The 82,309-nt window shown below is 70.6% G+C and carries 59 protein-coding genes and 3 pseudogenes (1 of these 62 only partly in view); 33 read left to right on the top strand and 29 right to left on the bottom strand.

Annotated features, from left to right (window positions below; all coding sequences use genetic code 11):
* The 7 genes from IEY95_RS44425 to IEY95_RS44455 all read right to left on the bottom strand — a co-directional run.
* Window positions 1-463, bottom strand: partial view of a nitrilase-related carbon-nitrogen hydrolase gene (locus IEY95_RS44425; protein WP_189191990.1) — the 5' portion only. 380 nt of this gene lie to the left of the window's left edge; the window shows 463 of its 843 coding nt (coding positions 1-463); it begins with the start codon at window positions 461-463; the stop codon falls past the left edge of the window.
* A gap of 69 nt (window positions 464-532) precedes the next feature.
* Window positions 533-676 carry a hypothetical protein gene (locus tag IEY95_RS44430; protein ID WP_189191991.1) on the bottom strand — a complete coding sequence of 48 codons (144 nt, stop codon included), beginning with the start codon at window positions 674-676 and terminating at the stop codon, window positions 533-535.
* 28 nt (window positions 677-704) lie between these two features.
* Window positions 705-2,261: a PucR family transcriptional regulator gene (locus tag IEY95_RS44435; RefSeq protein ID WP_189191992.1), complete on the bottom strand. Its 1,557-nt coding sequence runs from the start codon at window positions 2,259-2,261 to the stop codon at window positions 705-707.
* Window positions 2,262-2,289: 28 nt separating this feature from the next.
* The gene (locus IEY95_RS44440; protein ID WP_189192053.1) at window positions 2,290-3,540 is read right to left on the bottom strand and encodes an aspartate aminotransferase family protein; all 1,251 of its coding nucleotides are present in this window, start codon (window positions 3,538-3,540) and stop codon (window positions 2,290-2,292) included.
* Between the two features lie 29 nt (window positions 3,541-3,569).
* The gene (locus tag IEY95_RS44445; protein ID WP_189191993.1) at window positions 3,570-4,412 is read right to left on the bottom strand and encodes a nitrilase-related carbon-nitrogen hydrolase; all 843 of its coding nucleotides are present in this window, start codon (window positions 4,410-4,412) and stop codon (window positions 3,570-3,572) included.
* A 160-nt stretch (window positions 4,413-4,572) separates the two neighbouring features.
* The gene (locus IEY95_RS44450; protein ID WP_189191994.1) at window positions 4,573-6,180 is read right to left on the bottom strand and encodes a hypothetical protein; all 1,608 of its coding nucleotides are present in this window, start codon (window positions 6,178-6,180) and stop codon (window positions 4,573-4,575) included.
* A gap of 199 nt (window positions 6,181-6,379) precedes the next feature.
* Entirely contained in the window at window positions 6,380-6,634 is a 255-nt protein-coding gene (locus tag IEY95_RS44455) for a helix-turn-helix domain-containing protein (protein ID WP_189191995.1), read from the bottom strand.
* Between the two features lie 32 nt (window positions 6,635-6,666).
* On the opposite strand from IEY95_RS44455, the gene map reads away from it, so the two are divergent.
* A complete protein-coding gene (gene map, locus IEY95_RS44460) occupies window positions 6,667-7,434 on the top strand; it encodes a type I methionyl aminopeptidase (protein WP_189191996.1) in 768 nt (255 codons plus the stop codon).
* A 96-nt stretch (window positions 7,435-7,530) separates the two neighbouring features.
* Here the strand turns inward: map and ggt are convergent, their stop codons facing one another.
* The gene (ggt, locus tag IEY95_RS44465) at window positions 7,531-9,330 is read right to left on the bottom strand and encodes a gamma-glutamyltransferase (protein WP_189191997.1); all 1,800 of its coding nucleotides are present in this window, start codon (window positions 9,328-9,330) and stop codon (window positions 7,531-7,533) included.
* Window positions 9,331-9,434: 104 nt separating this feature from the next.
* Here ggt and IEY95_RS44470 point away from each other — a divergent pair, with 104 nt between their 5' ends.
* Together IEY95_RS44470 and IEY95_RS44475 are read left to right on the top strand one after the other, a co-directional pair.
* Window positions 9,435-10,196, top strand: a complete 762-nt coding sequence (locus IEY95_RS44470; protein ID WP_189191998.1) for a hypothetical protein — start codon at window positions 9,435-9,437, stop codon at window positions 10,194-10,196.
* 275 nt (window positions 10,197-10,471) lie between these two features.
* The gene (locus IEY95_RS44475) at window positions 10,472-12,046 is read left to right on the top strand and encodes a CocE/NonD family hydrolase (RefSeq protein WP_189191999.1); all 1,575 of its coding nucleotides are present in this window, start codon (window positions 10,472-10,474) and stop codon (window positions 12,044-12,046) included.
* A 50-nt stretch (window positions 12,047-12,096) separates the two neighbouring features.
* On the opposite strand, the gene IEY95_RS44480 is transcribed toward IEY95_RS44475, so the two are convergent.
* The 5 genes from IEY95_RS44480 to IEY95_RS44500 form a co-directional block, all read right to left on the bottom strand.
* Window positions 12,097-12,987: an amino acid ABC transporter permease gene (locus IEY95_RS44480; protein WP_189192000.1), complete on the bottom strand. Its 891-nt coding sequence runs from the start codon at window positions 12,985-12,987 to the stop codon at window positions 12,097-12,099.
* On the bottom strand, window positions 12,984-13,628 hold the full coding sequence (locus IEY95_RS44485) for an amino acid ABC transporter permease (protein WP_189192001.1): 645 nt from the start codon (window positions 13,626-13,628) through the stop codon (window positions 12,984-12,986). Before IEY95_RS44485 ends, IEY95_RS44480 begins: the two co-directional genes overlap by 4 nt.
* A 16-nt stretch (window positions 13,629-13,644) precedes the next feature.
* The gene (locus IEY95_RS44490) at window positions 13,645-14,568 is read right to left on the bottom strand and encodes a glutamate ABC transporter substrate-binding protein (RefSeq protein WP_189192002.1); all 924 of its coding nucleotides are present in this window, start codon (window positions 14,566-14,568) and stop codon (window positions 13,645-13,647) included.
* 17 nt (window positions 14,569-14,585) lie between these two features.
* The gene (locus tag IEY95_RS44495) at window positions 14,586-15,329 is read right to left on the bottom strand and encodes an amino acid ABC transporter ATP-binding protein (protein ID WP_189192003.1); all 744 of its coding nucleotides are present in this window, start codon (window positions 15,327-15,329) and stop codon (window positions 14,586-14,588) included.
* A 133-nt stretch (window positions 15,330-15,462) separates the two neighbouring features.
* A complete protein-coding gene (locus IEY95_RS44500) occupies window positions 15,463-15,903 on the bottom strand; it encodes a DUF6278 family protein (protein ID WP_189192004.1) in 441 nt (146 codons plus the stop codon).
* A gap of 266 nt (window positions 15,904-16,169) precedes the next feature.
* Here IEY95_RS44500 and IEY95_RS44505 point away from each other — a divergent pair, with 266 nt between their 5' ends.
* The 9 genes from IEY95_RS44505 to IEY95_RS44545 all read left to right on the top strand — a co-directional run bounded on the left by IEY95_RS44505 (window position 16,170) and on the right by IEY95_RS44545 (window position 25,650).
* A complete protein-coding gene (locus tag IEY95_RS44505) occupies window positions 16,170-17,525 on the top strand; it encodes a radical SAM/SPASM domain-containing protein (RefSeq protein ID WP_189192005.1) in 1,356 nt (451 codons plus the stop codon).
* Between the two features lie 59 nt (window positions 17,526-17,584).
* Window positions 17,585-17,743: a hypothetical protein gene (locus tag IEY95_RS44510; RefSeq protein ID WP_189192006.1), complete on the top strand. Its 159-nt coding sequence runs from the start codon at window positions 17,585-17,587 to the stop codon at window positions 17,741-17,743.
* A 133-nt stretch (window positions 17,744-17,876) separates the two neighbouring features.
* Complete coding sequence (locus tag IEY95_RS44515) at window positions 17,877-19,373, top strand: coproporphyrinogen-III oxidase family protein (protein WP_189192007.1); 1,497 nt, start codon at window positions 17,877-17,879, stop codon at window positions 19,371-19,373.
* A gap of 4 nt (window positions 19,374-19,377) precedes the next feature.
* Window positions 19,378-20,094, top strand: coding sequence for an alpha/beta fold hydrolase (locus IEY95_RS44520; RefSeq protein WP_189192008.1), 717 nt, complete (start codon window positions 19,378-19,380; stop codon window positions 20,092-20,094).
* 44 nt (window positions 20,095-20,138) lie between these two features.
* Complete coding sequence (locus IEY95_RS44525; protein WP_189192009.1) at window positions 20,139-20,921, top strand: class I SAM-dependent methyltransferase; 783 nt, start codon at window positions 20,139-20,141, stop codon at window positions 20,919-20,921.
* A gap of 1 nt (window position 20,922) precedes the next feature.
* A complete protein-coding gene (locus IEY95_RS50505; protein WP_308429416.1) occupies window positions 20,923-21,807 on the top strand; it encodes an SAM-dependent methyltransferase in 885 nt (294 codons plus the stop codon).
* 22 nt (window positions 21,808-21,829) lie between these two features.
* Window positions 21,830-23,113: an MFS transporter gene (locus IEY95_RS44535; RefSeq protein WP_189192010.1), complete on the top strand. Its 1,284-nt coding sequence runs from the start codon at window positions 21,830-21,832 to the stop codon at window positions 23,111-23,113.
* The gene (locus IEY95_RS44540; RefSeq protein WP_189192011.1) at window positions 23,097-24,725 is read left to right on the top strand and encodes an FAD-dependent oxidoreductase; all 1,629 of its coding nucleotides are present in this window, start codon (window positions 23,097-23,099) and stop codon (window positions 24,723-24,725) included. The genes IEY95_RS44535 and IEY95_RS44540 overlap by 17 nt, the downstream gene beginning before the upstream one ends.
* A 358-nt stretch (window positions 24,726-25,083) precedes the next feature.
* Window positions 25,084-25,650, top strand: coding sequence for a TetR/AcrR family transcriptional regulator (locus tag IEY95_RS44545; RefSeq protein ID WP_229703795.1), 567 nt, complete (start codon window positions 25,084-25,086; stop codon window positions 25,648-25,650).
* A 68-nt stretch (window positions 25,651-25,718) separates the two neighbouring features.
* Here IEY95_RS44545 and IEY95_RS44550 read toward each other — a convergent pair whose 3' ends face one another.
* From IEY95_RS44550 to IEY95_RS44560, 3 genes are read right to left on the bottom strand one after another with little or no spacing between them, the layout of a single operon-like run.
* Window positions 25,719-25,928, bottom strand: a complete 210-nt coding sequence (locus IEY95_RS44550) for an acyl-CoA carboxylase epsilon subunit (RefSeq protein ID WP_189192013.1) — start codon at window positions 25,926-25,928, stop codon at window positions 25,719-25,721.
* Window positions 25,929-25,943: 15 nt separating this feature from the next.
* Complete coding sequence (locus IEY95_RS44555) at window positions 25,944-27,518, bottom strand: acyl-CoA carboxylase subunit beta (protein WP_189192014.1); 1,575 nt, start codon at window positions 27,516-27,518, stop codon at window positions 25,944-25,946.
* Window positions 27,515-28,600: a 3-oxoacyl-ACP synthase III family protein gene (locus IEY95_RS44560; protein WP_189192015.1), complete on the bottom strand. Its 1,086-nt coding sequence runs from the start codon at window positions 28,598-28,600 to the stop codon at window positions 27,515-27,517. Before IEY95_RS44560 ends, IEY95_RS44555 begins: the two co-directional genes overlap by 4 nt.
* A gap of 183 nt (window positions 28,601-28,783) precedes the next feature.
* Here IEY95_RS44560 and IEY95_RS44565 point away from each other — a divergent pair, with 183 nt between their 5' ends.
* Window positions 28,784-29,389 (top strand): TetR/AcrR family transcriptional regulator, encoded by a 606-nt coding sequence (locus IEY95_RS44565; protein ID WP_189192016.1) that lies wholly within the window; start codon window positions 28,784-28,786, stop codon window positions 29,387-29,389.
* A 274-nt stretch (window positions 29,390-29,663) separates the two neighbouring features.
* Window positions 29,664-30,293, top strand: coding sequence for a TetR/AcrR family transcriptional regulator (locus tag IEY95_RS44570; RefSeq protein WP_189192017.1), 630 nt, complete (start codon window positions 29,664-29,666; stop codon window positions 30,291-30,293).
* A gap of 182 nt (window positions 30,294-30,475) precedes the next feature.
* Here the strand turns inward: IEY95_RS44570 and IEY95_RS44575 are convergent, their stop codons facing one another.
* Complete coding sequence (locus IEY95_RS44575; RefSeq protein WP_189192018.1) at window positions 30,476-31,537, bottom strand: beta-ketoacyl-[acyl-carrier-protein] synthase family protein; 1,062 nt, start codon at window positions 31,535-31,537, stop codon at window positions 30,476-30,478.
* A gap of 582 nt (window positions 31,538-32,119) precedes the next feature.
* Between IEY95_RS44575 and IEY95_RS49820 the strand changes: the two are divergent.
* From IEY95_RS49820 to proB, 3 genes and pseudogenes are all read left to right on the top strand, one after another.
* Window positions 32,120-32,374, top strand: a pseudogene (locus IEY95_RS49820) (WhiB family transcriptional regulator); the annotation flags it as partial.
* 302 nt (window positions 32,375-32,676) lie between these two features.
* Window positions 32,677-33,678 carry an alpha/beta fold hydrolase gene (locus tag IEY95_RS44585; protein WP_189192019.1) on the top strand — a complete coding sequence of 334 codons (1,002 nt, stop codon included), beginning with the start codon at window positions 32,677-32,679 and terminating at the stop codon, window positions 33,676-33,678.
* A gap of 68 nt (window positions 33,679-33,746) precedes the next feature.
* Complete coding sequence (gene proB / locus IEY95_RS44590; protein ID WP_189192056.1) at window positions 33,747-34,943, top strand: glutamate 5-kinase; 1,197 nt, start codon at window positions 33,747-33,749, stop codon at window positions 34,941-34,943.
* 432 nt (window positions 34,944-35,375) lie between these two features.
* Here the strand turns inward: proB and IEY95_RS44595 are convergent, their stop codons facing one another.
* The 5 genes and pseudogenes from IEY95_RS44595 to ccrA form a co-directional block, all read right to left on the bottom strand.
* Window positions 35,376-35,540, bottom strand: coding sequence for a hypothetical protein (locus tag IEY95_RS44595; protein ID WP_189192020.1), 165 nt, complete (start codon window positions 35,538-35,540; stop codon window positions 35,376-35,378).
* 15 nt (window positions 35,541-35,555) lie between these two features.
* A pseudogene (locus IEY95_RS44600) lies at window positions 35,556-36,854 on the bottom strand (glutamate-5-semialdehyde dehydrogenase); the annotation flags it as partial.
* 200 nt (window positions 36,855-37,054) lie between these two features.
* Window positions 37,055-37,222, bottom strand: coding sequence for a hypothetical protein (locus IEY95_RS44605; RefSeq protein ID WP_189192022.1), 168 nt, complete (start codon window positions 37,220-37,222; stop codon window positions 37,055-37,057).
* Window positions 37,223-37,246: 24 nt separating this feature from the next.
* Entirely contained in the window at window positions 37,247-38,950 is a 1,704-nt protein-coding gene (locus tag IEY95_RS44610) for a 3-hydroxyacyl-CoA dehydrogenase family protein (RefSeq protein WP_189192023.1), read from the bottom strand.
* Complete coding sequence (gene ccrA, locus IEY95_RS44615) at window positions 38,947-40,326, bottom strand: crotonyl-CoA carboxylase/reductase (RefSeq protein WP_373294675.1); 1,380 nt, start codon at window positions 40,324-40,326, stop codon at window positions 38,947-38,949. The genes IEY95_RS44610 and ccrA overlap by 4 nt, the downstream gene beginning before the upstream one ends.
* Before the next feature lie 262 nt (window positions 40,327-40,588).
* On the opposite strand from ccrA, the gene IEY95_RS44620 reads away from it, so the two are divergent.
* The 5 genes from IEY95_RS44620 to IEY95_RS44640 all read left to right on the top strand — a co-directional run bounded on the left by IEY95_RS44620 (window position 40,589) and on the right by IEY95_RS44640 (window position 46,829).
* Entirely contained in the window at window positions 40,589-41,932 is a 1,344-nt protein-coding gene (locus IEY95_RS44620; RefSeq protein WP_189192024.1) for a cation:proton antiporter, read from the top strand.
* A 179-nt stretch (window positions 41,933-42,111) separates the two neighbouring features.
* Window positions 42,112-43,527, top strand: coding sequence for a citrate/2-methylcitrate synthase (locus tag IEY95_RS44625; protein WP_189192025.1), 1,416 nt, complete (start codon window positions 42,112-42,114; stop codon window positions 43,525-43,527).
* A 54-nt stretch (window positions 43,528-43,581) separates the two neighbouring features.
* Entirely contained in the window at window positions 43,582-44,721 is a 1,140-nt protein-coding gene (locus IEY95_RS44630; protein ID WP_189192026.1) for an acyl-CoA dehydrogenase family protein, read from the top strand.
* A complete protein-coding gene (locus tag IEY95_RS44635; RefSeq protein WP_189192027.1) occupies window positions 44,718-46,193 on the top strand; it encodes an amino acid adenylation domain-containing protein in 1,476 nt (491 codons plus the stop codon). The genes IEY95_RS44630 and IEY95_RS44635 overlap by 4 nt, the downstream gene beginning before the upstream one ends.
* A 105-nt stretch (window positions 46,194-46,298) precedes the next feature.
* Window positions 46,299-46,829, top strand: a complete 531-nt coding sequence (locus tag IEY95_RS44640) for a flavin reductase family protein (protein ID WP_189192028.1) — start codon at window positions 46,299-46,301, stop codon at window positions 46,827-46,829.
* 822 nt (window positions 46,830-47,651) lie between these two features.
* On the opposite strand, the gene IEY95_RS44645 is transcribed toward IEY95_RS44640, so the two are convergent.
* Together IEY95_RS44645 and IEY95_RS44650 are read right to left on the bottom strand one after the other, a co-directional pair.
* Window positions 47,652-48,428 carry a thioesterase II family protein gene (locus IEY95_RS44645; RefSeq protein WP_189192029.1) on the bottom strand — a complete coding sequence of 259 codons (777 nt, stop codon included), beginning with the start codon at window positions 48,426-48,428 and terminating at the stop codon, window positions 47,652-47,654.
* Window positions 48,416-49,210: a 4'-phosphopantetheinyl transferase family protein gene (locus IEY95_RS44650; RefSeq protein ID WP_189192030.1), complete on the bottom strand. Its 795-nt coding sequence runs from the start codon at window positions 49,208-49,210 to the stop codon at window positions 48,416-48,418. Before IEY95_RS44650 ends, IEY95_RS44645 begins: the two co-directional genes overlap by 13 nt.
* 244 nt (window positions 49,211-49,454) lie before the next feature.
* Here IEY95_RS44650 and IEY95_RS44655 point away from each other — a divergent pair, with 244 nt between their 5' ends.
* The 7 genes from IEY95_RS44655 (at window position 49,455) to IEY95_RS44685 (ending at window position 70,418) form a co-directional block, all read left to right on the top strand.
* A complete protein-coding gene (locus IEY95_RS44655; RefSeq protein ID WP_189192031.1) occupies window positions 49,455-49,724 on the top strand; it encodes an acyl carrier protein in 270 nt (89 codons plus the stop codon).
* A gap of 83 nt (window positions 49,725-49,807) precedes the next feature.
* On the top strand, window positions 49,808-51,166 hold the full coding sequence (locus IEY95_RS44660) for an NAD(P)/FAD-dependent oxidoreductase (RefSeq protein ID WP_189192032.1): 1,359 nt from the start codon (window positions 49,808-49,810) through the stop codon (window positions 51,164-51,166).
* A gap of 237 nt (window positions 51,167-51,403) precedes the next feature.
* Entirely contained in the window at window positions 51,404-60,058 is an 8,655-nt protein-coding gene (locus tag IEY95_RS44665) for a type I polyketide synthase (RefSeq protein ID WP_189192033.1), read from the top strand.
* A complete protein-coding gene (locus tag IEY95_RS44670) occupies window positions 60,058-65,466 on the top strand; it encodes a type I polyketide synthase (protein WP_189192034.1) in 5,409 nt (1,802 codons plus the stop codon). Before IEY95_RS44665 ends, IEY95_RS44670 begins: the two co-directional genes overlap by 1 nt.
* A 77-nt stretch (window positions 65,467-65,543) precedes the next feature.
* Entirely contained in the window at window positions 65,544-67,211 is a 1,668-nt protein-coding gene (locus IEY95_RS44675; RefSeq protein WP_189192035.1) for an NAD(P)/FAD-dependent oxidoreductase, read from the top strand.
* Between the two features lie 14 nt (window positions 67,212-67,225).
* Window positions 67,226-69,442, top strand: coding sequence for an NAD(P)/FAD-dependent oxidoreductase (locus IEY95_RS44680; protein WP_189192036.1), 2,217 nt, complete (start codon window positions 67,226-67,228; stop codon window positions 69,440-69,442).
* 286 nt (window positions 69,443-69,728) lie between these two features.
* Window positions 69,729-70,418: a TetR/AcrR family transcriptional regulator gene (locus IEY95_RS44685; RefSeq protein WP_189192037.1), complete on the top strand. Its 690-nt coding sequence runs from the start codon at window positions 69,729-69,731 to the stop codon at window positions 70,416-70,418.
* A gap of 186 nt (window positions 70,419-70,604) precedes the next feature.
* Here IEY95_RS44685 and IEY95_RS49825 read toward each other — a convergent pair.
* The 3 genes and pseudogenes from IEY95_RS49825 to IEY95_RS44695 all read right to left on the bottom strand — a co-directional run.
* A pseudogene (locus IEY95_RS49825) lies at window positions 70,605-71,393 on the bottom strand (DMT family transporter); the annotation flags it as partial.
* A 388-nt stretch (window positions 71,394-71,781) separates the two neighbouring features.
* Window positions 71,782-73,530, bottom strand: a complete 1,749-nt coding sequence (locus IEY95_RS44690; RefSeq protein WP_189192038.1) for an MFS transporter — start codon at window positions 73,528-73,530, stop codon at window positions 71,782-71,784.
* A gap of 581 nt (window positions 73,531-74,111) precedes the next feature.
* Window positions 74,112-75,875: an MOSC and FAD-binding oxidoreductase domain-containing protein gene (locus IEY95_RS44695; RefSeq protein WP_189192039.1), complete on the bottom strand. Its 1,764-nt coding sequence runs from the start codon at window positions 75,873-75,875 to the stop codon at window positions 74,112-74,114.
* 374 nt (window positions 75,876-76,249) lie between these two features.
* Here IEY95_RS44695 and IEY95_RS44700 point away from each other — a divergent pair, with 374 nt between their 5' ends.
* The gene (locus IEY95_RS44700; protein WP_189192040.1) at window positions 76,250-76,681 is read left to right on the top strand and encodes a VOC family protein; all 432 of its coding nucleotides are present in this window, start codon (window positions 76,250-76,252) and stop codon (window positions 76,679-76,681) included.
* Window positions 76,682-76,954: 273 nt separating this feature from the next.
* Here IEY95_RS44700 and IEY95_RS44705 read toward each other — a convergent pair whose 3' ends face one another.
* The gene (locus IEY95_RS44705) at window positions 76,955-77,485 is read right to left on the bottom strand and encodes a CGNR zinc finger domain-containing protein (RefSeq protein ID WP_189192041.1); all 531 of its coding nucleotides are present in this window, start codon (window positions 77,483-77,485) and stop codon (window positions 76,955-76,957) included.
* A gap of 488 nt (window positions 77,486-77,973) precedes the next feature.
* Between IEY95_RS44705 and IEY95_RS44710 the strand changes: the two genes are divergently transcribed.
* Window positions 77,974-78,843, top strand: a complete 870-nt coding sequence (locus IEY95_RS44710; protein WP_189192042.1) for an alpha/beta fold hydrolase — start codon at window positions 77,974-77,976, stop codon at window positions 78,841-78,843.
* A 288-nt stretch (window positions 78,844-79,131) separates the two neighbouring features.
* Window positions 79,132-79,992 carry a DUF427 domain-containing protein gene (locus IEY95_RS44715; protein ID WP_189192043.1) on the top strand — a complete coding sequence of 287 codons (861 nt, stop codon included), beginning with the start codon at window positions 79,132-79,134 and terminating at the stop codon, window positions 79,990-79,992.
* Window positions 79,993-80,064: 72 nt separating this feature from the next.
* On the opposite strand, the gene IEY95_RS44720 is transcribed toward IEY95_RS44715, so the two are convergent.
* The gene (locus IEY95_RS44720; RefSeq protein WP_189192044.1) at window positions 80,065-80,673 is read right to left on the bottom strand and encodes a TetR/AcrR family transcriptional regulator; all 609 of its coding nucleotides are present in this window, start codon (window positions 80,671-80,673) and stop codon (window positions 80,065-80,067) included.
* Between the two features lie 413 nt (window positions 80,674-81,086).
* On the opposite strand from IEY95_RS44720, the gene IEY95_RS44725 reads away from it, so the two are divergent.
* Window positions 81,087-82,309, top strand: a 1,223-nt coding sequence (locus tag IEY95_RS44725; protein ID WP_308429418.1) for a 2-oxoacid:acceptor oxidoreductase family protein, incomplete at its 3' end; no start/stop codon positions are given.

Consider the following 82,309-nt stretch of genomic DNA (forward strand, 5'->3'; position numbering starts at 1 on the left):
AGATGTAGACACCGATCCTTCCGACCGCGGTGTCGAAGACCGGCCAGCCGGAGTTGCCCGGCCGGAAGTAGAACTTCTCCCAGAATCCCGGCACTTGAGGGATGTGGGTCTTGCGGTACTTGCCCAGGTACGAGCCGTCGGCGTCGATCACCGCCGCGGTGTTGTAGAGGACGCCGGGCTGCTCCTCCTCGTACATCGGCAGCACGAGGACGATGCCGAGTTCCTTGGCCAGCGCCTGGAAGCGCCGGACGATCGGGCCTTCGGGGATCTGCTCGGCGTACTCGTAGAACGCCTTGTCCTGGACCTGGCAGAAGTAGGGTCCGTAGAACAGCTCCTGGAAGCACAGGACCTGCGCGCCCTGCGCGGCCGCGTCGCGGGCCGCCTGTTCGTGGACCTGGATCATCGATTCCTTGTCGCCGGTCCATGCGGTCTGGAAGACGGCGGCGCGGATCACTCTGCTCATCGGGACCTCCGGTCGCTCGGTGTGCGAGGAGCCTAGGAAGCCCGGACGGTGGCTTTGAGTTGCACCATGTCACGTCTGAAGCGCTGTGCCGTTCCACGGTGTCACCCCCGCGTCGTCCCATGTTTCACCTGTGTCGTGCTGTGTTTCACCGTTGTTGCGCCTCATGCCGTCACCGTCGTCGCGCGTCGAGCCTTCACCGTTGTTGCCACTCATGCCGTCACCGTCGTCGCGCGTCGAGCCTTCACCGTTGTTGGGCGTCGTGCGCGAGCAGCGCGATGTGGACGGACGCCGCCTGCTCGAAGTCATCGAGGTCGACGCCGAGACGGGCCTCTATGGCCTCCAGACGCCGGTACAGGGCGGGCCTGCTGACGTGGTGGAGTTGCGCGGTGCGCGACTTGTTGCGGCCGGTTGCGAGATACGTCCGCAGCACGGGCAGCAGCTCCGACTCGGCGTCGGCGCCGCACAACAGACCGTCCAACTCCCGCTCGGCGAAGGACTGGACGTGCGGATCGTCCCGCAACAGCCGTACCAGACCGCGCAGATGGACGTCCCGCAGGCGTACGAGCAGCGGCTCGTCCTGGTCGGCGGGTGCGTCGGCGGCGGCCTCGGCGACGTGCAGGGCCTCGCGCAGGCCGCCGGGGACGTCGTCCCAGGCAGTATGGGGAGAGGCGGCGGCCACCGTCGTACGGGCGCCGGTCTCGTGGCGCAGCCGCAGCGCGAAGTGCGCCGCCAGCGCCTCCCCGTCCTGGTCGCGGGCGAGGCTGAGCAGTACGGCGGTGGCCCCGTCGGCCAGCTCGGCGACGAGTCCGGGTAGCCCCAACAGACGCAGGACACGGTCCAGTTGGACCGGATCGCCGTCCCGCACCACGAGCGGCACGAACGCCCGCCGGTTGACGGGCAGCCCGGCCGCGCGCGCCCTCGGCAGCAGCTGCCGGGCGGGTACGACACCGCTCACCAGGTCGGTCAGCAGGCTCTGCGCGGACTCCTCCTCCCAGGTGTGCACGGAGCCGCCGAGCATCCGGTGCAGGACCAGGGACTCGGCGGCCCGGTCGGCGAGCAGCCGCCCCGTCGCGCCCTCGCCGCGGTATCCGCACAGCACGATGCGGCCCCAGCGCTCGCCGCGCCCGCCCAGCTCGGCGCGGATCCAGCCGTCGCCCTCGCTGCCGCCCGCCTGCCGGGCGATGCGCTCCCAGTCGCGCAGCACGTCGTCGACGGCGGACCGCTCCCCCGCCGTGGCCAGGACCCGGTGGGCGAGGTTGGTGACGACGACGGGGCAGGCGGCGTGCCCGGCGATCTCGTCGAGCATCCGCTGCAGCGGGGCGCCCGCTGTGATGAGTCCGGTGAGCGCGGTCCGTACGGCCTCGGACAGACTCACGGCCGCGAACTTGCTTCTGACCAGCCGGGACTGGACCTCCTCCGTCAACTCGGCGAAGGGGAAGGGCCGGTGGAGCACCACCATGGGCAGCCCGCAGCGCTCGGCCGCCCGGCGCATCACGTCCGGTGGCGCCGGGAAGGCGCGGCCGAGTCCGAGGACGACGGCCGCCGCCTCCGCGCGGTGCAGCGAGCGGATGTACTCGGCCTGCGCGTCGGGGTCGCCGGCGAGCAACACCCCGGTGGTGAGCACCATTTCGCCGCCGCTGAGCATCACGCCCACGTCGGCGGCCTCGGCCACGTGCACCCAGCGCACGGGCCGGTCGAGATGGCCCGCGCCGGCCACCACCTCGGGCTCTCCGGCGAGCACCCGGTCCAGGGTGAGGACCTGGCGTACCGACAGGGCGGGTTCCAAGGCGGTGGTCATGGCGACGAAGTCCCTTGCTCAGGTTCTCTTACCGGGTACACCTCAGCGCGCGCTCGAGAATCGCCGCGCCCTCCTCCGCCTCCGCGACGGTGAGGGACAGCGGCGGTGCGATGCGCAGCACGCTGGTGTTGTGACCGCCGCCCTTGCCGATCAACAGGCCTTCTTCGCGGGCCGCCTCGAGCACGGCCGCGGCACCCTCCGGGTTCGCCTCGTCGGTGCCGGGCCTGACCAGCTCGACGCCGATCATCAAGCCGCGCCCGCGCACCTCGCGTACGCCGTCCAGTTGCGCGGCGATCGCCCGCAGCCGCTCGATGAGCAGACCGCCGACGCGCCGGGCGTTGCCCTGCAGGTCGTGTTCGAGGAGGTACGTGAGGTTCGCGAGCCCCGCCGCCATCGTGACCGGCGAGCCGCCGAAGGTGGAGATGGAGTTGGAGTCGAGACAGTTCATGATCTCGGCGCGGGCGACGACGCCGCCGATGGACATGCCGTTGCCGATGCCCTTGGCGAAGGTCAGCATGTCCGGCGGCCCCGACGCGGCATGCGCCTGCCAGCCCCAGAAGTGCTCGCCGGTTCGGCCCCAGCCGGTCTGCACCTCGTCGGCGATCCAGAGGATGCCGCGCTCGTCCAGGACCTCGCGGAAGGCCGCGTACAGGCCGTCGGGCGGCGCGGTGAAGCCGCCGACACCCTGGATCGGTTCGGCGATCAGGGCCGCCGGCGGGCGGATGTGGCCGAGCAGGTCCACCAGGTCGTCGACGCAGGCCGCGATGAACTCGGCGTCAGCGAGATCGGCGTACGGACCGCGCGTGCGGACGCCACCGTGGACGTACAGCGTCTGGAGCGGCGAGAGGGAGGTCGGCGACCAGGCTTTGTTGCCGGTGATGCCGACCGCGCTGAACGAGCGGCCGTGGTAGCTGTTGCGCATCGCCAGGATCTGGTTGCTCTGCCGGTAGGCGGTGGCGAGCAGCAGGGCCGTGTCGTTGGCCTCGGTGCCGGAGGTGGTGAAGAAGACGCGCGCGTCCGGGATGCCGGAGAGTTGGGCGATCCGCTCGGCGAGGTCGACCATCGGCCGGTCGAGGTAGAGCGTCGAGGTGTGGATGATCCGCCCGGCCTGCTCGCTGACGGCCTTCGTCACCTCGGGCAGCGCGTGCGCGGTCATCGTGGTAAGGATGCCGCCGAAGAAGTCGAGGTACCTGTTGCCCTCGGCGTCCCAGACGTGCCGGCCCTCGCCGTGGGTGATCTCGATCGGGTCCTCGTAGTAGAGGGCGAGCCAGTCGGGCATGACGGCCTTGTGACGTGCGTACAGGTCGCTCACGGCTGCACCAGCCCTTCGTACGCGTCGGGTCGTCGGTCGCGGTAGAACGCCCACTGCTGCCGGACTTCCTCGATCAGGTCGAAGTCGAGGTCGCGGACGACGAGTTCCTCGGCCTTGTCGCTCGCCGTCTCCCCCACGAACTGGCCGCGCGGGTCGACGAAGTACGACGTCCCGTAGAAGTCGTTGTCCCCGTACTCCTCCTCGCCCACACGGTTGATCGCCGCGATGAAGTACTCGTTGGCGACGGCCGCGGCGGGCTGTTCCAGCTGCCAGAGGTAGGCGGACAGGCCGCGGGAGGTGGCGGACGGGTTGTAGACGAGCTGGGCGCCGTTCAGACCGAGTTGCCGCCAGCCCTCCGGGAAGTGGCGGTCGTAGCAGATGTACACGCCGATCTTGCCTACGGCGGTGTCGAAGACGGGCCAGCCCAGGTTCCCCGGTTTGAAGTAGTACTTCTCCCAGAAGCCCTTCACCTGGGGGATGTGATGCTTGCGGTACTTGCCGAGGTACGTGCCGTCGGCGTCGATCACGGCCGCGGTGTTGAAGTAGAAGCCGGACTGCTCGACCTCGAAGACGGGCACCACGACGACCATGCCGGTCTCGCGGGCGAGTTCCCGCATCCGAGTGACGGTGGGCCCGTCGGGCACGTGCTCCGCCCAGCGGTAGTGCTCGGGCTCCTGGACCTGGCAGAAATAGGGAGCGTTGAAGACTTCCTGGAATCCGATGACCTTGGCGCCCTGCCGGGCCGCCTCGCGGGCGTGTTCCTCGTGTTTGGCGACCATGGATGCGGTATCGCCTGTCCAGGTGGCCTGGACCAGAGCGGCACGTACGACGTTGGCCATGAGCTGCTCCTTCGACGGGACGTCAGAGAGCCTCTACGCCCGTAGACAAAGGCTGTAGAGGCTCGAAAGTAAGCCCCTCGGAGAGCCTTGCCAAGACCATCGTCGTTAACCCGCTGAGTCGATCACGTTTCACACTCCTGTGGGTGAGCGACGGATCCGGTCACGCGGTGAAGCCGGCTACCCGCAGAGCGTGGACGAGGTCCCAGTGACGTTCGTCCGAGACGCCCTGGGCGGCCTCCAGGAGGAGCGGCACCAGCCGCTGCGGGTCCGCTTCCACGCTGCGGGCCGCCTCCTCCGGGGTGCGCATGCGGACGTACGCGTCGAGCAGTGCGTCGATCTCGCGCCGGCGGCCCTCCTCGGCGAGGCCCAGCACCGCGGTCCCGATCTCCGGCGCGGGCCGGACGACGCCCTGGCGCAGCATCTGCTGCCCGTCGGCCGTCCGGCCCGCCGCGACGAGCGCGTCCGCGGCGGCGACCAGCCGGTCGGCGGGGAGCGAGGCCGCCTCCCACAGCAGGGTGGCCCAGTCGGCGTCCAGGCCCGCGCGGTGCAGCTCCGCGGCGAGCAGGGGGAAACGGGCGGCGGGCCAGTACGCGGCCTCGACGAGGACGGCGTGCGCCTCGCCGCTCCGGCCCTCGCTCCGCAGCCGTATCAGCGTCTCGACGGTCTCGGCGGTGGCCCGCCGCGCCCCGTCGTCCAGCGGCTCCGTGCGCGGCTGCGCGGGCTCCTCGGCCGCTCCCGCGAAGCGGGCGCCTCGGGGAGTACGGCCGCTCCGCGCGGTCGGGGCCGGGGCGGGCGGCGCCACCTCGGGTACGGCCATGGGGGCCGCCTCCGGCTCCATCATTCCGGCGAAGCGTGCGCTGCCTCGGGGGCGACGCTTGGAGCGCTGCTTGGGGGTGGCGGGTGTCGGCTCCGGGGCCCGGGCCGGGGGCCGGTCGTGGTCGCCCTGTGCGTGGGGGGCGTACGCGTCGGGACGTGAGGCCGCCGGACGGTCCGGCGACGCCGTGTCCGCGAAGGCGGAGCCCGCGGCGCGCTGCTCCGGCACGGACGGGTCCGCGAGAGGGGAGCGCGGGCCGGTCTGCTCGGGAATGGTCGAGGGGTGGCGGGGCGATGACGGCCCGGGGGTGGGCCCTTCTCCAGGGCCCGGCCGGGCCGTCGGACGGCCTGCTGTATGCACCCCGTCCTCGGGCTGCCGTACCCGGAACACGTCCCCGGCGGGCCCGGCCGTGAAGTCAAGTGCGCCCTGCCCGTGGGTGTACTGCTGGCGGCGGTCGAGGTTCTCCATGCGGTGGCGGAGCTCGCTGCAGCGGGCCGTGGCGCGTTCGTGGTCGTCATGGGCCCAGGCGAGGTCGAGCCGGATCGACTCGGCCTCCTCCTGGGAGCGGGCCGAGTGGAGCAGCCGGCCCAGCTCGGCCTGGCGCTCGGCCGCGTAGCGCTGTTCCCGGTGCATCACGTCGAGGCGGTCGCTGAGGGCGTCGAAGCCTCCGGGCCGGCCGTCGTACGCGGCCAGCGAGGCGCCGTGCAGGGCGCGGGCCCGGTCGGCCTCCTGGTCGGCGGCCCGGTCGCCGTACTCCGCGGCGAGGTCCTGGAGCAGCGCCTCCACGACGTCCCAGGGCGGGACCTCCCAGCCGTCCAGACAGGCCCGCATGCCGTCGGGATCGCGCTGCCAGAACACCCCGCACCAGCCGCCGCCCCGATCGAGCCGTTCCATCAGCCCGGTCAGGTACCTTGCGAACTCCCGCACTTGACCCGGGAGTTGTTCTACAGCCATCACACGACTCCCCGCCCGAATGGAGTGTTCCGGTCTGGTAGAAAACACCAGCCGTGTTACGAGACGGCTACAAGGAGTTTTCGGGCCGGACGCAGAGATCTCCGGGTTGGATGAAACCGGTGTGCGGCCCTCCGGGGTCGCAGCTGTCAGGAGACCCTACTCGCCTCCCCCGCCCGGCGGTCGGCGATCGGACCGCGTCTCACGCCACGCGCGCCAACGCGCACCGCACCACGAGGTCGTCCATCGACAGGCCGAGCGCCCGCGCCAGCGCCGCCACCGTGAAGAAGGCGGGGGTGGGCGCCCGCCCGGTCTCGATCTTGCGCAGCGTCTCGGCCGAGATCCCGGCGACCGCCGCGATCTCCGCCATGCTGCGGTCACCGCGGGCGTCGCGCAGCAGTCGGCCGAGCCGCTCGCCGCGTTCCCGCTCTTCCGGGGTCAGGGGGGTGCGTACCATGCCACCATTCTAATACCGGTATAGTAATTGGCATGGTGGAACTGAAGACGGACACATCGATCGACGAGATGTACGCGGCGGGCCAGGTCGTGGGCAGGGCGCTCACGGCGGTACGGGAAGCAGCCGACGTCGGCGTCTCGCTGCTGGAGCTGGACGAAGTGGCGCACCAGGTCCTGCGGGACGCGGGCGCGCGCTCCCCCTTCCTCGGCTACCGCCCCTCCTTCGCGCCCACCCCCTTCCCGGCGGTCCTCTGCGCCTCCGTGAACAACGCGATCGTGCACGGCATCCCGAACGGCTACCGGCTGCGCGACGGGGACCTGGTCTCCATGGACTTCGGTGCCGAACTGGGCGGCTGGGTGGGCGACTCGGCGATCAGCTTCATCGTCGGGAGGCCGCGCGCCGCCGACGTACGCCTGATCGAGACCGCGGAGCGGGCCCTCGCGGCCGGCATCGAGGCCGCCGTCGTCGGCAACCGCATCGGCGACATCGCGCACGCCATCGGCACGGTGTGCCGCGCGGCCGGGTACGGCATCCCGGACGGCTTCGGCGGCCACGGCGTGGGCCGCCATATGCACGAGGACCCGTCCGTCCCGAACGAGGGCCGACCCGGCCGTGGCCTCCCCCTGCGTCACGGCATGGTCCTCGCCATCGAGCCCATGCTCATCGGCGGCGGCACCAACGGCTACCACGCGGCCCCCGACGGCTGGACCCTCCGTACGAACGACGGCTCGCGCGCGGCCCATGCGGAACACACCGTGGCCATCACCGAGGCGGGGCCCCGCATCCTGACGGCGCGCTGACCCCCTAGCCGTCCCCGGCATGCCCGACCAGCCCACCGACCATCGCGCGGGCAGTGTTCCGACCTCCCAGAACGCTGCCCGCACGGGCATGGGCCGCTACGACGCGGGCCGGACCACCATGGCCGAGCCACCGCCGCGCCGCACCTTCTCCGCGGCTGCCAGCCACGTGCCGTTCGGGAGGCGTTGGACGCCGGTCGCCGCGCCGATTTCCGGGTTCTGGCGGAAGGCGTGGCCGATGGACTCCAGCTGGGCCTTCAGAGGGCTGTTCCACAGGGCTGGTTCGAGTTCGGTGGTGGTCTGGTTGCGCTGGCTGGCGCGGGGGGCGGCTATCGCGTCCACCAGGGGCAGCCCTCGGTCCAGGAACTCCGTCAGCGTCTGCAGCACGGTCGTGACGATGGTCGCGCCGCCCGGCGAACCGAGCGCCACCACGGGCTGGTTGGCGCGGTCGAGCACGATCGTCGGCGAGATGGACGAGCGCGGCCGCTTGCCGGGTCCGGGCAGGTTCGGGTCGTGGACGTCCGGGCTCGCGGGCGTGAAGGAGAAGTCCGTCAGCTCGTTGTTGAGGATGAAGCCGCGGCCCGGCACGGTGATACCGCTGCCGCCGGTCTGCTCGATGGTCAGCGTGTACGCGACGACGTTGCCCCACTTGTCGGCCACCGTCAGATGCGTGGTGTTCTCGCCCTCGTACGTCGTCGGGGCGGCCGTTCCGGCGGTGGAGCAGGCCGCCGGGTTGCCCGGGTCACCCGGCGCCAGGGGGCTCGTCAGCACCGCGTCGTCCTTGATCAGGCATTCCCGCGAGTCCGCGTACTTCTGCGACAGAAGTCCCTTCGTCGGCACGTCCTCGAAGGCCGGGTCACCCACCCAGCGGCCCCGGTCCGCGAAAGCGATCCGGCTCGCCTCGATGGAGCGGTGCAGGTACTGCGCCTCGCTCGCCTTCGAGAGATCGCTCTTCTCAAGGATGTTGAGGGCCTCGCCGACCGTGGTGCCGCCCGAGGAGGAGGGCGCGATCGAGTAGACCTTGAGACCGCGGTACGTGGTCCGGGTCGGCGCCTGCCGCTTCGCCTCGTACTCCGCCAGGTCCTCCAGGGACAGCCTGCCCGGCCGTGCGTTGTAGCCCGAACCCGGATCCACCGGCGGCTTGTTCACGGTGTCGACGATCTCCTGGCCGAGGTCGCCGTCGTAGATCGCGTCGACGCCCTCCTTGCCCAGCTCCTCGTATGTACGCGCCAGATCGGGGTTCTTGAACGTGGAGCCGACGACCGGAAGCGTGCCGCCCGGCAGGAACAGCTCGGCGGTGTCCGGGAAGTTCCTGAAGCGGGCCTGATTGGACTCGGTCTGGGAGCGGAAGGTCGCGTCGACCGTGAATCCGTCGCGGGCGATGCGCTCGGCGGGCTTCAGCACGCTGCCCAGCCGTCTGCTGCCCCACTCGTCGAGAGCCGTCTGCCAGGTGGCGGGCGTGCCCGGTGTGCCCACGCCGAGTCCGCTGGTGACGGCGTCCGCGAAGGCGAGTGGCTTCCCGTTCTCCAGGAACAGCCCCGAGTCGGCCGTGAGCGGCGCCGTCTCGCGACCGTCGATCGTGTGCACCGTACGCGCCTTGGCGTCGTAGTAGACGAAGTAGCCGCCTCCGCCGATGCCGGACGAGTAGGGCTCGGTGACACCGAGGGCAGCCGCAGTGGCGACCGCCGCGTCCACGGCGTTGCCGCCCTTCTTCAGGACCTCGATCCCGGCCGCGGAAGCATCCGCGTCGACGCTCGCCACGGCGCCGCCGTAACCGACGGCTACCGGAACCTTGTCAACCGAAGCGTGGGGGGAAGAAGGCGGCGCAGCCGCGCCGACCGACACCACCGCGGCCGAAACCGCCAAGACCGCCAGATTCCGCGCAAGAGGGCGACGCATCCGTACCTCCAGTCAACAGCCGTCCGCGCAGCGTAACCGCACTGCCATGCCCGCGTCAGGACCCCCTCGAACACGGGTCCGCAAGCCCGCTAATATGCGCGCCCATGAACGACGACGTGCGCAATCTCGTCCTCGGCTTGGTCGCCGCCGGCATCAGTGCCGCGCTCGGCTGGCTCGCCCGTACGTATGTATGGAGGCGCAAGCTCCGCCGCAAGCAGGCGTTCTTCGGGCTGCCGGACAACTCCGAGTCGCTGCTGGTGGTGAACCGCGACGCGGGCAGCGCCGACCTGGCGGTGCACCGCTATGACGTGTTCGCGCTGCTGGAGCTGTCCGCACTGATCAAGGACTGCAACGCGCACGCCGAGATGGTCACCCAGGACGCGGCGCGGCAGGGCTTCGGGGAGCGCACGGAGTTCTGCGTCGGCGGTCCCGGATCGAATCGCCGGATGGCCGCCCACATGCAGGCCATGATGCCGGGCGTGCGCGTGAACACCGACCCGGAGCCCGGCCCGGATCGTCTCGCCTTCCAGATAGGCACCGAGCGCTACCGCATGGACGCCGGTGTGAGTGAGTACGTGCTGCTCGCCCGCCTGACCGCCGGCCAACCGGGCCTGACCAGACCGGTCTTCCTCTTCTGCGGCCAGCGCGCGATCACCAACCAGGCGGCGACCCGCTATCTCGCCCGCAATCACGAACGCCTCGCGCGCAAGCACGGCGACAAGTCCTTCATCCTGCTCCTGAAGGTCGTGAACTCCCAGGCGTACGGCCCCGACGTCGTCGAAGTCGTCGCGGACGTCACCCGGACCGCCCAGACTCCGCTGCCCACGCCCGCGTCCCCGCGCAATTCACACCGGGCGACCTCTTAAGGGTCCACGCGCATGCGATCCGAGGTGAAGCCGAAGACACCGGACGCCGACGTGCAGGGAACGAGCAATTCAACTTGCGCGGGGAATGAGCGGTTCAACTTGCGCGGGGAATGAGCACTTCAGCGGGTCGCGCCACACTGAAAGCCACCTCATTACTCACGAAATAAACACCTCAACAATCGTTACCCGCACGTAACTTACTGACGGGTTACTTCCGGTAAGCGACCAAGGTTACCGTCGGGTCACTTTGCGCTGACACGAGTGAGGAGTGACCCGTGGGACACGGTCGCAACGCCCTGCGTACGTCCGCCGTCGGAGCCGTCTCCGCGACGCTGATCGCCACCGCCGGCCTCGGTATGGCCCCCGCCGCCCAGGCCTCCACCGGCACGACGGGCCTTCGCTTCGTCGACATCTCCGGAGACGGCGGCACCGTCCTCAAGGCCAACGTCGTCACCCCCGCGGGCGCCGACGGCGCCCGCGACTACCCGCTCATCGTGCTGCCGACGAGCTGGGGCCTGCCGCAGGCCGAGTACCTCGTACAGGCCCAGAAGCTCGCGAACACCGGCTACGTGGTGGTCAGTTACAACGTCCGGGGCTTCTGGCAATCCGGCGGGGAGATAGAAGTGGCAGGCCCCCCGGACGTGGCAGACGCGTCCCGGGTGATCGACTGGGCGCTGGCGAACACCCCCTCCGACGCACAGAAGGTCGGCATGGCTGGGATGTCGTACGGCGCCGGCATCAGCCTGCTCGCCGCCGCGCACGACAAGCGGATCAAGGCGGTTGCCGCCCTCAGCGGCTGGGCCGACCTCATCGACTCGATCTACTCGGGCCGCACCCAGCACGCCCAGGCGGCCGCCCTGCTGGACGGCGCCGGAACGATCACCGGTCACCCCAGCGCCGAACTCCAGCAGATCTTCAAGGACTTCTTCGCCTCGGACCTCTCCAAGGAACAAGAGATCATCGCCTGGGGGAAGAAACGTTCCCCCGAGACCTACATCGATCAGCTCAACGCCAATGGGGCGGCGATCATGCTGGCCAACGGCTGGGGCGACACGATCTTCCCTCCGAACCAATACGTGAAGTTCTACGAGGAGTTGACCGGACCGAAGAGGCTGGAGTACCGGCCCGGCGACCACGCCACAGCTGAGCTGACCGGACTGTTCGGACTCCCCAACGACGTGTGGACGGACACCGGCCGCTGGTTCGACCACTACCTCAAGGGCGAGGACAACGGCATCGATCGCGAGCAGCCGGTCCAGCTCAAGTCCCGTTCCGCGGGCGGCTACGAGGGCTACCCGGACTGGAAGTCCGTCGGCCCGACCACGAAGAAGATTTCCCTGGCCGGCACCAAGACCATCCACACGAACGTCGACTCGGGCGCGGACGGCGGGGTCATCTTCCTGTCCAGCATCCTCGACCAGCTCGCCCAGCTGCCCCCGATGGCGTCGATCCCGCTGCTGCCGCGCTACTGGGCGGCCGTGTGGCAGTCGGAGAAGTACACGAGCGCCCAACAGGTGCGCGGCACCGTCACACTGCACACCACGGTCACCGGGACCAAGGAGAGCGGCACCCTCGTCGCCTACCTCTACGACGTGGGCCCGCTCGGCCTCGGCAAGCTGGTCAGCAACGCGCCGTACACCTTCCACGGGCAGACGCCCGGAAAGCCGTTCGGCCTCGACCTGGAGCTCTACTCCACGGCCTACGACGTCCCGGCAGGGCATCGGCTCGCCCTGGTCGTCGACACGGTCGACCCGCTCTACATCGAGCACAACCCGTCCGGCGCGCAGCTGACCTTCTCCTCGCCGGAACACGACCCCTCATATGTGTCGGTGCCCCTGCGCGAGCAGTGATCTCCGGCTGCCGCCGTCCGGGTCTGGCCCTGTGAGCTGCTGCTTTCCCCCTACGGTCGCGGGGCTGTGGGGGGAACCCCACCGCGCAGCAGCGTCCCTGGTTCGGCCGGTGCCACCTCCACGGCCTCGGTCTTGGGACTGCGCCGCTCCCACCGGGACACCCACTGGGCGAACCAGGAGAGCAGCATGCACATCCCGATGTAGATCGGTGAGATCACCATCACCACGGGGATGAACGGCAAATCGTAGTCGAGGTTCGAGGCGATGAGCTTCCCGGCATGGAGGAACTCCTCATAGGTGATCAGATAGCCGAGTGAGGTGTCCTTCAGTGCCACCACGAGCTGGCTGATGATGGTGGGCAGCATGGACCGTACGGCCTGCGGCGCGAGGACGTACGTCATCACCTGGGTCTTGCGCAGCCCGAGCGCGAACGCGGCCTCCCGCTGGCCGCGTTCGACGGAGTTGACGCCCGAGCGGAAGACCTCGGCGAGCACCGAGCCGTTGTAGAGGGTCAGCCCCGCGACCAGCGCGGGCAGCGGCTGCACTTTCAGCGCCACGAAGATGAAGAAGATCATCACCAGCACGGGCATGGCGCGGAAGAACTCGACGACCATCGCGGAGATCCAGCGCACCGGACGGTGGTCGGAGAGCCGTCCCGTGGCGAGCACGGTGCCCAGCGTCAGCGAGAGCACCGCGGCCATCGCGAAGGCTTTGAGCGTGTTGCCCAGCCCCCGCAGCAGCAGCTCCTGGATGCCCTTGTACTCGAAGGGCATCCACTTCGTGTACGTGAACTGCTCGGTGTCGAACAGGAGATACAGGACCCAGCCGATCAGGGCGAGGATCAGAACGGTGGACACGACCCCGTACATCCGGTGCCGCCGACGTGTGTGGGGACCGGGGATGTCGTAAAGGGCGGTGGACTCGACGGGGTTGGCGGTCATCGGGGTACTCCCCAGCGCTTTTCGAGGACGTTGAAGATCGCGCTGATGGTGAGGGTGATGATCAGGTATCCGACGGCGATCCAGAAGAAGGTCCAGACGATGTTGTAGCCGAGCTCGCTGAGTGTCTTGTAGGTGCCGAGCAGCTCGGTGACGCTGAACGCCCCCGCGATCGCGGAGTTCTTGGCGAGCGCGATGAGTGTGGAACCGACCGGCGGGATCACCGAACGGAACGCCTGCGGCAGGACGACCATGGACAGTGTCTGGTGGAACGTCATGCCGAGGCTGCGGGCGGCCTCGCCCTGTCCCTTGGGCACGGTGTTGATGCCGGAGCGCAGCGCCTCGCAGATGAAGGCCGAGGTGTAGCAGCCGAGCGCCAGGATCGCGAACACCTTGAAGGGCAGCACGAGTCCGAAGCGCGGCAGGCCGAGCAGCACCGCGAAGAAGAGCAGGGTGAGCGGGGTGTTGCGCAGCACGGTCACCCACACCGTGCCGAAGACCCGCAGGGAGCTGACCGGGGCGACCCGGAACGAGGCCATGACGAAGCCGAGTGCGAGGGCCAGCGCGGAGGCGTAGACGGTGAGTTCGACCGTGCCGAGGAATCCTTCGGCGAAGATGGAGAAGTTGTCTGTCAGTACGTTCATGCGGCCGCTCGTCCCTTCAGCTCGCCGGGTAGCGGTCGATCGGGGGCGGGGTGGGCGCGGGCACGCCGGAGAGGCCGAGCGTCGCCTCGTACGCCTTCTTCCAGTCGCCGTTCTTCTCGCGGGCCTCCAATGCGTCGTCGAGCGCGAACCGCAGCGCGTTGTCGCCGCGCGGTACACCAATGCCGTACGGCTCCTCGGAGAAGGGCTTGCCGACGACCTTGAGTTCGTCGGGCACCTTCGCCGCGTAGCCGATCAGGATCGCGTCGTCGGTGGTGACGGCGTCGACCTGGTAGGTCAGCAGGTTGTCGACGCACACCGAGTACGTGTCGTACGCGACGAGCGTCGCTCTCGGATAGTCGGTCTTGATGCGCTGGTACGGGGTCGAACCGGCCGCCGAGCAGACGCGTTTGCCGGCGAGGTCCTGGGGGCCGTGGATGTCGTTCTCGTCCTTGCGCACCAGCAGGGACTGACCCGCCATGTAGTAGGGGCCCGCGAAGCCGACCAGCTTCTTGCGCAGGTCGTTGATGGTGTAGGTGCCGACGTAGTAGTCGATCTGGCCGTTCTGCAGGGCGGTTTCACGGTTGGCGGAGGCGATCGTCCTGAAGCGGATCGTCTTCGGGGCGAAGCCGAGGGAGGCCGACATCATCTTGGCGATCTCGATGTCGAAGCCGGAGTAGGTGCCGGTCGCCGGGTCCTTCTCGCCCAGGTAGGGCTGGTCCTCCTTGGCGCCGACGGTGAAGTACCCGCGCTTCTTGGCCCGCTTCCAGGTGGGCGACTGCGGGAGCTGAAATCCGTGGTCCACTTGATAGGTGGGCAGTTTGTCGGCGGCGGGGCCCTTGACGGGCGGGCTGCCCTCCTTGCCACAGGCGGTGACGGCGGCCGTGGCGATCAGCGCCGTGAACGCCGCGAGGGCACGGCAGACACGTGTCGTACGGATCATGCGGTGCGCTCCCCCGGTCAGTGCTTGAGGATCTTGGAGAGGAAGTCCTTGGCGCGGTCACTGCGCGGGTTGGTGAAGAACTCCTCGGGGGTGCGGTCCTCGACGATGCGGCCGTCCGACATGAAGACCACGCGATTGGCGGCGGAGCGCGCGAAGCCCATCTCGTGGGTGACGACGACCATGGTCATGCCGTCGCGCGCGAGTTGCTGCATGACCTCCAGGACCTCATTGATCATCTCGGGGTCGAGGGCCGAGGTCGGCTCGTCGAAGAGCAGCGCCTTGGGGTTCATGGCGAGGGCGCGGGCGATGGCCACGCGCTGCTGCTGGCCGCCGGAGAGCTGCGCCGGGTATTTCGGGGCCTGTGAGGCTAGGCCCACGCGGTCGAGCAGTTCGCGGGAGCGCTTGTCGGCCTCCTCCTTCTTGCGGCCGCGGACCTTGATCTGGGCCAGTGAGACGTTCTGCAGGACCGTCTTGTGCGCGAAGAGGTTGAAGGACTGGAAGACCATGCCGACCTCGGCGCGGAGCTTGGCGAGGGCCTTGCCCTCGGCCGGGAGCGGCTGACCGTCGAGCTTGATCGTCCCCGACTCGATGGTCTCCAGACGGTTGATCGTTCTGCACAGTGTCGACTTGCCCGACCCCGACGGGCCGATGATCACGACCACCTCCCCCTTGCCGACGGTGAGGTTGATGTCCTGCAGGACATGCAGCGCCCCGAAGTACTTGTTCACGTCATGCAGCTCGATCAGAGGATCGACGGCCATGCCCAGCTCTACCCACTCTCAGCTGTGTCGCAGTCGCCGCAAACTATCCAGACAAGAACGGACCTATTACGCGACACGCACTTTCGGGCATTAGCCGTATTTAACACGATGGGGTCACCGCCGAACCCATCGACTACCCCTCGGCGACCTCGGCGTAGAGCTGCGAGAGTTCGGGGACACCGCTGGACGCCCACGCGTGACCGACCGTGACCACATCGATCTCACGGCCGGAGGTCAGCCGCACCACGGGCTGACCGTTGGGCCAGATCTCCCAGGCCGCGCCGGGGACCGTACGCACGATCACGGTGCCGAGGTAGAGGCCGGCGTCATTGCCGAGCCAGGGCAGGCTCTCCTCGTCGTCGCGCCAGCGCGGGACCAGTTGATCCAGGGCCTCCAACGAGGCCGTGGAGTCGTCGAGTTCGACTCCCGCCTGGTGCGCCTGGGAGCGCAGCAGCTCGCACTCGGAGAGCAGCTCGGCGATGCCCTCGGGATCGCTCTCGCCGTCGGAGAACACCGCGACGCCGAAGGCGAGGCCGCGTTTCTTGCGCCAGTTGCCCAGGAAAGGGATGTTCATACACCCAGCGTGTCACCCACTCCGCCGGTCGCACCACAGGCGCGCGGAGTCGCCTGGTCACCGCGGGCCCGGTCACCGCGGGCCGCACCGCTGGAGCGGTTCCCTTCTCGCACCGCCCGGCAGCGCCACTCGCACGGCCCGCCGTCACGGCCCGCACGGCACACCTTGCCAACGGTATTCATCCTCCGTAGAGTTCATCACAGCATGAGTTCAACATCCGTTGACTTACATGTTCCGCCATCCCATGACCAGGAGAGGCAGGGCCCGTGCAGAAGATTCCCTTCCAGGTGAACGAGGGCGGGATCGTCGCTCTGCTGCCGAACGGGCATGTCGAGTTCCTCGCCGCGTCCGCACGGGACTTGATCGAGCGTCACAACTCCGGACAGAGGGTGAGCGCCGCCGAGCTGATGCACCACGCGCTCGTCGACCCGCTGGTGACGTTGGACCGGTTCCATCTGCCCGCCCCGGCCATCGCCTTCGTGGAGACCACGAACCTCTGCAATCTGCGCTGTCGGCACTGCTACGCGGATTCCGCGCTCAAGAGGCCCGACGAGATCTCCACGCCCCGTATCAAGCAACTCCTGGACGACTTCGGGGAGATGGGCGTACTCCAGGTGTTTCTGACGGGTGGTGAGATCTTCTCGCACCGGGACGCGGTCGAGATCATCCAGCACGCCCGCAGCAAGCCCTTCAGCACGCAGATCTTCACCAACGGGCTGCTGGTCACCGAGGAGAAGCTCGCCCGGATCCCGGCAGGGCAGTCGTTCTTCATCAGCTTCGACACCGCCGATCCCGAGCGCACCGTCCGCGGCAGGATGGACTTCCCCAAGCTCCAGCACGCGTTCGAGATGATGCGCAGGCACGGGCATGTGTTCCGCACCGCCATCTCCGTCCACCGCAACAACATCCAGGACGCCGAGGAGATCTTCGAGTGGTGCGCCGAGCGCGGGTATCCGCGCCCTCAGTGGCTGGAGACGCACCCGGTGGGCCGGGCCCTGCTCCACCCGGACATGCTGCTGCGCCCCGAGGACGTGGACGAGGTCTTCGAGGTCTACCAGCGGTGCATGGACCGGTATTCCACCGAGCCGGACCAGGAGCCGGTCGAGGCGCCCGCCGGTCCCGTGCGGCGCGCCGCCGACGAGATCCGCGGGGTCGACACCATCCAGTTCTGCCAGCGCCTGGAGCGCGCGGTGGGCCAGGAGAAGTGCGGCCGCTCGGTCGTCTACGTCAACAGCCGCGGCGATGTGTACCCGTGCAGCAACTGCATGTCGGGGCAGCTCTACAAGGCCGGGAACACCACCGAGAGGTCGTTCGCCGAGATCTGGGAGCACGGCTTCGACGAGTTCCGTGACATCCGCTTCGGCGACCACTCGGTGTGCGGCTCGTGCCCGGTGGCCGCGGAGGACATCTGGTGCCAGTTCCGCTGCCCGCCGCTGGCCAAGAACATCACCGGCGACCCCAAGGGCTGCGGCGCCACCGAGTACCTGCAGGAGTTCACGCTGCGCTCCGGCCGCTACTGGCGCGCCCGCAAACAGCGCAACGTCCGCCTCACCCTGACTCCCCGTCGGTCGAGCCCGGGCGACCCGACAGCCCCCAACCGACTCCCGCTCCCGACGAAGTGAGCGGGTCCCTGTCCCACGGCGGCGCGACCGCTGCCGCCTCCACCGAAGGGAAGGCAACCATGCCCGAAGAGAAGAAGGTCATCCGCATTCACCTGGAGCCGGGGCAGGAGGGCGTGACCCTGAGCGCCGTCGGAGCCGCCTCGGCCACCGCGCCCGCCGAGACGCTGGTGGAGGCCACCAACATCACGGAGGCCACGGTCATCGAGGTCGAGATCTGACGCCACGCCTTTGCCGGCAGGTGACGAAGCGGTGTACCACTTCCCGGCCCGTTGAGGGGCGGGCCGGGAAGGCCCGCCGACGGCAAAGGCTCGCTCGACATCCGTTCTTCCCGATTCAGGAGACGAGGTCGCGATGAGCAAGACGGCTGCTTCGGCCGGCATCACAGCACTGCGCCCCGGTACGGGCACCGCGCCGCGCCCCGGTACGGGACTCGCGCGGCTGCTCAGGGAGAACCCCGCGCTGCGGATCGGCCAGGACGAGTACAACATCAACGTGACGGCCAACTACGGTGACCAGCTGTCGATTTCGGACACCGCCGAGGCGCTGCGGACCCATCCGGGAGCCGGCCGGCCCGCCCATCTCTACTTCCATGTGCCGCTGTGCGCGTACATCTGTCACTTCTGCAACTACGTCAAGCGCAAGGTCGCCGACGGCCCCGAGGGCGAGGCGGCGCCGCGGATCTGGACGGATCTCCTGCTGGACGAGTCCGGCCGGCGCCTCGCCCACGCCCCCTGGCTCGCGCACGCCCCGGTCGAGTCCGTCTACCTGGGCGGCGGCACCGCCTCGCTGCTCGGCACGGAGCAACTGCGGCGTCTGCTCGACCACATACGCGCCCACTACACCCTCGCCGACGACTGCGAGATATCCCTTGAGGGAAACCCCGACAACTTCCAGCGGGACGAACTCGCCGAGGCCTGCGCCATCGGTTTCAACCGCTTCAGTGTCGGTGTGCAGTCCTTGCAGAGCGAGGTCAACGCGTTCGCGGGGCGCGGCCACGACGCGGCCATGTCGCTGCGGGCCATCGACAAACTGCGGGCCACCGGGAAACCGTTCAACGTCGACATGATGTTCGGGCTGCCGCACCAGACGCCCGGCAGGGTCGCCGACGACATCCGGCGCCTGATCGACCTCGATGTCCCCACCATCACCATCTACCGGCTGCGCAACGCCGACCGGGCCAAGATGGGCATCGGCAACCGAGCGCTGTGGAACGTCGAGAGCGTCAAGACCCGGCTGCGTGAGGAGCACCTGTTCCCCTCGCTCGGCGAGACCTACGCGATGCGCGAGGCCATCGTGGAGCTGCTGCTCGACGGCGGCTACCATCCGAGCCCGTGCGGCTGGTGGAACCGGCCCGGCGTCTACCCCGACGGCAACATCCCCCGGGTCTCCCGGAACAAGTGGCAGCGGCACGACTCGATGATCGCGTACGGCCCCGGCGCGTACGGCTGGCTGACCGGCGACGGGGACACCGTGGTGCAGACCCACAACATCGCCGACATCTCCGGGTACGCGCGCCGCCTCAAGGACGGCCCGGGGCTGCCGCTCGCCTCAGGACGGCGCCTCGCGGGCTACCAGGCGATCGGGATGGTGCTCGGCTTCGCATTCAAGGCGAACCAGCCCATCGACGCGGGGCGCTTCCGGCGGCGGTTCGGCGTCGAGCTCTTCCGTGACGAGCCGTTCGCGGGGGTCTTCGCCGACCTCATGGACCGAGGTCTCGTCGAGCCGGTGCCGGGCACGCCGGAGAGCGTCGCCCCCACCCTGGACGGCGAGGCGCTCCACGAGGAGATCATCAGCGTCTACTTCCACCAGCGCATCGGCGGCTTCGCCGAGGCCGTCTGCCACAGGTGATCCGATGAACGTGCACCAGCGCACGCAGTGGCGCAAGGACCCGGACGGCGCGCGGTACCGCATGCGCCGGTCCTTCCCGGCGGAACCGGCACACGCCACCGTGCTGCTCGCCGCGCCCGGCACCGTCTCCATCCTGGACGGGCAGGGCCGCGACGACCGCCTTCTCGACGAACTGACCGAGCGGCTCGTGGCCGGGGGCGCACAAGTGCTCACCTGCGACATGCCCGGCCACGATCCGAACTCGCCGTCCACGGCGGACGATCAAGGCGTACGGGCCGCACGACTCTCCCAACTCCTGGACGCACACGCCCACTTGCTGGTCCAACCACTCCTCCTGCTGGGGTTCTCGCTGGGCGGGCAGGCCCTGCTGCGGCTGCTGCGCCGCGGTGAGCCCCGACAGGCGGACCGGGTGGTGCTGGTCGGCACGGTGGTCGAGGAGGACGTCTTCATCAACTCCCTCGTCTCCTCGATCGATCTGGTCTACGGCAGCCTCGACCTCGTCGGATACATGGCCGACTCGGACGACCAGAATCTGCCGCCCGCCGTGTTCGCCCCGGACATGTACGGCCACTGGTCGGCGAGTCGGCTGGTCGGCCGGCGCTCTTTCGAGGTCCGCGTACATCTGCTCGAAGGGCTCGGGCACACCCTCCACCCGTGCGGCCCGGGCCCCTCCAGTGACCCGCTCCCCGCGCTCACATCCCTGATGAGCACGGCTCAATGACGGTTCGTCAGTAGACGTAGAAGAGGAAGAAGGCGGCGCAGGACATGCTCTCCAGCCAGCGATTCGACAAGATCGCCGAAAACTTCGCGACCAGCGAGGTGCACCGGTCCAGCCCCACCATGGAGGCACTGCACGAGACGCTCGGCCCGCAGACGGGCAGCGAGATCTGCGATGTCGCCTGCGGTGCGGGCCACTTGGCGCTGTCGTTCGCCGACGAACTGCCGGCCCGTCTCGTCGCCGTGGATCCCGCACCCAACATGCTGGCGTCCGTCCACAAGCTCGCCGCCGAACGCGGTGTCACCGTCGAGACGGCGGAGGCGTACGCCGAGGAACTCCCCTTCCCCGACGCCTCCTTCGACCTGGTGGTGTCCCGTCTGGCCCCGCACCACTTCCGTGACATGCCGACGGCGGTGGGAGAGATGGCCCGGCTGCTGCGCCCCGGCGGACGGCTCGCCGTCATCGACCTGGAGGGGCACGAGGACCCCGACATCGACGCGCTGAACCACGAGTTGGAGATGCTGCACGATCCGACGCACCAGCGCAGCTACACCCTCACGGAGTGGATCGGCTTTCTGCAGGACGCCGGGCTCAACGTCCCGGTGGCCAGGGGCTCGCAGTCCGAGAGCCGTACCGGGGTGCCCATCAGGCGCTGGTGCGAGATCGCCTCGTCCGGCGCCGAGGCGGAGCGGGCGATTCGGGCACGGCTCGCCGAGGCGCCCGCGGCGTACCGTGAGGCGCTCGGGATCCGCCAGGACGGCGACGAGTTCCGCATTCCCGTGCGCACCTGCATGGTGATCGGCGTCAAGCCGCTCGGCGGGGTGCGCTGACATGCCGGTGATCAGGCTCTTCTCGCCCGCCCCCAGCCCCGGAGCGGCCGTACTCGGAGAGCTGGCCGATTCCGTGACCGCGCTGCTCGGGATTCCGCGCGGCCACTGCTGGCTGTGGTGGCAGCGGCTGGCACCCGACACCTTCCACCGGCCCGAGTGGCACGAGGGCGAGGCCGCCCCGGCTCCGGTCGGCTTCGTCGTGTGCAAGGAGACCTACAGCAAGTCCCAGGTGCGTCAGCTGCTGCGGCTGCTCCAGGACCGCCTCGGTGATCTTCTCGGCGTACCCCGCGAGGAGGTCTATCTGACGGTGCAGCGCGCCGTCGCGGGTGAGTTGCTCGTCCGGGATCAGGTGTGGTCTCTGGACGGGGATGCCGCAGGGACGGCCCTGGCCGGCACAGACGGAGGGACTGACATGACCGGTGACGCGATCACGGACCTGGTGCCGATCGCCCATGTGCACAACGAGCGGCGTGAACTCATCGACGACAACTGGGGCGAGGTGGCCTCCGTCATCCGGCTGGACGCCGAGCGGTTCACCACGGACGCACTGCTCTCCCTGGACGCCTTCTCCCACCTCGAAGTCGTCTTCCACTTCCACCGGGTGCCACTGGACAAGGTGCAGGAAGGCGCCCGCCATCCGCGCAACAACCCGGACTGGCCGCTCGCCGGCATCTTCGCCCAGCGCGGCAAGAACCGCCCCAACCGCATCGGGGTCTCCCGCTGCCGGCTGGTCAAGACGGACGGGCTCGATCTCCATGTCATGGGGCTGGACGCCGTCGACGGCACCCCCGTGCTCGACATCAAGCCGTATCTGCGGCAGTTCGGACCGCGCGAGGAGGTCGTCCAGCCGGAGTGGGTGGACGAGCTGATGCGCACCTACTACTGAACTCCTACCGGGTGAGGGCGACATGACACAGGCAGCGGAACGGGCGCGGCGCGGGCCGCTGTCCGGTGCGGCGGCCGCTCTGCTCGTCGCGGTGTTCATCGACGCCCTCGGCAGCGGGCTGTACATGTCCGTGTCGGTCGTCTTCTTCACCCGATACCTGCATCTGAGCGGCGGTGAAGTGGGCACCGGCCTCTCCGTCGCGGGTGCGGTGTCCTTCGTGTCCCTGGTGCCGATCGGGGTCCTCGCGGACCGGGTCGGCCCGCGGCGCATGCTGATCGGCGCCCATCTGGTCCGGGCCGCGCTGCTCACCTGCTACCCGTTCGTGTCGGGCTTCGCGCCGTTCCTGCTCGTGGTCTCGCTGCTCGCGGTGGCCGACCGCGCGGCCTCCCCACTGGTGCAGGGGCTGTTCGGTACGGCGGTCGGCAAGGAGCAGCGGGTCCGGGCCATGGGGCGCGCGCGGTCGCTGCAGAACCTCGGGCTCGCACTGGGCGGCCTCGTGGCCGGTGCGGCGCTGGTCCCGGACAGCGACGGCGTGTACGTGGGCATCGTGTACGCCAACTCGCTCTCGTTCGTCTTGGCCGCGGCTCTGGTGGCGCGGCTGCGGACGACGGCGGACACCGCGCCGGATGGCGGGCGACCGCTGCCGTGGAAGCAGCGGATCAGTGTCTTCCGGGACCGGCGCTTCGCCCTGCTCACGGGGCTGAACTCGGTGGTGAGCCTGCATGTCACCGTCCTGACGGCCGGTGTCCCGCTGTGGGTGCTGGCCCATGACCGGATGCCACGCGCGGCCATCGCCTGGACCCTGGTGCTGAATACGGTCGTCGTGGTGCTCTGCCAGGTGCGGGCCACCCGCGGCATCGAGACCGCCGAGGACGGTGGGCGTGCGCTGCGGCGCAGCGGTCTGCTGCTCGCCGTCTGCTGCTGCGGGCTCGCGGTCACCGGAGCGGTGCCCACGGGCGCCGCCGTGGCGTTGCTGCTGGGCGCCGTCGCGTTCCAGGCGTTCGCCGAGATGTATCAGCAGGCGGGGGCCTGGGCGATCTCCTACGACCTGGCGCCTGAGGACCGGCGGCAGGTGTATCTGGCCTTCTTCAGTCTCGGGAACGCGGCGCGCAATACGTATGGGCCGCTGGTCATCGCCTTCCTCGTGGTGCAACGGGGCGCGGTGGGCTGGCTGCTGCTCGGGGCGCTGGTGCTGGGCGCCGGCGCGTGGGCGGCCCGGTTCGGTCAGTCGCTCGCCGCGCCCGCTCCCCTGTCGTCGTCACCCGTGCCCCACGTCCCAGGAGGAATCCGTGGCCATCGCTCCTGAACAGTCCGTCATCGTCGTCGGGGCCGGGCCCACCGGTCTCGCCCTGGCCTGTGAGCTGGCCGCCGCGGGCGTGTCCTGCACGGTCCTCGAACGCCGTCTCGCGCCGTCCACGCAGTCCCGGGCCATGGGCCTGTACAGCAGGACCATGGAGGTGCTCGATCTGCGCGGTCACGCCGACGGACTGGTGGCCCTCGGCCGGCCGGTCAGCCGGATGGTGCCCGCGCGCGGGGCCCGCGTCGACTTCGCCGAACTCGACACCCGGTTCCCCTATCTCAACGTCATCCCGCAGAGCCGTACCGAGGAGGTGCTGCAGCAACGGGCCCTCGACCTCGGGGTCACCATCGAGCGGGACGCCGAGGTGTTCGGGCTCGCGCAGGACGGCTCGGGCGTCACGCTCCAGGTGCGATCGGGCAGCGGGGAGTGGGAGGAGAGCGCCGACTTCGTCGTCGGCTGCGACGGCGCCCACAGCGTCGTACGGGAACTCGCCGGGATCGCGTTCCGCGGTCGTACGTACGGGATCGCGCCGATCCTCGCCGATGTACGGCTGCGCAAGCCGCCGCCGGACGATGTGCTGATCCTCTCCGGCGGGGGCGGCGTCATGGTGTCGGTGCCGTACGGCGACGGGCTGTACCGGATCGCGGTGGCGCGCCGGGACCGGCCGTGGACGCGGGAGCCCGTGACGCTGGAGGAGCTGAGCGAGGTGCTCACCCGGGCGCTGGGATTCGATCCCGGACCGCACGATCCCGAGTGGCTCGCCCGGTTCAAGATCCATCAGCGGATCGCGGACCAGTACCGGCTCGGACGGGTGCTGCTGGCCGGGGACGCGGCGCATCTGCATTCGCCGCTCGGCGGACAGGGGCTCAATCTCGGCATCCAGGACGCCGTGAATCTCGGGTGGAAGCTCGCCGCCCAGGTGCAGGGGTGGGCGCCGGTCGGGCTGCTCGACTCGTACGAGGCGGAGCGGCGGCCCCAGGCGGAGCGGATTCTTCGGGCCACCGACCGGGCCACGCGGGTGGCCACCACCGCATCCGCGGGCGTGACCGCGTTGCGTCGTATCGCGATGGCGAAGGCGCTCTCGTATCGACGGATCCGCAAGGTGGCCGGGGAGTCGGTCTCGGGGCTGCGGAACGGGTACGCGGCGGGGCGTGCGGCGCGGGTGCCCGGGGGTGGCCTGCGCGGTCTTGCGATGCGGGGCGGGCAGCGGGTGCCGGATCTTACGGTGCCTCGGGTCGGTGCGGCGCCGGTGCGGCTGTACTCGCTCATGCGGGACGGGCGGTTCGTGCTGCTCGATCTCGGGCAGGACGGGGCCTGCGCGGAGGTCACCGAGGCCTGGGGGTCGCGGGTGAGTCCGGTGCGGGTGGGTGTCACGGTGCCCGAACTGCCGGGTGTGGGTGCGTTGTTGGTGCGGCCCGACGGTTACGCGGCCTGGGTCGATGGTGACCAGGACCCGGGCGGGCGGGAGGAGCGGGTGCGGCTCGCGCTGCGTCAGTGGTGCGGGGTGGAGGGGCCGGCTCCGCAGCGGGTCGCCGAGGAGGCGGACGGTGCGGTGGGCGTGGTGCCGGGGACGGCCGTGGCTGTCGAGCAGGAGCCCGCGTCCATCGAGCAGGCGTGAGCCGCCGGCCCGTCGGTGGTGGGTCGGTGCCGTGCCGGTACATCCGCCCGTCGCCGGCGGATCAGACGGTGCCCTATCTGGAGCCGATTCCAGATCCGGACGTAAGCGACGGGCATTCGATGTACCGGCACGGCCCCTCCCGTGCGTTCGCTGCTGCGGGTGGTGGGGGCGCGCGTCCTGGCTGCGGATGCGTAGGCAACTGCGGGTGGCTGAAGGCGACCTTCGGCTTTTGAGGACGAGGCCGTTCAGGTCGATGGGGGTCTGGGGCGGAGCCCCAGGTACGGGACGGGCAGGGGCGGAGGGGGCGAAAAACTCTTGGAGGCTCACTTGCGTCCTCATGAGGGGAAGGAGGGGCGTTGTGGAGCAGCGTGTGACGTCCCGGTCGTTGCGCACGCGTGAGGCGATTCTGTATGCCGCCCGGGTGCATTTCGCGGCGGACGGGTATCAGCGGGCGACCATACGGGCCATCGCCTCGACCGCGGCCATAGATCCCTCGATGGTCATGCGGTACTTCGGGAACAAGGAGCAGCTGTTCGAGGCCGCGCTCGATGTCGATCTGGGGCTGCCCGATCTGACGGGGACGTCCGTGGAGCGGCTGCCGCATGCGCTCATTTCCCATTTCCTGGCTCCGTGGGAGCAGGATGCGGCCGAGGGGTCGCTGCGGCTGCTGCTGCGGTCGGCTGCGACCAATGAGCGGGCGGCGGAGCGGCTGCGCGGCGTGCTGCACGAGCAGTTGACGAGCAGCCTGAAGGGGGTGCTGGGGGCCGACCGCGCGGCTGCGGGGAGTGGGCTGGTCGCCGCCCAGCTGTTGGGAGTGGCGTTCGCCCGGTATTTGCTGCGTCTGCAGCCGATCGCCGAGTTGTCCGTGCAGGCCCTGGCCGATCTTGTCGCCCCTTCGATGCGGGCTGCGCTGGCCGACCTCTGATACGCCCTTGTACGACGTGACGGCGCCCGTTGCCTTGGGAGCAACGGGCGCCGGCCTTGTGTCGATGGTCAGTTGCGCCAGCTCAGGGGGGAGCGGTAGGGGGTGGTGCGCACGGGACGATCCCAGAGCGGTACCACGGTCGTGGGTGTCGATTCCTCGGTGGCCGTTGCGGCTCGGGCCAGCAGGACCGCGGTCAGGGCCGCCAGTTCCTCGGCGGGGATCTCGCCGCCCTTGACGACGCGGACCAGCGGCGGGGCTGCTTCGGTGGCTGTGGTCATAGTGATCCTTCAGGTCTATTGAGGCGGGTTGCCGTGTTTGCGGGCCGCCAGGTCGGCGTGCTTCGTGCGCAGCATCCGCAGGGATTCGACGAGGACCCGGCGGGTCTCCGCCGGATCGATGACGTCGTCGAGCAGGCCGCGTTCGGCGGCGTAGTACGGGTGCATCAGCTCGGCCTTGTACTCCTTGACGAGCTGGCGGCGGGTGGCCTCGGGGTCGTCGGCCGACCGGATGCGGCGGCGGAAGATCACGTTGGCGGCGCCCTCGGCTCCCATGACGGCGATCTCGTTGGAGGGCCAGGCGTAGGAGAGGTCGGCGCCGACGGAGCGGGAATCCATGACGATGTACGCCCCGCCGTAGGCCTTGCGCAGGATCAGAGAGATCCGGGGGACGGTGGCGTTGCAGTAGGCGTAGAGGAGTTTCGCACCCCGGCGGATGATGCCGTTGTGCTCCTGGTCGACGCCGGGCAGGAAGCCGGGCACGTCGACCAGGGTGACCAGCGGGATGTTGAACGCGTCGCACATCTGGACGAAGCGGGCCGCCTTCTCGCTGGCGTCGATGTCGAGGACGCCGGCCAGGACCAGGGGCTGGTTGGCGACGATGCCGACCACCTGGCCGCCGAGGCGGGCCAGCGCGACGATCACGTTGGCCGCCCAGCGTTCGTGGATCTCCAGGTATTCGTTGTCGTCGACGATCTCCTCGATGACGCGTCGCATGTCGTACGGGCGGTGGCCGCCGGCGGGAACGAGGTCGAGGAGCGGGTCGCAGGGGCGGTCCGGGGGGTCCTCGGAGAGCTCGGCCGGGGCGGTCTCGCGGTTGTTCTGCGGGAGGAGCGAGAGGAGGTAGCGGACCTCTTCGAGGCAGGTTTCCTCGTCGTCGTAGGCGAAGTGCGCCACGCCCGACACCTCGGCGTGTACGTCCGCACCGCCCAGGCCGCCCAGTGTCACCTTCTCCCCGGTGACCGTCTGCACCACGTCGGGGCCGGTGATGAACATCTGCGAGGTCTCGCGGACCATGAACACGAAGTCCGTGAGGGCGGGGCTGTAGGCCGCACCGCCCGCGCACGGGCCCAGCATCACGCTGATCTGCGGGATCACTCCGGAGGCGCGGGCGTTGCGGCGGAAGATTCCGCCGTAGCCGGAGAGCGCGGTGACGCCCTCCTGGATCCGGGCGCCCGCGCCGTCGTTGAGCGAGACGAGCGGGGCACCGGCGGCGATCGCGCGGTCCATGATGCGGTGGATCTTCTCCGCGTGGGCCTCGCCGAGGGCGCCGCCGAAAATGCGGAAGTCATGGGCGTAGACGAAGACGGTACGGCCGTGGACCGTGCCCCAGCCGGTGATCACGCCGTCCGTGTGCGGCCTGCGGTCCTCGAGGCCGAATCCCGTGGCGCGGTGGCGACGCAGGGGCTCCACCTCGTTGAAGGAGCCTTCGTCGAGGAGGAGTGCTATGCGTTCGTGGGCGGTGAGCTTGCCCTTGGCGTGCTGGGATGCCGTCGCCTTCTCGTCCGGCCCCCGGCGGACTTGCTCGCGGAGCCCGTGCAGTTGGGCGACCCGTGCCCTGATGTCGGGGGCGGCCGCGTCCTCGGCGGTCATGGCGCCAGCGGGCCGACGCGGTCGCCGGCCGTGAGGAGGTGTGGGACCGCGGGGTGCGCGCCGAGTGCGCCGGCGCCCTCGCGCGTGTCCATCGACCAGTTCAGCAGCGCGATGCCGAGGCTCATCCCGCCGCCGAACGCGGCGAGCACGACCAGGTCGCCGGGCGCGGCCGCGCGCCTGCGGTTCATCTCGGCGAGGGTGATCGGGACCGAGGCGGCGCCGGTGTTGGCGTAGCGCTCCAGGGTGAGGTGGAGGGCGGCGCGGTGCAGGCCGAGGTCGGGCCAGAGTTCGGCGAGCATGATGCCGTTGGCCTGGTGCGGGACGAAGTGCTGTACGGCGTCGGCGGGGACGGCGGCCCGGCGCAGCAGCCGGTCGATCTCGTACGGGAGGCTGCGGGTGACGAAGTCGCGTACGCCCCTGCCGTCCATGCGGAAGTAGTGGTCACCGTCGGCCAACGTCTGCGGCGAGGGCGGGCGGCGGCTGCCTCCCGCGGTGACCTCGATCAGACGGTGCGCGTCACCCCTGGAGACCAGGGAGATCTCGCGCAGGCCGAGGCCGGGAGCGACCGGGCCGAGGACCGTCGCCCCGGCGCCGTCCCCGAAGAGGGCGGCCGTGCGGCGGTCGCTGTAGTCGAGGATGCGGGAGTAGATGTCGGCGCCGATGACGAGGCCGTACCGGGGTTCGCCGACGGCGGCACCGCTCAGCAGCTTCTGCACCGTCTTGAGGGCGTAGACGAAGCCGCTGCACACCGCGTTGACGTCGAAGGCCGCCGCGTGGCGGGCCCCGATGCGGTGCTGGACGAGGGCGGCCGTGGCCGGTTGCGGATGGTCGGGGGTGGACGTGGCGACCACCACGTACGCGAGTTGATCTGCCGTCAGACCGGCGCTCTGCAGGGCGCGCTGGGCCGCCGCGACGGCGAGGTCCGAAGTGGCCTCGTGCGGGGCGGCGCGGCGGCGCTCGCGGATTCCGGTCTTGCGGACGATCCACTCGTCGGTCACGCCGGCGCCGTGCCCGATCTCCGCGTTGCTGATGATGGCCTCGGGCAGGTAGGAGCCCACTCCGATGATGCCGATGGACTGCACGATTCCTCCTCGGGCAGCGGCGAGCCACGACTTAACTCACCAGGCGTTGAAATCATCGCAGAGCGGCTTGACAAATTCAACACCGAAAGAGTTCACTGAAGTATGAATTAATCGAGCGACGGGTGCGACGCCGCACCCGTCGCACACCGGTCAACATGCCTCACACCAACGGGAGTTGCAGTTATGACCGTCACCAGCGCAGGGGCCGCGGCCGAGACCCGGGCCGAGGCGACGCAGGCCCTGATCTCCGCGGGCCGCACCCTCTTCACCCAACTCGGCTACCGGCGGACCGACTTCGCGGACCTGGCCTCGACGGCCGGTCTGACGGAGGAGTTCGCCCGTCAGCTGCTGCCCGACAAGGCCGCGGTCTTCGGCGCCCTGATAGAGCGGACCGTGAAGGTGGCCGGAATACTCCGCCCTGCGGTGACCGAGGGTGTCGACGAGGACCTGCCCATACGCCTCGCCCGCACCTATCTGGCACTGTGGGAGCCCAACGAGGAGGACTCGCCGATGGTCGAGCTGTACCGGGTCGCACTGTCCGACAAGGAGGCCTCCGAGGTGTTGCGCGACCGCATCTCCAAGACCCTGAACGGTCAGGTCGACGGCGAGCTGCCGAGCGAGGACGCCGAGTTGCGGACCGCGCTCTTCGGCGCGCAGCTGGGCGGCGTAGCCTTCGTACGACACCTCATACAGGTGGACGCCGTCGCCGCGGCGGACCTGGAGACGGTGATGGCGACGATCACGCCCGGACTGCGGCAGACTCTGCTCGGGAGCGACGCCACGCCGTAACCGCGCCTCACGGTGAAAAGGACCCGACGGGGAGTCGAATTCCGCACCAACGGTCGGATGCCACCACGGAGTTGCCGAGTGCCACCTGTGGATGGAATCACGGGGAACCGACTGATAGGATACTTTTCACTACACAGTGAATTACCCGCTCACGGAACCCCCGAAGTGCAGTGATCCCATGACATCCACGCGTGCAGACGGTTCGCCCACCCCCGCCCGTAAGCCCGGCTCCCCTCGGCGGGCTGCCTCCCCCGCTGCGAAGAAGCCGCGTCCGGTGCGTGCGCGCAGCGGACGTCGCCCCGGGGACAGCGGTACGAGAGAACAGATCCTGGAGTCGGCGCTCCACCTCTTCGCCGAGCGCGGCTACGCCAGGACGACCATCCGCGCGATCGCGGAGGACGCCCAGGTGGATCCGGCGCTGGTGCACCACTTCTTCGACAACAAGGAGGGGGTGTTCGACGCCGCGGTCAACTCGCCGCTCAGCGTCGCCTCCATCTTCGACCAGTTGCCTCCGTCCATGGTCGGCGACGGCACGTCGGAGGCCTCCTGGCTCGCCCGCACCTATCTGGAGTTCTGGGAGAGCGAGGAGACCCGTTACGGCATGACCGCCATCTACCGGGCCGGCCTCGCGGACAGTGCCACTTCCGAGACACTCCGCGCCCGTGTGGAGGAAAGCACCAAGAAGTGGGCGGCGACCTCCGGGTACAAGGACCGCCCGGACGCCGAGACCCGCGCCACCCTGGCGTCGAGCCATCTGATCGGTCTCGCTCTCATGCGCTATGTGCTCAAGGTCCACCCGCTGGCCGAGATGGACTTCGAGGAGTTCCTCGCCTGGGTCGTCCCGTCGCTGGAGATGCGCCTGTCGACCGACCTGGAACCCCGCAGGACGCAGACGAAGGACTGACCCCGTCCGCCCGGCGGTCCGCCGGGCGAGCGGGAGCGGTGTGCCCGGCGGACCACCAGGCGAGCAGGAGCGGTGTGCCCGGCGGACCGCCAGGCACGCGAAAGCCGGTGGCCCCGGACCGGAGCCGCCGGCTCAACCACTGTGCGAGCGTGGCCCTTGCACCGCGCCACGCACCTTCCTCGTCAGTCCCACGGGCGCCAGACGGCCCGCACGCCGATCAGGGACACACCCGGGCCCGCCGAGAACAGCAGGCCGTGATCGCCGTCGGCGGGCGACTTGGCGAAGGTCCGCTCCAGGACGTCGAGGACGGAGACCGACCCCACATTGCCGACCTCCCGCAGCGAGTCACGGGCGAGGTCCACCATCTCGGGGGCGCAGCCGAGGCCGCTGACGACGGCGTCCAGGATCCTGGGGCCTCCGGTGTGCGAGACCACGAAGCGCGGCGCGGGATCCGTACCGGGCGGCGCGATGCGCTCCAGCCACTCCAGCAGACGCGACATCCCGCCCTCGATCGTGTGCCGCAGACCCGGCGAGTTGTGGGCGTGCAATCCGTCGCCGTCCAGATGAGTGCCGACCATGTGATGACTGTGGGGATGGACGTACTCCCAGGAGTCGGTGAGCTCCATACGGGGCCCGTGCGACTCGGCGCGCACCACACAGGCGCCGGCCGCGTCGCCGAACAGCCCCTTGAGGATCATGCCGTCCAGGGCGGCGTCACCCCGGTGCATGTAGTGGCTGAACACGTCGGAGCAGACCACGAGGATCGTGGACTGCGGGCGGGCAGCCGCCATCTCCATGGCACGGGCGAGAGCGAACACCCCTCCCGCGCAGCCCACTTGGCTGACCGGTATGCGACGGACCGAGGGAGGCAGGCCGAGCCTCTCCATCAGGATCACGTCGAGCCCCGGCATCGTGTGCCCGGTGGCGCTGAGGACGACCAGACCGTCGATGTCGGCGGCGGCCAGTCCCGCTTCGAAGAGCGCCCCGAGTGCGGCTTTCTCCGCCAGTTCCAGGCTGTCCAGCAGATGCGTACGCGTCCGCTCCGCCAACGAGGGGGCGGGGAGGAACTGCTGCTCCAGCGGGCGGGTGTACCAACGCGTGCGTACGGTGGTGGACCGGATGACACGCAGAGCGTCGGCAAGACCGGGGTGATCCGGGTACAACTCCGTGATCCAGTCAAGCAGTTCATCGGTGGTCACCTGGTAGCGGGGCAAGGCGACGACGGGTGCGCTGACGACGGACATGGGACCTCCAAGAGCTCTCGGACAGGTGCGAACTGAGAACGAGCCCGCTTCGAACGGCGAAGCACCACCCCGGGTCACCCGAGTCCGGTGACGACCGCCGGTAGCTTCGACAGCTCTCGCCAAGGAAGTCTGCGCACGCGAAACACCCCCAGGTGTCTGATCGTGCTCCCCCCGTTGGGAGCGCCGTACAGCGCGGATGAAAGTACGTCGAGCTCGATGGCGCGTGACGATCAAGAGCGTGGTTCCTGGGCTCACCGCCGTGCGAGCGCGCCGCGAACGGTGGGGGTGTCCGGGCAGGGCCCTGGGCACGTCCGTCTGCGCTGCCCGAGGCCCCGTGCGGCGGGCCCGGCGGGTGAAGCCAACGTGACCGTACGCCAGCGGAGTTGGTGCCAGCAAGCCCCTATTTCAACAAGCGTGGAATCCACCGGAAGACCGTCGCGCCTTCAACTTTCGCCCACATCCCGGGCCTTGGCGCGCACCCTCCGGACACGGATATCAACAAGCATTGAAATCATCGTTTGTTGAGTTTATTCTCGGTCTGTGCGAACCGTCCACGCCCACACCGAGGAAGGGCCGACCGCCATGCACGCACCGGCGCACCACCGTGCGGACAACGACCCCTGGGTGGAGCGCGCGGCCTGCCGTGATGCCGACCCCGAGACCTTCTTTCCGCCCGCCGGAGGCACGGACGACGAACGGGAGGCGGCCGCCAAGCGGTTGTGCGCCGGCTGCCCCGTGGTCGAGGACTGCCTGCGCGAAGCGCTGCTCAACGCGGAGAGCACCGGGATCTGGGGCGGCCTCAACGTCCGCGAACGCCGGGAGCTGCTGCGGGTCGCCGCCACCCTCGGCGCGATCAGCTCCGAGCTCGCCGCGTTCCTGGCGAACGGAGGCCGGCGGATCGATCCACACCCACGCCAGCGCCCGGCGTACGTGTGGTTCCTGCGCAGGCGCGGCTGGAGTCCGAGGCGGATCGCCGGCGCACTGGGACTGACCTGCGGCCAGGTCCAACAGGCCTGGCGCACCGCAGAGTCGGCGTCCGCCTACGTCCGCATGCCCGAGTCGCGCGTCCCCAAGCCTCGTATCCGCAGGCCCCGTACCCGCAGGACGGGAACGCTCGCCGCCGACCGTGGCCGGGTGTCATGACCGCCCTCGCCCTCGCCGAACCCCGCCGCCTGGTGCGCTCGGTGGCCACGGACGACGGCGCCGAGATCGCCGTCTACGCCCACGGCGATCCCGACGCCCCGGCCACCGTCCTGTTCTGCCACGGCTGGACGATGTCCGCCCAGGACTGGCGGCCGCACATCGACGCCCTGACCCGTCCGCGCCAGGGCTTCCCCGCGGTCCGCGCGGTCAGCTACGACCAGCGGGGCCACGGCCGCTCCACCCGCGGCGGCGCCCCGCTCGACATGGCGCTGCTCGGCCGTGACCTCGCCCGGGTGCTCGCCGAGGCGACCCGCGGCGACGCACCCGTGGTCGTCGTGGGCCACTCCATGGGTGGCATGGCCATCCAGCAGCTGGCCGCCCGTCAACCCGCCCTGTTCGGGGCCCGGGTGAGGGGCGTGGGCCTGATCTCGACCTGTCTGAACGAGGTGGCCGAGGGCCTGACCGTTCCCGTCGCCCGGCCCGGCGCGGCCGTACGACACCTCACCAGGGCTCGCGAGCGGATCGCCGACGGACTGCTGCGCTCGCCCCGTTCGGCCAGGACCGTGCACCGGCTGCTCACCGGGCCGCTGTCGCACCCGAACACGGCACCGCTGTGGCGCGCGGTGTTCGGGGCGGGCCCCCACACCGATTCCGTCCGCGAGGGCGCCCGCGCCTTCCGGGACATTCCCGCGATGGCCATCGCCGAGTTCTACGCCGCCCTGACCACACACGACTGCGCGGGCCGACTCGGTGCGCTGGGCCGGGTGACCACACGGATCCTGGTCGGCGCGCTGGACTGCGTCACCCCGCCCGCGCAGGCCCGGCGGCTGGCCGACGACATACCCGGCGCGGTGCTGCAGACCGTGCCCGGCCAGGGCCACGACCTGCCGTACGAACGCCCCGTCCTCGTCGTGGAAACCGTCCACGCGTTGCTGCGCGAGATGCCCCGGACCCTGCTGTCCGGGGACCTCGCCCTGTCCACCCCCGCAGCACGGTGAACGGCCCCGCGCACACCGAGCCGCCTGGTGAACAGCCCCTGCGCACCGATGTCCTGACGGCCCGTCGCATGGTCGTCAAGGTGGGCTCCTCGTCCCTCACCACGGCCGCCGGGGGCCTCGACTCGGACCGGGTGGACGCCCTCGTGGACGTGCTCGCGCGGACCCGGGCGACGGGCACCGAGGTCGTGCTCGTCTCCTCGGGCGCCATCGCTGCCGGGCTCGCTCCGCTGGGCCTGACCGAGCGGCCGCGGGACCTGGCCAGGCAGCAGGCGGCGGCCTGTGTGGGCCAAGGGCTCCTGGTCGCCCGCTACACCGCCTCCTTCGCCCGCTACGGACTGCGGGTCGGCCAAGTCCTCCTCACCGCGGACGACATCAGCCGCCGCACCCACTACCGCAACGCCTTTCGCGCCCTCGCCCAGGTCCTCGCCATGGGCGCGGTGCCGGTGGTCAACGAGAACGACACGGTGGCCACCGCGGAGATCAAGTTCGGCGACAACGACCGGCTCGCCGCCCTGGTCGCGCATCTCGTCCGGGCCGACCTGCTGGTCCTGCTCTCGGACGTCGACGGCCTCTACGACGGCGACCCCCGCAGGCCGGGATCGAGGCGGCTGCGGGAGATCCGCGGTCCCCAGGACCTGGCGGACGTGGAGATCGGCAGCGCCGGCCGCTCAGGGGTCGGTACCGGAGGTATGGTCACCAAGGTGGAGGCGGCGCGCATCGCCACCGACGCGGGTATCCCCGTCGTACTCACCGCCGCACGGCACGCCACGGATGCTCTGGCCGGGCGCGAGACGGGTACGTTCTTCCACCGCACCGGGGAGCGGGCCGCCGACCATCTGCTCTGGCTGGAGCACGCCAGCAGCCCGCGCGGCGCGGTCCGGCTCACAGCGCACGCGGTCTCGACCGTCGCGCAGCGCAGGGGACCACTGCTCGCGGACGGGGTGACCCGCGTCGACGGGGACTTCGTCGCCGGTGACCCGGTGGAACTGCAGGACGAGAGCGGACGGGTAATTGCCCGCGGGCTCGTCGGGCTCGACGCGCGGGAACTCCCCCGGCTGCAGGGGAATTCCACCCGGGAGGTGGTTCACCAGGACGACCTGGTGCCGCTGGTCACCACCGCGCTCCCCACGCCCCCCGCCCCGCCGACCCCGCCCCGCGTCAGGATCCGCATCCACTCCGCGGAGGAATACGCCCGCTCGTCACCGCAGACTCAGGCCACGTCCACGTCCACGGCACGGGGAGCCCGTGCCTACCCACGCACCTGATCGGCACCACAGGCCGGCGCGCGTTAGGACGACGAACCCGCGCCGACCGGAGTGCCGCGCTCTCAGGGACGGGCGCCCTACAGCCGACGCGCCGGTACGGAGGCGCGCCCCCACGCACCCGCAGTCGCCCACGCGAGGCACGCCACCACGCACCCGCAGTCGCCCATGCACGGAAGGGGCCGTGCCGGTACATCGAATGCCCGTCGCTCACGGGAGGCGGGTTCAGCGACACAGCGGACTCCCGCACTGCGACGGGCGGATGTACCGGCACGGACCCGACCCCACGGCCACCGGTGGGCGAGGCGGGCCCACTGAACGACTTGCTGGAGCCCTGGTGCGGCACGCCGAAGGCGACGGCCCGCCCCTCGGGGCTGACCGCCGCCTTCCACCGATGAGAGGTCCCGCCGAGAACGGGACCCCACATCCCGTCGATCAGTCGATGCCACGGACGATGTGGAACTCCGCAGGGTCGTCGTCGACTCCGGCCAGCCCCGGCCAGTGTCGGGGCGTGGCCGCGGTGTGCCGTTCCCGGCGCGGCTCCTCCTCGTACAGCAGCCGGCCGGACGGATCCGTCGCGGTGATGATGCGTACGTACATGACCGGACCTCCGATCTAAGGCAGCGGGGCGGCGGCTCCGCCCCGGATGTGCCCGTCGCCCACGAGGACGTACTTGGTGGTGGTCAGCGCGGTCAGCCCCATCGGGCCGCGCGCGTGCAGCTTCTGGGTGGAGATGCCGAGTTCGCTGCCGAGCCCGATCTCCCCGCCGTCGGCGAAACGGGTGGAGGCGTTGACGGCGACGACCGCGGTGTCCAGGGCCGCGACGAATCGGCGCGCGGCGCTCTGCGAGTCGGTGACGATCGCCTCCGTGTGCCCGCTGCCGTACCGGCGGATGTGGCCGACGGCCGACTCCAGCGATGCGACGACGGCGGCGGCGAGGTCGAGGGAGAGGTACTCGCGTCCCCAGTCCTCCTCGGTGGCGGGCACCACCGCGGGGTGCAAGGAGCGCACCCGCTCGTCCCCGTGCACAGTCACCCCGTGGGCCACCAGCGCGGCCAGGGCCCGGGGCAGGAAGGCGGGCGCGACGCTCTCGTGGACGAGCAGCGACTCCGCGGCATTGCAGACGGACGGGCGCTGCGCCTTGGCGTTGAGCAGGATCGCCAACGCCTTGTCCAGGTCGGCGTGTTCGTCGACGTAGACGTGGCAGTTACCGACGCCGGTCTCGATGACGGGGACCGCGGAGTCGCGGACGGTGGCCTGGATGAGCTCGCGGCCGCCGCGCGGGACGAGAACGTCCACCAGGTCCCGCAGTGACATCAGTTCGTGGACGGAGGCATGGGTCGAGCCGGGGACGAGCTGCACGGCGTCGACCGGAACGGCGGTGTCCGCGAGCGCTTCGCGGATGACGGCAACGAGGGCCGCGTTGGTGTGCCGGGCGGCCGAAGAGCCGCGCAGGAGGGCCGCGTTGCCGCTCTTGACGCAGAGCGCGGCGGCGTCGACGGTCACATTCGGACGTCCCTCATAGATGATGCCGACGACGCCGAGGGGCACCCTGATCCGGCGTACCTCCAGGCCGTTGGGCATGACGGAACCGCTCGCGACCTCACCGACCGGATCGGGCTCGTCCGCCAGGGCACGCGCCGTTCCCGCGAGCGCTTCGAGCTGCTGCTCCGAGAGGGTGAGGCGGTCCAGCACGGTCGCCGACCGCCCGGCCTCTCGGGCCGCCTCCACGTCCTGCCGGTTCGCCGCGAGGACCTCCCCCGAACTCCCGCTCAGCCGATGGGCCATGGCCATCAGCGCGGCATCCCGCTCGCCACCGGTCGTGGTCGACAGCAGCGTGGCCGCGGCACGAGCGGCCAGCCCCGCGTCGCGCACGGTTCCGGCGCCGGTGGCCGCGACGGGACCAAAACGGGTACCAGCACCCGAACCAGAGCCCGTGCCCGAACCAGAACCAAGGCCCGAGTCCGAGCCCGAACCAGAGCCCGCACCCGTGCACGTGCCCGCCCACGCGCTCATGCCCGAACCCGAGCCCATGCCCGAACCCGAGCCCGAGCCCGAGCCAGATCCAGAACCGGAGTCGCTACGAGTACCCGCAGTCCGCGATGCCGCCGCGCTCACTGCTCGCCCCCGTCCACCGCCACGGATTCCCCGCCGTCCACCCCGTCCCCCGGCGCCGGTCCCCCCAGTGCCCAGGCCACGTCACCGCAGCCGGTCAGCTCCGCGAGCATCGCCCAGCCAAGAGCGTCGGCGGAGGCGGTTCGCTCGGAGTTCGTGCTGGTCATCTGCTTCCTCCTTGAGTCGGACGGTCAGCCGTACACCCGGAAGCCGGCGCCGGACTTGCGTCCCGCCCGGCCGGCGGCGACAAGGTGTCCCAGCAGAGGTGCGGGGACGGTACGGGGATGACGGTCCGCGTCGTGCAGTACGCGCTGGATGCTCAGCGAGATGTCCAGGCCGATGATGTCGAGCAGTTCGAACGGGCCGAGCGGGTAGCCGCAGCCCAGCTTCATCACGTCGTCGATCTCGTCGGCGGTGGCGTAGTGGCTTTCCGTCAGACGCACGGCGCCGTTCAGGTACGGGAAGAGCAGCGCGTTGACGATGAAGCCCGGCCGGTCCATGCACTGCACCGGATGCTTACCCAGTCGCAAACACAACTCCCGTGCCACATGCACGTGTTGGGGGGCGGTCTCCAGCGAGGGGATCACCTCGACGAGCCGCATGAGCGGGGCCGGGTTGAAGAAGTGCAGCCCGATCACGTCCTCGGGGCGCCCGGAGGCCAGACCGCATTCGATCACCGGCAGGCTTGAGGTGGTGGTGGCCAGCAGAGCGCCCGGCCGACAGAGCTCGCCCAGCGTGCGGAAGAGCCGCTTCTTCACGTCCAGGTCTTCCGCGATGGCCTCGATCACCAGGTCGCAGTCGGCCAGTTGGGCGAGATCCCCGCTCGGGGTCAACCGCTCCAGGGCGGCGTCGCGTTCGGCCTCGGCCAGCTTGCCGCGCCGTACGGCCCGTGCCGTCGACGCGGCCACGGCCTCCCACGCGGCCTTGGCGCGTTCGTCGGTGCGGCCGACCAGCACGGTGGGGACGCCGCCCTTGGCGAAGACCTCCGCGATGCCGGTGGCCATGGTGCCGGTCCCGACGATGCCGACCGTACGGAACGCCAACTGCGCGGGGGACGGCCGCTCGACGGCGGGCCTGGTGCCGTCGGATTCCCGGTAGTCGTAGAAGCCGCGTCCGGACTTGCGGCCGAGCAGGCCGGCGAGGGCCATGTGCCGTAGTCGGCGCGCGGGTTGGAGCGTCGGCTCGGCCCAGCGGGCGGCGAGGACGTCGAGGATGTCGCAGGCGGTGTCCGTGCCGATCAGGTCGAGGAGTTCGAGCGGCCCCAGGGGCAGTCCGCAGCCGTGGCGCATCGCGGCGTCGATGTCGTCGCGGCCGGCGAGCCGCTGGTCGTACATCGTGACGGCCTGGTTGAGGAAACCGAAGAGGAGGGCGGTGGAGATCAGTCCCGCCCGGTCGCCCACGGTCACGTGTCCGAGTCCGACGGCCTCGGCGAGGTCGCGGGCCTGCTCCACCGCCGACTCCTCGGTCATCACCGTACGGCCGATCTCCGCGAGGCCCGCCGTCGGCAGGGGCAGGTGGAGGCCGACGAGCCGGCCCGGGCGCCCGGAGGCGGCCGCGAGGTCGGTGAGCGAGAGGGCCGCGGCGCTGCTGGCCAGGACGGTTTCGGGCGGGCAGGCCCGGTCGAGGGCGCGCAGCACCTCGACCTTGGTGTCGCGGCGCTCGGGCACCGCCTCCAGCACGGTGACGGCCGGGGCGAGTTCCTCGATGCGCCGCACGAGACGGATGCGTCCGTGCGCCTCGGGTGTCCGGTCGAGGAGCTGCCGCAGCCGCTCCCCCGCCCGCTCCGCGGAGTCGAGTACGAGGACGGAGTGCCCGGCGACCGCGGCCCTGCCGGCGACTGCGGCGCCGATGGTCCCGAGGCCGACGACGCCGACCGTGCCGTGCCGTGCGCTCATGCCGCGACCTCGCTCAGGACGGGCGCCGCGGTCTCGGGCCGCGGGGTGCGGAAGCGGTTGATGGCGCTCTCGTGGAGGGCGCGGAATTCGGGGGCCGTGACGCCCAGTCCCTCGGCGGGTGCGAGGCAGCGCACCCCGACCTTGCCGTGGTGTTCGTTGCGGTGGATGGACTGGACGGCCTGGGCCACCTCGTCGAGGGCGTACGTCCGCGAGAGCGTCGGGTGGATGCGGCCCTTGGCGATGAGACGGTTGGCCTGCCAGGCCTCGCGGTAGTTGGCGCAGTGGGAGCCGACGATCCGTTTGAGGCTCATCCAGAGGTAGCGGTTGTCGTACTCGTGGGTGTAGCCGGCCGTGGAGGCGCAGGTCACGATGGTGCCGCCCTTGCGGGTGACGTACACGGAGGCGCCGAAGGTCTCGCGGCCCGGGTGCTCGAAGACGATGTCGACGTCCTCTCCCCCGGTCAACTCCCTTATGCGCGCGCCGAACCGGCGCCACTCCTTGGGGTCCTGGGTGTGCGGGTCCCGCCAGAAGCGGTAGCCCTCCTCCTTGCGGTCGATGATCAGCTCGGCGCCCATTTCACGGGCCAGCGCGGCCTTTTCGGGCGAGGAGACCACGCAGATGGGGTTCGCTCCGCCGGCCAGCGCGAGCTGGGTGGCGTACGAGCCGAGGCCACCGACGGCGCCCCAGACGAGGACGTTGTCACCCTGCTTCATGCCCGCGCCGTTCTGGGTGACCAGCTGGCGGTACGCGGTGGAGTTGACCAGCCCGGGCGAGGCGGCCTCCTCCCAGGTGAGGTGTTCGGCCTTGGGCAGCAGCTGGGTCGACTTGACGAGGGCGAGTTGGGCGAGTCCGCCGTAGTTGGTCTCGTATCCCCAGATGCGCTGCTCGGGGTCGAGCATGGGGTCGCCGTGGCCCTCCGCGTGCTCGAGTTCGACCGAGACGCAGTGCGCCACCACGCGGTCGCCGGTGCCCCAACGCCGCACGCCGGGCCCGCACTTGAGGACCACGCCCGCCAGGTCGGAGCCGATGACGTGGTAGGGCTGGTCGTGCCGGGCGGCGAGACCGCCGAGGCGCGCATAGCGCTCCAGAGCCGCGAAGGTGGGAACGGGCGAGAACAGTGCGCTCCAGACGGTGTTGTAGTTCACGGCGCTCGCCATGACCGCCACCAGTACTTCACCCGGTCCCGGGGTGGGGGTCGGCACCTCCTGGATGTGAAGGGAGTCGGCGGGACGCCGATCGCGCAGTTCCATTCCCTCGAACATCCCCGCCTCCTCCTTGTGGAGGACGGCTGCCCGGAAGGACTCGGGGACTCCCAGGGCCGCCACATCGGCCGGCACCGAGTCCGGGGACTCGATCACCTCCACCAGTTCGCGCATGGTCAGGCACCACCTTCCGCGGTTCACACTCGACAAGAACTCAACAACCAGTGAACTCAACAAGGAAGGAGTTTTGCATGAACCCGAAAACCCGGCAAGCCCCGACCGCCCACCCCCGCACACCTCTTGACTCCCAGGCGGGCAGCCCGCCGACGCCCCTTGTGTGCGCGCCACCCCGCATGCAAAACTCATCATCAGTTGAGTTCAACGCGTAGTGAATTAAGTTCAATGTCCGACGAGTTTCGACGCCGGAGGAGATGCCGTGACGCATCCGCACGCAGCCGAAGCACTGCAGGCCACCGCCATCGCCGGCATCGCCGGCATCCTGATCGCGGGTACAGTCCTCGCCCAGCTCGCCCGCCGCATACGCCAGCCCGCTGTCATCGGCGAGATCACGGCGGGAATCCTGCTGGGACCCAGTCTGCTGGGACTGCTTCCAGGAAACCCGACGCAGCGTCTGTTTCCGGACGAAGTACGCCCCTTACTCTCCATGGTCGCCCAACTGGGCCTGCTGCTCTTCATGTTCACCGTGGGGTGGGAGCTCGACTGGACGACCATGCGGCGCAGGAAGAGCTCCGTCGCCGGAGTGACCGCGGGCAGCATCCTGGCCCCGATGGTGCTCGGCTTCGGGGTCGCCGCGGTGATCTACCACAGCCACTCGCACGTCAACGGGGAGAAGGTGCCGTTCAGTTCGTTCGGCCTGTATCTGGGCGTCAGCATGTCGATCACCGCGTTCCCGGTGCTGGCCCGGATCCTCAAGGACAACAACCTCAGCCGCACGAAGATCGGCGCGCTCGCGCTGACCAGCGCGGCCTTCGGCGACGTACTGGCCTGGTGCCTGCTGGCCGGGGTGGTGGCGATCGTGACCGCGTCCGGTCCCTCCGGTTTCACCGACACCCTGTGGATGTCGGCCGGTTACGGCGCCGCGATGATCGTCGTCGTCCGCCCGCTGCTCACCCGAGGTGTCGCCTGGATCTCCAAGCGCGGCACCGGCGTCCATCTGGCCACCCTGGTCACGGCCGGGCTGCTGCTCTCCGCGTACACCACGTCGAAGATCGGCATCCACCCCATCTTCGGCGCCTTCGCCTTCGGCCTGGTCATGCCCCGCAAGCCGGAGGTCCTGCTGGAGGAGAAGATGCTGCGCCCGTTGCAGCACGCCGGTGAACTCATGCTGCCCGTCTACTTCATCGTCACCGGACTCTCGGTCGACGTCGCGGCCATGTCGCTCACCGCCTGGGGAGAGCTGGGCCTGATCCTCGCCGCGGCCATCCTCGGCAAGCTGCTCGGCGCCGGACTGCCGGCCAAGTCCTTCGGGCTCGGCTGGCGGGAGTCGACGGGCGTCGGCGTCCTGATGAACACGCGGGGCCTGACCGAGCTGATCATCCTCGGCGTCGGCCTCAGCCTCGGAGTGCTCGACCAGTCCCTGTTCACCGAAATGGTCCTCATGGCGCTGATCACCACGGCCATGACCGGCCCGCTCCTCCCGTTCCTCTTCCCCCGGTCCCGGATGGATCTGATCGCCACGCCCGCCCGGTCCGACTCGGCCGCCTCGCTGGTCCGGATGCCCGAGCCGGCCGGCGGGCAGACCTCGGACCTGGCCGGGTAGCCGGCTCAGGCCACACCCGTGGCGCGCCGCAGTCGATCGGGGCCACCACCCGGATCCGGCCGCGTGTGAACAGAACCGGCCGCGCGAACGGAACCGGCCGCACACCGGGTCCGCGACGCCGCACATCACCCCCCTTCGTCGCTCGGCACCCGCAGGAGCAGCGACGCTCAGACAAGGAGATGGCCCAGGTGCACCCCGTCATCAGCACTCTTTCCCGCGTCTTCGACATGCCGTCGGAGTTCATCGGCGACGAGATGCAGCTTCGCGCCGTGGCCAGCTGGGACAACCTCACCGCCGTGGAACTCCAGGTCCATCTGGAGCACGAGTTGGGCACCACCCTCGACGACCATCTCATCGAACACATCGAGTCGGTCGGACAGTTGCGCGCCTTCTACGACGACCGGCTCGCCGAACTGTCCCACATCAAGGCACCGCCGGACGCGTCGTCGATCGCCCCCGCGCTGCCGGGGCCGGTGCCTTCGGCCGTCGAGCAGGAGCTGACGGACATCTCGGAGGTGGTGGTCGGTGAGACGGGGATCTCCGAGGTGGACCCCGTCCGGGGGCGGCTGGCCTACCGCGGTTATCCCATCGAGGAGTTGATCGGCCGGGTGACCTTCGAGGAGGTCGTCCATCTGCTGATCCGCGGCTGGCTGCCGGACGCCGAGGAGCTGAGCGCTTTCAAGACGCGGCTCGTCGCGGCCCGTGAACTGCCGCCCATGGTCGCGACGAACCTGGTGCTCAACGCAAACTCCAGCACCTCGTCCGTGCTGCGCACCGCGGTTCCCGCGCTCGGCGTCGCCGCGGAGGCGAACGCCGACCCGGCCGCCCACATCGACCTGCGCGAGCGCCTGGTCGCGCGGATCCCGACGATCTTCGCGACCCAGCAGGCGGCCCGCGCCGGGCGACGGCTGCCGAACCCCGCGCCCGAACTCTCGCACGCCGAGAACATCCTCTACATGCTGGGCCTGCCCCGCGATCCGGAGCGGGTACGCCTGGTCGACCTCTGCCTGGTCCTGCAGGCCGAACACGGCTGCAACGCCTCGGCGTTCGCGGCCCGGGTCGCGGCCGGCACCGGCGCCGACACCTTCGCCACCATCACCGTCGCGCTCGCCACGTTCACCGGGCCGCTGCACGGCGGCGCCGCCCACCAGGTGATCGACCTGGCCCGCGAGGACGGCAATCCGGACACCACCGCCGCCTATCTGCGCGGGCGAGCCGACCAGGCCTCCGCCGCCCGGGTCAGGCCCGGCTCGCACGCCGAGGAGGACCCCCGCGTCAGGCCGCTGCGCGAGGCGGCCCGCGCCTTCAACACGGGCCCCGGCAGCGACCGCATCCTGCAGGTCCTGGACGCCGTACGGGCCGCGGCCCACCCGTCGAAGGGACCGCGCCCCTATCTGACCGTGGACTGCTACGCCGCCGCGATCTACCACCTGCTCGGCATGCCGTCCGACCTGTTCGTCCCGATGTTCGCGGCCGCCCGGGTCCCCGGCTGGCTCGCCCACGTCGAGGAACAGCGGGCCCAGCAAGGGCGCATCCATCCACGGCTGCGCTATGTCGGCCCGCGGAACCTGCGCCACTTCCCCGAGCACAACTGACCAGCGATCCGATCAGGGAGGGCGCGCCCCCTTCCCCGTACCCCAGGAGCAGATGTGGAGTTCGGCTGGAACGAGGGCCAACAGGCCCGCTACGACGAGGTACTCGAGGCGACCCGGGCCGCCTTCCCCGCTCCGCCCGGCGCGGGCCACGGGTTCTACACCCGCAAGGACTGGCTGCGGCTCGGCGATATCGGCATGCTCGGCTCCTGCCTGCCCGAGGAGTACGGCGGGCAGGGACTCGGCGCGCTCGACACCGCGCGCGTCGTGGAGGCCGTGGGCCGTGGCTGCGCCGACACCGGGCTGGTGTTCGGCGCGGCGGCGCACACTTTCGCCTGCGCCGTGCCCGTCGCCCGGTTCGGAACCGATGCCGTACGCCGGCGGATGCTGCCCGAACTGGCCTCGGGGCGGCTGATCGCGGGCAACGCCATGACGGAGCCGGAGGCCGGCTCGGACTCCTCACGGCTCGGCACGATCGCGACGCCCACCGACGGCGGGTTCGTGCTCAACGGCACGAAGAGCTTCGTCTCCAACGGACCGGCCGCCGATGTGTATGTGACGTACGCGACCGTCAATCCCAAGATGGGCTTCCTCGGTGTCACCGGCCTGGTCGTCGACCGGGAGACGCCCGGCGTCGTCGTGGGCAAGCCCTACGAGAAGATGGGCATGCACTCCTGCCCGGCCGGTTCCGTCACCTTCGAGGACTGCTTCGTGCCCGAGGTGCAGGTGCTCGGCGGTGTCGGCGCGGGTGCGGCGATCTTCCAGCACTCCATGGGCTGGGAGCGCGCCTGCCTCTTCGCGCTCTACGTCGGGCTGCTCGACCGCCTCCTGGAGCAGTGCGTCACACACGCCCGGGAACGCCGTCAATTCGGGCGCAGGATCGGCGAGTTCCAGTCGGTGTCCCACCGGATCGCCGACATGAAGCTGCGCCTGGAGAGCGCCCGGCTGCTGCTGTACCGCGCCTGCTGGTCGATGGACCAGGGCGATCCTTCCGTGCTCGAAATCGCCCTGTCGAAGCTGGCCGTGTCCGAGGGCGTGCTGGCGTCCGCCGCCGACGCGGTCCGGATCTTCGGCGGCCGCGGCTATCTGCGCGAGGACGGCATCGAGGCCGCGCTGCGCGACGCCGTGCCCAGCACGATCTTCTCGGGAACCTCGGACATCCAGCGTCAGTTGATAGTGAAGGAGATAGGCCTGTGAGGCTCCACCAGCTCGTCATCGACTCCGCCCGGCGCGCCCCGGACGCCCCGGCCGTGCGCTCGTCCCAAGGGGTGTTCAGCTACCGGGAACTCGACGACCTCGCCGACCGGTACGCGGCCGCGCTGCACCGGCGAGGCGTTCGCCCCGGCGACCGGGTCGTGCTGTGGACCCACAAGACCCTGGACGCCATCGCCCTCATGCAGGGCGCGCTGCGCATCGGCGCGATCTACGCACCGGTCAGCGCCAACAACCCGGCCGCCCGGGTCCAGCGCATCGCCGCCAGTTGCACGCCCGCCCTGGTGGTCGCCGACGCCGACGGCATCCGGCGCGCCGCGGATGTCGACTGGGACGACGCCCTGCCGCTCGCCTCCTTCGCCGAGGTGCGCGAGGAGGCCCCGGTCGCTGACGCCCCGGCGCCGTACGAGAACGAGCCCAACGAACCGGCGTACATCCTCTACACCTCCGGCTCCACCGGCGAGCCGAAGGGCGTCTGCATCAGCCACAAGAACGCGCTGTCCTTCATCCGCTGGGCCGCCGAAGAGGTGGGTGTCACCGCGGACGACCGGCTGTCCAACCACGCGCCCTTCAACTTCGACCTCTCCGTCTTCGACCTGTACGCCACCTTCCTGGCCGGTGCCTCGGTCGTCCTGGTGCCCGAGGGCTTGGCGTACGACCCGGCGCAGCTCGGCGCGCTGCTGCGCCGCGAGCGGATCACCGTCTGGTACTCGGTGCCGTCCGCGCTGGTCCTGATGATGCAGCGCGGCGAGCTGCTGACCGGTGAGCCGCCGGCCGATCTGCGGGTGTGCGTCTTCGCCGGGGAGCCGTTCCCCATGCAGCAGGTCCACGAGTTGCGCAAGGCGTGGCCGGATGTGCGGATGCTCAACTGGTACGGGCCGACCGAGACCAATGTGTGCACCAGCTACGAGGTCACCGACCGCGATCTGGGCAGCACCCGTCCGTTGCCGATCGGCACCGCGGTCAGCGGTGACCGGATCCGGATACACCCGCCGCGCGAGCGTGAGGGCGAGATCGTGGTCAGTGGGCCGACGGTGATGCTCGGCTACTGGGGCCGGGAGCCGCAGAAGGGCGCGTACTTCACCGGTGACATCGGGCGGATGGGGCCCGACGGAATGCTGGAGTACGTGGGCCGGCGTGACCACATGGTGAAGGTGCGCGGGCATCGCATCGAGCTCGGCGACATCGAGGCGGTGGTCGCCGCGAACCCCAAGGTGGCCTCCGCCGCGTGTGTCGTGGTGGGTAGCGGTCTGGACGCGAAGATCCACGCCGTGGTGGTGCCGGAGGGCCCGCGGGCTCCCGGGCTGCTCGAACTCAAGCGCGAGTGTGCCGACCGGCTGCCCCTCTACATGGTGGTCGACGCGGTCCATGTCGTCCCCGAACTGCCGCTGACCGGCAACGGGAAGACGGACCGTCAGGCTCTGCTGAACCAGATCACCGCCGTCGACGCGCGGTGAGCGCCGGTGCCAGACGTCCGGCGCAGCCCCGTGACAGCCACCCGGTGAACCCCGATGACCTCCGCGGCCCTGATCCGCCTCGGCCTCAGAGACGAGGACCTGCCCATGTCTGAACGACTCAGCACTCCCGACACCCTGTTGGACCAGGTGGACCTCCACACCTTTCGTTCGGTGATGGGGTCCCTGCCGACCGGGGTGAGCGTCGTCACCAGCCTCACGGCCGATGGCGAGCCGCGCGGCCTCACGTGCAGCGCGGTGTGCAGCGTGTCGGCCTCGCCACCGCTGCTGCTGGTCTGTGTCAAGCAGCCCAGCGCGACCCTCGAAGCCATCCACCAGAGCTCGGTCTTCGCGGTGAACTTCCTCTCCGCCGGTATGGCCGAGACGGCCCGCACCTTCGCGTCGCCGGTGCCCGAGCGGTTCGAGGGCGTGCCCTGGTCCGCGGGCAAGCGCACCTCCGCGCCGCTGCTCGACAACACCGTGGCGTTCGCGGAGTGCATCCTGACGAGCAGCCACCTGGCGGGCGACCATCAGGTACTCATCGGCCGCCTGGTGCACGGCGACGTCTCCACCACCAATACCCCGCTGGCCTACTGGCGGGCCCAGTTCTCCGAGGTGCACGCGCACCCTGCCGCCTGAGACGGCCCGTTGCGCCGCCGGCCCTCGCCCTGTTCTTCAGGGGCGGGGGCCGACGGCGTGGGCGCGTGCACGGTTCGCCTACCAGCGGTGGGGGTGGGTTGGGGCCGTGTCGGTATATCCGCCCGTCGTGGGCGTGCGTCGGGGGCGCGGACGCGGTTCGCCTATCACCGGTGGGTGGGTCGGGGCCGTGCCGGTACATCCGCCCGTCGCGTGGCGTGCGTACCGCTCGGGGTTGCAGATGGTTCGACTTGGCTGTGCGGAGCTGTAAGCGACGGGCGGTGATGTACCGGCACGGCCCCTCCCGTCGGTGGGCGGCTGCGGGCCGTCCTCGCTACAGACCTCCCTCGCTGCAGGCCGTTCTGGCTGAGGGACAGCCCCTCCCGTGCGTACAGCAGCTGCGGGCCTCCCGTGCTGAGGGACCGCCACTCACCAGCCGACGCGACTGCCCGCCGCCGCCCTCGTCGCAGACCTCCCGCACTACGGGACGACCCCTCCCCTGCCCACGGCGACCGCAGGCCGCCCTGGCCTCAGACCTCCCGCACTACGGGACGACCCCTCCCCTGCTCACAACGACCGCAGGCCGCCCTCGCCTCAGACCTCCCTCGCTGCGGGCAGCCGTGCCACTGGAGGAGGCGGCACGGGCGCAGCGGGGGCGTGCCGCGGCTGCGGGTCGTCATCGCTGCGGTCTCCCTCGCTGCGGGCAGTCGTGCCGCTGGGGGCGGCACGGGTGGGCGCAGCGGCGCCCCGTCAGCGCCGGGCTGCGAAACTCGCCCCGAGCCCAGCCCCTGCGCCGGGCGCGTGGTGCGGGTGCGGGACGACGGGTCAACCCGTTGTCGCGGGGTCCGGCAGCGTCCGGAGTACGCCGGCCACGTACGCGTGGAACGCCGGGTCGTCGAGCAGGAAGTGGTCGCCGGGCAGCCACTCGATGGCGACGTCGCCGGCGCCGTGGTTCTCCCAGTCGCGCAGGCCCGGGTCGTCCACCATCGGATCGTCCACGCCCGCGCACACCCACAGGGGGCAGGCCAGCGGCGGTCCGGGCAGCGGGGTGTACGTCTCCGAGATGGTGAAGTCGGCGCGCAGTACCGGGGTGAACAGCTTGACCAGTTCCGGGTGCTCGAAGAGCTGTGGCGGGGTGCCACCGAGGCGGCGCACGGACTCCAGGAACGCCGGGGCGGAGAGTGTGTGGAGGTCGGGCAGGGTGCGCCGAGCGGTGGGGCCGTTGCGGCCGACCACGACGACAGCGGCCGGCGGGCGGCCCAGGGCGCTCCAGTAGCGGCCTGTCTCGTACGCGAACGCCGCCCCCATGCTGTGCCCGAGCAGGACGTACTGCCCCGTGGTGTGCGGGGCGGAGCCGCGGATCAGGTCCTCCAGGGCCGTGCCGAAGTCCTCGCGCAGCGGCTCGGCCATCCGGGTGCCGTGTCCTGGCAGTTCCAGCAGGGTCATCCGCGCGGCGTCGGGCAACGCCGCCTCCAGGCTCGCGAAGGCCCGTGCGGCCCCTCCCGCGTGCGGCAGGCACAGCAGCGTGGGGCGGCCCTGGCGGGCACGGCCGGGCGTGGACGTGGCGGTGGTCGCTCCGGGGGTGCTGCTCAACCGCTGCATGGCGGGATCTCCTTCGTGGGGGAGGAACTCCAGGGAGTGTGCGACGACGACGGCTCGGGCCGCTCGCCGGGGTCCAGCGCGAGGACTCGTACGACATCGCCACCGCCGGCGACGGCCACGGCCGCTCTGAACTCGGGGCCGACGTCGATGAGGTGAAGGTTCCACACGCGTGTGGCCGACCCGGGAGCCGACTGCACCCGCACTGGCCCCGAGCGTCGTGCACCGGGACTGACCCTGACCGCGGTGAGATCGCCGGCCAGGCCGCTGCCGAGGGCCTTGAGGACGGCCTCCTTGCACGCCCAGTGGGTGAACAGCCCGCTGTTCAGGGGACCTTCGCGGTCCGCGGGCCAGTGCTCCGCCTCGATGTCGGAGAGCACCTGTCGGCGCAGCCCCGCGGGATCCCTGAGTGGCCTGATCCGTTCGACGTCGACGCCGGTGGGTCCGTCACGGCTCACGGCCACCAGGGACATCCCTTCGGTGTGCGCGAGGCTGACCCTGAGCCCGGGGTCGCCACACACATAGGGCTTGCCCAACTTGCCTACCGAGAAGGTGACTTGGGACGTCATCAGGTCGGCATACGCGGCAGTCACCGCGCGCAGCGCGGCATGTGCCGAGGCGTACAGCGCGCGCTGCGAGGGCACCATGTGCCGCCACCGCCGCAGCTCGTCCGGTGAGAGCAGTTCCAGACAGCGCCACAGCGCCTTCTCGGAACCGGGGCCGGGCTCCCGTACCGCCCAGACATGCACTTCTCCGGCGGGCGGCCCGAGCCGGGCCGCGGTCACCGGTCGAGTCCTCGCTCGGGGCACCTTCGGGGCCATCACGTGAGCCGTCACTGGGGGCATCGCTTCTCCAACCACTCGGTCATCACTGCCCGTTGGCCTCTTGACGATGAACTCAACACTAGTAGAGTTCATCAGGAAATGACATCATCAGGTGTTGAAATCAACGGGCGTTGAACTCCATTGGGTCCCCCGTTGAACCTCGGCGGGACCACCCGCCCCTCAACGCATCTCCAGGAGGTACGGCGTGGCCAGTGACCGCGACGAACTGATCACCCAGCTCACCGAGTTCATCCAGGAGCGGCTGCTCGCGGAGCCCGACGCCCAGGGCATCGCCCCGGACACCCCGTTGCTCGAGTGGGGGATTCTCACCTCGATCAACACCGCTCAGCTGCTCACCTTCATCCGGGACGAGCTGGGGACCAACATCCCGCCGACCGAGCTGACCGGAACCAACTTCCAGAACCTGGACAGCATCACCGACCTGCTGCTGTCCCTCCGTACGCCCGCTCACTGACCAGGGCCTGCGACCGACCCGCCGCACAGGCCCTCGCGGCCACGGCACAGCGCATCCACCCGAATTCGCGACAGGAGATCACGTTGTCCGAGACATCGGCGAACTACGACTACGACATCGGCATCATCGGCGGCGGGCCGGCCGGCTCCACCGCCGCCTCCTACCTCGCCAAGGAGGGGCTGTCCGTGGTGGTCTTCGAATCGGAGACCTTTCCGCGCGAGCACGTCGGCGAGTCGCTGGTCCCGGCCACGACGCCGGTGCTCATCGAGACCGGTGCCATGGAGAAGGTCGAGGCCGCGGGCTTCCCCAAGAAGTACGGCGCCGCCTGGACCTCCGCGGAGGACCGGGACATCGACCACATGGGCTTCCAGGGCCTGGACCACGACTTCCGCGCCGCCGAGGTGCTGTTCAGCGAGCGGGACCAGGCCGGCGTCGACCGGGACCACACCTTCCACGTCGACCGCGGCAAGTTCGACCAGATCCTGCTGCAGCACGCGGAGAGCCTGGGCGCGAAGGTCTACCACGGCGTCCGCGTCAACCGGGTCGACTTCACCGACCGCGACCGTCCGGTCATCCAGGCGAAGGTCGGCAACCAGTCGGTCGGCGTCCCCGTCCGCATGGTCATCGACGCCAGTGGCCGCCGCACCATGATGGGCAGCCAGCTCAAGGTCAAGGAGCCGGACCCGGTCTTCAACCAGTACGCGGTGCACACCTGGTTCGACGACTTCGACCGCAAGGCGCTCGCGGTCAACAAGGACCAGGCGGACTACATCTTCATCCACTTCCTCCCGCTGGAGGACACCTGGGTCTGGCAGATCCCGATCACGGACACCATCACCTCCATAGGTGTCGTGACCCAGAAGGCCCGGTTCAAGGAAGCCAAGAACGACCTGGAGACCTTCTTCTGGGACACCATCGGCAGCCGCCCGGCCCTCCAGGACGCGCTGAAGAACGCCAAGCGGGTCAAGGAGTTCAAGGCCGAGGGCGACTACAGCTACGCGCTCACCAAGATCGCCGACGACTCGCTCGTGATGATCGGCGACGCAGCCCGGTTCGTGGACCCGATCTTCTCCAGCGGTGTCAGCGTCGCGCTCAACAGCGCACGGCTGGCCGCCGCCGACATCATCGCGGCGCACAAGGCCGGGGACTTCCGCAAGGAACGCTTCGACGGCTACGTCAACACGCTCCGCGGCGCGGTGAACAACTGGTACGAGTTCATCTCGATCTACTACCGCCTCAACATCCTCTTCACGGCGTTCGTCCAGGACCCGCGCTACCGCCTGGACGTCCTCAAGATGCTGCAGGGCGATGTGTACGACGGGGAGCCCAAGGCCCTCGCCGCGATGCGGGAGATCGTCGAGGCCGTCGAGAACGACCCCAACCACCTCTGGCACAAGTACCTGGGGACGCTCAAGGCACCCTCCGCGGCGGCCAAGTTCTAGGCCCCCGGGCCTCCGGGGTCGCTTGGGCCCGCACCGGCGGAACAGGGCCGGACCGGCCCTGTCCGGCCGGTCGTACAGACCCTCGCCGGCCGGGCGTCCTCGCCCTGTCCGGCCGGGAGGCACCACGGCAGCGGACCGCTGCCGGGCACGACCCGGGTGGCGTGGACGCCCCTCCCGCCACCCGGACCCGGACTTCCGTCCGCACCATCCGTCTGTCGCACTCCTGGAGGGGGATCCATGCCCGCCCGCAACGGAATCACCACCGATCCGGCCATAGCCCTTGTCGGCATCGGGTGCCGTTATCCGGGCGGGGTGGTCGATCCCGCGTCCTTCTGGCACGTCCTGCGCGACGGCGTCGACGTGATCGGGGAGATCCCCCCGGAGCGCTGGGGTCCCGAGTACATCAGTGAGGACGGGTCCGCACCGGGCACCGGGTACTGCCGTTACGCGGGAGTGCTGCCGGGGCTCGACCGGTTCGACGCCGACTTCTTCGGCATCTCGTTCCGCGAGGCACGCGAGATGGATCCGCAACAGCGGCTCCTGCTCGAAGTCTCCTGGGAGGCCCTGGAGCACGCCGGGCTCACCAAGCCCCAGCTCGCGGGCTCCCGCACCGGCGTGTTCTTCGGCATGCTCGGTATGGACTACACACTGCTGCACTCCAAGACGCGCGGTGTGAAGGCCATCGACCCGTACTACGCGAGCGGCAAGGAGTTCAGCTTCGCGCCCGGCCGGGTCGCCTACACCCTGGGGCTGCACGGCCCCGCGCTCGCCGTGAACACCGCGTGCTCCTCGTCCCTGGTGGCCGTCCACCTGGCCTGCCGCGCACTGGCGAGCGGCGAGGCCGACACCGCGCTGGCGGGCGGCGTCAACGTCCTCGCCGCCCCCGAGCTGTCCATCTTCATGAGCAAGGTGCAGGCCCTGTCGCCCACCGGGCGGTGCAAGCCGTTCGCCGCCGACGCGGACGGCATCGTGCGCGGCGAGGGCTGCGGCGTCGTCGTACTGAAGCGGCTCGACGACGCGCTCGCCGACGGCGACCAGGTACTCGCGGTGATCCGGGGCAGCGCCTTCAACCACGACGGCCGCAGCGCGGGCCTGACCGTCCCCAACGCCTCCGCGCAGGAAGCCCTGTTGCGGGAGGCTCTGCAGCGCGCGGACGCCACCCCGGCCGAGGTCGCGTTCGTCGAGACGCACGGCACCGGCACGCCACTCGGCGACCCGATCGAGGCCTTCGCGCTGTCGGAGGTGTTCGGCCCCGGCCGTGACCCCGGGCGCAAGCTGCACATCGGTTCGCACAAGGCGAACTTCGGGCACACGGACGCGGCCGCCGGTGTCGCCGCCCTGATCAAGACCGTGCTGACCGCACGGCACCGGGTCGTCCCACCGCAGCTGCACCTCGGCACGCCCAACCCCGCCATCCCCTGGACCGACGGGCCGCTGAGCATCTCGGCCGAGGCCAGGCCGCTGGACGCGACCGAGGACACCCTCTTCGGCGTGAGCGCCTTCGGCCTCAGCGGCACCAACGCCCATCTGCTGCTGTCCGCGCCCGTGCCGGCGCCCGAAGCGAGTGCTCCCGAGGCGGACGCCCCGAGGGTGCTGCTGCTCTCCGGCTCCACGGAGGCCGCCCTCCAGGAACGCGCGCGCGACCTGGCCGGCACCCTCGACGGGGAGCGGCCGCTGGCCGATGTCCTGCACACCGCGGCGGTGCGGCGCACCCACCACGAGGCGCGCGCCACCGTGATCGGCGCCGACGCCGAGGAGTTGCGCGCCTCGCTGCTCGAACTGGCCGAGGGCAACCCCGACGAGCGCACCGTCACCGGCACCGCCGAGCCCCGGCGGCGCCACCGCACCGTCTTCGTCTTCTCCGGCCAGGGCTCGCAGTGGCGCGGCATGGGCCTGGACCTGTGGGACCGCGAGCCGGTCGCCGCGGCCCGCCTGGAGGCGAGCGACGCGGTGCTGCGCGAGGCGGGCCTGCCCGGTCTGCGCGAGCTGCTCGGCGACAGCGATCTCGCCGCCACCGAGCTGGCTCAACCTGCCGTTGTCGCAGTGCAGTTGGCGGTGGCCGAGGTCTGGCGCTCCCGTGGTGTGGAGCCGTCCAAGGTCGTCGGGCACAGCCTCGGCGAGATCTCCGCCGCCTGTTTCACCGGCGCCCTCGACCTGCCCACGGCGCTCGACCTCGCCGTGCGGCGCGGGCGCATCATGGCCGCCGCCGCGGGCACTGGGCGGATGCTCGCGGTGGCACTCTCCGAGGAAGAGGCGGTCGAGGTCGCCGCCGGAACCGGGCGGGCCGTCACGGTCGCCACGGTCAACGGGCCCGCCTCGACGGTGCTCGCCGGCTCCGAGGACGACCTGACCGCGATCGCCTCGCTGCTGCGCGAGCGGTCCGTCACCGCGCGGTTCGTGCCCGGCGACTACGCGTTCCACAGCCCGGCGATGGCGCCCTTCGCCGAGGAACTCCGCGCGGAACTGGGCGACTTGGCGGCGGCGGCCCGGCCCGAGGCGTTCGTGTCGACCGTCTGGCCCGAGGAGCCGCCGGCCACGCTGGACGCCGCGTACTGGGCCGCCAACGTGCTGCGTCCCGTCCGCTTCTGGCCCGCCGTGCGGGGCCTGCTGCAGGACATGGGCGCCGACTTCATCGAGATCGGCCCGCACCCCACCCTCGTACGCCCGCTGACCGATGCCCTGAAGGCGCTGCGACGCCAGGGCGTCGCGGTCGGATCGCTGCGCCGGGACGCCGACGGGCCCGCGACGCTGCTCTCCTCGCTCGCCGCACTGCACTGTGCGGGCGCCGAGGTCCGCTGGGCCGACCTGGCCCCGGGCCGGCTCACGGAGCTGCCCCGGCACCCGTGGCAGCACGAGTCGTTCTGGCTGCCCGAGGTCACGCCCGGCACGCAGTACGCCCCGGGTGCGGTGCCCGACGCGCAGGTCGGGCCCGCCCGGCTCGCCGTGCAGCTGCTCGACCCTTCGGGCAGGCCGCTCGGGCCCGCGCAGCAGCTCGAACTGAACGGCACGCCCACCGGCGCGCCCACGACTCCGCCGGAGCCGCTCGGCTCCGGCGGTCCCGCCCCGGTCATGGCCCCACCCCCCCTCGGGGCCGACCGGGAAGCCGACTCGTCCGCCACCGTCCCGTTCCATCCCCCGGCGGGAACGGTGGCGGACGGGACCGGAACGGCCACGGATGCGACGGAGCCCGGGGCCACCCCGGACGCCACCGGCACGGCGGCGAGCACCGACCGCGAACGCCGGTCCCTGATGCGGCTGACGTCCGAGACGCTGGCGGAGATCCTCGGCCAGGACCCGGGCCGTCGCATCCCGCCCCGGCGCGGCTTCGCCGACCTCGGTCTGGACTCACTGAGCATCGTGGAGTTCGTGGACCGCCTCGGACTGCGGCTCGGCCTCGACATCCCTCTGTCCACCCCCTTCGAACGTCCCTGTCTGGACGAGCTGGTCGATCATCTGCTGCCGCAGGTGCTCGCGAAGAAGACACCGCAGGCGCCGACCGCGGAACCGGCTCCCGCGGTGGAAGTCGCCCCGGTGAAGGCCCCCGCCGACGACCCCATCGTCGTGGTCGGCATGAGCTGCCGCTTCCCCGGCAGCCCCTCGGTTCGCGACTACTGGCAGCTCCTGCTCGACGGCCGCGAAGTCATCCGCGACGTGCCCTCGGACCGCTGGGACGGGCAGGCATTCCTGTCCGACGGGCCGTGGACACCCGGCACGATGACCTCGCTGCGGGGCGGCTACCTCGACGACGTACGCGGCTTCGACGCGGCGTTCTTCCGCGTCTCGCCCCGCGAGGCCCGCAGCCTCGACCCGCAGCACCGGCTCTTCCTCGAAGTCGCCTACGAGGCCCTGGAGGATGCCGGGGCGACCCGGGACCGGCTGCGCGGCTCCGCGACCGGCGTCTTCGTCGGCATGAACAGCTCGGACCACGCCCAGCACATCGGCAGCCATCTCCAGGACGTGGACCTCTACTACGGCACCGGCAACTCCTTCGCCGGGGCGTCCGGACGGCTCTCCTACTTCCTGGGGCTGACCGGGCCCAGCATGGCCGTGGACACCGCCTGCTCGTCCTCGCTGACCGCCGTGCACCTGGCCATGCAGAGCCTGCGCCAGGGCGAGAGCGACCTCGCGGTGGCCGGCGGTGTCAACGTGATCCTCAGCCCGGTGATCCCGGTCGCGGTCTCGGCCGGCGGCGCCCTCTCCCCCAGCGGCCACTGCCGTACGTTCGACGAGGCGGCCGACGGCTATCTGCGCGGCGAGGGCTCCGGAGCGGTCGTACTGAAGCGGCTGTCGACCGCGCTCGCCGACGGTGACCGGATCTACGCGGTGCTGCCCGGCAGCGCGGTGAACCAGGACGGCGCCAGCAGCGGGCTGACCGTGCCGAACGGCACCGCGCAGCGGGCGCTGATCGAACAGGCCCTGGAGCAGGCAGGTGTGAGCGGACGCGACGTCGGTTACGCCGAGGCGCACGGCACCGGCACTCCGCTCGGCGACCCCATCGAACTGCGCGCGCTCGCCCAGGCGTTGCGCCCCCGGGGAGCCGACGGCGCACCGCTCCTGGTCGGCTCCGCCAAGCCCAACATCGGGCATCTGGAGGCCTCGGCCGGGATGGCCGGGCTCATCAAGGCGGTCCTGTCGGTGCACTACGGGCGGATCGCCCCGCACATCGGCGTGACCACCACACCGACCCGCCAGGTCGCCTGGGAACAGCTGGGGTTGGAGATCGCCGAGGGCGCCGAGCGGTGGCCCGAGGACGGGCGGCGCCGGATCGCGGGCGTCAGCTCCTTCGGCTTCACCGGCACCAACGCGCACATCCTGGTGGCCGAGGCCGCGGCTCCCGAGGAGTCGGGCCCCGAGCCGCCGGCCCGCTTCGCGCTGCCGCTCTCCGCCGCGCAGGCGTCGGCACTGCCCGATGCCGCCAAGCAGTACCTCGCGCTGTTGGAGTCGGGAGACGCGAGGGCCCTGGCCGACCTGGCATACACGGCGTCCGCGCGCCGCAGCCATCTCGACCACCGGGCCGTCGTGGTCGGCCAGGACGTCGTCGGCGTCCGCTCGGCACTGCGCGCCCTGACCAAGGGCGAGGAGCATCCTCAGGTCCTCACCGGGTCGGCCGAGTTGGAGCGGTCCTGTGTCTTCGTCTTCTCCGGATTCGGCTCTCAGTGGGCCGGGATGGGACGGCAACTCCTGCAGAGCGAGCCGGTGTTCCGGGACGCGGTGCTGGCCTGCGAGGAGGAGATGCGGAAGTGGATCGCCTGGTCCCCGCTGGCCTCGCTGCGCGGTGAGCCGGACAGCCGCCCGTTCGACGAGGGCATCCCGCAGGAACTGATCTTCATGGTGCAGGTCGGCCTGGTCGAGCTGTGGCGCAGCTGGGGCGTGGTCCCTGAGGCGGTCGTCGGGCACAGCATGGGCGAGGTCGCAGCCGCCTGGGCCGCCGGGGCGCTGACCCTGGCGCAGGCCGCCGAGATCCTGTGCCTGCGTTCGCGGCTGCTCGACACACTGGTCGGCACCGGCGGTTCGATCGTCGTGGGGCTGCCCCGCGAGGAGCTTGCGCCGTATCTGGTCCTGTACGAGGACAAGTTGGGCATCGCCACGATCAACGGCCCGCGCACCACGGTCGTCGCCGGTGACGTGGACGCCCTGGAGGAGCTCGCCGAGGAGCTGACCGAGGCGAATGTGTTCGTCCGCCGGGTCAAGGTGCCGGTGGCCCCGCACTCGCCGCTGATGGAACCGCTGCGGGAGCGGCTGGTGTCCGGGCTCGCGCACCTGGTTCCCTCCGAGGCCCGCATCCCGGTCTACTCCTCCGTGGCGGGCGGCGAGGTCGCGGGCTCCGCGCTCACCGCCGAGTACTGGGGCCGCAATCTGCGCAACACCGTGCTCTTCCAGGATGCCGTGAGCTCGGTCGAGGACCCGCAGGACCGGGTGTTCGTCGAGGTGTCCCCGCACCCGGTACTGGTTTCCGGAACCGAGGAGTCCCTGCAGGCCGCCGGCGTGGAACGCCCAGTGGTGCTCCCCTCGCTGGTGCGCGACGAGGACGAGGTGGGCACGCTCCTCACAAGCCTGGGCACGCTGCACGCGCAGGCCGCCCCGGTCGGCTGGGCGGCCTTCGCGGGCCCCGGCCGCGCGGTGGTCGATCTGCCCGGCTATCCGTGGCAGCGCAAGGAGCACTGGCTGCCGGACACACCCGTGGACCGCGCCACCGGATCGGGCGCCCTCGTCGGCGCTCCGGTGCGGCCGACGACCGCCGCATGGACGGCGCTGCTTCCCGTGACGGTCGACGGCACCCGCAGCCCCTGGCAGATCAGCGGCTCCGGATCCCGTACGACGGTGTCGGTTCCCGCGCTGCTGGAGGCGGCCCTCGCCGGCGCCGCGGCGACGGGCTCCCCGGCGCCGGCGCTCGACGACGTGCGGTTCGGCACCGCGCCCCGCGCGGACGCGGAAGGCCGGGCCGACCTGCAGGCCGTGGTCGACACCCGGCAGGGCACGGTCGTACTGCGCCCGCTGTCCGGGGACGGGGACGGTCACGGACCCGCGCTGAGCGCATCGACCGATGCCTCGACGCGGCCCGCCTCGGACGCCCCCGGCCCAGGGCGACTGGCCGACGACGAGCCCCTCCGGGCCACGCTGGCCGACCGCTTCCCAGGGCTCGGGGTGCGGTCGGCCGGCAGTGGCCGGGGTGGTGCGGACGTCACCGTGGACCTGCCCGACGGGGCCTCCCGGCACAGGCTGCCCGCCGATCTGCTGCGGCTGGCACTGCACTTGGTCGCGGACGGCGCCGCGGAACCGTCCGACGCGGAGCCTCTGCCCGCCGTCATCGCGGCGGTCCGGGTCCGGGCCGCGGTCGAGGGCACCGTACGGGTGTCCCGGGGGCCGGTCCGCGCGGGTGCGGACGGGCAGCCCGAGGCGGACGTGACCGTGTTCGACGCGGCGCAACGTGCCCTGGTGGAGCTGACCGGGCTGCGCCTGGCCGCCGACCCCGCACCGGCCGCGGCGGACGCGGACCGGGACCGGATGGCGAACCTGCTGTACCGGATGGAGTGGAACGCCGCGGGCCAGCGCCCGGCCGGCCGGGAGGGTCCGCAGGTCGCGCCCGCGACGCGCTGGCTGGTGTGTGGTGACACCGAGCACCTGGCGGGCACGGTGGCCGACGGGCTGCGGGCCGCGGGCTGCGAGGTGCGCCGGGTGCGCTCGGTGGACGTACCGGACGGAGAAGGTCTCGTCCTGAACCCGACGGACCGTGCGGAGTGGGAGACGCTGCTCGCGGTCCACGCGAACGAGGGCACCACCGGGATCTGCGACCTGTGGCCCCTGGAGGACCTCGACTCGCGCCCCGACGGCCGGCGCGTCACCACCGCGCTCACCGCCGCCCTGGCCAATGCCGAGGGGACACCGCCCCGGCTGTGGCTGGTCACCCGACACGCCCTGCTGCCGGCCGGTCACGAGGGCTTCCCCGACGGCAACCAGGGCGCCCATGCCGGGCTAGGCCGCACCCTGGCGATGACCCGCCCCGAGGCCTGGGGCGGCCATGTCGACCTGAGCCGGGGCAGCGCCGAGGAGCTGCGCACGCTGGTGACGCGGCTACTGTGCGCACCGGGAGACGAGCACATCCGGGTGGAGCACTCATCGGTCCAGGTCGGTTCGCTGGTGCGGGCCGACGCACCGGGCCGGACCGAGCAGCGGCCGCTGTCGGCCGAGCGCTGGCATCTGGTGACCGGCGCGGGCGGCGCCCTGGTGCCTCCCGCGGTGGACTGGCTGGTCGGCGCCGGCGCCCGAAGGATCGTGCTCGCCGACACGGAGCCCGAGCAGGCCGAGCGGCTGTCCGTCGAGGACCGCGTCGCCGAGTGGCGTGCCGCGGGGGCCGAGGTCCGCACCGTACGCACCCAGGGCTCGCGGGACGAACTGACCGCACTCGTGGAGGAGTTGCGGGCGGACACCGGGATCGCGGGCGTGCTGTGCGCGGCGGCTCCGGAGCAGGCCACCCCGCTGGAGGAGACCACCGAGGCCGCGCTGCGGGCCGAGTGGAACCGCGCCGAGACGGCCGAGCTGCTGCACCGGCTGACCGCCAAGGATCCGGTACGCCTCTTCGTCCTGCTGGGTTCGGTGCCGGGCACCTGGGGCGGCGCCGTCACGGGTGCGGCAGCGCCGTCCGACTGGTCGCTGCGGGCGCTGGCGGCGCGGCGCAGGGCGAGCGGGCTGCCGGTGACGCATATCGAACTGATGCCGCTCGAAGGCAGTCAACTCCTCGACGAACGGACGACTTTACTGCTGAAGTCGAGCGGGGTCGCCCCGCTGCGGGAGCGGGACCTCGTGAGCGCCCTCGACCTCCTTGCCTGGGACCACACGGTGCACGCGTGCGTGGCCGACGTGGACTGGGAGCTGTTCGGCAGCGCGCTCGCCGACGCCCCGCACCGGGAGCTGTTCCGTGCCGTCCTGGGGGCGGCGCGGCAGACCGGCGGCACCGAGTTCGTGGCCGGGCTGCGCTCGCTCGACCCGGTGCAGCGCCGGGACCGGATGCTCGACTGGGTGTGCGCTCAGGTCGCCGGGGTGCTCGGCCTGCCGGAGGACGAACTCCGCGCCGACCAGGGCTTCTTCGAACTCGGGATGGACTCGGTCATGTCGCTGACGCTGCGGCTGCGGCTGTCCCGCGAGCTGGAGACCGAGCTGTCCTCGACGGTGGCCTTCGAGCACCCGACCGCGCTGGCGCTGACCGGGCATCTGCTGGAGCAGCTCGGCCATCCGGCCGCCGGTTCCGAGGGTGCCGCCGCGGATCCGGTCGAACTCGACGAGGCCGGTGCCGAGCCCGCCGACGACCTGGACGACCTCGACGACGACGAACTGCTACGCCAGTTGGAGGCCGAGATCTCCGACTCACGGGCGCTGGGATTTGAGGAGAACTGATGACGAAGAGCCAAGCCGAGCAGCCGAGCCAGGACGTCCTCCGCGGCCGGCTCAAGGACTCCCTCGGCACGATCCGCAGTCTGCGCGCCCGGGTCCAGGAGCTCCAACAGCCACAGCCCCTGGCGGTGATCGGTCTCTCCTGCCGGCTGCCGGGCGGCGCCACGCCCGAGGAGTTCTGGCAGTCCCTGGCCGACGGCCGCGACTCGACGTCACAGTTCCCCGAGGAGCGGCACTCCATCGCGGGTTTCTACAACCCGGACCCTGACCACCCGGGCACCGCGTACACGCTGTCGGGGAACTTCCTCGAAGGCCCGGTGGACACCTTCGATCCGACCGTCTTCGGGATCTCGCCGCGTGAGGCCGCGGGCATGGACCCGCAACAGCGGCTTGTGCTCGAACTGGCCTGGGAGGCCATGGAGAACGCCTGCCTGCCGCCGAGCGAGCTGGAGGGCAGCCGGGTCGGCGTCTTCCTCGGTGCCAGTACGAGCGACTACGTCCGGATGCGGCAGCAGAAGGGCTCGATGGCGGACGTCGACGCCTATCAGCTGATCGGCGAGCCGAGCTTCCTGGCCGGCCGGATCTCGTACACCTTCGGGTTCCAGGGTCCCAGCATGGTCATCGACACCGCTTGCTCCTCGTCGCTGGTGGCGCTGGAGCAGGCTGTCCTGTCGCTGCGTTCCGGTGCCTGCGACATGGCGCTGGTCGGCGGGGTGAACCTGATGCTCTCCCCGTACGGCTTCGTCCTGGTCAGCAAGTTGCGGGCGCTGTCGCCCGACGGACGCTGCAAGACGTTCGACGCCTCCGCCGACGGCTACGCCCGTGGCGAGGGCGGCGCGCTGTTCGTGCTGAAGCGGCTCAGCGAGGCCGAGGCCGCCGGGGACCGCGTGCTGGCGGTGGTCCGGGGTGTGGCGACGGAGCACGACGGGCGCAGCAGCGGGCTGACGGTCCCGAACCCCGCCGCGCAGCAGAACGTCATCACCTCCGCGCTCAAGGACGCCGGGGTCTCCCCCGCCGAACTCACCTATGTCGAGGCGCACGGCACCGGCACCCAGCTGGGCGACCCGATCGAGCTGAAGGCCCTCAACGCGGTCACCAGCACCGGGCGGCCGGCCGGACGACCGCTGCTCGTCGGCTCGGTGAAGACCAACATCGGCCATCTGGAGCCGGCCGCCGGCGCGGCAGGCCTGCTGAAGGTCGTCCTGGCTCTGCAGCACGACACGCTCCCCAAGCATCTGCACCTGAACAACCCGAACCCCCAAGTCCCCTGGGACGCCATCAACTTGACGGTCACCACCGAGGAGACCGTCTGGCCGGACGGCCCACGGATCGCCGGGGTGAGCAGTTTCGGCGCCAGTGGCACCAACGCGCACACCGTGCTCGCCGAGGCGCCGCAGCCCGCGCCCCGCGAGGGCACCCCGCGCGAGGTGGGCCTGCTCACCCTCAGCGCCAACAGCCCCGAGGCGCTGCGCACGATGGCCGGCGCGTACGAGAGCCGGGTGCGGGCGGCGGACGCGCGCACCCTGTCGGACATCTGCTACTCGTCGCACATCGGGCGGGCCCGGATGAAGCACGGGCTCAGCGTGACCGGCGACCGCGAGCAACTCGCCGCCGGGCTGGCCGCGTTCGCCGCCGGTGAGCGCGCCGACCAGGTCACCACGCACGGCCCGTCGGGCGCGAAGGCGCGCCGGCTCGGCTGGCTGTTCACCGGCCAGGGCTCGCAGTACGCCGGGATGGCCGCCTCCCTCGCGGCCGCCGAGCCGGTCTTCGCGGACGCGCTCGCCCAGGTGGTCGAGGCGCTCGACCGCTACCTGGTGGAGCCGCTCGGCCCCGTCCTGTCCGACGGGGAGCGCATCAACCGGACGGGCTTCACCCAGCCCGCCCTGTTCGCCGTGGAGTACGCGCTGGCGAAGATGTGGGAGTCGTGGGGCATCCGGCCGACCGCGCTGATCGGGCACAGCCTGGGCGAGATCACCGCCGCGTGCGTCGCCGGTGTGCACTCCCTCGACGACGCCGCCAAGCTGGTCACGGCCCGCGCCCGGCTGATGGAGGCGCTGCCGGCGGGCGGTGTGATGGAGACCCTGGTCTGCGACGAGGAGACCGTCCGCGCGGCGATCGCCGAGGCCGGTCCGGTGCCGCAGGTGGCGGTCGCGGCGGTCAACGGGCCGACGGACGTGGTGCTTTCGGGCCCCGAGGACGAGGTCGCCAAGGTCGTCGACGTATTGGCCGGACGCGGCGTCAAGCACCGCGGGCTCGTCGTCTCGCACGCCTTCCACTCCCCGCTGATGGCCCCGATGATCGACGAATTCCGCCAGGTCACCGAGACCCTGACGTTCCATCAGCCGAAGTACCCGATCATTTCCAACGTCACGGGCCGCGAGTGGGGGCCCGAACAGCTGCGCCCCGCCTACTGGTCCGAGCACGTGCTCGCTCCGGTGCGCTTCTACGCCGGCGTCACCGCGCTGTACGAGACGGGGTGCCGTACCTTCCTGGAGCTCGGCCCGGCGCCGGTGCTCCTCGGTCTCGGCGCCCGCTGCCTGCCCGAGGACGGCGTCGGCTGGATCCCGTCGCTGCGCCGGGACCGCGAGGACACCCACATCGTGGGCCAGGCTTTGGGCGCGCTGCACCACCGCGGCGTACCGGTCGACTGGACCGCGGTGCACCGCGACGAGAGGCCGCGGCGCACCTCGCTGCCCAGTTACCCCTGGCAGCGCGAGCGGTACTGGTTCAACGACGACGCGCAGGGCGGCGCCCCCGAGTACGCGGCCGACGATGCCCCAGGTGCGCTCTTCGAGGGCCATCTGCTGTCCGGCGCGCCCACCTTCTCGCCCCAACTCGACGAACTGTCCGAGGTGTTCGTGCAGACGGGCCCGGACGGCCGCCGGTCCGTCTCGGCGGGCGGCTTCTGCAACTGGGCGCTGACGGGCGCCGCGAAACTGCCCGGCGCGCAGCCCCGGCTCGTGGACCGCTTCGTGGTGGGCGAGCCACTGCTTCTCGACCCCGAGCACCGGCCCGCGCAGATACGGGTCTATGTGCTGCCGCAGGACGACGAGGGCCGTTCGCTGTTCCTCTGCTTCTCCCGGCACGGCGTCGACTCCGCCGAGAGCGGCAGCTGGCGGCTGCACGCCCGCGGTGTCCTGGTGCGCCGTCCCACCGACACCCGGCGAGCCGACGGCGACCTCGATGCCGTACGCACCCGGTGTGCGCCGGTCGACCCCGCCGACATCGTGGTGCCCGGCTGGGCCGAGCCGGTCCTCAACGAGGTCTATCAGGGACCGGGCGAGGTGCTCGCCGAGGTCAACCGCGCCGCCGAGGAACTGCCCCGCGGCGCCCTCCTTGACCTGACGCTCGGACTGCTGCGTCAGTCGGAAAAGGCCCCGGGGACCGGTGGGACACCGGTGCCCACGGCGGTGCCCGAGGGCACCCGCCGCTACATCCACGGCTGGCTGGACCCGGCCGAGGAGGACGGCGAACTCCGCGGCGGACTGGAGATCCTCGGCTCCGACGGCAGCGTGTTGATCATGATGCGGGACGTCCACCTGCGGTCGTCGACCCAGCCCGCACCGGAGGTCGCACGCAGCGCGCGGGCGGAGACCGTGTGGGAGCAGGTCTGGCGCCCGGCCGACCCGGAGGCGTTCGGCGAGCGGAGCCTGCGCGACGAGCGGGTGCTGCTGGTCGGCTCGGGCGGCGCGGACACGGGGCTCGTGGAGGCCGTGTCCAAGCAACTGACGCTGCGCGGGGCGGTGGTCACGCAGGCCGAGCCGTCCTCGGCAGCGGTTCTGCGAGCCCTCGAGGCGGGCCGGCCGTACGGACATCTCGTGCTGCTGAGCGGCCTGGACCTGCCGGTGGCCGGTTACGACGCCGAGTCCGTGGGGCAGGCCAGGGCCGAGGCCGAGCACGTCTTCCTGGCCGCCACCCGGCAGCTGGCCGTCGAGGAGGCCGCCACCCAGTTGTGGGTGGTGACCCGCGGCGCCCAGTGGACCGGGCCCGAGCAGAGCGAGATCTGTCTGCCCGCCGCCCCGCTGTGGGGCCTGGGCAAGGTGGCCGCCCTGGAGCACCCCGAGCTGTGGGGCGGCCTCCTCGACCTGGATCCGGCGGGCGAGCCGGACGAGGCGGAGCGGATCGCCGACCTGCTCGCGACCCCGACCGCCGAGGACCTGACGGCCCGGCGCGGCGGCACCGTCCTGGTGCCCCGGCTGGTGGCGGCCGGCTCGCGCGAGGAGTCCGCGGAGCGTCCGGCGCCGCACCTCAGCGATCTCGGCAGCTATCTCGTCACCGGCGGTCTCGGCAGCCTCGGCCTGCTGATCGGCGAGTGGCTCGCCCAGAGCGGCGCGGGCACCGTCGTGCTGGCCGGCCGGACGGGCCTGCCGGACCGCTCCGCCTGGGACGAGCCGCACGACGACACCACCGCCGCCAGGATCGCCGGGGTGCGTCGGATCGAGGCCCAGGGCGCCGACGTACGCGTGGTGGCGCTGGACACCGCCGACGAGACGGCGCTGCGCTCCCTGACCGACCAACTGGGCTTGTCCGGGCGGCCGTTGCGCGGGGTGGTGCACGCGGCGGGCCTGTCGGAGCCGCAGTTCCTGCGGGAGAGCGACCCGCAGACGTACGACCGCTGCCTGCACGCGAAGGTGGACGGCACCTGGGCACTGCACAACGCCACCGTCGACCAGGACCTGGACCTGTTCGTCTCCTTCTCCTCGATCGCCTCGGTCTGGGGCTCGCAGCACTTGGCGGGCTACTCGGCCGCCAACGCCTTCCTGGACTCCTTCGCGTACTACCGGAGGCTGAAGGGCCTCGCGGCCACGACGGTCAGCTGGGGACCGTGGGCGGCCCGGTCGGGGCTGGCGGACGACTCGGTGATGGCGTTCCTGCGCTCCATCGGGCTGCACCAGCTCAACCCCGACCACGCCCTGGAGCTGCTCGGCGAGGCCGTGGTCGACTCGGTCGCCCACCGGACGGTGTGCTCGGCGGACTGGACCCTCTTCCGCGACCTGATGGAGGCGCGGCGGGAGCGGCCCATCCTCAGCGAGATCCGCAGCGCCCCGGCCACGGACCAGACGCAGGACGCCGAACTGGGCCCACTGACGGCCCGGTTGCTCGGCCTGAGCCGCACGGAACGTCTTGCCGAGCTCAACGAGTACATCCGCGTCCAGCTCTCGGAGATCCTGCGCCTGGAGCTGGACACCCTCACCGAGGACACCCGGCTCGCGGACATGGGCCTGGACAGCCTCATGGTGATGGAGCTGATCAGCCGCTGCCGGGACGATCTGGGCCTGGAGATCAACAGCCGTGACTTCTTCGCCTGCCCCGGCATCCACTGGGGCTCCTTCCTCCACGAGCTGATCGAGGAGAGGTACCCGGCGACCAGCGTCGCGTCCGGCCCCGAGCGGCCGACGGACCAGGCATGACCGCCCGGGGGTCCGGGCCGCGCGGCCCGGGCCCCCGGCACCACAACTCCGCCCCGACCTCTGGAGGAACGAGCATCATGCAACCGCTGCCCGCGTCCGGCTTGCCCGACAAGGCCGTCCATGACGTCGCCATCCTGGGCGCCGGAATCGCCGGCTCCATCCTCGCGGCCATCCTGAGCCGCAACGGGGTGAAGACGGTCCTGATCGACGCCGGCACCCACCCGCGCTTCGCGGTGGGCGAGTCCACCATCCCGTACACCTCCGTGATGCTGAGGATCCTCGCCGCGCGTTACGGAGTGCCGGAGATCGCGCATCTGAGCCACTTCTCCACGATGCGCTCCAAGGTGTCCTCGAACTCCGGCCAGAAGCGCAACTTCGGCTTCGTCTACCACCGCGAGGGCGAGGCCCAGGACCCCGGTGAGATCAACCAGTTCGTGATTCCGGTGGCGCTGTCCACCGAGTCGCACATGTTCCGCCAGGACGTCGACGCCTACATGTTCAACGTCGCGGTGCGCTACGGCGCCGTGCCGCGCCTGGGCACCCGGGTGTCGGACGTCGAAGTGGACGGCTCGGGGGTCACCCTCGCGGTGGAGAACGGCCCCGCGATCCGTGCCCGGTACGTCGTCGACGCGGGCGGTCACAACTCGCCGCTGGCCAAGAAGTTCGCGCTGCGCGACGAGGTGCCCCAGCAGCGCACGCACTCGCGGACCCTCTTCACCCACATGATCGGGGTGCGCCCGTACGACGACTGCCCGGCCGGGCGCAAGCACGACAACCCGAGCCCCTGGCACCAGGGCACCCTGCACCACGTCTTCGACGGCGGCTGGGTGTGGGTCATCCCGTTCGACAACCACCGGGGCGCCACCAACCGGCTGTGCAGCGTCGGTCTGACCCTGGACCCGCGCAAGCACCCGAAGACGGATCTGCCGCCGGAGCAGGAGTTCGCGCAGTTCCTGGAGCGGTTCCCGGACGTGGCCCCGCAGTTCAGGCACGCGAAGGCGGCCCGCCCTTGGGTGTCCACGGGGCGGCTCCAGTACTCCTCGCACCAGGTCGTCGGCGACCGCTTCTGCCTGACCTCGCACGCCGCGGGCTTCGTGGACGCGCTGTACTCGCGCGGACTGACCAACACCACCGACGTGGTCAACTCGCTGGCCTGGCGGCTGATCGAGGCGGCCAAGGACGACGACTTCTCCGCCGAGCGGTTCGGGCACATCGAGACGCTCCAGCAGGGTCTCGTACGCGCCCACGACGAGGTGGTGGCGTCGTCCTTCACCTCCTTCCGCGACTACGGGATGTGGAACGGCACGTTTCGCATGTGGGCGCTCGGCACGGTGCTCGGCACGCTCAACGCCCAGGACGCGCTCGTACGGTTCCAGCGGTCCAAGGACCCGTTGATCTGGCGGGAGTTGGAGGCGCAGCCGCACCCCGGCGCCCTGTTCCCGGCGAGCGTCGGGTTCAACAAGATCACCGATGCCGCCTGGGCCGCCTGCCGGGACGTCGAGGCCGGTCTGATGACGCCCGACCGGGCCACCGGCGAGCTGTTCGACCTGCTGCAGGACGACGGTTACGCGCCGCCGCCGTTCGGTCTGCACGACCCGGCGAACCGCTTCTACAACCCCAACCCGGCCCGCATGATCCGCACCATGCACTGGGCCAAGCGCGGATCGGCGGCCGCGGACACCGGCCCCGTGGTGGCCGGCGCGCTCGGCGGCTTCCTGCGTTCCCGCTTCCGCAGGCACTCATGAGGGAGGACGGGCCCATGCCCCGGAACGAACACACGGAACGACCACCCACCGCGGGCCCCGCCCAACCGGCGGACCAGAGCTGGGCGGAGGGCGCCGAGACGGTGGCGGCGGCCGAGTCGGCCCTGCCGTACGAGCCGGCGACGGAGACGGCCCCGGCGGTCGGCCCTTCACGCAGGACGAACAGGCCCGCCAAGCCGACACACACACCGGGCCGGCTCGCCGAGCCGAGTGCCGTGCCCGCTCCCACTGCGGGCAGCCGCCCCGCGGGGCGGGCACAGCCTGCGGCGCCGGGTGCCGTTGCCACGCCCAAGACCACCGGGCCGGCCGCATTGACCCCGAAGACCGCTCGCCCCGCGGTACCCACCCCCAAGACCGCCCAGCCCGCCATGCCGACGCCGAAGACCGTCCGGCGCGGCGAACCGACGCGCGAGGCCGTCCCGGCCGTCGAAGCCGCGGCCACGCCCTCCGTGGAACCGGCAGCCGCATCGACTCCCGCCGCTCCCTCCCCTGAACCGAGCGGCGGCTCCGGCCCGGTTCCCGCAGCGAGGGCCGAGTCCGGCCCGTCCGTCACCCCGGAGACCGGCCCCGCGCCGGCACCCGGCCGTCCCGGGAACCCGGCACGGCACACCGTCGCCGTCCTGGGCGCCCACCTCGGGGGCGGCATGCTCGCCGCGATCCTGGCCCGCGCCGGGATCGACGTGGTCCTGGTGGACTCGCCGCACGACGCCACCACCCCGTCGGGCGAGACCACCGTCCCGTACACCGCGGAGGTCTTCGAACTGCTCGCCCGCCGTTACGGCGTACCCGAGCTGTCCGCGCTCGGACACTTCGCAGAGCTGCCCCCCGAGGTCCGCAGGACCTCGGGGATCAAGTCCAGCATCGGCTTCGTGTACGCGCGCCCGGGCGCCCCCGTACGGCCGCACCACGTGGTGCAGTTCAACGTGCCCAGCGAGCACGGCGAGTCGCATCTGTACCGGCCCGACGTCGACGCCTGGGTGCACCGGCTCGCCGTGGGCTACGGCGCCAAGGTGCCGCAGGGGCGCCCGGCGTTCACCGAAGTGCGCGGCGACGCGGGCGACTTCACCGTCGAGCTGGCCGACGGCGGCAGCGTCGGTGCGGCGTTCGTGGTCGACATGTCCGGGCCCGACGCGCCGATGCTGCGCCGGCTCGGCCCCGATCCGGCGCTGCGCCCGCTGCGGCACTCCTCGCGGGTGCTGACCGCGCACCTGCGGGGCGTACGGCCGCTGGAGCGGCGGGTGGACCCCGGCAAGGGCGGCACCCCCTGGACGGGCGGCACGACCCAGGTGGTCTTCCCCGGCGGCTGGATCCAGCTCGTCCCGTTCGGCGACCAGCGCACCGGCGAGACCTCGCTGACCAGCGTGGCGGTGAGTCTCGACGCCAAGTTGTGGCCGCAGCGTTCGGCGTCGCCGGAGGACGACTTCCAGCAGCTGATACGTCAATTCCCGGACCTGGAGTGGCAGTTCCGCGAGGCGACGCCGGTCCGCCCGTGGACGGGCTCGGAGCCGTGGCAGTACGGCGCCAACGCGGCCCTCGGCGACGGCTTCGTCGTCCTCGAACGCTCCGCCGTGCGCTGCGACTTCACGCTCTCCAGGGATGTCACCCTGACGGCCGAACTGGTCCACGAGGCGGCCGCGCACCTCATCTCCGCGGCGAACAGCGGCGATTGGTCGGTGGAGCGTTTCCGCCCCCTCGAGTCGTTCCAGGCGTCGCTGATCGAGCACGGGGACCGGTTGCTGCGCACGGCGCTGACGGCCACCACCGACTTCCGGCTCTGGAACGCCTTCTGCCGGGTCTGGTTGCTGCACTCCATGTTCGCCGCCCTGTCGCTCAAGCGGGCCCGCAACGACGCGCTGGTCCGGCCCGGACGGCCCGACCAGTGGCGGGAGTTGGAGCGCCACCGGGGCGCGGGATTCTGGTTCCCCGTCTACCCCGGCTTCGTCGCCCTGTTCGACGACATGGTCCAGCTGGCACGGCAGGTGGCTGACAACCGGCTGGCACCGGGCGCGGCGGCCGAGCGGATTTTCGGCCAGTTGGACAGCGCGTCGTTCGTCCCGCCGCTCTTCGCCTTCGGCGATCCCACCGACCGCTACTACAACTTCACCCCGCTGAAACGGGTCAAGGTACTGCTGTGGGCCAAGCGCAGGGCGCCGTACATGGTCCAACGGGTGCTCACCCGGGGGGCCACCGTCCTGCCCGACGTCGAACGGTAGACAGGGACCCCACGGGTAGCTGAAAGAATTCGGGCAAAGGAACCGCCGCCCCGCTGAAGCTCGCCCGCGCGGGCCGGGGACGGCGGTTCCTTGTCGCGTCGGCGCGCGCGGGTCCCGCGGCGGCGCGGTCCGCTGATCGAATCCGGCCAGCTCCCGCGCCGGTTCGCGAGGGGGACTCGACACCGCGACGGACTGCCGGAATGCTCCCTACCGGGGAGTCTTCCCATGTGGGATGCTGATATCGTCGATTTCCTACACGCATGAATTAACACCCGAAGGGGGACTGGTGAGCACCGGAAACGGGATCCCCTGTGCCACGCAGGCGGACGCACAGCCGGGCGTTGCCGCCCGCCGCGGCCGGTCGCCTTCGCGCGGTGGCGGCCGACGCCCGGGACAGAGCAGCACCAAGGAGCAGATCCTCAACGCCGCGCTCGAACTCTTCGCGGCCAAGGGCTACTCGGGCACCACCATGCGGGGCATCGCCCAGCAGGCGCAGGTCGACCCGGCCCTCATCCACCACTTCTTCAGCAACAAGGAAGGCGTGTTCCAGGACGCGGTCTCGTCCCGGCTCGATGTGTCGGCCCTCTTCGACTCCCTGACCGCCCCGGACGCCGAGCCGGTCCTGGAGCGCCGCGGTGAGCGGGTCGCGCGCACGTTCCTGGCCTTCTGGGAGGACGAGTCGACCCGGCCGGCGCTGATCGCCATCTACCGGACCGGGCTGTCGGACGAGGCGACTTCGAAGACCTTCCGGGACCAGATCGAGGACAGCTTCGCGGCCTGCGTCCGGCGCATCGCGCCCGAGGACAGCGACCGCACCCCCGCCTTCGCCTCACTGGTGTCCGCGCAGCTCGCCGGCCTCGTGATGCTGCGGTACGTCCTCCAGACGGAGCCGCTTGCCTCGCTCGACTTCGAGGAACTCATCGAGTGGTTCGTGCCCGCCATCGAGGTGCACTTCGACCGGCTGTCCCAGGGATAGCCGCCGCCGCTCCGGGACGGTCGCCGCGGAGTGCGTGTGGGCCTCGGGGTGCGTGTGGGCCTCTGAACGCACAGGTGCCTCCGGGCGCCCATGTACCTCCGGGCGCGTGCGAGCCTCGGGACGCGTGTGGGCCTCGGGACGCGTGTGGGCCAGCACGAAGACGCCCCGCCCCGCCGCGGCCGCCGCGGCGAGCCCCGCCAACGCGCCGGGGATTCCGGTGGCATAGCGGTCCCCGAGGACCACGACGCCGATGACCGCCGCGAACACGGGATTGACCAGGGTCATGGTGGCCAGCGGGGCCTCCAGCCCACCCCGGTAGGCCAGTTGGCACAGGACGAGGCCTCCCACCGCCAGACAGATCACGCCGATCGTGAGAGCGACGGCCGAGACCGGCAGCCGTAGCGCGCCGTCGTCCGTGAGCTTCAGGACCGCGGTCTGCGTCAGCGCCGACGCGGCACCGAAGGCGACGCCGGCCGCGACGGCGTACCACAGGCTCGTGGTCATCGTGCGACGGCCCACCGCGGCGGCCACCGTGCAGATCGCGAGCACCGTAACGGTCAGACCGACGACGCCCGCCGTCTCCGACGGCGCGAGCGTCCGGCTGGACTGCGCGGAACGCGTGAGGAAGAGCAGTCCGGCGACACCGGCCACGGTGAAGGCGATGCCGGAGCACTGGGCTCCGGTCATACGTCGTCGCAGTACGGTCGCGGACAACAGCGGAGCCGCCACCAGGGTCAGCACGCCGAGCATCTGCACGGCGACGAGCGAACCGAAGCGCAGCGCCGCCGTGTGCAGCGCCGCGCCCAGCAAGTTGAGCAGCAGCGACACCCACCAGGCGGCGCCGCGCAGCACCCCGCGGCGTCCCCGCTCGCTCACGTACGAGGCCACCGCCCGCTGTGCGACGGCCGCACCGGCGTACGCCAGGGCCGAGGCCACGCCGAGCGTGAGAACCGAGAACACGGTTCGTCCTTTCACCGCGGGGGCACGGGTGTTGGGGGCTTGGAGGCGAGGCGAAGACGGAGGCGTGGGCGCGCCGCCACGGCGGGCGGCCGGCGCCGAAAGGGAAGGGGGACCGGGCGCACCTCCCCCGGCCCCCGGCCCTCGTTCCTCGGTCGTTCCTCAACGGTGTACGCGTGTTGTTTCTCAGCGATGTACGCGGTGTTGTCAGCGGATCCCGGCCGGGGCGAGCGATGCGTCGACATCGCTCGCCAGGTCGGCGCGGGCGCGGTGCCCGTGCGTCCATGCGCCCATGTGTCCGGGCATCCGGGCATCCGGACCTACGGGCCTACGGGCGTACGGGCGTACGGGCGTACGGGCGTACGGGCGTACGGGCGTACGGGCGTACGGGCGTGTACGGGCTCGGTCAGGCGCCCCCGGGAACGTCCTGGACGTCCTCGGGACGGATCTTCGGCAGGGCGAGGACCAGCAGGCAGGACAGGCCGAAGCAGCCGATCTGCCAGAACACGACCTGCTCGAAGCTGTCGCCGAAGTTGGACTTGCGCGCCTCGGGCACGGCCTTGCCGAGCACCGCGGCCTGCACCTTCGCCTTGGTCTCCGCCGGCACGGGCGCGTTCGCCATCTGCTTCTCGATGGCCGCGCAGCTCGCCGGTGTCGCGGTCAGGTCCTTCTGGTTCATCTTGTCGTGGAAGCAGGTCTGGAAACCGGCGGTGACCTGTGCCTGCTGCGCCTCCGAAAGACCGGCCGCCGCCAGGTCGCTGCGCAGCTCCGGCAGCGCCGTTCGGCTGGCACCGTCGGCGTTCGAGCCGAGCAGCCCGTAGAAGAGAATGCCCGCGACAGCGATTCCGATCGCGATGCCGACCTGCTGCACGGTGGCGAGCATGCCGGATGCCGAACCGGCCTCACGGGAGCGGATGCCGGCCAGGATGATCCCGGTGCACGGGGCGAGGAAGAAGCCACCGCCGAGCCCGGCGATCATCAGCGAGGGGATCAACTGGTAGCCGTGCAGGTCCGATCCGGCCCAGTGCAGCGTGCCGATCACACCGGACATGCCGACGAGCAACAGCCCGGTGCCGACCGCGAGGGTCTTGGTGCCGAGCCGCTTGACCACGGCCGCCGAGCGCGCGGAGCCGACCGCGATGAGCGCGGCGAAGCCGAGGCTGACCAGGCCCGCGGAGATCGGGGTGTAGCCGAAGCCGATCTGCAGGCTCATGAAGAAGACCATGAAGAAGGACGGGATACCGGCGAAGAACACCACGCTGATCACGAGCCCGACGGTGAACGACCGCTCCTTGAAGAGCCCGCTCGGCACCAGCGGTGACCTGTCGGCCAGCTTCGACAGCTTGTTCTCGTACACGAAGAACTCGGCGAGCACGAGCGGGCTCAGCACCAGGAGTACCAAACTCCAGCCCGGCCAGTCGTGTTCACGACCGATGACCAGCGGCAGGATCAGACTGAAGAGCCCGGCGCTGAGGATGACCGCACCGGTGACATCGAGCCGTCGTGCGCCGCCTCCCGAGGACTCCGGGATCTTGGCCAGGCCGAGCAGCAGGGCGATCAGGCCGACCGGCAGGTTGACGTAGAAGATCGCCCGCCAGTCGGTGTCCATGATGTTCAGCTGGATCAGCCAGCCGCCGAGTACCGGCCCGAGCACGGTACCGAGTCCCACCGAAGCCCCGTACATGGCAAGGGCCTTGGGGCGTTCCTTCGCCGAGAACGTGACCTGGATGATCGACAGCACCTGGGGGAACATCAGGCCGGAGCACATGCCCTGGAGCACCCGGGACGCGATCAGGAAGGTCGAGCTGGGGGCCGCGCCGCACAGCGCCGAGGCGAGGGTGAAGCCCAGCATGCCGATCAGGAAGATCTTGCGGCGGCCGTAGATGTCGCCGAGCCTGCCGCCCGTCACCAGCACACAGGCGAACGCGAGCGAGTAGACCGCGACGACCAGCTGGATCTCGGCGAAGGTCGAGCCGAGGTCGCTCTGCAGCGAGGGCAGGGCGACCATCGTGATCGTGGTGTCCAGCATCTGCATGAAGATGGCGGACAGCGTGACGGCGAGGATCACCCAGCGCGCCGGGTTGGCGACGGACCCCGGGCCGGGCGAAGTACCGGGCGGGGCCGCCGCCTTCACGCCCGTGTCAATCGATTCCATGTTTCCTCCTTGGGTACGCCGTCCGCTGACAGCACCCCGCGAGTTATTCATTCTCCAATGAAGTCTACGAGTACTGAATTCCAAACCGCAAGCGCGATGGCCGTCTTCCGGACAGAGCGATGTCGCTCAACAGCTGTGCGAGCGCGATCTGTTGACGTGCAGTGACACCTACGGGATGGTCAGGTGCGGCTACATCCAGGCCAGTTCCGGATCACGTGCGAGCGGCCGAGTCCGACACCTCGGCAACCATGTCCGACTCACGCGGTCATCGACTGATGAACTCGCGGACACCGGAGGGTCGTTCACGGTTCGGGAGCGCGAAGGACACCGACGGCGTGCGGCGACGCCGCCGATCCGAGGACGGGTGCGGAGGGTGTTCAGGCCCGAGGAGCACCGCGTCACAGGCCATGGAGCCGGCGACAACTGTCGTTTTCCCACAGCTGGACACGGCACGCGGCGCGGTCGTGGTCGTTTCTGAAGGCTCCCCGCGAGGAGGCGCCTTCACCCCAGGCCCCGTTACGGGGCAGGGCGTTACCAGGCGGCGGGCAGGCTGCAGGGCAAGGTCGCGCCGATCCGGCCGATCAGAGGTCGAGCACGACTTCGGTGGTCGGTTCGCTGCAGCAGACGAGGATGGTGCCGGCCTCGGGGAGTTCGAGGGGCGGGGTGGTGTAGGTGATGTCGCCCGACACGAGGTGGGTGATGCAGGTGTGACAGACGCCGGTGCGACAGGACCAGCGGGTGGGGATGTCGCAGGCTTCGGCGAGATCGAGGAGTGACGCGTGAGCGGGTGACCATGGGGTGGTGACGCCGCTGCGGGCGAAGGTGATGAGGGGGCCGGCGCCCGGTGGACCGGGTGGCTGGTGCGGCCGGATCGCGGCAGTGGGAGTGACGCCGGGATTGATGGCGGGGAGAGCGCTGAACTGTTCCGTATGGATCCGCTCGGGGCGCAGGCCGTGATCGCGCAGGTAACCGCCGAGGTCGTCCATGAAGGCGGGCGGACCGCAGAGGTAGGCGTCGGCGTCGGTGGGAATGCCCAGGGCCGCGAGCGACTGAGCGGTCGGGCGCCCATGGATGATGCGGGTCCCGTCGGGATGGGGGACCGCTCCGGCGGTGTAGTAGATGTGCGCCTGGGCGTTGGGGAGTTGCGCCAGGAGGGCATGGGTCTCGTCCGCGAAAGCATGCTGGGCGCGGTCATGAGCGGTGTGGATCCACCAGACAGGGCGCGGGTCTCGTGTGGCGGCGAGCTGGTGAAGCATGGCCAGTACCGGAGTGGCACCGATCCCCGCGGAGATGAGGACGACCGCGCTGGTGCCATCTTCGAGCACGAACGTTCCGCGGGGGCTGGCGATGTCCACGAGGTCCCCGGGGTGGAGCCTGGCATGGATGTAGCCGCTGACTTTCCCGTGGGGCTCGTGCTTGACGCTGATGCGATAGGTGCCGGCTGTGGGCGCGGAGGACAGCGAGTAGCTGCGCACCGCAGGGGCCTGTTCGCCGACGGCGAGGCGGACGGAGAGGTACTGGCCCGGGCGAGCCTCGGGCAGCGGTGTGCCGTCGGTGGTGCCGAGGTAGATCGACGAGACGGTGGGGGTCTCGGGGACGATGCGGGCGACGCGCATGGTCTTGAAGCCCGGCCAGCCCGGTTCCTCTCGGGGCTGCTGGGTGCCGGTGCGTTCGCCCGGCCATCCCGGTTCCTGTCGGGGCTGCTGGGCGGCGGCGAGTTCGCGGAACGACTGCTGCCATCCGGGGCTCAGGGCGGGGATGTTCAGGGCTTTGTGCAGCTTCGCGGGGTCGCGGTCGGGGAGATAGAGCAGAGCGTCGGTGTCGGCGACGCTGAGTTCTTCCGGGCCCTTGCGGGTGAGGGTGATCTCGTCGCCGGCCTGGACGCGTCCCTCGGCGATGACGCGCAGGTAGAAGCCTGGGCGGTGGTGGGCGACCAGGAGGGAGGCCATGGCGGGTTCGCCCAGGCGCATGCCTACGCGGTAGCAGGTGACGCGGGGCTGGGTCACTTCGAATTCGGCGTCGCCGATGCGATACCGGTCGCCGATGCACACTTCGTCGTCCGGCAGCCCGTCGACGGTGAGGTTCTCACCGAAGATCCCGAAGGTCAGGTCGTCGCGACCGAGTTGCTTCTGCCAGTACTGATAGGACTGCAACTGATAGACGAGGACGGCACGTATTTCGCCGCCGTGCCCGGCCAAATCTCCTTGACCGTCTCCCTCGACGTTCAGCCGTCGCACCATCCGGGGGCCGTGTACGGGGGACTTCCAGGCTCCGGTGTGGACAGTCCTTCCCTGCCAGAAGACGTCCTTGGGCATTCCTACGTTGACGGACAGCAGCGTCGCCATTGCGGACCTCCTGCGGGTGGCCGACCGGCGGCAGCCCCTCGTGGCGCTGTGATCTGTGTGCTGGGGGATCTGTGTGCTGGGGGATCTGTGCGCTGGGGGATCTGTGCGCTGGGGCCGATACTAGTTCTCCGGTCGGCACCTCCGCGATTCCGCGATCATGCATCTCTTGGCACATTCGCCGAGATCCCTCGAGATCCCTCGAGATCCCTCGAGATCCCTCGAGATCCCTTGAAGTCCCTCGAAGGGACGGACCGGCGCAGAAGGTCATGTCCCTTCGTTTTTCCTCAGCGATCCATTTTTTCCTCGGCGGATCATTCATGTCACGCATGGTTGCCATGTGGCGGGTGTGTGCCGTGCTGCACCAGAATGATCACATGGAGTACAAGCTCGAGGTCGTCATCCTGCCTGTGAGCGATGTCGACCGTTCTTTGGCCTTCTATACGGAGCATCTGGATTTCAACCTGGACGTGGACTACGGGCCCAGCCCCGTTTTCCGCGTCGTGCAGCTGACGCCTCCCGGCTCCGCGTGCTCGGTGCAGATCGGAGTCGGACTCACCGACGCAGAGCCCGGCTCGGCGCAGGGCCTGTACTTGGTGGTCCCCGATCTCGAAGCCGCGCAGGCCGAACTGGCGTCCCGCGGCGTCGACGTCGGGGAGATCAGGCACAAGTCACCCAACAACACGTGGCAGGGCGGCTTCGAGCCCGGCGCCGACCCGGAGCGCCGCGACTACGCGAGTTTCGCCGAGGTCATGGACCCCGACGGCAACACATGGACACTGCAGGAGCGGGGTTTCCGTCCCTCGTGAGGGGAAGCAACCGGACCCGGCTTCCTGAGCACTGGGGATCTCCCAGACAGTCCGTGGCCTACGGCGGCCGCATCGGAGGGATCAGCGGCCCCGATGGCGGTTTCGACCCGCGGGCAGCGAGGCTGAGGTTGTGGGGTCCCTCCATCGCTGGAGAAACCCATCGTGACCGTGCCCGCTCCGACCGGAGAGTCCACCGCTTCAGGTGGTCCGACCGGACCTCGGGAGGCTTGTGGATCGGTTGGATCACAGGCACCGAGAGGACTGCCGGAGGCGTTACTCGGCTGCGACGTCGCGGGTGCGCTGATAGTGGCGCCTTGCCTTCATGCGGTTGCCGCAGACGGCCATCGAGCACCAGCGGGCCTTGTTGGTCTTGCTGCGGTCGAGGAGGAATCGCCGGCACTCCGGGTTGGCGCACGGCCGCAGCCGGGCGGGCATCGCCTCCTGCAGCGTGCTCCACGCCATGACCGCCTCCACCGCCATACGGCGCTCCGCAGGGGCGTCCAGCTCCCACGACACCCCCGCGGGCGAGAGATGCGGGCGGGAGGTGACGTCTTCCAGGAGCGGGGCCAGCGACGACGTGGCGGGCCGGCTGCCGCGCACCACGTCCTGCAGGGCATCGCGCGCCTGCAGGAGGTGTCGGAGCTCGCCAGAGGTGCCGCTGCCGCCGTGGGCCCGCTGCCAGGACCTGGCCGCTTCGGGTTCTGCCAGCTGGTCCTGGACGGCCCCATTGACCACTGGCGTGGTGTTGAGGAGCTGCAGCAGTGCGTCTTGCTGTTCTCGCTGCTGTTCCCGATCGGCCACCATCGCACCTCCTAACCAGATTGGTTCGCTTGACAGGTTACACGGACACGCCAACTCTAACTAGAGAAGTTAATTTCATCGGTTAGATACGCTCGCGGGCGGGTCGCCGCACCGGCTGGACGGCCAGTGACTACGGCTGCGACCGCGGCTACGGCTGCGACTGCGACTGCGACTGCGACTGCGACTGCGACTGCGGCATGAAAGACCGGGACCGCGAACACCCGCCAAGGCTGCCAGGCCGGGCCGGCCCTGATGGGCCACGAAGGTACACAGACACGCACCGGCCACCCGAGCGGACTCGAGGTGGGCGACTGCACTGGCTGACGACCATGCACGGACGGAGGCTGGAAGCAGGCCGACGTTCCGCCGCCCGGGCATGGCGACGCTCCGACCACCATCACAATCTAACCGGCTAATACTTCTTGACAGGTTAGATCGAGCGTGCTCGACTGGACACATAACCACTAAAGCTTGAAAGAGAGGTTAGGGCTATGGGTTCCGAAGTCCACCACCGCACCGCCACCGTCAACGGTCTCGAGGTCTTCTACCGGGAGGCCGGCGACCCCCAGGCACCCGCCGTCGTCCTCCTGCACGGTTTCCCGACCAGCTCGCACATGTTCCGCCACCTGATTCCGGCGCTCGCCGACCGCTACCACGTGATCGCCCCCGACCACATCGGGTTCGGCCAGTCCGCAATGCCCACCCTGCAGGACTTCCCGTACACCTTCGACGCCCTCACCGAGGTCACCGCCGGCCTGCTCCAGCACCTGGGCGTCGACCGGTTCGCGATGTACGTGCAGGACTACGGCGCCCCCATCGGCTGGCGGCTCGCACTCCAGGACTCGGACCGCATCACGGCGATCATCACCCAGAACGGCAACGCCTACGAAGAGGGCTTCGTCAAGCCCTTCTGGGACGGCGTCTTCGCCTACACCCAGAACCCCAACCCGGACACCGAAGCCCCCATGCGCGGCGCCCTGACCCCCGAGATCACCCGCTGGCAGTACGTCAACGGCGTCGCCGACCCCAGCCTCGTCAGCCCCGACAACTGGGTCCACGACCAGGCGCTGCTGGACCGTCCCGGAAACGACGAGATCCAGCTCAAGCTCTTTCGCGACTATCCCACCAACGTGGACCTCTACCCGCAGGTCCACCAGTACTTCCGCGACTCCCGGGTACCGCTGCTGGCGGTCTGGGGCGCCAATGACGAGATCTTCGGCCCCGGCGGCGCCACGGCGTTCGGCAGGGACCTGCCCGACGCCGAGATCCACCTGATCGAGTCCGGGCACTTCGCCCTGGAGAGCCACCTGCACACCATCACCGAGCACATCCGCGACTTCCTCGGCCGCGTCCTCGCCTGACGCGCAGGGGGTCGAGGCGGCTGCGGCGGCCGGGGACCACACACTCTCCTCCCGCCGCGGCCGGCAGAGGACCCGCCATGCAACACCTCGCCCCACACACCTTCGGCGCCACCCCGCAGACCGTGAGCACCGCTCACGACTTCGCGAGCCGTGCGCACCGCTCGCGAATGCGCGATACAGGCCACCGACACCTGGGGCGGGTGCCGGCGCCGCGACCACGTACGGGCAACAACCACACCACCCCGGGGTGCGGTCACCCGCCCACCCCGCACCCGGAAGGAACCCGCCATGGGACTGTCCTGGCAGCAAGGCCCCCTCTCCGCCGGCGCGATCGGACACTTCCTCACGCCCGAACCCCTGCCCGAACGGCTCCTGTTCGCCGAGCGGCTGCGCCGCCGCATGCGGGTGAAGTTCAACGACACCCAGATCGCCGACAGTGAGGACGTCGTCCTGCTGCACGAACCGGGTCGCTATCCCGTCGCCTACTTCCCCCGCGAGGACGTCGACGAGCAGGTCCTGGTCGCCGGCAGCAAGGTCACCCACCACAAGGACCTCGGCGACACCGCCTGGTACGCGGTCCGGGCCGGTGACCGCACCACCGAACGCGCGGCCTGGGAGTTCACCGCACTGCCCAAGCATGCCGCCGAACTCCAGGGCCGCATCGCCTTCGCATGGCGCGCGATGGACGCCTTCTACGAGGAGGACGAACGCATCCTGGGACACGCCGCGGACCCGTACCACCGCATCGATATCCGCAACACCTCCCGCACCCTGGAAGTCCGCCTCGGCGACACCGTGGTGGCCCGCTCCGCGCACCCCGTCGTGCTCTTCGAGTCAGGATTCGCCCCGCGCTGGTACGTCCCGCGCGCCGACATCGACGAGACCTGGCTGCGCCCCGTCGAAGGACAGACGTTCTGCCCCTACAAGGGCCTGTGCGACTACTACGACATCGGCGACGTGCGCCGTGCCGCCTGGGCCTACCCCCGTGCCTACCGGGAGGTCGACCGGATCAGCGACATGGTGTCGTTCGAACCGGACCAGGTCGAGGTCTATCTCGACGGCACCCGCCTGCACCTCGAGCCCGGGCAGAACGTCGTCCCCCATGGCGTCGACCGCGGCCTGGACGCCGACGAGGTCAAGGCTGACTGACCGCGACGAGAGCCTGAGCCCGTCGATGACGTACGCGACAAGTCGTCAAGCAGCTGTCATCACGAGCGGCGTTCACTCACCCGGATCGGAATGAGCAGACCCCGCCGGAACATGAGCAGACCCCGCCGGATCGGCGACCAGCAGCGCGGCCACCGCCGGTGCGAGCGCACGTATCAGTTCCGCGGAATCGTCGTCCTTCGTCAACTCCGCTGGCAGCAAGCCCATATGACGTGATGTCATCACGCCCACCAACAGGCTGCTGATCAGCGCCAGCCTGATCTCGTCCGCCCCGGCGATCCCCTCCGGGACCAGGGACTGAGTAAACCTCTCCCGAGCCGCGGGCAGATCGAGCGCGGAGCGCAGCACACCCAGGATGCGCCGCCGCTGCACGGGGTCGCCCCAGTCGGTCACCGCGTGACGCAGCAGCCACTCCGCCGCGCCGGGATCCCGTCGCCCGATCGCCTCCCGGAACACCCCGGCCGGCCTGACGGTCTCCGCGACGACGGCGTCGTAGAGCACTTCCTTGGAGGCGAAGTAGTGCCCGATCAGGGCGGGGTCACAGCCGGCGTCCGCGGCGACGGCGCGTAGCGACGTGTTGCGGTAGCCGAGTTCGGCGAAGAGATCCGCGGCAGACCGCATGATGGCCTGGCGGCTACCGAGTGTGCCTCTACTTTCGGCCACGGCGGCACTTCCTCTCGATCACGAGTCCCCCCGAAGGACGTGCTTCCCGCCCGGTTCCGACACGGGTGTCCGCAACGACGGGACAGCGTGACGCCGAGCCCCACAATAATTCATTCGGACATGAAGTCTACACTCAGTGACTTCTTGGGTCAAAGCTTTCCGTGCATCGATGAAGATCCTCAACACCCTTGCGCCATCAGGCTTTTGGCACCGTACCAGCACAGGTGAGCGACACCCGGATGGCTCGCCGAGACGTGCACGGGTCAGCCTCGACCGCACAATTCAACGCCCATTGAAATTAATCACCGATCCCCCTACGCTCGCAGCGGGCGCCCAACCCTCGTTCAGTGCGACGGCTCTGCGGGTGCATGCCCGCGCACGCGCATTTCCGCCCCAGGGAGAGGCACTTGCAGGTGACGAAACAGACGGATCAGCTCGACCGGGTCATCATCCGTTTCTCGGGTGACTCCGGCGACGGCATGCAGCTCACTGGTGATCTGTTCACCTCACAGACGGCGTCCTTCGGAAACGACCTGGCGACGCTGCCCAACTTCCCGGCCGAGATCCGCGCCCCCGCAGGCACCCTGCCGGGCGTGTCCAGCTTCCAGCTGCACTTCGCCGACCACGACATCCTCACGCCCGGCGACGCGCCCAACGTCCTCGTCGCCATGAACCCGGCGGCCCTGAAGGCGAACATCGGCGATGTGCCACGCGGCGCTGAACTCATCGTCAACACTGACGAGTTCACCAAGCGGGCGATGCAGAAGGTCGGCTACGAGAGGAGTCCGCTGGAGGACGGTTCGCTGGACGGCTACCACGTCCATCCCGTCCCCCTGAACACCCTCACCGTGGAGGCGCTCGCCGGCTTCGGGCTGGCACGCAAGGATGCGGACCGCTGCAAGAACATGTTCGCGCTGGGCCTGCTGAGCTGGATGTACCACCGGCCCACCGAGGGGACCGAGAAGTTCCTGCAGACCAAGTTCGCGAAGAAGCCCGACATCGCCGCGGCCAACATCGCGGCGTTCCGCGCGGGCTGGAACTTCGGAGAGACGACCGAGGACTTCGCCGTCTCGTATCAGGTCGCACCCGCTGCGGAGACGTTTCCGGCGGGGACCTATCGGAACATCTCCGGGAACCTGGCCCTGTCGTACGGCCTGATCGCGGCCTCGATCCAGGCGGACCTCCCCCTTTTCCTCGGCTCGTACCCGATCACGCCGGCCTCCGACATCCTGCACGAGCTCAGCAAGCACAAGAACTTCGGCGTGCGCACCTTCCAGGCCGAGGACGAGATCGCCGCCGTCGGCGCGGCGCTGGGCGCGGCGTTCGGCGGTTCGCTGGCGGTCACCACGACCTCCGGTCCCGGCGTCACACTCAAGGCGGAAACCGTCGGTCTGGCCGTCTCGCTCGAACTGCCGTTGCTGGTCATCGACATCCAGCGCGGCGGCCCGTCCACCGGTCTGCCGACCAAGACCGAACAGGCCGACCTTCTCCAGGCGATGTACGGCCGCAACGGCGAAGCCCCCGTACCGATCGTGGCCCCCAGGACATCGGCCGACTGCTTCGACGCCGTCCTGGAAGCGGCCCGTATCGCGCTGACCTACCGCACCCCGGTGATCCTGCTCTCCGACGGCTACCT

The sequence above is a fragment of the Streptomyces albiflavescens genome, from assembly GCF_014645835.1.
Classification (GTDB): domain Bacteria; phylum Actinomycetota; class Actinomycetes; order Streptomycetales; family Streptomycetaceae; genus Streptomyces; species Streptomyces albiflavescens.

Bases quoted from the DNA above. Each gene is read 5' to 3' on its own strand.
- IEY95_RS44695 (WP_189192039.1), bottom strand. From the start codon at position 75,875: ATGGCGACGCTGCTGTCCGTCAACGTAGGAATGCCCAAGGACGTCTTC.
- IEY95_RS44585 (WP_189192019.1), top strand. From the start codon at position 32,677: ATGACCGCCCTCGCCCTCGCCGAACCCCGCCGCCTGGTGCGCTCGGTG.
- IEY95_RS44665 (WP_189192033.1), top strand. From the start codon at position 51,404: ATGCCCGCCCGCAACGGAATCACCACCGATCCGGCCATAGCCCTTGTC.
- map (WP_189191996.1), top strand. From the start codon at position 6,667: ATGGTGGAACTGAAGACGGACACATCGATCGACGAGATGTACGCGGCG.
- IEY95_RS44675 (WP_189192035.1), top strand. From the start codon at position 65,544: ATGCAACCGCTGCCCGCGTCCGGCTTGCCCGACAAGGCCGTCCATGAC.
- IEY95_RS44670 (WP_189192034.1), top strand. From the start codon at position 60,058: ATGACGAAGAGCCAAGCCGAGCAGCCGAGCCAGGACGTCCTCCGCGGC.
- IEY95_RS44535 (WP_189192010.1), top strand. From the start codon at position 21,830: ATGACACAGGCAGCGGAACGGGCGCGGCGCGGGCCGCTGTCCGGTGCG.
- IEY95_RS44445 (WP_189191993.1), bottom strand. From the start codon at position 4,412: ATGGCCAACGTCGTACGTGCCGCTCTGGTCCAGGCCACCTGGACAGGC.
- ccrA (WP_373294675.1), bottom strand. From the start codon at position 40,326: ATGCGCGAACTGGTGGAGGTGATCGAGTCCCCGGACTCGGTGCCGGCC.
- IEY95_RS44710 (WP_189192042.1), top strand. From the start codon at position 77,974: ATGGGTTCCGAAGTCCACCACCGCACCGCCACCGTCAACGGTCTCGAG.
- IEY95_RS44625 (WP_189192025.1), top strand. From the start codon at position 42,112: ATGGCCCAGGTGCACCCCGTCATCAGCACTCTTTCCCGCGTCTTCGAC.
- IEY95_RS44430 (WP_189191991.1), bottom strand. From the start codon at position 676: ATGAGTGGCAACAACGGTGAAGGCTCGACGCGCGACGACGGTGACGGC.
- IEY95_RS44515 (WP_189192007.1), top strand. From the start codon at position 17,877: ATGAGCAAGACGGCTGCTTCGGCCGGCATCACAGCACTGCGCCCCGGT.
- IEY95_RS44440 (WP_189192053.1), bottom strand. From the start codon at position 3,540: ATGCCCGACTGGCTCGCCCTCTACTACGAGGACCCGATCGAGATCACC.
- IEY95_RS44550 (WP_189192013.1), bottom strand. From the start codon at position 25,928: ATGACCACAGCCACCGAAGCAGCCCCGCCGCTGGTCCGCGTCGTCAAG.
- IEY95_RS44500 (WP_189192004.1), bottom strand. From the start codon at position 15,903: ATGAACATCCCTTTCCTGGGCAACTGGCGCAAGAAACGCGGCCTCGCC.
- IEY95_RS44435 (WP_189191992.1), bottom strand. From the start codon at position 2,261: ATGACCACCGCCTTGGAACCCGCCCTGTCGGTACGCCAGGTCCTCACC.
- IEY95_RS44700 (WP_189192040.1), top strand. From the start codon at position 76,250: ATGGAGTACAAGCTCGAGGTCGTCATCCTGCCTGTGAGCGATGTCGAC.
- IEY95_RS44520 (WP_189192008.1), top strand. From the start codon at position 19,378: ATGAACGTGCACCAGCGCACGCAGTGGCGCAAGGACCCGGACGGCGCG.
- IEY95_RS44595 (WP_189192020.1), bottom strand. From the start codon at position 35,540: ATGTACGTACGCATCATCACCGCGACGGATCCGTCCGGCCGGCTGCTG.
- IEY95_RS44645 (WP_189192029.1), bottom strand. From the start codon at position 48,428: ATGCAGCGGTTGAGCAGCACCCCCGGAGCGACCACCGCCACGTCCACG.
- IEY95_RS44490 (WP_189192002.1), bottom strand. From the start codon at position 14,568: ATGATCCGTACGACACGTGTCTGCCGTGCCCTCGCGGCGTTCACGGCG.
- IEY95_RS44525 (WP_189192009.1), top strand. From the start codon at position 20,139: ATGCTCTCCAGCCAGCGATTCGACAAGATCGCCGAAAACTTCGCGACC.
- IEY95_RS44455 (WP_189191995.1), bottom strand. From the start codon at position 6,634: ATGGTACGCACCCCCCTGACCCCGGAAGAGCGGGAACGCGGCGAGCGG.
- IEY95_RS44485 (WP_189192001.1), bottom strand. From the start codon at position 13,628: ATGAACGTACTGACAGACAACTTCTCCATCTTCGCCGAAGGATTCCTC.
- IEY95_RS44565 (WP_189192016.1), top strand. From the start codon at position 28,784: ATGACCGTCACCAGCGCAGGGGCCGCGGCCGAGACCCGGGCCGAGGCG.
- proB (WP_189192056.1), top strand. From the start codon at position 33,747: ATGGTCGTCAAGGTGGGCTCCTCGTCCCTCACCACGGCCGCCGGGGGC.
- IEY95_RS44610 (WP_189192023.1), bottom strand. From the start codon at position 38,950: ATGAGCGCACGGCACGGCACGGTCGGCGTCGTCGGCCTCGGGACCATC.
- IEY95_RS44705 (WP_189192041.1), bottom strand. From the start codon at position 77,485: ATGGTGGCCGATCGGGAACAGCAGCGAGAACAGCAAGACGCACTGCTG.
- IEY95_RS50505 (WP_308429416.1), top strand. From the start codon at position 20,923: ATGCCGGTGATCAGGCTCTTCTCGCCCGCCCCCAGCCCCGGAGCGGCC.
- IEY95_RS44690 (WP_189192038.1), bottom strand. From the start codon at position 73,530: ATGGAATCGATTGACACGGGCGTGAAGGCGGCGGCCCCGCCCGGTACT.
- IEY95_RS44555 (WP_189192014.1), bottom strand. From the start codon at position 27,518: ATGACCGCCGAGGACGCGGCCGCCCCCGACATCAGGGCACGGGTCGCC.
- IEY95_RS44450 (WP_189191994.1), bottom strand. From the start codon at position 6,180: ATGGCTGTAGAACAACTCCCGGGTCAAGTGCGGGAGTTCGCAAGGTAC.
- IEY95_RS44510 (WP_189192006.1), top strand. From the start codon at position 17,585: ATGCCCGAAGAGAAGAAGGTCATCCGCATTCACCTGGAGCCGGGGCAG.
- IEY95_RS44680 (WP_189192036.1), top strand. From the start codon at position 67,226: ATGCCCCGGAACGAACACACGGAACGACCACCCACCGCGGGCCCCGCC.
- IEY95_RS44470 (WP_189191998.1), top strand. From the start codon at position 9,435: ATGAACGACGACGTGCGCAATCTCGTCCTCGGCTTGGTCGCCGCCGGC.
- ggt (WP_189191997.1), bottom strand. From the start codon at position 9,330: ATGCGTCGCCCTCTTGCGCGGAATCTGGCGGTCTTGGCGGTTTCGGCC.
- IEY95_RS44605 (WP_189192022.1), bottom strand. From the start codon at position 37,222: ATGACCAGCACGAACTCCGAGCGAACCGCCTCCGCCGACGCTCTTGGC.
- IEY95_RS44640 (WP_189192028.1), top strand. From the start codon at position 46,299: ATGTCTGAACGACTCAGCACTCCCGACACCCTGTTGGACCAGGTGGAC.
- IEY95_RS44715 (WP_189192043.1), top strand. From the start codon at position 79,132: ATGGGACTGTCCTGGCAGCAAGGCCCCCTCTCCGCCGGCGCGATCGGA.
- IEY95_RS44480 (WP_189192000.1), bottom strand. From the start codon at position 12,987: ATGACCGCCAACCCCGTCGAGTCCACCGCCCTTTACGACATCCCCGGT.
- IEY95_RS44575 (WP_189192018.1), bottom strand. From the start codon at position 31,537: ATGTCCGTCGTCAGCGCACCCGTCGTCGCCTTGCCCCGCTACCAGGTG.
- IEY95_RS44495 (WP_189192003.1), bottom strand. From the start codon at position 15,329: ATGGCCGTCGATCCTCTGATCGAGCTGCATGACGTGAACAAGTACTTC.